Annotated in this window: 93 protein-coding genes, 1 other RNA gene and 1 pseudogene (1 of these 95 running past the window's edge); 86 read left to right on the plus strand and 9 right to left on the minus strand. The window is 49.0% G+C overall.

All coding sequences use genetic code 11. The annotated features are described in order from the left end of the window. Nucleotides 1-419: the 5' portion of a hypothetical protein gene (locus tag VN24_RS18995; protein ID WP_052703049.1), read on the minus strand. 103 nt of this gene lie to the left of the window's left edge; 419 of the gene's 522 nt are visible here — the first part of the coding sequence; its start codon is at nt 417-419; its stop codon lies off the left edge, out of view. Nucleotides 420-466: 47 nt separating this feature from the next. Here VN24_RS18995 and VN24_RS19000 point away from each other — a divergent pair, with 47 nt between their 5' ends. From VN24_RS19000 to holA, 26 genes and pseudogenes are all read left to right on the plus strand, one after another. Then, nucleotides 467-1120, plus strand: a complete 654-nt coding sequence (locus tag VN24_RS19000) for a transposase (protein WP_202967398.1) — start codon at nt 467-469, stop codon at nt 1118-1120. Between the two features lie 1113 nt (nt 1121-2233). After that, nucleotides 2234-3619, plus strand: coding sequence for a glycosyltransferase family 2 protein (locus tag VN24_RS27065; protein ID WP_082083916.1), 1386 nt, complete (start codon nt 2234-2236; stop codon nt 3617-3619). Between the two features lie 52 nt (nt 3620-3671). Beyond that, nucleotides 3672-4856 carry a DegT/DnrJ/EryC1/StrS family aminotransferase gene (locus VN24_RS19010; RefSeq protein WP_045671695.1) on the plus strand — a complete coding sequence of 395 codons (1185 nt, stop codon included), beginning with the start codon at nt 3672-3674 and terminating at the stop codon, nt 4854-4856. 70 nt (nt 4857-4926) lie between these two features. Then, nucleotides 4927-5907: a hypothetical protein gene (locus VN24_RS19015; protein WP_045671696.1), complete on the plus strand. Its 981-nt coding sequence runs from the start codon at nt 4927-4929 to the stop codon at nt 5905-5907. A 25-nt stretch (nt 5908-5932) separates the two neighbouring features. After that, nucleotides 5933-6349 carry a thioesterase II family protein gene (locus VN24_RS19020; RefSeq protein WP_158453688.1) on the plus strand — a complete coding sequence of 139 codons (417 nt, stop codon included), beginning with the start codon at nt 5933-5935 and terminating at the stop codon, nt 6347-6349. Beyond that, nucleotides 6322-6627 (plus strand): thioesterase domain-containing protein, encoded by a 306-nt coding sequence (locus VN24_RS28595; protein WP_338012188.1) that lies wholly within the window; start codon nt 6322-6324, stop codon nt 6625-6627. Before VN24_RS19020 ends, VN24_RS28595 begins: the two co-directional genes overlap by 28 nt. Before the next feature lie 37 nt (nt 6628-6664). Next, a complete protein-coding gene (locus tag VN24_RS19025) occupies nt 6665-13171 on the plus strand; it encodes a non-ribosomal peptide synthetase (RefSeq protein ID WP_045671698.1) in 6507 nt (2168 codons plus the stop codon). A 15-nt stretch (nt 13172-13186) separates the two neighbouring features. Further along, nucleotides 13187-18826, plus strand: a complete 5640-nt coding sequence (locus tag VN24_RS19030) for a non-ribosomal peptide synthetase (protein ID WP_045671699.1) — start codon at nt 13187-13189, stop codon at nt 18824-18826. 256 nt (nt 18827-19082) lie between these two features. Next, nucleotides 19083-20831: an ABC transporter ATP-binding protein gene (locus tag VN24_RS19035; protein ID WP_045671700.1), complete on the plus strand. Its 1749-nt coding sequence runs from the start codon at nt 19083-19085 to the stop codon at nt 20829-20831. After that, on the plus strand, nt 20828-22564 hold the full coding sequence (locus VN24_RS19040; protein WP_045671701.1) for an ABC transporter ATP-binding protein: 1737 nt from the start codon (nt 20828-20830) through the stop codon (nt 22562-22564). Before VN24_RS19035 ends, VN24_RS19040 begins: the two co-directional genes overlap by 4 nt. A gap of 27 nt (nt 22565-22591) precedes the next feature. Beyond that, nucleotides 22592-23356 carry a phytanoyl-CoA dioxygenase family protein gene (locus VN24_RS19045; protein WP_045671702.1) on the plus strand — a complete coding sequence of 255 codons (765 nt, stop codon included), beginning with the start codon at nt 22592-22594 and terminating at the stop codon, nt 23354-23356. 18 nt (nt 23357-23374) lie between these two features. Further along, the gene (locus tag VN24_RS19050) at nt 23375-24244 is read left to right on the plus strand and encodes a Rossmann-fold NAD(P)-binding domain-containing protein (RefSeq protein ID WP_045671703.1); all 870 of its coding nucleotides are present in this window, start codon (nt 23375-23377) and stop codon (nt 24242-24244) included. Nucleotides 24245-24706: 462 nt separating this feature from the next. After that, a complete protein-coding gene (locus VN24_RS19055; RefSeq protein ID WP_052703215.1) occupies nt 24707-25399 on the plus strand; it encodes a 4'-phosphopantetheinyl transferase family protein in 693 nt (230 codons plus the stop codon). Nucleotides 25400-26215: 816 nt separating this feature from the next. Next, nucleotides 26216-26695 (plus strand): annotated as a pseudogene (locus VN24_RS27070) (DUF5131 family protein). A 530-nt stretch (nt 26696-27225) separates the two neighbouring features. Next, nucleotides 27226-27882: a TnsA endonuclease N-terminal domain-containing protein gene (locus tag VN24_RS19065; RefSeq protein ID WP_045671705.1), complete on the plus strand. Its 657-nt coding sequence runs from the start codon at nt 27226-27228 to the stop codon at nt 27880-27882. Beyond that, the gene (locus tag VN24_RS19070) at nt 27879-29600 is read left to right on the plus strand and encodes a hypothetical protein (protein ID WP_052703050.1); all 1722 of its coding nucleotides are present in this window, start codon (nt 27879-27881) and stop codon (nt 29598-29600) included. The genes VN24_RS19065 and VN24_RS19070 overlap by 4 nt, the downstream gene beginning before the upstream one ends. Nucleotides 29601-29680: 80 nt before the next feature. Continuing rightward, entirely contained in the window at nt 29681-32257 is a 2577-nt protein-coding gene (locus VN24_RS28280; protein WP_052703051.1) for a Spaf_1101 family AAA-like ATPase, read from the plus strand. A 228-nt stretch (nt 32258-32485) separates the two neighbouring features. Then, nucleotides 32486-33505, plus strand: coding sequence for a hypothetical protein (locus VN24_RS19080; protein ID WP_045671706.1), 1020 nt, complete (start codon nt 32486-32488; stop codon nt 33503-33505). 146 nt (nt 33506-33651) lie between these two features. Then, nucleotides 33652-33948, plus strand: coding sequence for a hypothetical protein (locus tag VN24_RS19085; RefSeq protein ID WP_045671707.1), 297 nt, complete (start codon nt 33652-33654; stop codon nt 33946-33948). Between the two features lie 448 nt (nt 33949-34396). Continuing rightward, on the plus strand, nt 34397-34657 hold the full coding sequence (locus VN24_RS19090; RefSeq protein ID WP_045671708.1) for a multiubiquitin domain-containing protein: 261 nt from the start codon (nt 34397-34399) through the stop codon (nt 34655-34657). Next, nucleotides 34632-35816: a ThiF family adenylyltransferase gene (locus VN24_RS19095; RefSeq protein WP_045671709.1), complete on the plus strand. Its 1185-nt coding sequence runs from the start codon at nt 34632-34634 to the stop codon at nt 35814-35816. The genes VN24_RS19090 and VN24_RS19095 overlap by 26 nt, the downstream gene beginning before the upstream one ends. Then, nucleotides 35797-36249: a ubiquitination-like system serine protease family protein gene (locus VN24_RS19100; protein WP_045671710.1), complete on the plus strand. Its 453-nt coding sequence runs from the start codon at nt 35797-35799 to the stop codon at nt 36247-36249. Before VN24_RS19095 ends, VN24_RS19100 begins: the two co-directional genes overlap by 20 nt. 564 nt (nt 36250-36813) lie before the next feature. Then, nucleotides 36814-37074 carry a ComEC/Rec2 family competence protein gene (locus VN24_RS19105; RefSeq protein WP_045671711.1) on the plus strand — a complete coding sequence of 87 codons (261 nt, stop codon included), beginning with the start codon at nt 36814-36816 and terminating at the stop codon, nt 37072-37074. A 166-nt stretch (nt 37075-37240) separates the two neighbouring features. Further along, nucleotides 37241-37789: an RNA polymerase sigma factor gene (locus tag VN24_RS19110; protein ID WP_045671712.1), complete on the plus strand. Its 549-nt coding sequence runs from the start codon at nt 37241-37243 to the stop codon at nt 37787-37789. Nucleotides 37790-37803: 14 nt separating this feature from the next. Next, nucleotides 37804-39120 (plus strand): zf-HC2 domain-containing protein, encoded by a 1317-nt coding sequence (locus tag VN24_RS19115; RefSeq protein ID WP_274520453.1) that lies wholly within the window; start codon nt 37804-37806, stop codon nt 39118-39120. Nucleotides 39121-39359: 239 nt separating this feature from the next. Beyond that, a complete protein-coding gene (gene holA / locus VN24_RS19120; protein ID WP_045671714.1) occupies nt 39360-40424 on the plus strand; it encodes a DNA polymerase III subunit delta in 1065 nt (354 codons plus the stop codon). A gap of 97 nt (nt 40425-40521) precedes the next feature. On the opposite strand, the gene rpsT is transcribed toward holA, so the two are convergent. Then, entirely contained in the window at nt 40522-40794 is a 273-nt protein-coding gene (rpsT, locus tag VN24_RS19125; RefSeq protein ID WP_045671715.1) for a 30S ribosomal protein S20, read from the minus strand. A gap of 221 nt (nt 40795-41015) precedes the next feature. Here rpsT and gpr point away from each other — a divergent pair, with 221 nt between their 5' ends. The 15 genes from gpr to VN24_RS19195 all read left to right on the plus strand — a co-directional run bounded on the left by gpr (nt 41016) and on the right by VN24_RS19195 (nt 57298). Beyond that, nucleotides 41016-42020 (plus strand): GPR endopeptidase, encoded by a 1005-nt coding sequence (gene gpr, locus VN24_RS19130; protein ID WP_045671716.1) that lies wholly within the window; start codon nt 41016-41018, stop codon nt 42018-42020. 154 nt (nt 42021-42174) lie between these two features. Beyond that, nucleotides 42175-43527, plus strand: coding sequence for a stage II sporulation protein P (locus VN24_RS19135; protein ID WP_045671717.1), 1353 nt, complete (start codon nt 42175-42177; stop codon nt 43525-43527). Between the two features lie 43 nt (nt 43528-43570). Beyond that, on the plus strand, nt 43571-44086 hold the full coding sequence (locus VN24_RS19140; protein WP_045671718.1) for a hypothetical protein: 516 nt from the start codon (nt 43571-43573) through the stop codon (nt 44084-44086). A gap of 104 nt (nt 44087-44190) precedes the next feature. After that, nucleotides 44191-46008, plus strand: coding sequence for a translation elongation factor 4 (gene lepA / locus VN24_RS19145; protein ID WP_045671719.1), 1818 nt, complete (start codon nt 44191-44193; stop codon nt 46006-46008). Nucleotides 46009-46414: 406 nt separating this feature from the next. Further along, complete coding sequence (gene hemW, locus VN24_RS19150; RefSeq protein ID WP_045671720.1) at nt 46415-47671, plus strand: radical SAM family heme chaperone HemW; 1257 nt, start codon at nt 46415-46417, stop codon at nt 47669-47671. 79 nt (nt 47672-47750) lie between these two features. Then, nucleotides 47751-48212 carry an N-acetyltransferase gene (locus VN24_RS19155; RefSeq protein ID WP_045671721.1) on the plus strand — a complete coding sequence of 154 codons (462 nt, stop codon included), beginning with the start codon at nt 47751-47753 and terminating at the stop codon, nt 48210-48212. 117 nt (nt 48213-48329) lie between these two features. Further along, the gene (hrcA, locus tag VN24_RS19160) at nt 48330-49352 is read left to right on the plus strand and encodes a heat-inducible transcriptional repressor HrcA (protein WP_045671722.1); all 1023 of its coding nucleotides are present in this window, start codon (nt 48330-48332) and stop codon (nt 49350-49352) included. A 41-nt stretch (nt 49353-49393) separates the two neighbouring features. After that, nucleotides 49394-49990, plus strand: coding sequence for a nucleotide exchange factor GrpE (gene grpE / locus VN24_RS19165; protein ID WP_045671723.1), 597 nt, complete (start codon nt 49394-49396; stop codon nt 49988-49990). Between the two features lie 169 nt (nt 49991-50159). Then, complete coding sequence (dnaK, locus tag VN24_RS19170) at nt 50160-52001, plus strand: molecular chaperone DnaK (protein WP_045671724.1); 1842 nt, start codon at nt 50160-50162, stop codon at nt 51999-52001. A gap of 205 nt (nt 52002-52206) precedes the next feature. Further along, on the plus strand, nt 52207-53322 hold the full coding sequence (gene dnaJ, locus VN24_RS19175; RefSeq protein WP_045671725.1) for a molecular chaperone DnaJ: 1116 nt from the start codon (nt 52207-52209) through the stop codon (nt 53320-53322). A 603-nt stretch (nt 53323-53925) separates the two neighbouring features. Continuing rightward, nucleotides 53926-54087 (plus strand): YfhD family protein, encoded by a 162-nt coding sequence (locus VN24_RS27075; RefSeq protein WP_082083924.1) that lies wholly within the window; start codon nt 53926-53928, stop codon nt 54085-54087. 14 nt (nt 54088-54101) lie between these two features. Next, a complete protein-coding gene (locus VN24_RS19180) occupies nt 54102-54296 on the plus strand; it encodes a hypothetical protein (RefSeq protein WP_045671726.1) in 195 nt (64 codons plus the stop codon). A 224-nt stretch (nt 54297-54520) separates the two neighbouring features. Beyond that, a complete protein-coding gene (locus VN24_RS19185; protein ID WP_045671727.1) occupies nt 54521-55147 on the plus strand; it encodes a spore coat protein in 627 nt (208 codons plus the stop codon). 382 nt (nt 55148-55529) lie between these two features. Further along, entirely contained in the window at nt 55530-56204 is a 675-nt protein-coding gene (locus VN24_RS19190) for a response regulator transcription factor (RefSeq protein ID WP_045671728.1), read from the plus strand. After that, entirely contained in the window at nt 56201-57298 is a 1098-nt protein-coding gene (locus tag VN24_RS19195; RefSeq protein WP_045671729.1) for a sensor histidine kinase, read from the plus strand. Before VN24_RS19190 ends, VN24_RS19195 begins: the two co-directional genes overlap by 4 nt. A gap of 47 nt (nt 57299-57345) precedes the next feature. Here the strand turns inward: VN24_RS19195 and VN24_RS19200 are convergent, their stop codons facing one another. After that, nucleotides 57346-57939 carry a TetR/AcrR family transcriptional regulator gene (locus tag VN24_RS19200; protein WP_045671730.1) on the minus strand — a complete coding sequence of 198 codons (594 nt, stop codon included), beginning with the start codon at nt 57937-57939 and terminating at the stop codon, nt 57346-57348. Between the two features lie 151 nt (nt 57940-58090). On the opposite strand from VN24_RS19200, the gene VN24_RS19205 reads away from it, so the two are divergent. The 4 genes from VN24_RS19205 to VN24_RS19220 all read left to right on the plus strand — a co-directional run bounded on the left by VN24_RS19205 (nt 58091) and on the right by VN24_RS19220 (nt 61718). Continuing rightward, on the plus strand, nt 58091-58975 hold the full coding sequence (locus tag VN24_RS19205) for an ABC transporter ATP-binding protein (RefSeq protein ID WP_045671731.1): 885 nt from the start codon (nt 58091-58093) through the stop codon (nt 58973-58975). Continuing rightward, on the plus strand, nt 58975-59784 hold the full coding sequence (locus tag VN24_RS19210) for an ABC-2 transporter permease (RefSeq protein ID WP_045671732.1): 810 nt from the start codon (nt 58975-58977) through the stop codon (nt 59782-59784). Before VN24_RS19205 ends, VN24_RS19210 begins: the two co-directional genes overlap by 1 nt. A 296-nt stretch (nt 59785-60080) precedes the next feature. After that, entirely contained in the window at nt 60081-61049 is a 969-nt protein-coding gene (prmA, locus tag VN24_RS19215; RefSeq protein WP_420798634.1) for a 50S ribosomal protein L11 methyltransferase, read from the plus strand. Between the two features lie 3 nt (nt 61050-61052). After that, nucleotides 61053-61718, plus strand: coding sequence for a site-2 protease family protein (locus VN24_RS19220; RefSeq protein ID WP_045671734.1), 666 nt, complete (start codon nt 61053-61055; stop codon nt 61716-61718). Nucleotides 61719-61834: 116 nt separating this feature from the next. Here the strand turns inward: VN24_RS19220 and VN24_RS19225 are convergent, their stop codons facing one another. The 3 genes from VN24_RS19225 to VN24_RS19235 all read right to left on the minus strand — a co-directional run bounded on the left by VN24_RS19225 (nt 61835) and on the right by VN24_RS19235 (nt 64519). Next, on the minus strand, nt 61835-63034 hold the full coding sequence (locus VN24_RS19225; protein ID WP_045671735.1) for an MFS transporter: 1200 nt from the start codon (nt 63032-63034) through the stop codon (nt 61835-61837). Between the two features lie 136 nt (nt 63035-63170). Next, a complete protein-coding gene (locus VN24_RS19230; protein ID WP_045671736.1) occupies nt 63171-63461 on the minus strand; it encodes an ArsR/SmtB family transcription factor in 291 nt (96 codons plus the stop codon). 158 nt (nt 63462-63619) lie between these two features. Continuing rightward, a complete protein-coding gene (locus tag VN24_RS19235; protein ID WP_045671737.1) occupies nt 63620-64519 on the minus strand; it encodes a DMT family transporter in 900 nt (299 codons plus the stop codon). Between the two features lie 135 nt (nt 64520-64654). On the opposite strand from VN24_RS19235, the gene VN24_RS19240 reads away from it, so the two are divergent. The 4 genes from VN24_RS19240 to VN24_RS19255 all read left to right on the plus strand — a co-directional run bounded on the left by VN24_RS19240 (nt 64655) and on the right by VN24_RS19255 (nt 68560). Next, nucleotides 64655-65536, plus strand: coding sequence for a LysR family transcriptional regulator (locus tag VN24_RS19240; protein ID WP_045671738.1), 882 nt, complete (start codon nt 64655-64657; stop codon nt 65534-65536). A 258-nt stretch (nt 65537-65794) separates the two neighbouring features. Then, nucleotides 65795-66577 carry a 16S rRNA (uracil(1498)-N(3))-methyltransferase gene (locus tag VN24_RS19245; protein ID WP_045671739.1) on the plus strand — a complete coding sequence of 261 codons (783 nt, stop codon included), beginning with the start codon at nt 65795-65797 and terminating at the stop codon, nt 66575-66577. Nucleotides 66578-66582: 5 nt separating this feature from the next. Then, nucleotides 66583-67935 carry a tRNA (N(6)-L-threonylcarbamoyladenosine(37)-C(2))-methylthiotransferase MtaB gene (gene mtaB / locus VN24_RS19250; RefSeq protein ID WP_045671740.1) on the plus strand — a complete coding sequence of 451 codons (1353 nt, stop codon included), beginning with the start codon at nt 66583-66585 and terminating at the stop codon, nt 67933-67935. 187 nt (nt 67936-68122) lie between these two features. Then, nucleotides 68123-68560 carry an NUDIX hydrolase gene (locus tag VN24_RS19255; RefSeq protein ID WP_045671741.1) on the plus strand — a complete coding sequence of 146 codons (438 nt, stop codon included), beginning with the start codon at nt 68123-68125 and terminating at the stop codon, nt 68558-68560. A 42-nt stretch (nt 68561-68602) separates the two neighbouring features. On the opposite strand, the gene VN24_RS19260 is transcribed toward VN24_RS19255, so the two are convergent. Beyond that, the gene (locus VN24_RS19260) at nt 68603-69574 is read right to left on the minus strand and encodes a Na/Pi cotransporter family protein (RefSeq protein WP_045671742.1); all 972 of its coding nucleotides are present in this window, start codon (nt 69572-69574) and stop codon (nt 68603-68605) included. A gap of 871 nt (nt 69575-70445) precedes the next feature. Here VN24_RS19260 and VN24_RS19265 point away from each other — a divergent pair. Then, a complete protein-coding gene (locus VN24_RS19265) occupies nt 70446-71879 on the plus strand; it encodes a class I SAM-dependent rRNA methyltransferase (protein ID WP_045671743.1) in 1434 nt (477 codons plus the stop codon). Between the two features lie 85 nt (nt 71880-71964). After that, nucleotides 71965-72360 (plus strand): MmcQ/YjbR family DNA-binding protein, encoded by a 396-nt coding sequence (locus VN24_RS19270; RefSeq protein WP_045673473.1) that lies wholly within the window; start codon nt 71965-71967, stop codon nt 72358-72360. 171 nt (nt 72361-72531) lie between these two features. On the opposite strand, the gene VN24_RS19275 is transcribed toward VN24_RS19270, so the two are convergent. Next, nucleotides 72532-73413 carry an NAD(P)-dependent oxidoreductase gene (locus tag VN24_RS19275; protein ID WP_045671744.1) on the minus strand — a complete coding sequence of 294 codons (882 nt, stop codon included), beginning with the start codon at nt 73411-73413 and terminating at the stop codon, nt 72532-72534. Nucleotides 73414-73772: 359 nt separating this feature from the next. Here VN24_RS19275 and VN24_RS19280 point away from each other — a divergent pair, with 359 nt between their 5' ends. The 31 genes from VN24_RS19280 (at nt 73773) to rnpB (ending at nt 110711) form a co-directional block, all read left to right on the plus strand. Beyond that, complete coding sequence (locus tag VN24_RS19280) at nt 73773-74942, plus strand: exonuclease SbcCD subunit D (protein ID WP_045673474.1); 1170 nt, start codon at nt 73773-73775, stop codon at nt 74940-74942. Continuing rightward, a complete protein-coding gene (locus VN24_RS19285; protein ID WP_045671745.1) occupies nt 74939-78031 on the plus strand; it encodes an AAA family ATPase in 3093 nt (1030 codons plus the stop codon). Before VN24_RS19280 ends, VN24_RS19285 begins: the two co-directional genes overlap by 4 nt. A gap of 432 nt (nt 78032-78463) precedes the next feature. Further along, nucleotides 78464-81991, plus strand: coding sequence for a helicase-exonuclease AddAB subunit AddB (addB, locus tag VN24_RS19290; RefSeq protein ID WP_045671746.1), 3528 nt, complete (start codon nt 78464-78466; stop codon nt 81989-81991). Between the two features lie 56 nt (nt 81992-82047). After that, nucleotides 82048-86142, plus strand: coding sequence for a helicase-exonuclease AddAB subunit AddA (gene addA / locus VN24_RS19295; RefSeq protein ID WP_045671747.1), 4095 nt, complete (start codon nt 82048-82050; stop codon nt 86140-86142). An 83-nt stretch (nt 86143-86225) separates the two neighbouring features. Further along, the gene (locus tag VN24_RS19300; RefSeq protein ID WP_052703052.1) at nt 86226-86624 is read left to right on the plus strand and encodes a hypothetical protein; all 399 of its coding nucleotides are present in this window, start codon (nt 86226-86228) and stop codon (nt 86622-86624) included. Nucleotides 86625-86765: 141 nt separating this feature from the next. Beyond that, complete coding sequence (locus VN24_RS19305; RefSeq protein WP_045671748.1) at nt 86766-87119, plus strand: histidine triad nucleotide-binding protein; 354 nt, start codon at nt 86766-86768, stop codon at nt 87117-87119. An 85-nt stretch (nt 87120-87204) separates the two neighbouring features. Continuing rightward, nucleotides 87205-87378, plus strand: coding sequence for a 30S ribosomal protein S21 (gene rpsU / locus VN24_RS19310; RefSeq protein WP_005547957.1), 174 nt, complete (start codon nt 87205-87207; stop codon nt 87376-87378). A 15-nt stretch (nt 87379-87393) separates the two neighbouring features. Beyond that, nucleotides 87394-87837 (plus strand): GatB/YqeY domain-containing protein, encoded by a 444-nt coding sequence (locus VN24_RS19315; protein WP_045671749.1) that lies wholly within the window; start codon nt 87394-87396, stop codon nt 87835-87837. 235 nt (nt 87838-88072) lie between these two features. Continuing rightward, nucleotides 88073-88867 (plus strand): NfeD family protein, encoded by a 795-nt coding sequence (locus VN24_RS19320; protein ID WP_052703053.1) that lies wholly within the window; start codon nt 88073-88075, stop codon nt 88865-88867. A 103-nt stretch (nt 88868-88970) separates the two neighbouring features. Next, nucleotides 88971-89960 (plus strand): flotillin-like protein FloA, encoded by a 990-nt coding sequence (gene floA, locus VN24_RS19325; RefSeq protein WP_045671750.1) that lies wholly within the window; start codon nt 88971-88973, stop codon nt 89958-89960. 35 nt (nt 89961-89995) lie between these two features. Beyond that, on the plus strand, nt 89996-90622 hold the full coding sequence (locus VN24_RS26515) for a hypothetical protein (RefSeq protein ID WP_052703054.1): 627 nt from the start codon (nt 89996-89998) through the stop codon (nt 90620-90622). A 438-nt stretch (nt 90623-91060) separates the two neighbouring features. Continuing rightward, entirely contained in the window at nt 91061-91354 is a 294-nt protein-coding gene (yqfC, locus tag VN24_RS19335; protein WP_045671751.1) for a sporulation protein YqfC, read from the plus strand. Beyond that, nucleotides 91351-92544, plus strand: a complete 1194-nt coding sequence (gene yqfD / locus VN24_RS19340; protein ID WP_052703055.1) for a sporulation protein YqfD — start codon at nt 91351-91353, stop codon at nt 92542-92544. The genes yqfC and yqfD overlap by 4 nt, the downstream gene beginning before the upstream one ends. 7 nt (nt 92545-92551) lie before the next feature. Continuing rightward, a complete protein-coding gene (locus VN24_RS19345) occupies nt 92552-93523 on the plus strand; it encodes a PhoH family protein (RefSeq protein ID WP_045671752.1) in 972 nt (323 codons plus the stop codon). A gap of 17 nt (nt 93524-93540) precedes the next feature. Next, a complete protein-coding gene (locus VN24_RS19350) occupies nt 93541-95790 on the plus strand; it encodes an HD family phosphohydrolase (RefSeq protein ID WP_045671753.1) in 2250 nt (749 codons plus the stop codon). Further along, nucleotides 95787-96284 carry an rRNA maturation RNase YbeY gene (gene ybeY / locus VN24_RS19355; protein ID WP_045671754.1) on the plus strand — a complete coding sequence of 166 codons (498 nt, stop codon included), beginning with the start codon at nt 95787-95789 and terminating at the stop codon, nt 96282-96284. Before VN24_RS19350 ends, ybeY begins: the two co-directional genes overlap by 4 nt. Further along, on the plus strand, nt 96284-96649 hold the full coding sequence (locus VN24_RS19360) for a diacylglycerol kinase family protein (protein ID WP_045671755.1): 366 nt from the start codon (nt 96284-96286) through the stop codon (nt 96647-96649). Before ybeY ends, VN24_RS19360 begins: the two co-directional genes overlap by 1 nt. Nucleotides 96650-96760: 111 nt before the next feature. Continuing rightward, the gene (cdd, locus tag VN24_RS19365; RefSeq protein ID WP_082083930.1) at nt 96761-97219 is read left to right on the plus strand and encodes a cytidine deaminase; all 459 of its coding nucleotides are present in this window, start codon (nt 96761-96763) and stop codon (nt 97217-97219) included. Next, nucleotides 97216-98154, plus strand: a complete 939-nt coding sequence (era, locus tag VN24_RS19370) for a GTPase Era (RefSeq protein WP_045671756.1) — start codon at nt 97216-97218, stop codon at nt 98152-98154. The genes cdd and era overlap by 4 nt, the downstream gene beginning before the upstream one ends. A 165-nt stretch (nt 98155-98319) precedes the next feature. Then, nucleotides 98320-98490: a YqzL family protein gene (locus tag VN24_RS27080; RefSeq protein WP_082083932.1), complete on the plus strand. Its 171-nt coding sequence runs from the start codon at nt 98320-98322 to the stop codon at nt 98488-98490. Between the two features lie 155 nt (nt 98491-98645). Next, nucleotides 98646-99443 (plus strand): DNA repair protein RecO, encoded by a 798-nt coding sequence (gene recO, locus VN24_RS19375; protein WP_045671757.1) that lies wholly within the window; start codon nt 98646-98648, stop codon nt 99441-99443. Nucleotides 99444-99847: 404 nt separating this feature from the next. Next, nucleotides 99848-100735: a glycine--tRNA ligase subunit alpha gene (gene glyQ / locus VN24_RS19380; protein ID WP_045671758.1), complete on the plus strand. Its 888-nt coding sequence runs from the start codon at nt 99848-99850 to the stop codon at nt 100733-100735. Beyond that, nucleotides 100728-102809: a glycine--tRNA ligase subunit beta gene (gene glyS, locus VN24_RS19385; protein WP_045671759.1), complete on the plus strand. Its 2082-nt coding sequence runs from the start codon at nt 100728-100730 to the stop codon at nt 102807-102809. Before glyQ ends, glyS begins: the two co-directional genes overlap by 8 nt. 22 nt (nt 102810-102831) lie before the next feature. Beyond that, nucleotides 102832-103650, plus strand: a complete 819-nt coding sequence (locus tag VN24_RS19390; RefSeq protein ID WP_045671760.1) for a pyruvate, water dikinase regulatory protein — start codon at nt 102832-102834, stop codon at nt 103648-103650. Between the two features lie 136 nt (nt 103651-103786). Next, nucleotides 103787-104269, plus strand: coding sequence for a YaiI/YqxD family protein (locus VN24_RS19395; RefSeq protein WP_045671761.1), 483 nt, complete (start codon nt 103787-103789; stop codon nt 104267-104269). Between the two features lie 33 nt (nt 104270-104302). Then, nucleotides 104303-106150 (plus strand): DNA primase, encoded by a 1848-nt coding sequence (gene dnaG, locus VN24_RS19400; RefSeq protein ID WP_045671762.1) that lies wholly within the window; start codon nt 104303-104305, stop codon nt 106148-106150. 18 nt (nt 106151-106168) lie between these two features. Next, complete coding sequence (gene rpoD, locus VN24_RS19405; RefSeq protein WP_045671763.1) at nt 106169-107293, plus strand: RNA polymerase sigma factor RpoD; 1125 nt, start codon at nt 106169-106171, stop codon at nt 107291-107293. A gap of 168 nt (nt 107294-107461) precedes the next feature. Continuing rightward, nucleotides 107462-108289 carry a hypothetical protein gene (locus VN24_RS19410; protein ID WP_045673480.1) on the plus strand — a complete coding sequence of 276 codons (828 nt, stop codon included), beginning with the start codon at nt 107462-107464 and terminating at the stop codon, nt 108287-108289. Between the two features lies 1 nt (nt 108290). Then, complete coding sequence (locus tag VN24_RS19415; RefSeq protein WP_045671764.1) at nt 108291-109037, plus strand: tRNA (adenine(22)-N(1))-methyltransferase; 747 nt, start codon at nt 108291-108293, stop codon at nt 109035-109037. Further along, nucleotides 109013-110134: a Nif3-like dinuclear metal center hexameric protein gene (locus tag VN24_RS19420; protein WP_045671765.1), complete on the plus strand. Its 1122-nt coding sequence runs from the start codon at nt 109013-109015 to the stop codon at nt 110132-110134. The genes VN24_RS19415 and VN24_RS19420 overlap by 25 nt, the downstream gene beginning before the upstream one ends. Nucleotides 110135-110304: 170 nt before the next feature. Next, nucleotides 110305-110711: RNase P RNA component class A (gene rnpB, locus VN24_RS26675), an RNA gene on the plus strand. A 229-nt stretch (nt 110712-110940) separates the two neighbouring features. On the opposite strand, the gene VN24_RS19425 is transcribed toward rnpB, so the two are convergent. Then, complete coding sequence (locus tag VN24_RS19425) at nt 110941-112884, minus strand: S8 family peptidase (RefSeq protein ID WP_045671766.1); 1944 nt, start codon at nt 112882-112884, stop codon at nt 110941-110943. A 167-nt stretch (nt 112885-113051) separates the two neighbouring features. On the opposite strand from VN24_RS19425, the gene VN24_RS19430 reads away from it, so the two are divergent. The 4 genes from VN24_RS19430 (at nt 113052) to VN24_RS19445 (ending at nt 115261) form a co-directional block, all read left to right on the plus strand. Continuing rightward, the gene (locus VN24_RS19430; protein ID WP_045671767.1) at nt 113052-113552 is read left to right on the plus strand and encodes a YpuI family protein; all 501 of its coding nucleotides are present in this window, start codon (nt 113052-113054) and stop codon (nt 113550-113552) included. A gap of 55 nt (nt 113553-113607) precedes the next feature. After that, nucleotides 113608-113817 carry a DUF1540 domain-containing protein gene (locus VN24_RS19435; RefSeq protein WP_045671768.1) on the plus strand — a complete coding sequence of 70 codons (210 nt, stop codon included), beginning with the start codon at nt 113608-113610 and terminating at the stop codon, nt 113815-113817. Nucleotides 113818-113824: 7 nt separating this feature from the next. Then, nucleotides 113825-114238 carry a hypothetical protein gene (locus tag VN24_RS26520; protein ID WP_052703056.1) on the plus strand — a complete coding sequence of 138 codons (414 nt, stop codon included), beginning with the start codon at nt 113825-113827 and terminating at the stop codon, nt 114236-114238. A 135-nt stretch (nt 114239-114373) separates the two neighbouring features. Beyond that, nucleotides 114374-115261 carry a lytic transglycosylase domain-containing protein gene (locus VN24_RS19445; RefSeq protein WP_045671769.1) on the plus strand — a complete coding sequence of 296 codons (888 nt, stop codon included), beginning with the start codon at nt 114374-114376 and terminating at the stop codon, nt 115259-115261. The last annotated feature ends 82 nt before the right edge of the window (nt 115262-115343 follow it).

Consider the following 115343-nt stretch of genomic DNA (forward strand, 5'->3'; position numbering starts at 1 on the left):
GCATTGCTTTTTACCCCATCCGAACTATCGAGATTTACCGGATGTGCCCCAAAACAAGCCCTGATCTGTGCAAAGTATGTATCGTCTGGAACAGACTTATTTAATACCGAGTGATCTTCCTTGAAAGGATGCTTCATTTCAAAGATACGGAGGAGCTGTTCAATGGCTTGGACAACAAGGTCATAGGTCATTATTAACTGTAAAACGTTTAACGTCCGGACATCATCGTTAGCATGATTTAAAGCAATAAAAGGCAGACCATTTACACTGACATGTAGCCAGTCCTTTGATGAGCAAATCAGGTTCCATAGGTTTTTGCCGTTGTAGTCGCCATAGGTATTTATTAAGAAATCATCATGGTCGTTTACGGCTTGCTTGAAATTCTCCAATAATGAGTCATCAAGAATATACGGGTTCATAATAATGGCATTGCCTCTTTTCTTGGATTTTACATAATTTTACATAATTGCCCATTCTGCATCAGATCGACGTTCATGTCGTATGCATCGACGAGATGACAGGTATTCAGGCGCTGGAACGTCTCTATCCCACGCTGCCGATGAAACCGGGACTGGTGGAGCGCAGAGAGTTCGAATACGTGCGTCACGGTACGCAATGCCTGATCGCGAATCTGGAGGTGGCCACTGGTCAAGTCATCCGGTCATCCGTAGGTGATACACGAACCGAAGATGATTTTGTCAGGCACGTGGAGCAGTTGCTGGCCCAAGACCCGGAAGGGGAATGGGTGCTGGTCACGGACCAACTCGATACGCTTCGCTCGGAGGGCATCGTTCGTCTCGTGGCACGACATTGCGGCATCGATGAAACGACGCTGGGCATCAAAGGCAAAGAAGGCATTCTCAAGTCGAAAGATAGCCGAACGGCCTTTCTGAGAGATCGATCACACCGCATCCGGTTTGTTTATACACCCAAACACTGTTCTTGGCTCAACCAAATTGAGATCTGGTTTAGCATCCTGGTTCGGAGTCTGATCCGTAGAGGAAACTTCACCTCCGTTCAAGACTTGAAAGAGCAAATTCTCGCCTTTATCCAATACTTCAACAGGAGCATGGCTAAACCATTCAAATGGACGTATGCCGGTAAGGTCCTGTGTCGCTAACTGACGGATAACTTAAGCAGTCCAGTACTAGGCGATTCGTTGCGTAGCGCGCTGCTTGTTTTCTCTTTGAAAAAAGGATGGGCGATTGTTCAGTAGCGACCGTATATAGATGGAGCACAGAAGTTAGTTCGCGGAATCCGTGTTTGCGTGTTTGCTGTCACCTCTTAAAATAATTCAATATTTCCCGGAAAAGTTTTACGAAAATTATAGACATCGCGCTACAGCATTAACCTGCGGCTGTCATTAATAGGTAACTAAGCCACTGTGAATGTTAGCTTACCGCTCTTCTGGATTAGGTATTAGTTCCGCAACAGTTTGGCGGCTATATTTATTGATTCAGTTTTTGTTCAAGTTTTCGTGCTTTTTCACCAGAACAACTTTTTTCAGATGCATCGAAATGCTAATCTATATGTTTCGCAGCCACAACAGTGGAAAAATAGAAGTTATCACTTCCTTATCAAGAAAAAAAGTTTGGTTAACCGGGCACAGTATCGGCAAAGCCGGTGACATGAATTAGGACCTATTCAAACACGAGATTTTGCAGTTACGGGATCCTTTTTTTCGACCTTCATGGATTCCCCCACCAATAATTTAGAAACTACTAAAAAACAATCCCTTTATGCACCCTCCTCATTCATCAAAAAACTACGGATATTATAAACCTAAGACTATCTCGGTAATAGGGAAAAAAGTGCGATGTAATCAAGAAGCTTTTCTAAGAAGATCGAGAATAAGCAGTATATGGTTTTGTCACATGAAAATTAAGGCATCTGGACGAGTATTGACTCTTTGTTTTGCGAAGATCTACACGATATTGATGTACCACTTGAAATCTTCCTGTCAGATAAAGTATCCGTTTGTGTAGAAAATAAATTTCACGATAAGGTAGACAACATGAAACGTCATGTTTATAATGGAATTATAAAAACTAACTCCTAGAATCTTACTTTCCTTTTGTACTTTCAATATTAACTTCAAATTTAAACCATAGTTGGCCATAATTCCTATTTAAACATGTGACTATTCCCCTTTATGATTGTTAAGTTAAATCTAAATACTTCCACTTAGTTTATATTAAAAACTTATTTTGAATAATACGAAAGGGGATGTATTGTGAACATTTCTATCATAATTCCTACCTATAATAGTAAAGAAAATTTACAACAAACCTTATTGTTTATATCAAAGCAAATATTAGGAAATAAAATTAAACTAGAAGTAATTGTAATCGATGATGGATCAAATGAACGCTCTGATGAATTAATAAGTAGATATAGAGAAATAATACCTAATTTAATATACATATATAGAGAAAGAGATAAACTATCCTGTCGAGCAAAAGCACGTAATATAGGAATATATAATTCTACTGGAGATATACTGGTGTTTTTAGATTCCGGAATGCTAATTCCCAATTATTTTATTTTAAAAGTATCAGAACATTTTTCAAGGTCTAGGAAACTAGTAGTAAGTCATTATCTAATTGGAAAGTCTCTTGATCTGACAAAAGATGATATTACTATAGCTGCTAATATAAACCCTGAGAATATTGATGAAATTTGCCGAAATTTGATAAATCATCCATCATGGGTTGATTGCAGAGTTGGTCTTTTTGATATGGTAAATAATAATCTAAGTCGATATCCCGCTCCATGGACAGTAGGATATAATACTGCTGCATTAACAGTAGATCGTAATTTAGTACTAAGTGTTGGTGGTTTTGATGAATCATTTATGGGTTGGGGAGGGGAAGATGTAGACTTTTGTTATAGAATATTTAAGAAAAAAGCAAAATTTATCTCCGAACAAAAGGCATACGCATTTCATCTACCTCACCGACAATTAGAGACAATGGATGAAAAAATCAAAAACAACGTAATCAATTTAAAGAAAATGCATAAAAAAAATAATAGCTTTGAAACGGAATTGTTTTTGAACTGTCCATATACTCTTGACTTTAATTTAATGTTACATCGATTTAATTGTTTAGATATTTGTCATCTTATTCCTAAATACGAAGATAAAATAATAGAATATGTAAACTCAACATTTGAGTCTGAAGGAAACAATTTGCTTATAGGTTATAATGGTGATAATTGGTTATCAAAATCTATATACTCTCACTTTTTTGTGCATAACAAAAAAATACAACAGAAATTAGAGAAGTGTTTAGAAAATATTCGAATACATTATATGCTAGGATGTGACACTCCATTCGACGATTATTTTTTTAATGTAACTGTTGTAACTGATTTTCATCGATATTTTGAACCAGCAGTCTTAGAAGCTTTTATTAAAGAGACAGTTCGTATATCAAAAAAAGTATATTTTGTTCACACTATGGATTTAAATCCAGTAATTAAACGGATTGAAAGAATGGAATGGACTAGTCATGCTTCTTTACTTGAAAAAGCTAGTAAATTGGGTCTAAACTATAAAACTATTAACCTTGACTCAAAAATTAAATTAAGCATTATTAGTAAAGAATCAATAACTTAAATAAAAAAGCCTGGTAAATAAAAAAAGCCTGGATATTAAATGGAGGGATATAATGTATCGAATTGGTCAAGAAGAGATTGATGCTGTAACACGAGTTATTAACAGCAAGGAATTGTTTCGTATCAATGATAAAGGTAGAGAAGTAGAAAATTTCGAAAAAGAATTCGAAAGGAAATTGGGGATTGAATATTCTCTAGCGCTATCGGGGGGAGGAACAAGTGCATTAATTGCAGCGCTGGTCGGCTTGGAAATTGGACCTGGAGACGAGGTCTTGGTTCCATCGTATACATTTGTATCTACTGCAATCGCAGTGCTGGCAGTTGGAGCTATTCCAGTAATTGTGGAAATTGATGATTCCCTAACGATTTGTACGATTGATATGGAAAAAAAGATTTCCCCCTATACAAAAGCTGTTATTCCTGTCCATATGCGTGGTTTTCCATGTAATATGGAACGTATAGAAGAACTGGCGAAGCTTTATAATTTGAGAATAATAGAGGATGTTTGTCAGGCAGTTGGTGGAAGTTTTAGAGGGGAAAGGCTTGGAACTATTGGTGATGCAGGGGCGTTTAGTTTTAATCAATACAAAATTATTAGTTCTGGCGAAGGCGGAGCGATGGTTACGTCTTTAAAAGAAGTGTACGAGAGAGCTCTTATCTATCATGATGTCGGTAGTGGGTTCCGAGAATTTTCAAACAGACTTAAAACACCTATTTTTGCAGGAGTTCAATATCGGGCAAGTGAAATCATGGGGGCAATATTGCGAGAACAGTTGAAGAGGCTTGATGGAATTTTGGAAGATTTAAGAAATATTAAAAAACGAATTATGAATGAACTTTCGACAGAGAGTGACATCAATTTTATTAAGTCATATGATGATGATGGGGATTGTGGAACAACAGTGGGTTTACTGTTTTTAAATGAAGAGTGTGCTCGCAAATTCGCATCTTCTAAAGGAGTAAATGGTTGGCTCCCGATAGATACAGGAAAACATGTTTATACCGGGTGGCAAACTATACTGGAAAAGCGGGGAAGTCATCACCCATTGATGAATCCTTATAAGAGACCAGAAAACCAAAATCTAAACATGAGTTACTCAAAGGAAATGTGTCCTCAAACCTTAGATATTCTCAGTAGAACTGTACTGTTAGTTATTCATCCAGATCTGAATGAAGAGGATGTTACTTTATTAATTAAAAGTTGTCGTGAAGCGGCTAAGCAATTAATTAAACTTTAATTTTCGCAATATTCAGGTTAATTAACTAAAGTGAATGAATATCAATTATGAAAGTAAGATAGGAGGCAAAATGAAAAAAATAAACCTTGAGAAGTTGATTCGATATGATATTAATTATTATTTCGATTGTATTAAAACAAAAATATTTCATTATTGCCTATATCTAGGAGCACCGATAGATTGGTTGCTTTATAATTCATATGAAAATACAAAAAATATTTATAATCAGATTGTATTAAATAAAAATCCTTATTGGGCATATAAAACTAATTGCATAAATATAGAAGACTTAAATAAAATTAGCATAAAACTCGAAAGTAGATTGGTTAATGAATTTGATAATGCATTATCATATTTTGAAAAGAAAATTAATAAGGGGGAAGTATTGCTAATTAAGTGTGATGAATATTTTTTACCGCACAGAGAATGGGTATATAAACAGAAACACACTCAACATTATGTTTTTATAAGTGGTTATGACTATACAAATACAACAAAAAAATTGCACATTATTGACGATGGTTATCCTGACTTCTCAGGTTATTCCTACGATATCAATATAATAGAAAATTCTTATAGCAAAGAAATAATTAGACCAACTTATCAAATAAATGATTTAGATAAACATTTTACCGAGGAAATAATTATTAAATACCGTGAGTATTTTATGAATGTTGAGGATGATTTATCACTCTATGAGGAAATAGTGAATTACTTTTATGATATTGATTGCCAATCAGATCGCGATAGTGACTTTTTATTTTATTTTGTTCATGCAGTTTCTTTGTTATCTGGATCTAGGTTAATTTTTATTAGATTTTTGTATTTATTCAATGAATCAAGTTGTTCAGATTTAATAAATGAATTAATAGATTGTTCTAAAAAGCTTAGTATTCTAAAATTTTTTATAAAAAGATATAGCATTTCATTTGAAGAAAACGATAAGAAGGAAATAATAAACAAATGCAAAGAATTGAAGGTCAAAGAAGGTAAAATATATGAAATGTTAAGAGAAAATAGTATGAACCATTTTAAAAAAAATATTATCTAATAATACGAAGGCGGGAAAACTCTTTTTGAAAATTAAACTATTCTGCATTCCCTATTCTGGCTCATCTTCTGCTTTTTATTATCATTGGAAGAAGTATATGCCTGGAAATATTTCGATTATCCCAATTGAATTAGCTGGAAAGGGATTAAGACATGATGAGCCTAACTATGAATCATTTGAACAAATGGTTGATGATGTTTACGGAATTATAAAAAAGTATATTGATGACTCACCAGTAGCTTTTTTTGGACACAGTATCGGTGCACTAATCTTATATGAGTTATGTTACCGATATAACTTAGATTATATCAAACCTAAAAAAATGATTTTTTCAGGAGCATCGGTTCCACATCTTTATAAAATTCGAATATACATAAGTTATCGGATGAAGATTTTCTTAAATATATTATTTCTTTGGGAGGTATTTCACAAGAATTATTAAGTAAGAAAGAAATAATAAATATCTTTTTGCCTTTAATACGTAGTGATTTTAAACTTATTGAATCCCATTCTTTCAGGAAGCTTGATAGGCATTTTGAATCAGAGGCGGCTATTTTTTTTGGAATGGATGATAAACCTTTTGGAAGAAAAGTAAAGGATTGGCAACAATATTTTGGCCCGACAACATATTTTAAAGGGTTTTCTGGTGGGCATTTTTTTATTCATAGTGATCCACGGGGAGTTGTATATGAAGTAACAAAATTAATTAATAAGGAGTAATTTAATTGTAAATAAAGAGTATAGGAGTGTTAGAAATATGATAGAAACTGGAGGAACCATTAAAGATTCCGTTTGTTATGGGGAACCTATTATTGATGAAAGTTCTTACCCGTTTACTTTGACAGAGCTTTTAGTAAATACGGCAAAAAAGCACCCCGACAAGGAAATTATTTTCTTAAATAAAGAAGGTTATAAGAAACAGATTTCATATTCCATTTTGTTAGCAGAAGCACGTAAATATTTAACTTGTCTAAATGAAAGTGGTTTAAAGCAAGGAGATAAACTAGTTCTACAACTAGATGATAACTATAAATTTATAATAATTTTCTGGGCTTGTGTACTCGGTGGGATTATTCCAGTAATATTAAATGTTCCAGATAATTTTAAGGTGCTTAATTCTGATAACAAAACTCTATTAAATGTTCTGGGTGTAATGGATAGAGCAATAGTACTAACAAATAATCAGTTGATCGAATCTATATCTTCCTTTCTAGAAACACAGCATAATAAAAATAAAATACTAAATATTGATAGTTTAGTAGGAAAAGAACCGAAGAAAGAGATTGAAACCAAACCTGATGATATTTCAGTTATTTTGTTTACGTCAGGAAGTACAGGAGCCCCAAAAGGAATTACACTTACTCATGGAAACATCGTAAATTTGGAAAAAGCAGTTGTTCAAATGAACGATTTCAATTCTAATGATATTTCGGTTAATTGGATGCCGCTTGAGCATGTGGGCGGGATTGTTATGTTCCATATTAGAGATGTTTATTGTGGGGCTAAGCAAATTATTATAAGAAAAGAATACATTTTGGCCAAACCAATTAGATGGATTGATGTCATTTCTAACTATAAGGCCACCATTACCTGGGCGCCAAATTTCGCCTTTTCATTAATCAATCAATCTTTAGAACAGTCCTCGACAATTGATGGCTGGGATTTAAGTAATATGAAATTCATTCTTAATGGTGGAGAAGCAATTAATCCCACAACTTCAAGAAGATTTTTAGAGTTATTAGCACAGTTTGGTTTATCCGACAACAGTATTTTTCCTTCATGGGGAATGTCTGAAACGAGTTCCGGGATGGTATATTCACATTGCTTTAATAGCAGTACCGGGGTAAATTGCTTAGATTCATTTAATTATGGTGAATTAGTGAAACTATCAGATTCTAATTGTTCCGGATCTCAGTTTGTGCAATTAGGTCATCCCATTCCAGGTTCGGCTATACGAATTGTAAATTCAGCAGGAAAAGTAATTAAAGAAAATTTGATAGGTAACATTCAAGTAAAAGGAAAAAATGTGACATGTGGTTACTATAACAATGATGCTTTGAACAAACAAGTTTTCACTAAAGATAATTGGTTTGATACAGGTGACATTGGTTTTGTAAGTGATGGAAAGTTAACAATAACAGGGAGAATAAAAGATATTATAGTTATTAATGGAAATAACTATAATTCGTCTGATATTGAGTATGTAATTGAAACAATAGAAGCAGTGGTCCCCACTTTTACTGCAGCGATTAGTGTGCGCGACTCAAATTCCGATACGGACAAATTAGTTATATTTTACTGTTCAGAAAAAAAAGACATAACTAGTATATATAATCAAATTATACAAATAGAAAAAAAGTTAATCGAAAATTTCAGACTGAGAGCAAGTGAAATCATTCCACTCCAGAAGAAAGATATTGGAAAAACATCAATTGGTAAAATAAAAAGAACGGAACTTGTAAGAAAATATCTTGAGGGTAAATACAAAGAGATTATTGATCAAACCTTGAGATACGCAACAGATATGGATACTAATTTTCAAAACAAGAGTTTACCTCTCACAAGGATCCAAGCTGAATTGTTATTAATTTCAAAAACAATTCTTGGCATAACCAACCTGGGAATAAATGATTCTTTTTTTAATACTGGTGGAAATTCTATTCATGTAATAATGCTAGTTGCAGAGATAAATCGTGTATTTGAAGTTGATGTCCCGGTTAGCACGGTTTTCGAATTACAAAAATTGAATTTGATTGCTGACTTTATTAAAGAATCTAAAAAAATTAATATTTTTCCTATAATTAGAGCCGAAATAAAAAAATGCTATCCAGTAACGTCTTCTCAAAAGAGAATGTTATTAATTAATGAGATGGAGGGTATAGGTTGCACTTATAACAATCCTCTTTTAATAAAACTCAAAGGAGAACTTAATATTGTCCGTTTGGAGCAAGCTTTCCAAGTGCTTTTACAAAGACACGATATTCTGAGGACTTCGTTTCATTTTCAAAATGAAACTTATCTTCAAGAAATTCATGAATTCGTTCCCTTCTATTTAAAATATATTCGTCTTGATGAAACTGAAAATCTAGATAAACATGATATTCTCAAGAAGTTTGTTAAGCCATTCAAGCTTGATAAAGCGCCTCTTATGAGAGGCATTGTTATACAAACAAACGAAAACGATTTTTTATTAGGAATTGATGTTCATCATGTTATTACAGATGGAACATCACAAATGTTAATGATGAATGAAGTATTTCAAATATATGAAGGGCGAAATAATAATTTTAATCAGATGCTGCAATTCAAAGATTATGCAGTGTGGGAAGATGATTATTTTAAATCTGAAACAATTCGTCAAAAAGAACAATTCTGGATGAATATGGATTTAACAGCAAACCCAAAATATGATTTAAATTTAGACTTTCAAAGAAAAGTCATTCAAAGTTTTGAAGGAAAAGTGATTTCAGAAAAAATATCAGGTGATTTGAAAATAAAGCTTCAAAAAATAGCGAATGAAAATGGTACCACTATTTTTACCATTCTTTTTATGACATATAAACTATTGTTGGCAAAATATTCTGGAAGTGAAGAACTTGTTGTTGGTACACTTGTCAATGGAAGAACAAGAAGTGAAATTAGATCGATGCTTGGATTATTTACTAACTCTTTACCAATAAAGTCTCATCCAAGCAAATCAAAAAAAATTAGTGAATATTTAATTGAGTTGAAAGATATTCTTATTCGGGCTTTAAGTAATCATGAATACCCATTTGATAAAATGGTCGAGAAATTAAGTCATATTCATAATACAAATAGAAACCCCATGTTCGATACAATGTTTATTTATCAAAATTATGATCAATCAATTAAATTGAGTGAGGACAGTTCCCTAAAGATCGTTTCTTTTGAAAATGTGATAGTAGGTTCCAAAGTAGATATTACTTTATATGGTGTCGAAAAGAGTGGTCAAATTGAGTTTATTTTGGAATATTGTTCATCTTTATTTAAAGAAAGTACTATGCAACGATTCATGTATCACTACTTGCAAATATTGCAACTAATCGTAGAAGGTAGAGTAAAATATATAAATGAGTTATATCTGACAGATGAGAATATTTCCAACTTATTATTTCATAAACCAATAAGAGAAATATATCCAGAAACAAAAGTGATTCAACAATTATTTAAAGAACGAGTGGAAATATCTCCAGATAGTAGTGCTGTAAACTTCGGTGATTTATCTTTTACGTATTCAAAGTTAAATAACCTTTCTAATGAAGTTGCTAATTTACTAAAGAGAATGAATATAGGTCGAAATCAAATAGTAGCTATATTATTAGATCGCTCCCCGGATATGATTGTAGCAATGTTGGGTGTTATTAAGTCAGGTGCGGCCTTTTTGCCGATTGATCCAGAATTGCCTACAGATAGGGTCAGATACATGCTTGAAGATAGCGAAGCAAAAGCAATAATCACAACTTCGGAATTATACTCAGACATTATACCAGATCAAAGAATTAGTATTTTGGATATGGTAACTTTAGAATATAAGAACAGTCTAAAAGAGCCAATCAATACCAATGTGGTTGACGATCCGGTATATGTTTACTATACATCAGGTTCGTCTGGCAAGCCAAAGGGCGTTGTTGTTAGCCATAAAGCGGTTAATAATTTCATTCATAGTTTTAACAAAAAAATAGGAATGAATGAAAAGGACACTATATTATCTATCACTACCATTTCTTTTGATCCAGTAATTGTAGAAACATTTCTTTCGCTAGTTTTTGGCATATCTATTGTTTTGACAAATCATATTGAACAAAAAGATGTAAATGCAATTGCAAAATTAATCGACAATAATGAAATCAGTGTCTTACAAATAACGCCATCAAGGTTAAAATTGTTTTTAAAAAATGAGAATAATATAGAGAGTTTAAAGAAACTAAAAAAGCTTATAATCGGAGGAGAAGCTCTTTCAAAATCTCTATATCAATCTATTTCCTTCTTAAATCAAACAGATATTTATAATGTTTATGGACCAACGGAAGCGACTGTTTGGACTACTGTTAAACATATAACACAAGTCAGCGATATTTCAATTGGTAACCCGATAGGAAATATGGAGATTTATATACTAGATGAAAATTTTCATATGCAGCCAACAGGCATTCCCGGTGAAATATATATTTCTGGAGATGGGCTTGCTAAAGGTTACCTAAATAATGAAAAATTAACAAAAGATAAATTTGTCGATAATCCCTTTAGGAAAGGTAAAAAAATGTATGCATCAGGTGACCAGGGAAGATGGCTAGAGAATGGTGAAGTTGATTACCTTGGAAGAATTGATAGTCAGGTTAAAATTCGAGGATACCGGATCGAATTGGATGAAATAAGTAACCAACTACTCCAATCAAATTTAGTTGAAGAGGTTGTTACAATTATATTAGGAAATACAGAGGATGAGGGGGATGAGGCATCAATTTGTCTATATTTTGTCTCTGATAAAAATATAAACATTACCGAAATTAATGAATACTTATACTCAAAATTGCCTAGTTATATGATCCCAAGATTTTACGTACAGGTCAGTAGTATACCATTAACTCCAAGTGGAAAGACTGACATTAAAAAGTTACCCAAACCAAGTATGAGTGAAAGGAAAGTATTGAACTATCTTGGACCTAAAACTATTTTTCAGAAATTTTTAGTGGAGATGTGGGAGGAAATTTTAGGCATAGAGCCTATTGGAATCCGTGATAATTTCTTTGAATTAGGTGGGAATTCTTTCAAGGCAACTCTGTTTATTTATCGACTTCAAGAAAAAACAGGGAAAGTTGTTTCTTTAAGAACTCTTTATGAATACCCAACAATTGAATTAATAGATGAAAAAGTTGATCACAATTTACTGATAAAGGCTGGTTTGATTCTGCCAACAGTAGCTAGAGACTACTACCCGCTTTCTCACCAGCAAAGTATGATTTATGCTGCAACACAAATTAATGGAGGAGATCTTGCATATAACTTGCCAGTTTATTTTGAAGTTAGAGGTTCTATAAACGTAACTAAAATGAAAGATTCAATTATAGAAGTGTTGAACAGGCATTCTGTCTTTAAGACATATCTCGAATGGCATGATGAAGAAATAGTTCAGAAAATAAATTATGATGTTAAATTTAAGGTTGAAATACTAAATCAAGATGGTTTATCCCAAGAAGAAGCCTTAGAATCATTCATGCAACCATTTGATCTTCATACAGCTCCGTTGGTCAGAGTAAGAATTCTTTTGTTGAGTGAAAAGACAATAATTATGTTTGATATCCATCATATTATTACAGATGGAGTATCTTTAAAAATATTTTTTGATGAAATCAGTAGATTATATGAAGGCCAGGAACTGTCAGAAGTAAACCTCCATTATACCGACTATTTAAGTTGGAGTTCTATACATTCTGAATATAGTCAGGATGATGAAAACTACTGGATCACTCAATTTGAAAAACCTGTTTCACAGATTGATATCCGAACCGATTTTAAAAGACCGCTTATACGGAATTTAAAAGGTGGAAATACTTCTATTCAGTTAAATAAAGAATGGCTTATAAATCTTAACCAAAGCTTGAGTAATAATAACCAAACTTTATTTACTGGTCTAATTTCAGCGTTATATTTAATTTTATATACATACAGCGATAGCAACGATATTATTATCGGAACTCCTGTATCTTCAAGGCCTCAAGTAGAATTCTCTAGCGTGCTTGGAATGTTCATTAATACAATAGCATTAAGACAAGATATAGAATCGGAAATAACTTTGATGCAGTTTTTAAGTGATGTAAATAGTAATTTAGTTGATGCTTTTACTCATAAAAGTTATCCGTTTTCACAGTTGTTAAAAAAGTTAAATTATAAAAGTTCTCCTGGTCGAACTCCAATTTTTGATGTGATGATTGTCCTACAAAATTTTGAGTTTGAGGGAATTCATATCGAGGGAACTGATGTAAATTATTTCCAACCTAAAATGCACCTTGCAAAGTTTGATTTAGTTCTTACTGTAAAACAAAATGATAGTGGTCTCCATTTGAATTTAGACTATTCATTATCGCTTTGGAAGCAGGAAACGATTAAAAAAATTTTAGAAGATTATTGTGAAGCTTTGAAAATGATTTTTGTAAATCAAAATATGAAAATCTCTGATTTTCGTACAAAAAGTAAATATCTGGAGTTTATTTCTGATAATAATAATATTAATTTCATTTTTTAAACATTGGAGGTTAAAATGGTTAATAATTATAACAAAAACAAAGAGAATGATGGAATAAAAGAAACGAGTCAATTTCCTATTGATATAAACAAGGAAAAAGTGAATATCTACGATACCTACTTAAAAGAGTTCCCATCTTCTATTACGAATGTATTCAATAAAATAACTGGATACAGCAGTGAATCATTACTAATAGCTTTATCATCTGCTATTGTCTATCTTCTACATCGTTATACAGGAGATTCAGAAATTGAGATTGGTTTAAGTAACGCTAAATCGACTATAGGGATTCAATGTGATATTAAGCCAGATATTACTTATAAAGAACTGATCTATAAGATAAGCGATCTATATAGCACACCATTTTTTAATGAGGAAGTAGCTTATAAAACCATAGTTACAATAAATGAAGATGAAAAAAACATACAAATTGATGAGAAAAGTAAGTTTCAAATAAAATTTCAGTTGATTAAGGGCAATGATATTATTAAACTTAAAACAAAATATAATGCTAATAACTATAGTTGTTTGTACATATCTAGAATAATAGATAATTTATTTTATTTTTTGGAGCAAGTAACTGCTAATTATAATTCAAAAATGAATCTTTTCGAAATTGTTTCAAATGAAGAAAGGGAAGTCTTACAAAGAGTTTTTAATGATAGCTCAATTTCTTATGATAAGGAAATGACTATTACTCAATTAATCGACAAGCAAATTGCAATGCATGGAAAGCGGGTAGCTGTTAGTTATGAAAGAGAAATATTAACTTATGAAGAACTAAATTTAAAAATAGATAGTTTAGCTAAGCACTTTTATTCTAAGGGAGTTAGAAAAGATGATATCATAGGTATATTGTTAAACCGCTCTTTAGAAATGATTGTTAGCACATTGGCAATCTTGAAATTGGGTGCGGCTTATATGCCGATGGATACGAATTTTCCAAGTGAGCGGCTAAATTACATGTTAGCTGACAGTGGAGCTACATTAGTCATAACTGAAAAAAATTTAGCTAGTAGAGTGTCTAATTCGGTTAAAACCATATTTATTGAAAATTGTACAGACAATTTGTTGATCAATAATTTGGATTATTCTGACTTTCAAATTCTCCCTTCGAATCTGGCTTATATAATTTATACCTCTGGTACGACTGGAAATCCAAAAGGAGTAAAAATCAGTCATGAAAATGTAGTAAGGTTACTGTTTAATGACAAAAATATTTTTAATTTTAATGAAGAAGATGTTTGGACTATGTTCCATTCATTTTCATTTGACTTTTCTGTATGGGAAATCTATGGTGCTCTACTAAATGGTGGGAGACTAGTGATTGTACCTGAATTTGTGACTCGTGATCCCATGGAATTCACCCAACTTTTGGAGCGTGAAAAGGTAACAGTACTAAATCAAACTCCAACTTATTTTTATAGTCTTTTTAACTATGGATTTGAAGGAAGAAAGGTGAAGCTCAAATTACGATATTTAATTTTTGGAGGTGAAGAGCTTCATCCTTTTCAATTAAAAACTTTTAAGGATAACTACCCGAATATTAAGTTAATAAATATGTATGGAATTACAGAAACAACCGTCCATGTAACATATAAAGAGCTCGATTACGTATCTATTGAGCAAAATATTAGTAATATCGGGAAACCAATTCCAACTCTACAAGTTTATGTGCTCAATAATGATCAAAAGTTATGTCCAATTAACGTGGTTGGAGAACTATATGTAGCAGGTGATGGAGTATCACAAGGCTATTTGAATCGGCCTGAACTTACATCCGAAAGATTTATTATTAATCCATTCAGCCCTGAACAGAGGATGTATAAAACTGGGGATCTTGTTAAATGGTTATCAAATGGTGAACTTCAATATTTGGGAAGAAATGATCTACAAGTTAAGGTAAGAGGATATCGAATCGAAGTTGGCGAAATTGAGAAAGTGCTTGCTGAATACAACAGAATTCAAGAGGTGGTGGTTACTGTCAATGAGAATGATAATGGAGAAAGATTTTTATGCTGTTACTATGTTTCTGCTAAGAAGGTGGAAAAAGAAAAACTTAAACAATATTTGAGAAAAAGATTACCTCATTACATGCTACCTTCTTATTTTATTCAAATAGAAAAGATCCCCATAACAAATAACGGAAAAATAGACCGAAAAAAATTAATGTTTTCTAAATATCACGATTCCATTATTAGTTTAGATTTAGATAATTATTCTAACAGTGATATTTTTAATAAACTTAGAAAAATTTGGTTGGATGTTCTCAAATTAAAAGAGGTACGACCAAACGTTAGCTTTTTTGATTCCGGAGGTGATTCAATTCGATTGATTCGTTTAGTAACACAAATTCAAAATTTGTTCGATTGTAAAATTAGTGTAAAAGATGTTTATGAAAATCTTTCCCTATTGGAAATGGCTAATTTTCTTGAAAAAAATTATGAATCAAACAAGAAACCAAAGCAAAAGCTGTCTTTACCTAATAATAATGCATCAGATACATTAATTGATGTTTATCCAATGAGCAATATTCAACAAAGCATGGTTTATTATTCCTTGCTCAAACCGGATGAACCAATATATCACGACCAGTTTATATTTCCTGTCGAAGTTTCTACTTTTAACTTTGAAATTTTAAAAAATGCTATGATGGCATTAATTCAAAAGCATGAAATTTTGAGAACAACTTTCAATATTAAGGATCAGTTGCAATTTGTAATTCGAGAGTTTTCTCCAATTATAACATTTGATGACTTAACGAGCTTGGATGAACAACAGCAAAAGCAATTAATGCAAGTCTTCTTGCAAGAAGACTTAGATAAAAGTTACTTATTCCATGAGTTGCTTTGGAGAATGAAAGTTTATCAACTTTCTGAAAGTAAAATCATAATAATTTTTTCATGCCATCATGCAATTTTAGACGGTTGGAGTATTGCTTTATTATACACGGAGTTACTAAGATGTTATTCTGAGCTTCATTCTAAGGGACATGTTATACTTGAAAAACTAAAATCATCTTATAAGGACTATGTTCACCATATAGGCAATGAAAAATATTTTAAGGAAACTAAATCATTTTGGAAAAATTATATGGCTGGTTTTTCAAGAAATAAGTTGCCATTTAATTACTCAGTCAAAAGGATTAGTTACAAACAGGGAAGTTCTATTAAAAGTATTTCGCTAGGAATTAATTTTTATAATCGTCTTTTAAATTTTTGTTTGGATAATGAGTGTACTGTACGTGATGTTTGTCTTAGTGCGTATTTATATTTACTTCATATTATAAGTAACGAAAGAGATATCGTTACTGGTATTGTTTCGCATAACCGTCCTGCTATTGAGGATGGAGATAGAATTTTGGGGTGCTTTTTAAATACTATACCCATTAGAACTATTATTAATAAAAATCTAAATAAAAAGGATTTTATACATTCTATTAAAAATAATTTCCAGGAATTAAAACGAAGTGAAATTTTTTTGGCTGATATTGCTAGTATTTTGGGGGAGTCTGGAAACGGAAATGAAAATCCGATATTTGACACATTATTTAATTTTATGGATTTTCATGTTTTAGATAACTTAAGTGAAATGGAAGCGATACGTAGTTCAAAATTTGAAATTGAGTTGACTGCTAATGAAATGACTAACACATTATTTGATTTTGAGGTTCTGAAAACTCCAAATTATTTTGGTATAAAATTAAAATATTCACCTTCATATTTCCATGAGAAAGAAATTACAAAGGCAATTGTATTATATAAGCGAATACTCAATGAGTTAACTAATAATATGAACGATGAAATTCAATCAACAATGTTTCTATTAAAAAATGAAGCTAACGAGTTGATCTATGAAAGAAATAAAACTGAAAACTATTACGATAAAAAAATAACATTACATAATCTAATTGAATTCCAAACTTTAATGACACCAGATAATATTGCAATTATTTGTAATAAAAACGAATTTACTTATTTACAACTTAACAATCAAGCTAATAGGCTTTCTAGATTACTGCAGAGGCGTGGAGTATCTTCTGGTGATAGAGTAGGAGTTTGTTTGGAAAGGAGTTTTGAATTAATCATTTCGTTGTTAGCAGTTTTAAAAATCGGTGCTACTTATGTTCCAATAGAACCAGATTATCCTCTTTCAAGAAAACAAAATATAATAAACAATGCGGAAATAAGATATATTATTTCGGAAGAAAAATTTGAGAATATAGTAAACATTAATATAGTCAATGAGGATTTAAGAGGTTTTGACTCAAGTAATTTGAATATTGAAGTAAGTGCAGACCAGATTGCTTATATTATTTATACTTCAGGTTCTACCGGTCTTCCAAAAGGAGTAATGATTGAACACCATTCTGTTATTAATCTAATTTCTTGGGTGAACCGCACCTTTGCTGTAAATGATAAAGATGTCTTATTGTTTATAACATCAGTGTGCTTTGATTTATCGGTCTATGATATTTTTGGTATTCTTTCAACTGGTGGAAAAATCGTTATGTCAACAAAAGAAGAAAGTAGCGATTTACTACTTATTAAAAATATGATTCTTGATTATCAAATTACTTTTTGGGATTCTACTCCAAGTACATTAAATCAAATTATTCAATTAATGAAAGAAAATGATCCAGTCTTCAAACAAAACAATCTACGTTTAGCGTTTCTTAGTGGTGATTGGCTTCCAATAAAATTGCCCAAATATGCAAAAACATTTTTTCCAAATATGGAGCTAATAAGTCTGGGAGGAGCTACGGAATGTACAATATGGTCCAATTACTACAAAGTTGATTTGGATAATGAGTACTTTGGAAGTATTCCTTATGGAAAACCAATAGATAACAGTTATTTCTATATTTTGAATGAGGATAGGGAACTGGTACCAGATGGAGTGGTCGGTGAATTATATATTGGTGGAGTTGGACTAGCTCGTGGTTACAATGCTGATATGGAAAAAACCAATGCATCATTTTTTCCAAATCATTTTATAAATAAGGGAAGAATTTATAAAACTGGTGATTTAGGAAGATATTTACCTGACGGAGAAATTGAGTTTCTGGGTAGAAAAGATAGCCAAGTGAAAATAAGAGGTTTCCGAGTAGAGTTAGGGGAAGTTGAAAATATTTTAAATAAATATCCCGGAATAACCGAAGCTGTCGTAATAGATAGGACCGATGAGTCGGGTAATAAATATTTATGTGCCTATTATAGTTGTCAAACTAGCATCAATACTGATTTACATCAATATTTGACTACTCATCTACCTAATTATATGATCCCATCCTTTATTATTAAATTAGATAGACTTCCACTTACACTAAACGGAAAAGTTGATCGCTCAAATCTGCCGAATCCCTTATTGAAGGAAAGAAATAATCCAAAAGAATACGTAATTCCGACAACGCAAGTGCAAAAAAAACTTGTTCATATTTGGAGAGATATTTTTAATACTAATGAAATTGGATTGCTTGATAACTTTTTCTTTGATCTTGGTGGACATTCTTTAACTGCAACAACTCTTATAAGTAAAATACAGAAGGAGTTTGATGTGGAGCTAGAAATAAAAGATATATTCAGATGTCCAACAATACAAGAACTATCAGAAATTATTAAAATTTATGAAGAATGTAAATCGAATACATTCTAATAAATCTTAAGTCTTTTACAATATAGAATTTTTAACTTCTGGAAAACATCATTATAAATGAGAGAGACCGAAAACGCGTGCTGGAGGGCTCCTTACAACCAGCTATGATCTTCACAAAAAATGAAAATTGGGTAGATCCTCCATTCACGCATTGTCTGATTATTCCCTTTCTCAAGCATATCGATAAAGCGCTTAAGAATTACCACATAAAAGCATTTTAGAGAGATCTAAAAGTGCATGGAATGAGGAGAGTATTTTGCAAAAAAGACTTTATAAAGAATTAAAATATTTAGCAAAACCATATTATAATCTGTTAATTATTGCAATTTCTATGCTTGTATTAATAGTTCTAATTGAAATATCTATCGCTTTTTCGATAAATGGAATGATAAGAGAAGCTTTAGAAAAAAAAGATGGCAACATTCTTATTCATTTTTCTTTGTTCTTGTTATTAACTATTACTATTGGCACCTGTTTAAAGTACTTTGTTAAGTCTTTTAACGATAAATTTAGTACACTATTTATTCATGATTTAAAAAATTCACTAATTGATAAGATTCAAAAACAATCGCTTGAACACTTAGAAAAATACAATTCCGGTGATATAAGTTCGATTTTTACTATCAACATTTCACAAATAGAGATTTTTTTAAAAAGAGACTACATTGATCTTATCTACCAACCAGTTGTTTTTTTGCTTTCTTCAATAATCTTTCTTTCTATAAACTGGAGGCTATTTTTAGTAAGTGTTATTGTAATTCCATTATTTCTAAAAATAGCGAATGTTATGACTTCATCATTAAAAAATAGTAGTGGTAATTTACAGAAACATTTTGGTCGAATGAATGCTGTTTTAACCGAAACTATTCATGGATCAAATATAATTAAATCATTTAATCAACAGGAATTACAATTTAATAAATTTAATTTTGAAGCAACAAAAGCTCTGGATGAAAGTTTGAAAATGGAAAAACGATTGTCCTTTTTGCCTCCACTACAACTGGTATTACAGGCTGTACCATACGGTTTATGTATTCTTTACGGGGGTTTTATGAGTGTAAATCAAGAAATATCACCGTCGGAATTGTTAACTTGTATTTATTTAATGCAGTTTTTAGTTGGGCCTGCTGTAAGAATTCCCTCTCTTATTGGTAGTATTCAAATGATAACCGCTTCTTTTAGTAGAATAGATGAGATAGTTTCGGCACCTTTTGAAAACAATAGTAATTCAGATCTACGAGATAGTATGAGTAATAACTGTATTGAATTTAATAATGTGACTTACCGATATTCTAATAAAGCAATTTTATTTAAAAACTTAAGCTTTGTTGTCAAAAAGAATCAAACTGTTGCCATAGTCGGTGAAAGTGGGTCTGGAAAAAGTACAATACTTAAGTTAATTTGTGGTTTATATAAGATTGAATCAGGAGAAATAAAAATTCTTGGTAACAATATATCTGAAGTGAACCTTTCTGAAATAAGGAATTTAATATCGGTGGTTCCACAGGACTCATACTTATTTCCAGATACAATAAAGAAAAATATAAACTACGGTAGATTAAATGCCACATTTGAAGAAATAATTTGTGCAGCTCAATTTGCAAATGCTCATGATTTTATTATGGATCTCCCTGAAAATTATCAAACTAAAATTAACGAGAATGCTTCCAGTCTATCTGGGGGACAGAGACAGAGAATTAATATAGCTCGAGCTTTACTAAAAAATGCTCCAATACTTCTTCTTGATGAACCAACTTCTGCTTTAGACAATAAGTCTGAGGCTTTAATACAGGAAGCATTAGAAAAATTATTTAGAAATAGAACCGTTCTAGTTGTAGCTCATCGTTTATCCACAATTATTAATGCTGATGAAATTCTTGTAATGGGGGATTCTGGAATTTTAGATAGGGGGACTCATAATCAGTTAATGAACAATAGTGAATATTATCGAAAATTATATAAAAATCAGTTTGGTTTTTCCACTTTGAAGGAGAATATGAGATGATTAAACTTCAAAAAGAATATATATACTTATTGAATTATATCAAACCAAAACTATTTACCTATTCTCTAGGTTTATTAGGATCTTGTTTTATTACTGCTAGCTTAATTATAATGCAAGCCTTCGCTTGGAAAGATATGTTTAATGCTGCTGTTAATTTAAACAACGATTTGTTATACAGAAGTATTATTATTTTTTTTATTCCAGTAGTGTTGCTTGTTTGTATTTCGCCTTTCTTTGTATACTTATATAGCTCTGCTGTGAAAAAGGTTATGTTTGGAATTAGACGAAGTTTGTTTGATAAAATCTTGAAACTTCCCTCAAAATATCACGATACTCACCATAGTGGTGAGATCTACTCTGTAATGACAAATGATATTACACTAATTGAGTCTGCTTATTTGGTTCACATTCGAATAATTTTATATCAATTTATCCTAATTATTGCTTCTCTTTTTTCAATGTTATTAATTGACTGGAAGATGGCTATTCCTTTATTTTTAGTATGTATATCCTTTGCTTTTGTAACTTCAAAATTCTCAAAGTCATTAGGTTCAATTAGTAAAAAAATACAAAACCAAAAAAGTAAAGAGACACAAAATTTAATAGATATTTTAGGAGGAATACATGTAATTAGAATATTTAATCTAAATAAAACGATAGGGGGGAAATATAAAACAAAGAATAAGAGACTCACAAGATTAGGTATTTTTTTAGGTCATAAGCAAGGACAATTAGAAGGGATAACTTTTTTAGCTGGATTTCTTAACCATGGTGGAATCTATGTACTGGGAGCTTTTATGATTATGAATGGATTAACAGAATTAGGGACTCTTACTGCTCTAGTTTCGTTACAAATAAATGTTTCTTTTGCCTTTTTACAAATTGGTAGTAACCTTTCACAATTACAGATATCTATCGTTGGTATAAATAGATTGAACGAACTTAAAAAGAAGACGGAAGAACAACAGAATTATAATTATTCAAATAACCTCATTAAAAATAATAAAAAATTGATTGGTATTGAATTCAATAAAGTAACATTTAGTTATAAATCAGATGAAGAAATATTAAAAAACTTGAGCTTTTTTGTGGAAAAAGGAAGTAAAGTGGCTTTTGTTGGATCTAGTGGAAGTGGAAAAAGTACAATTGCTAAGCTGATAATGGGATTATACCCGATTGAGGGAGGTGAAATTTATGTAGATGGGATACCCGTTAGAGCATTACTTTTAGATGACTTAAGGAGTTTAATAGCTTATGTCCCCCAGGAAGTAATTCTATTCGATGGCACAGTAGAAGAAAATATTAGATTTGGTAACTCAAATGCAACTAATGAGGAGGTTATCACTGCTGCAATCGCTGCTAATGCTCATAATTTCATTTCTGATTTAAAAGATGGGTATCAAACTCATATCGGGGAAACTGGTAGAGGGCTTTCAGGTGGGGAAAAGCAAAGAATTGCTATAGCTAGAGCAATTTTAAAAAATGCACCGATTTTAATCTTTGATGAAGCCACCTCATCATTAGATACAAAAACTGAAGAACTTGTTCAAGATGCCCTAAATAAACTTATCAAAGATCGTACAACCTTAATAATTACACATAGACTTTCTACTATCCAAAATGCAGATAGGATATATGTCATGGATAAAGGGGCTATTGTAGAAAATGGGACACATGAAGAATTACTAAGCAAAAATAGTAAGTATAAAAGCCTAGTTCAAACTTTATCATAATTAACTAAAATTTTTGGAGGAAAAATAATGAGAGAGAAAAATAAATTTTTTATGGAAAAAAAACATTTTGATGATGAAGGATTTATTATCATTAGGGGTTTATATGATTCCAATGAAATCGAAGAGATTAGAGATAGTTTTAAAGGATTTAATGATTTAAAAAAAGATCCTGATATTGAAACTGACATCTTTAGTTCATACCCGAGAATAATGGAAACTCATAAAAATAATGAAGTAGCTTTTAAATATATGATTCACCCTAAAGTGAGTACAATTTTGAAGAATTTATTTCAAGAGGATGCACTTGCCTGTCATAGTATGTTTTATTTGAAACCACCAGGTGCTCTAGGACAAGCGCTACACCAGGATAATTTTTATTTAAAGATGGAACCTGAACCTTGTATTGGGGTATGGGTTGCATTAGATGATTCAGATGAAGAAAATGGAGCATTAGTTGTAGTGCCAAAATCCCACCGTACTCCAATACAATGTCCTCATAGATCAAACCCTGAGATGTCTTTTACAAGAGAAGAAGTTAATATTCCAGAAGGAATGGAAGTAATAACAGTTGAACTGAAATCAGGCGATGCGATTTTTTTTAGTGGCAATATAATTCATGGGTCTTACCCAAACAGCTCCAAAAAAAGATTTCGTAGGTCATTTATAACCCACTATGCTGCTTCATCTACAAAAAAGGCAGGAAATATATATGCTCATATGTATAACATGGAGGGTGAGGAAGTAGTAATAGAAGATAATACATTTGCAGGTCCATGCGGGAATGAATATTAATAAAATTTTGGAGGTAATATGTATAAAGTACTTATCTTAGGGGGTACACGCTTTGTTGGCAAAAGGTTGGTTGAAAAGCTTTTAGTAGATGATTGCGAAATTACTATTGCTAACAGAGGGATAACTGAAGACAACTTTGGAAATTCAGTGAAGCGAATTATTGTAAATCGTTGGGATTACATTTCTATGAATCATGAGCTAGGAAATAACGAATGGGATATTGTATACGATTTTATTTGTTTTAACGCATTTGATGCACTTGACTCTTGTAGGGTTTTTAAAGATAAGATTGGGAGATATATACTAATCTCCTCCCAAGCTGTGTATAGCTATTCTGATGTTGCACTAGCCGAGGCAGATTTTGATCCTTCATCTTATAAAATTAACTGGAGGAATAGATCCGATTACGAATATTCTGAAGGAAAAAAATCGGCGGAAGCAGCTTTTAAGCAGATGAGTACTTTTCCTGTAACGTATGTTAGGTTTCCATATATACTTGGTAAAGATGATTATTCACTTAGACTTGACCATTATGTCAAATTTATAAGCAATGATATTCCTATTGGAGTTACCAACTTACACTCTAAGTTATCTTTAATTTCTTCAGAGGAAGCATCGCAATTCCTTTATTTGTTACTTGATAGATATGATTTAGAGGGACCAATGAATGCTTGTTCTCATGACTATATTACAACTGAACAATTTTTATTTACGATATCAGATGCACTAAATAAAGATTTTAAAATTTCAAATATAATTGATGAATACAACAAAGGGCCTTATGACTGCGAGCGATCTTGGTTTATGAATAATTCATTTGCAATTAAGGAAGGTTTTTTATTTAAAAATATTAATGATTGGTTGACGGAATTAGTTTTAAGAAAATAATTAGACTTATTAAAATATCATTAGAGAGGTAAAGGATATTTTATTAACCATTTTAAGTTATTAGAGGGAAAAACTGACAATCGTTGTATACGTATTGGAGGATGACATGGAAAATAAACATTTCGGAAAGTGAAAACAATGAAAGTTAGTTTGTAAATTGGATTTAGCTATTATTTTTAGAAATTTAGAGAAAGCAGATTATGAATTCATTATGCCCGTACAAGTTGGTATATGAATTGCGAGCGTTTTTATTCATGAAAAGATCGCCAACCACCTGACCAAGTTGGCCGGGGAAGGCGATCTTCTATTTATCAAGACGATGGATTTACCTACAATAGTAATACGATGTGAGTTTCATGGACTCTGGATCAAAATATAAATCAACATCTTTCTGAGTCAGAGAGGGTAGTTCTGAGGGGGCCAATATCTCGTACAATCATGAAATATACGATGGTGGAAAATATGGAAATATATGCCGTTAATATAAAAGGAGTACAACCAAAACATTCGTTAAGTAAGTTAATGCAGTATATACCAAATGAGAAGATTAATAAACTAAAACAATTTCTTAAATATGAAGACATGTTGAGATCCTTAACTGCAGAATTATTAATTCGTGTATTAATTGTAAAACAAAAATCACTGCGAAATACTGAGATTTTCTTTGATACAAATCCTTTTGGAAAGCCTTCTTTAAAAGGTTATTTACTCGAGTTCAATCTATCTCATTCTGGTGACTGGGTCGTTTGTGCAATTGGTAATTCTCCTGTCGGTATTGATATTGAGGAAATCAAGTCAATAGATATCGAATTAGCTAAGTACATATTTTCGAATCAAGAATATAGTCATTTTATTGAAAAAAAAGAAGACGAACGGCAGTCTTACTTCTTTGAGTTATGGACTTTAAAAGAAAGTTATATTAAAGCAGTCGGATCGGGGTTATCATTCCCCCTACATTTATTTTCTTTTACTAAGTCAGGTAATAAAATTATATTTCAGAGCAACTATACTAGTAGAGAAGTCTATTTTAGACAATTTCATATAGATCTCAATTACAAATTAGCAGTGTGCAATACTCGTAATCTTTTCCCAGAGTATATTCATATTTGGAGTTTTGATCAATTGTATATTAATTCCTTGTGGCTGTTAAGTTGACTATCGTTTAAAGACTATAAATCGTGAAGTCTTAAGGTGAGAGTGTACCAAACAAGCTACGTGAATGAAAAGAGGTCATCGTGAATATATTGCAGACAACTTCAGGAATGCAGGCAGTTGGGAACAAAACTCGTACAGAAGAAGAATCTCCAATCGATTCTGCGTGAACAGCCGCTCACTCGCCGTCAGGCAGACGATCAGCAAGGGGAGATCGCATGGGAGTTGTTGTTCAATGTCGCCGCACAGCGCCCACCAGCAGACGGCAAGATTAGCGACCTTTGGCCTGATAGGGTCTTACACGGCGGCAGCGATCAGGGCAAGTCTCGCCTGTACCGCCATGTATGGTTACGTTCTCTAAGGAGATTGCCCATTACCGGTAGATACGGGCGATGGTGGTGCTTTACCGGCTTGCCTTCAGCCAGCCGAATCAGGAAGACTTCCTGAAGGAGCTAATTCCTGGGTGAGTGACAGAGGTGTGTATGGAGTGAAGTTGACGAAGAGATATTAGGGATATGAACACAATTGAATTCTTACGCCGAGATCCGATCTGCTTTATTATTTTACATTTCATAAAAAAAGAAGACCTTAGGGGAGAGAAACATCGTCGCTTTTTGCGGTGATGTTTTTCTTTTGATGAAGAGGCAACAAAATCGAACTCTAGGTGAAAATAGTAGGGTAGCGATACTGTTCCGGTTGATCTAGAGGGAAGTGAGAGGAACACAGGCGGGCTGATTCGGAACCGTGGCAGCAGCATTTTAGTGATGCACTTAATGTACCGTTCAAGTGGAAGAAACAAGAAGAATCTTTGTGAATTCCATGTCTGATTTATACCATGAGCAAATTTCAGACGAGTTTATTTTCAAGGTATTTGATGTTATGAACCAAACACCCATGCATACATACCAAATACTTACGAAAAGACCCGAACGAGCTCTGGCAATTTCACAATGAATTCTATGGACAGATAACATTTGGCAAGGAACCAGTGTAGAAAATAATCGATTAACCACAAGAGTTGATATTCTACGTGAGATACCGGCAAAGGTAAGGTTTTTATATTGTGAACCGCTAATTGGCCCACTGACTGATTTAAATCTAACAGGAATTCATTGGGTGATTGTTGGCGGTGAGTCTGGTCCTGGATCCCGAAAAATTGATGAGCAATGGGTTAGGGATATACAAGCACAATGCGTAGCTTCCGGGGTAGCATTCTTTTTTAAGCAATGGGGTGGGGTGCAAAAACATCTTACTGGAAGACTTTTAGATGGTAAGGAATGGAATGAGTTTCCCAAGTAACACATTAAATATCTTCCCCTGCAACTACTGGTTGGAGGGTTTGAGAGCAGAGCTGAAAAGTATGTTCTAGTTACAAATTCGCATATTCATATCTTTACATACATTCGAAATTAGGGTGACTTTAGAAGTCATCTTTTTTTTCGATGCTACAACCTTGAAACATTTGGCCGGAGGTGGAGGGGTAATAATACAACTTACTTCTTGTCTTTTATTGATATATGTTCTTGTCCTCCGACACGACAAAAAATGTCTAGCGACAGAAACATTGTAACATCGTCCCTATTGGAGTGTTTGGAACCAAATTTTTGTCTGGGGTGTAATATTTCTTAAACTTATTCCCTCACCAAAAATGTGAAGATACCGTAGTTAGCACAACCCAACATAAATTGTATTTTTTATTATGTTACCAGGTTTCTGTCGTTTTCCTGCGACACAAAAATGGTAACATATTTATTTTGTTACAAAATTATGGTAAAATTGTGGGAGATGTAATACCGCTGAACAGCGGTTCTGAGAGGGGGATTTGTGGTATGTATTCTCCTGTTCCTATAAAACGTAGCACCAAGTTTGGAAATAATTATTGGGAAGTTTATGGAAGAAAGGTTAATCGTAATGTCAGATTATTTAGTGATCTTGAATACGATAATTGGATTATGATTGAAGGCGACCCTCAAGTTGCTACATATTGTGAACAGCCCTTATTGATTAGCTATCAATTAGATAATCGAGTAGTCAACTCCATATTTGATATGTGGGTTCAATACTTAGACGGTAGAGAAGTTTTTATGGAGGTTAAATATTCTAAAGAACTATTAATTAACAATAAGGACTCAGAGAGGTCTCTAAGACAAACTAAAGTGCAAAAACTTTGGTGTGAGGAACGAGGATTTACATACACCATTCGAACTGAAAAGGATATTCGACAAAATCGAATATTTTTATCAAATATGAAATTAGTCATTTCACAAGTGAAGAATCGTCAAAAACCAAATGATTTATACTACTACAAAATCATAAAAGGCTTGCAACGAATAAGGGTAAAGTTATCTGATTTTGAAGATTCATTTTCTTCTATATCAAAGGCAAGAATGAGAGAAATTATCTGTTGGTTAATTTATGAAGGTAAAATTAATTGTAATGCTGATGAAGTTTTAATAGGTGATGATTTGGAGGTTTGGTTAAAATGAACCGAATTATCGAATCTGTTGAACTCGACCCCTTTTATCTAAACACAGAAAACTGGCCTTCCGTATTTATAGACAACTTCTCCGAAAAACAGAAAGAAATTTTCCAGAACAGAAAAATGGCGATAGACCTCTATATGCAAAATGAGAGGACTGTAAAAGAAATATGTGAGTTAACGAGAATGAAGCGTCATCATTTGGTGCGGTTATTAAGAAGGTGTTTGGCTGTAGATGATCATGGAAACATTTGGGGATATCGCGCATTAATTCCTCACAAACAATTAGTAAGATATAATCTAAAAGAATTTCCTAAAAGAATCAGTGATAAAGACCAGAGGATAGCGGGATCGTTTCAACTTCTACTAAATCGACATCCTAATATTAAGGAACTGATAGACAATTTATATTTACGAAGGGGCAAAGACACGGTTCACGAACCGAGAATTAAAGTTAAAAACTTGCATAAACGTTTTCTTGATGAATGTCGTTCATTGGGCATTAAGCCTACAGAATACCCATTTAATACTGCTAATCTTGCGAAAAGATCATTAGAACGATATGTAAAAAGGTTAGAACTTAGGCATTTTAGCGAAGGGGTCAAACGTCACGGAGAACAAGCTACCTCTTATGCGAAGTCAACAGGAATAGGAGAGCAGAACCATCCTATTATTATTCGTCCTTTTGAACGAGTACAATTCGATGGACACCGCATTGATGCAATGATAGCAATTGTGTTTAATACTCCAGAAGGTGATGAACTTGTTGAGGTAATGAGCCGAATATGGATTTTGGCTATAATTGATGTCGGGACACGAGCAATATTAGGTTATCATTTGTGCTTAAATAAGGAATATTCCTCTTTTGATGTACTATCTTGCATCCGGAACGCGATTGTACCAAAAAAATCTATTCCACTTACTATTCCGGGTCTACAATACAATGAATCTGGCGGGTTTGTCTCTGAAAAGCTACCTGAAACACAGTGGGCGTTATGGGACGAATTTCTTTTGGATAATGCCAAAGCAAACCTCTCAACGATTGTTAGGGATCGCTTAACTCAAATCGTGGGATGTAGCATAAATGCAGGACCAGTCAGTACGCCAGTTAGAAGAAGTTTGATCGAGCGATTTTTTCAAACCTTAGAAGAAAACGGATTTCACCGTTTACCAAGTACAACGGGAAGTAAACCTAATGATCCTAGAAGAAGATCACCAGAAGAAAAAGCTGTTCAATACAAAATTAGGCTGGCTGACCTAGAACAATTGACGGAAATATTGATTTCTAATTATAACGGAACACCACATACAGGAACAAACAATTTGACTCCATTAGAAGTCATGGAACAGAGAATTAACAAGGGGTGGAACAGCCTTAAGCCTCAAATTAATTTCTTCAAGAGTACAACACTTTTTGATTGTGATATTATGAATTTTATGTATCAAAGTTGGGCCAGGGAATTTTCTGGTCTTCGTAGGGACGATATATCAGTCTTTTTTAAAATTTTTAAACGAATGTTTGCTATAATGATATCAGAATATTATAAAAATATTATGGAAGTTGTCGTTAAAAATTCTCTAGATGAAAATTTTACAATCAAAAAAGTATTAAACATTAAAGTACCCTTTGAAATAAGTCGAATGCCGTTTTTTGCAATTTACTTCCTTTCGAAGGAATGTGTCATAATGTGGAAAGAACATATACAAACATTAGCAAAGGGTTGAGATTGTGTTTAAAGAAAAAAGAGGTCAGAATCAGTGATAGATTCTGTAAAAATTATATCTTGGCCTAAGGAGAATTTGTTGTGGAGTACGAGAATTCAGCACTAAGTACTATTTATAATATGATTAAAACATCTAGACAAAGATATGGTTCTTTAAAAAAATGCGAATTTCATCTACATACACCTGCATCTTATGATTATAATCTCATTGAAGGGAAGGAATATGTAGAATTAAATGATATTGAGGTAATTAATCTTGCAACAGAAGAAGGATTTTTAACAATAGAACAGCAACAACATCTATTAAATAATATAGACGATTATAGGAACAGTAATTATAAACAAAACATAGAAGGGAAAGACATTCCTTATGACAGTTTTAAAGAATATCTTTCCTATATGCTTATAGCTTATAAACTCTACAAAAATGAGATTGAAGTGGTCATAATCTCGGATCATAACACTATAAAAGGATATAAGAAACTTAAGTACGCACTTAATGAATTTTTTATACAAAAAATAAAAGGAAACAAAAACATAAAAACAAAGCTAATTTCTCTCTTTTTAGGAGTTGAAATTTCTTGTTCAGAAAAGAATCATTTAATCGTCATCTTTGATGAATCTAATTATAATCAACTCGAAAGCTATCTGAATGAAATAATTTTAACTGAGAAAGATGGTACTTATTGCACTAGTCTTCAAGTTTTTGAAGATATTAAAAAATATGACGGGATTGCCTATTTAGCTCATATGAACACTTCTAACTATAATGGTAGCAGTGCTTATAAGAAGAAACTTTTTAATCTTCCTCAGATGAACATAATAGGATTAACTGATAAAACTACAAAAGACAGGGAACTTCAGAAGATAATTCATTATAATAAAGATGCCAAACGCAAATTTGGCTTTGTTTATGAAGGAGATTCGCATTCTATAGCGAGTATTGGAGTAAAAAGCACTTGGGTTAAATTCAATAAAGTGGATTTCGCTTCCTTAAAGAAGGCTGTTTATAATCACAATATTAGCATATATATTGAGAAACCCAATAAACTTGATAAGTTTATTAAAGGATTGGCAATCGAGACAGGGACAGACGGATTTCTAAAATCAAATCCGAATAATAACAAAAATCCTTTTTCATCTAAATACTTAATCATTGATTTTTCCCGTGATTTAAATTGCATTATCGGTGGTAGAGGCACCGGTAAAAGCACCTTATTAAATATTATTGAAACCTCAGCATCGCTGGAAATTGATGAGATTGAAAAGTTAAAGTTTATATGTAGACACAAAGTAATTTATATTGTCTTCTTCTATATGGATTGTGACTATATCCTAAGATTTATTCCTCAAACAAAAGATATAAGTAAATATTACTTTATTGAAGACGAGTTTATTGAGAAAACGTATAAGAAAAAAACCAAGACAACGTATACACTTATAAGCAATCATTGGGTTCAATTATTTCGAGTACAGGAAAATAACGTTTTTGAGCCAGTTCCTGATAAAAGTGTATTGGAAATTTTACAACAATTATTTAAGAAGAGCTATTCGATTAATAATATAATAAATCAAATTAACAATGGTGAAATAGGCCAATTTATAAAAGATACGATATTTTATGGAGTGGACTATAAAGAATCGACAGAGTTGATTGAGAAATTGATTACATCTCATGATCGTAGTTTTAACAAATACTTAAGGGATAACGCCATTAGAATATTATCAGCTGTAGATACTCACAATAAGCTAGTTTCTAAAAAAATTGATGATTTTAATATTCAAAATTCAGAAACAATTAGAATAATACAATCTCCAAAAAAGAAACGAGTAGAATATTATCTTAATGATTTGCTTGAAGTTATTCGTAGCAACAGTCATGTTGCAGGTACTGTTTTAACGTGGAATGATGTAGAAAGGTTTATTATTCAGACATCAAAACAAATGGGATACTTAAATTTTCTTTATTTATTATTTAATAAAAAATTTATAGAGATTGACAAATCTAATCAAATTTCTTCATTCGTACAAGAAGAAAAAAGTTTTAAATTAGTCGAGATGGAACTCAAAGAAATAACAAAAGAAAACCTGATCTCTATCTATAGAGCCATTTATGACAAGATTACTTCTAATAGAAACGAAGTCCAAAGAAGCATTCAAAAATGGTACGAAGTCTTAGATGATTTTTCATTGGAGTTTAATATTAATTTAAAAGAAAGCACAAGAACAGAAGCTTCTGTGATAAAAAACATTGAACATTTATCATTAGGACAAAAGGTAGTGGCGATACTCACTTTTCTGTTTAATTTTGGTAATTATATTAACGATACTACCCCTCTTTTGATTGATCAACCGGAGGATAATTTGGACAATCAGTACATTTATAAAAATTTAGTTGAAAGTTTGAAGAAAATTAAAAATAATAGACAGGTAATTATTGCTACACATAGTTCAACAATAGTCACCAACGCAGATGCAGAGCAGGTCATTGTAATGGATTCCAATTATAAAAATGCCTGGATTGAAGCAAAAGGTTACCCTTCTGATAAATTAATTATTCGTCATATTCTAAACTACATGGAGGGTGGGAAAGAGTCCTTTAAACATAAAATCGAAACATACAGTCTTTATGAAGAAGACTTAATTCTAAAGCATTGATAGTTGTAAAAAAAATAGTTTAAGTGATAACAGAACAAATATTCAATGTACGAAAAAAATTACGATTCTAATTTCGGAGACGAGTGAAAATATATGTAGAAAATAAACCTGCTGATAAAAAAATCTGTATGCAATTAAATCGGTTGCCGAACGTCGAAGATGTTGAGAAATCCCATTCGTAATTCACTAATATAATTTCTTATATATTTGAAAATTAGGAGGTCTTTTATGCAATATGAACGGTTAAGTGATTTTAGTGGAAAAGGCTCTTATCTATTATTTAGCTTTCCTTTATATACAAAAATAAAAATTGATTCATCTATTGAGACAAAAAACGAAACAGAGATATTAGGCTATAACGAGGAAGGAGTGCCTGACACCCTGAATCACATATATTTTTTGGAAAACAAAGACTTTCGATTTCTAAAAAATATGTTTATGGAGGAGAAAAATTTTTTTTACTATTGTCCATTTTGTAATAAAGAACTGCCAATCATTTATAAGGGGCAAGAGTTAAAAATAGAATACCAAGATCCGATACTGACAACTTATACATTTATGTATAGTATGACAGAAGAATATGAAGACTATGAGGAATCTGCAAGTGAGGATTATGCTAAAAGAATTAACGAATTTAATAACCATGTATTGGGAGATAAAAGAGTTCTACAAATGAATTTAGAATGCACGTCAAAATATAAACACAAACTGTATACTATCTTTCAAATAACTGACGATAATAAATTAATGAAAACAGGACAGTATCCCTCAATTCTGGATTTTGATAATTCTTTAAAGGAATATAAGAAAGTTTTGAAAGACAAGAATATAACTAAAGAATTAACCAATGCCGAAATCTTAAAAACACATAACATGGGCGTTGGAGCATTTCTTTATTTGCGTAGGATTTTTGAGAAACTAATATTTGAAACGTTTGAACAAGCCAAATTGGAAAATAATATAGATGAACTAGCATTCAAAATAGCTAAGACTGAAACTAAAGTAAAGATGTTATTTGAAAATGGCTATGTGTCCAGATACTTGGCAGAAATTAACACTTTTGTATATGGTATTCTAAGTAAAGGTATTCATGAATTAAGTGAAGACGAATGTAATTTGCATTATGATACTCTTAGGGAAGCCATTTTACTAATACTTGAAGAAAAAGTGGAAATGGAACAGAAGGAAAAATTGAAGAAAGCAACAAAAAAAGAGTTAAATAAAATACATACAAAATTATCAGAGTAAAAATAACATCAGAATCAATTTATAGATCTCGCATAACTTAAGCAAGTTTCAAACTCCTATGGAGGAACAAAATGAGAAATTCTTCTGTAGTTTAATTAATGTGAAGAGATGAATTCCACCAACATTTGAAAAGGAGTGGGATTATTATGAATCAAACGACTAATGGTACGAAGCAAAGGCATTATGTCGAATCGGTTTTGAATTCAATTATCAACATGGGCTATGATAATGAAACGGCCAAAAAAATGTTTTTAGATAATTACAGGATTGTAAAACGTCGTTACGGTTTTGGTCCAAATGCAGAGAATTTCGCGAAGGAAATTATTGATTTGGATACCATTTCGAAGATAAAGTACGATCCAAACAACCCAGATATGATTGATCTTCGTAAAATTCGAAAACGTATAAAAGAAACGAAAAAATATGGTAAGGACCACAGTTAGCAGTAAAAAAGTCAGGAGGGGATGGTCATGAGATTAACTTTCCAAGACTTCATGAAATTGTTTGAACGACGTAAGATCGAATTTTTTAAACATGAAATTGCTGAAAACGAACGAAAATTCAACGAAATTCAACGCAAGAATGAAAAGATTAAATGATTCATAAATACTAATCTGGCAAGCAAGCTCACATTTAATGAATGGGCAACTGTCAGGGGAGCAGTTGAGATTTTTTTAGCTTCACATATGAAGAAGGCACCACAGTCTATCTACCATGAAGGGATAATAGCAGATGGTCTTTTTTTGTAAACATTTCACTGTCTTTAAGTGGAGAGAGCACGAAACTATATATAGTATTAAATCGGTAGACAATAACCTATATATAGTGTAATATTGGTTATGGGTCTATTTCCCATGGAAACATTTATTATTTCACAAGGGGTTTTTGGAGATGAAACCAGAAGATCAAGAAAAGGACAAAAATGTGCAGATATTTGTTAACGCCAGACCAAAGACAGTAGAAAAGAAAAAATTGTCTTACAGAGAAGTAGTAGAATTAGCATTCGGTTCTTTTGATCCCAACCCTAGTGTGGTTTACACTGTAACGTACTCCAAAGGCATAAACGATGCCAAAGGCTCGCTTGTGGATGGCAAGGATGTTATGGTTCACATAGGGATGGTGTTCCATGTCACAAAAACTGATAAGTCTTAGTCCGGATTTAAAGAGATTGCGGGATGAAGGGTATGAGATTGAAGCAAGAAGTGATGCATACGCTCTAGTCCATCACGTCCCTTACGTGAATGCAAAACGTGAAATTAAATATGGTACATTGGTTTCGGATCTTATACTTTCGGCCAATGTGACCATAAATCCGATATCAAACCATGTTATCCATTTTTGTGGTGAATATCCATGTGATATGCATGGATCCCCCATTGAAGGCATCAGGCATCAAGAGCCAAATCAACGTCTTGATGCCAGCATAATTATGAATTACTCTTTTTCAAACAGGCCCAGCACAGGCTATGCGAATTATTACGATAAATTCATCCAATATATCAAAATCTTATCTGCACCTGCCCAGGCGTTAGATGATTCGGTTACAGCCCAAACCTATCGACCAATCGAATCCGATCAAGAGTCGCAGTCGGTGTTCCATTATTATGATACGAATAGCAGCAGAGCGAATATTGCACCGATCTCCAGAAAATTAGAAGGGCAAAAGATTGCAATAATCGGTCTTGGTGGTACTGGTTCTTATATCTTGGATCTTATCGCAAAAACTCCGGTTGCGGAAATTCATCTCTTTGATGGGGATGAGTTTCTGCAGCATAACGCCTTTCGATCGCCAGGAGCTCCATCATTAAAAACATTGGAAAAACGCGAAAAAAAAGCCAAGTATTTTCGTGACATTTATTCACACATGCACAAGGGAATTCATTTCCACCCAGAACACCTAAGCACAAATAATATCGGAAATATTCTGTTTGCCGATTTTGTGTTCATCGCTATTGATAAGGGCACTGCAAAACGCGTGATTGTAAAGGTCTTGCTGGAACATGGGAAACCTTTTATTGATGTAGGTATCGGTGTTGATATTGTCGATGAATCTCTCATCGGTCAGATTCGTTTAACAACTGCAAATCAAAATAAGAACGATCATGTATATGATCGGATTTCGTTTGGCGATGTAGAAGAAGATGTGTATTCAACGAATATTCAAATAGCTGAGCTCAATGCGCTAAATGCATCTCTGGCGGTGATTCAATGGAAGAAGCTGTACGGATTTTATCAGCCTTCTAGTTTCGAATTTAACAGTACACATTCCACATACACAGGGGATCTGCTCAATGAAGACCGTCACGAATAATAAACGGGTTTACCCTGTATTTACTTCGATCATTCCAGATGTCTTGGAGCTAGACAAGGTTTATATCAGTATTGATTACAAAACGGTTGTACATCTATGTGCTTGTGGATGTGGTGAGGAAGTTGTTACTCCTCTACAGCCTTCAGAGTGGAAAATCACCTATGATGGCGAAACGGTCTCATTACATCCATCCATAGGAAATTGGTCATACAAGTGCAGATCCCATTATTGGATCAAGAAAAACCAAATCGTATGGGCAGAAGATTGGTCCGATGAACGAGTCAAACGAACAAGGCAGTTGGATACACAGAGGAAAAATCTCGATTCAAATGGGAATGGCCAACAGAAGTCTACAACAAAGGCAACAAAAGGAGATACGCAAACAAGCAAGCCAATAACTGTTTGGGATCGTTTCAAAAGATTCTTCAAGTAAAGCGAAATCAAAGAGAGGACACTGCGGCCGCCGTGAGAACCGGAAGTCACATAGAACGACGGCAACCCGATCATGTGCGCGGCGCGGGAAGTAGTTTGAAAATAAAACGCTCCCGGTTATTATTGCGACAGAAAACTTGTAACTTATCAAGAAATAATATTTGATGATGTTACTAATTTTCTGTCGCAATAATGGAATGATACAATGTTCAGTCGTAGAATGTTACAATATTCCTGTCGTTAGACAAAAAATGAATGATTGTCATAGCAATCATTAGCATAGAAACTATATTTGCATAAAACTCGGATTTTGTACAGATGTCTATAAACCATGAAAAGCCCATAATTCATTTGACTTTTTTCCATAAAACTCTTTTCTTTCCGTGGCTTTTGACAAAAAGCCGGATATGAGCGGCTTAAAAGCCCGAATGGATGGGTGGTCGATTCGTAATTAAGTTATAAACTATCCTAGTTCTAATCTTTGAAATTGGAAGCATAAATTTGCCGCAGAAAAATGGAAGCATAAACTTGCCAAAGTTGCAAACTTATGGGTTAAATTACAACTATGAAACGCCGGGCGGACGTGTTGAAAGTGGGGCATCACGGGAGCCGATTTTCCACCGGCAATCCATGGCTCGCTTATTGGCAGCCGCAGGCGGCCGCCATTTCCGTCGGACGAAACAACATCTATCGGCATCCGAGCGATCATACGCTGAACAGACTGGAGGAAGCGGACATACCGGTGTGGCGCACCGATTTGAACGGGGAGATCGAATTCCGGGTGAAATCGTCCTCCGAGCTGCATGTAAGGGCGGTGCGTCAATAAATAGATTGATATTTTTCTTTATTTTTCCAAATTGTCCTTTGCTGTCTTGTATACGGTGGGGGCATTTTTTGTTATTCTTAAAGTTGACTTTTGAAAATAAATAGAGAAGCTGCAACCTTAGGCCTATTCGGCACGTCTGTAAAGTTGCAAGAGAGGGGGATCCTTCGTGGTGGAGCCAGGTCTCATAAGAGCCGCTCAAGAGGGCGATCGCGACGCCCTAATAACCCTGCTGCGCGAAATCGAAACCCACGTATACCGAACCGCTTACTATATTCTGGGCAATGAGCAGGACGCAATGGACGCCGCCCAGGAGGCGCTTATCCGGATTTATACGAAAATAAACTCCTACGAAGAAAAAGCCCAGTTTAAAACATGGGTTCAACGCATTGTTACGAATATCTGCATTGATAAATTCCGTCGCAGCAAGCCGACGGTTTCGATCGAAGAGCACGAAATGGTATTCCGCGAGAAACAGAATGTCGAGGAAGAGGTTCTATCCGCTTATGCGGCAAAAGATATCCGGGATGCGATCGACATGCTGCCCGACCATCATCGGGCGGTCGTCGTCCTGCGTTACCTGCAGGATTTTTCGTATAACGAAATTGCCGATTCGCTGGACCTTCCGCTTAATACGGTTAAATCGTATCTTTTTCGAGCCCGTCAACAACTGCAAACCTTACTTCATGATTATCAGAAAGGCGGTGTGAGAGGATGACTTGTCAAGAGGTGATGGACGATATGCAACGACAATTGGACGGCGATCTTGACGAGCGCGAAAGCGACATCCTGATGGCTCATTTGCAAAACTGCCCCGAATGTTCGGAAATGTTCGACCGTCTGCAGCGATTGTCTCAAGAGCTGGAACAGCTCCCTAAAGTGATGCCGCCGTTCAGCCTGGTGGATGCGATTATGCCGAAACTTGCGGAGATCGACGCCGCTGCCGTCGGGACGGGCACTTCGGTTACCCGTAATGTTGCGGGCCTGCGGCGAAACTACGGCTCGGCTCTCACGCTTCCGACATCGGAAGCGGAGCATCGCCGGGCTTCGGACGACGCAGGAGAAACGTTAGCCGGCAGGTCTTCCCGCTTGGAGAAACGCCGTAAACGCCGCTTCACGTTTGGGGCGCTGGGCGGAATCGTCGCGGCCGCGGTCGTGGCCGGTCTGTTTCTGGTTACGTACCAGCCGAATATGATCTCGAGCGGCAATCAGGCTGCGGATGCCCTGCCCTCATCCGGCTCGGCCGCCGAGTCTTCGGCCAGCGGCGATTTCTCGGCAAGCACGAAGGCGTCGTCATCCGAAAGTAAGGAGAGTGACAACTCACAGCGGAGCACGGCCGCGCAGGAGTCCGAGCAGAATCAAAAAATGGACAGCTCCGAAAATCCCGAAGCTTCCGCCGACGGCTCTTCAACCGAGAAACAAGCGCCTGCTTTAGGGGACGATTATGTCGTTCCGCAGCAGAGCAATCAAGGGGAAAGCTCAGGCGATCCGGACAAGACGTTTTCTGCTCCGGATGAAAAGAGCAGCCTGCCTTCGAACGGATCAATGGACGGGCCCGATTCGGGCAGCGAGGAAAGCAGCACGTCCGACTCATCCGCGGACGGTACGAATTCCGGCTCTGCCGGTGCAGCGGAAGCGCCGGGCGGAGATTCGCCGGATCTAAAGGACGGCATCGCCGGCGGGAACCCGGAAAGCGGTGCAGCCGGCGGCACGGACGGAAGTTCGCCAGCCCACCCCGGGATTGCCGGAACTCCCGGCCAAGAGACCGGTCCGAATATGGGCATTGCGGCATCTCCCGAAGCGATGGTGTCTCCAAGCGATACTTCCCCGGACGGCACGTTCAAAGCGGCTGTGAAAGACGGCGTCGTGTCGGTCTACAAAGCCGAAGGCGGCGGAGGCGTCGTGTTTGAGAGCGACCCGAAGAAGGGAACGATCGGCAACCTTGCCTGGATCGACAACAAGACGCTGACTTATACCGTAACGAACGGCGAGGACAGTAAAGTGACGTACAAGGTCGATGTGGAGGCAGGTTCCGAATCGCAGCAATAATTGATGCGCACATCTGCGGGTTGATTTGCGTATAATATCCTATATAAGTCATCGACGAGGCGGCTCTGGCGTCGTATGACCATCCGGCTTGCAGTACCATGGACTGCAGGGCGGTTGTTTATATAGATGTTCGGGGGCAAAGGGATGCTGCGGTAAAAGCCGCTCATCCCTTTGTTGCTTCCCGGCCCGATATCGCCTATCATTACAGCAGGAGATCAAGTGGAAAGGGGCTTTCGGGAATGGAGGCCAAAGACGCATTAAAAGAATTGAAGAACGGCCGCATCTCGCCCGTGTACGCGCTGTACGGCAAAGACCGCTACCGGATGAAGCAGTTCGCCGAGCTGCTTGCGGACAAGCTGCTGGACAAGGATGAGCGGGAGCTTGGCATCGTTAAGTTTGACACGTCGGAGACACCTCTGGAAGAAATTGTCGGGGAAGCGGAAACGCTGCCCTTTTTTGTGTCGCGCAAGCTGGTGCTTGTACGGGACGGTTCCGTACTGGCATCGTCCGGGAAAGAGAACGGCAAAATCGAGCACCGGACGGAGTCGTTTCTATCTTATATGGAACAACCGTCCGAGACCAGTGTGATCGTGTTTCTGGTGCAGGCCGAGAAACTCGACGAGCGGCGCAAAATTGTAAAGCTGCTGAAGGAACGCAACCTGCTCGTTCCTTTTCCGGAGCTGACGGAGACGGAGCTGATGGGCTGGCTGCAGCGCCGCGCGCGCGAGCATAACCGGACGATGACCATTGAGGCGGCGCAGCTGCTTATTTCCCGTACGGGCACCGGCATGCAGGCGCTCTCCCAGGAAGCGGACAAGCTGTGCCTGTTCGCCGGAGAGGGCGGTACGATCGGAGAGGAAGAAGTGGCCCGGCTGACCGCTTCCACCGTCGAAGAAGACGTATTTGCGCTCATCGATGCGATGGCTGAACTGCGGATGGAACGGACGCTTGCGCTGTACCGGGAACTGCTGCTGCGCCGAGAGGAACCGATTCGCATCGCCGCGCTCGTCGCGCGCCAGCTGCGGATCATGCTTCAGATCAAGGAGCTTGAGCAGCACCGGTACTCGCCGCAGCAAATGGCCGGCCAGCTGGGGCTTCATCCGTATGCGGTAAAGCTGGCTGCCGCGAAAGCGCGCCGGTTCGATACGGCGACGCTCGGACGGCGTCTATCGGAGCTGGCGGACCTGGACTACCGGATGAAAACGGGCCAGGTGGAGAAGACGCTCGGTCTGGAGCTTTTTTTCCTCTCGATGGGGGAGAAGTCAGGCGCGGGATCGCCCCAGGCAGGAACGGGCATACGCTGAGGGGGGCGAGCCGGAAATCCGGCCGGTGATTCGAAAAAAATGCACAGAAAAACGGCATCGTTCCAAGAAAAGGAACGATGCCGTTTTACATGTTGCTTTACGCTTGTGCCGACAAGGCATTCAGCTTTTTGGCCAGACGCGATTTTTTGCGGGAAGCCGCATTTTTATGGATCAGGCCTTTGGTTACTGCTTTATCCAGCTTTTTCGTAGCTTCGATCAAAGCTGCTTTTGCAACTTCAACATCGGTACCTGCGATAGCTTGGTCTGCAGTTTTAACGGCCGTACGAAGCGCGGATTTTTGGGATGCGTTCAGAGCGCGGCGTTTCTCGCTCGTTTTAACGCGTTTAATAGCGGATTTAATGTTTGGCATGAAATTCACCTCCTGTAAAGGGAAAAACCCAGAAACTTCAACACAACTTAAAATATCTTATCATGCACCCGCCCAAAAAGCAACAAGTCTAAAGCGGCACAGCGGTTGTTTTTTTCAGCACGTTGTGAAGAAGACGCCCCTGGAGCCGCCGCAGCTGTATAAAAGAATGTCCGGAACCGCAAACTACACTCGAAATTCGTCAAAAAAGGGAGCGGTCAGCAATGAACGAGCTTGATTTGAGCCGGTATGCGGTACATACCGATTTGGCGCTCGAAGCGAAGGAAATGGCGGAAGGCGGCGCAGCGGGGCCGATCCCCGGCGTTGTCTCCGAATCTTCGGAACAGGACGGCATCAGAGTGACCCGGCTGCGCGTCGAGAACGAAGCCGGTTCGAGGGCGATCGGCAAAATCATCGGCAATTACGTGACGCTCGAAGTACCGGGGCTGCGCACGCACGACAGCGAGCTTCACAATAAAGTGGCGACCCGGCTGGCGCAGGAGTTCGAGCTTTTTTTGCAGGGGATCGGCGTTGGAGCAGGAGCCAAAGTGCTCGTTGTCGGACTGGGCAACTGGAATGTAACTCCGGATGCGCTCGGCCCGCTCGTGGTGGAGAACACGATGGTGACGCGCCAATTTTTCGAGCTGATGCCGGATCAGGTGGCGCCCGGCTACCGTTCCGTCAGCGCCGTCGCGCCCGGAGTGCTGGGCATTACCGGAATCGAGTCGAGCGAAATCGTGCAGGGCATTGTGGAAAAAACGCGGCCGGATGTCATTATCGCGATTGATGCGCTCGCTTCCAAATCGCTGGACCGTGTCAATACGACGATCCAGATCGCCGATACCGGCATCCATCCCGGTTCCGGCATCGGCAACAAACGAAAAGGGCTGACGCGCGATATTCTTGGGGTTCCGGTTGTGGCGGTCGGCGTTCCGACGGTTGTGTATGCTTCCACGGTGGTCAACAATGTGATCGATATGATGCGCGATCATTTCCGCGCGCATACCGGCAGCACCTCGCAAATCTTCGGCTTGATGGACAGTTTGGGAGAAAATGAACGATTGCAGCTGGTCAAGGAAGTGCTCAATCCGCTTGGCCACGATCTGCTCGTGACTCCGAAGGAAATCGACCAGTTTATTGAAGATATTGCGAACATCATCGCCAGCGGCCTTAACGCTTCGCTGCATGAAGCGGTGGATACGTCCAACGTGGCTGCGTTTACGCACTGAAGCGCGGCAACTAGCTCCGACCGTCATTGTTTCCGTCCGCCGGCAGGCGGGCGTTTTTTTGTCCGCTGGCATCGGTTCTATCATCTCTCGCACTCTCATAACTTGTTAGTAGCCTAGCAAACGGCAAGTAGAGAGAACCGGGAGGATTTCACCAATGAAGCGAATTCTCGTCACGTTGAACTTGGGCCGGAGAAGCATTCGCCTGCGTCAGCTGCTCGTGACCGGGCGTATGTTCGCTCTTCTTTCCATCTGTTCCATGCTCGTGGTCATCATCGTCGGCTCCGCTTCCATTATTCATCAACGGACGGCCTCTTCGCCTCTTTCCTCTATGAAAGGTTTCGCCGCGGCGGTATCGGACGCTTTTTTTGCGGACATGCTAGGAATGGAGATGCCCGCTTTTCAAAGCGGCGATCGAACGGACAGTTTTTCCGGCAAGCAGATCGCCTCGTTTCTGATCCGGCTGCTGACCGACATTAACCCCGGCGACCCTAGAAGCCTGCTGGCAGGCGGTCTTCCCGCCTTGGACGATGAGAGCGCCACGCTGCTTCGCGGCGGAATCGGCGCCGACAGCTCGGTCGGTCCCGAAGATAACGAGCCGATCGTGCCGGATAACGGCGTAGCGGACGGAGACGGCGCAATCGGGGAACCGGAGCAAGGCGGAAATGCGGTGGCAGACGGCCAAACGGACGGGGAAGATGACCATGGCGACGAACCGGCGCAGCAGGGAGAAGACGGTAATAACGACGGGACAGCCGGGGACAAACCCGGTTCCGACGGGCAGCCGGCGGACAGCGAAGGAGACGGAGCGGAACAAAACGGAAACGGCGGCACCGGCCAAAGCGGCATTCCGACTACCGGCGGGCGAAAAGTCGTGTTCATTTATCATTCCCACTCCCGCGAATCATGGACGACCGTGCTGGGCGACGGCAGCGGCGAGCCTTCCTCGGCGACGAAAAACATTTCGCTCGTCGGCAAACGGCTGGCGGACAAACTGGAGCAGAACGGTATCGGGGCGATGCATTCCAGTACCGATTATCCGAGCGTCATTAAAGGCTTCAAATGGGCGTATTCCTACAAATATTCGAAAAAAACGGTGCAGGAAGCGATGGCGGCCGATCAAGATCTGCAATTTTTCTTTGACATTCACCGCGATTCGCAAAAACGCAAATATACGACGACGAAGATAGGCGGAAAAGATTACGCACAAGTTTATTTCATCATCGGCCACAAAAATCCGAACTGGGAGAAAAATGAAGCTTTTGCAACGAAGATCCACAATGCTCTGGAACAAAAGTATCCCGGCCTCTCGCGCGGCATTTGGGGCAAAACGTCGGCTAACGGCAACGGCGAATATAACCAATCGCTTGCGCCCGACAGCGTGCTCATCGAGATCGGCGGCATCGACAATACGCTGGAGGAGTCATACCGCACGGCCGATGTTATGGCGCAGGTGATTGCGGATATTTACTGGGAAAACGAAAAAGTTTCGGCAGCTGGCGGAAAATAAAGCGTCCCGGGCCGAAGCGGCCCGCAAAGAAAGGAGTTTAGCGATGCGAAAAGGTAGTGCGTTCAAATGGGCCGTTATCGGCGGCTCCCTCGCCGCCGTGCTGCTGTTCAGTCTGGAGATGACGACCGGCGGCATCGAGAAAGTGTACGGCCCCATTGAAGGGAGCGAGCCGGCCGGCGTGGGCCGTTATGCGGCCGATCCGCAGGCCGATTCCCGCAGCCGGGCTGCGGCAGAGTACGAGCAGGCGCTGCGCGAGCTGCAGAAAAAGTATGGGATCGCTCCGTCTTCAACAGGCAGCGGCGAAGCTTTCGACGAAGACGCCGGGGACGGCGGCTTCGGCCCCGTTACAGGGGCCGGACAGCCGGGAGTCGCTCCATCCGGCGGCGCTGCGGGCGATTACGGTGACGGCAACGGCAATGAGCGTCTGCCGGGACTCCCGGACGGAACCCGCGACTCCGGGGTGAACCGGCTTGCCGACAAGACGGCAGATATGCTGCAGGCCGCTTCCAGCTCCGGAATCCGGATGATCGTCACGCTGTTTGACTCCATGACGGAGTAAACCAAGCGAATGATTCAGATGGGGAATTGAAGACCCGGCCCTTTTACTGCTATAATAGAGGGAATGGCTATTTAGCATCACTTGGGAAGGTGTGGGTCTTAAGCATGACAGACGTACGCGAACGACAGAAGAAAATACGCAATTTTTCCATTATCGCACACATTGACCACGGGAAGTCCACGCTGGCCGACCGTATTCTTGAATATACCGGTGCGCTTACCTCGCGCGAAATGCAGGAGCAGGTGCTCGACCAAATGGACCTCGAACGCGAGCGCGGCATTACGATCAAGCTGCAGGCCGTCCGTTTGGCTTACCGTGCGGACGACGGGGAAGAATATTTGCTCAACCTGATCGATACGCCGGGACATGTCGACTTTACGTACGAAGTGTCCCGCAGCCTTGCGGCATGCGAGGGCGCGCTGCTCGTCGTGGACGCCGCCCAGGGCATCGAAGCCCAAACGCTGGCGAACGTCTATTTGGCGCTCGACAACAACCTGGAAATTATCCCGGTCATCAATAAAATCGATCTCCCGAGCGCGGAGCCTGATCGGGTAAAGCAGGAGATCGAGGACGTCATCGGTTTGGACGCAAGCGACGCCGTGCTCGCCTCGGCAAAGGCCGGCATCGGCATTAAAGAAATTTTGGAGCAGGTCGTATCCAAAGTTCCGGCTCCGGCGGGCGATCCCGACGAGCCGCTCAAGGCGCTTATTTTCGACTCTCACTACGACGCCTACAAAGGCGTTATCGTGTACGTGCGCGTTGTGGACGGCAGCATCAAGGCCGGCAAAAAAATCCGCTTTATGGCGACGGGCGCCGAATTTGAGGTTATTGAGGTCGGCGCCTTCAAGCCGCGCATGTCGATCGTCGATGAATTGGCGGTAGGAGACGTCGGTTTCGTTGTGGCCGGCATCAAAAACGTAAAGGATACGCGCGTCGGCGATACGATTACCGATGCGAAGCGCCAGGCGGCCGAGCCTCTGCCGGGTTACCGCAAAATCAACCCGATGGTGTTCTGCGGCCTGTATCCGATCGAAACGCAGGATTACAACGATTTGCGCGAAGCGCTGGAGAAGCTGCAGCTAAACGACGCCTCGCTCAGTTTCGAGCCGGAATCGTCGACGGCGCTCGGCTTCGGGTTCCGCTGCGGTTTTCTCGGACTTTTGCATATGGAAATTATTCAGGAGCGGATCGAGCGGGAATTCAACATTCCGCTCATTACGACCGCGCCGAGCGTTATATATAAGGTTACGCTCACGAACGGCGAGGTTCTTCAGATTGACAACCCGTCCAACTATCCGGAAGTGGGCAAGATCGAGCATGTGGAAGAGCCTTACGTAAAAGCGGCGATCATCGTCCCGAACGACTATGTCGGCGCCATTATGGAACTGTGCCAAAACAAACGCGGCGAATTCGTCAATATGGAATATTTGGACCTGAACCGCGTTACGATTACGTACGACATTCCGCTGTCGGAAATTGTGTATGACTTCTTTGATCAGCTGAAGTCCAGCACGAAAGGTTATGCATCCTTTGACTATGAGCTGTCCGGCTACCGTCAGTCCAAGCTTGTGAAGATGGACATCATGCTCAACAACGAGCAGGTGGACGCCCTTTCGGTGATCGTACACCGCGACCGCGCGTATCAGCGGGGCCGCATCATTTGCGAGAAGCTGAAGGAGCTTATTCCGCGCCAAATGTTCGAGGTGCCGGTACAGGCTTCGATCGGAACGAAAGTCATCGCCCGCGAGACGGTTAAGGCGATGCGCAAAAACGTTCTGGCCAAATGTTACGGCGGCGACATCAGCCGGAAACGGAAGCTGCTTGAGAAGCAGAAGGAAGGCAAGAAGCGGATGAAGCAGGTCGGCAACGTCGAGGTGCCGCAGGAAGCATTCATGGCGGTGTTGAAAATCGACGAGGATTAAGCGTCGGCGATAAAGGGAGGCGCTGCGCGGCGGGTTTGATATTCCGATCGCTCTTGTAGCCGGATTGTCTGATTGAATAAACCCCTAAAGGGGTAACAATCCGTCTACAAAGGCGAACGCTCCGCTTCTCCGACTCCAAACCCGCCGCTTCGCTTTCCTTTTCGCCGGAGCTTCAATCTTCCCCGATTTTGTTGGGGAAGGGGCAGATATTTGGCCCGTGGCTGCGCCGGACCGCCAAGGCGGGGAAAGGCCGCGACGCGGAATCAGCGCAAAATGCGAGTGTTCAGCACAGCGGAAGCGCGATCAAAAGGCAGGCCGCCTTAGATCGCGCTTCATCCGTTGTGCCGGAAACGGAATTACGGAAACAGTCACCCGGTCAAAGGGTGGACGAGAGGGAGGGTCCCATATGCTGCAGCATGCGCCCAGGTCGTTATACATTCATATCCCGTTCTGTACGAATAAATGCCACTACTGCGATTTCAATTCGTTCGTGCTGAAAGGGCAGCCGGTTGACGATTACTTGACAGCGCTGGAGAAGGAGATGGAGTTAACCGTCCGGGATCTGCCACCGGAGCGCATCGATACGGTGTTTGTCGGCGGCGGTACGCCGACGGTGCTGACTCCGCCGCAGATGGAGCGGTTTCTCGCGTCCGTCCGGCGCCATTTTCCGCTTCACGAAGGAACGGAATATACGATGGAGGCCAATCCCGGTACGACCGATGCGGATAAGATGGCGGTTATGTTCGCCGGCGGCGTAAACCGCATCAGCTTCGGCGTGCAGTCGTTCGACAATGGGCTGCTGGAGACGATCGGGCGGATCCATAACGTCGATGACGTATACCGCAGCCTGGAAAACGCCCGTGCCGCCGGTTTTACAAACCTGTCCATCGACCTGATGTTCGGTCTGCCGAAGCAGACCGTCGCTTCGCTGTCGGACAGCGTGAGCAAGGCGCTGGCGCTAGATTTGACGCATTACTCGCTATACAGCCTGAAGGTGGAAGAAAACACGCTGTTCCACAAATTGTACGAACGCAACGAGCTGCCGCTTCCTGCCGAAGAAGAGGATCTGGAAATGTTTCAGCATGTTATGGCGCGGCTGAAAGTAGCGGGCTACGGCCATTACGAAATCAGCAACTTCGCCAAGCCGGGTTATGAGAGCCGTCACAACATCACCTATTGGCGCAACGAGCCTTATTACGGTCTCGGGGCGGGCGCCCACGGTTATGCGAGGAAGCTTCGCCATGTGAACATTAAAGGGGTTCAGCCTTACATTGACGCCGCTTCTGCGAAGCTGCCAAGGCTCAGCACGGAAACCGTTGCGGAAAATGAAGCGATGGAAGATTTCATGATGGTCGGACTTCGTCTGCTCGAAGGCGTTCGCGAGCGCGACTTTGCGCGCCAATTCGGGGGACGCCGCATAACGGACGTGTTCGGGAACGAGATCGAACGTTTGCTGGCGGACGGACTGCTGGAGCGGACGGGAGCGGCAGCGGGCGAAGGCGCGAAAGATGATGCGGAGGCCGGCTACCGTTTAACGGAGCGCGGCGTTATTTTCGGCAACGATGTATTCGGGGCGTTTATCGGCATTTTGGACGAAACGGCCGCTTTAGCCGGATGTCGGGAGCCGCTAACGGACAGTTCCTTGAAAGCGGAAAATTCATGAAAAATTATTCTTGAATGTTTATTTTTCATGTTGTATATTTATTCGTATTGAATTGAAGGCCGGGGGAGGCGAATTTTTCGTGCAGGCGACTTGTAGAAAAGCAACGATCGACGATGTGGACATACTGCATGACCTGATTCAGGGCTATGCCCAGCAGGGCATCATGCTGCCGCGCTCCCGTGAAGTGCTCGCCAGACAGATTGATACGTTTGTCGTCGCAGAATTGGGAGATGACGTGGTAGGATGCGGTTCCCTTACCCGTCTTGGAATAGATTTGGTCGAGATCCGCTCGCTAGGCATTACGGACGGATACAAGGGCTGCGGCATCGGCAGCAAGCTGGTCGACTGTCTTATTGAACAGGCCAAGGAACAGCACATACCTAAAATAATGGCGCTTACTTACGCCGTCGGATTTTTCGAACGGAACGGCTTTACAGTTGTTGACAAAGAAATTTTTCCGGAGAAAGTGTGGAAAGATTGCATTCACTGTCCGAAACAGCACGCGTGCGACGAAATAGCCGTCCTGAAAATGCTGAACTGACTTGACAATCGTCAAGGCGGTTTGGTATTTTTGTATTAAAGATTAGCACTCACCTTGTTCGAGTGCTAATGAAGGCGATCAAAAACCGATAAGCGCTCGGGGACAGGAGGAAGACGGATGCTGACCGAAAGACAGCGCATGATCTTAAATGCGATCATCAACGATTATATCCGTTCCGCCGAACCGGTAGGTTCACGGAGCATTTCTAAACGCGGCGACGTGGGCTACAGCCCTGCGACGATCCGCAATGAAATGGCCGACCTCGAGGAGCTCGGCTTTTTGGAGCAGCCGCACACGTCGGCGGGCCGTATCCCTTCCATTAAGGGGTACCGGTACTACGTCGACCATCTGGTCAGACATGATGAAATCAGCGAGCATGATTTCCAGACGCTCCGTTCTTTTTTTACGGAAAAAATGATCCAGATGGAGCAGGTTATTCAGCATGCGGCGATGATTTTGTCCAGCTTGACGAACTATACGTCCATCGTGCTCGGTCCGGAAAGCTTCAGCAACAAGCTCAAGCACTTTCAGCTTGTGCCGCTCGGCGGCGACAAGGCGGTGGCCATCGTCGTGACGGATACCGGGCATGTCGAGAACCGGACGATTACAATCCCGCACGACTTAAGCATGGATGAGATCGGGAAAGCCGTTCATATTTTGAACGATAAGCTGATCGGTGTGCCGCTCAGCCGTCTCAAATCGAAGCTGTTTACCGAAGTCGGCGCCGAGCTCGGCAGATACGCCGATCAGTGCGAGCAGCTGCTGCATGTGCTGGATCAGGCGCTTGAAAGCGAGAACGATAACCGGGTGTTCCTGAGCGGGGCGACCAACATGCTTATCCAGCCCGAATTCAAAGACGTCGATAAAGTGAAGACGATTCTTGATCTGCTTGACGAGACGCCGACCATTATGCGGATGTTTTCCGCGCTTCCGACCGGGATACAGGTCAGAATCGGAACCGAGAACGATCATGAGGCGATCAGCAACTGCAGCCTTATTACGGCAACCTATTCCGTTGAGGGGCAATCGCTCGGTACAATCGGCATTCTGGGTCCGACGCGAATGGATTACGGCAAAGTGATTAGTCTCTTGGATATGCTGTCTAAGAATATGAATGCAGTTATGGAAAGATACAAATAAAAGACGGAAGTCAAATTGACGGTAAAGGAGCGGAACTATCTTTGAAGGAACAGTCTAATGTGGAAGAAGTCGGCCGCGAGGAGCAGCAAGCCGGACAGCAGGATCAGTTTGAGGCGCAAGCCGCGGATAACGTAACCGAGCCGGCAGCGGATGAAGCGGCGGGCGGTACGGCCGAGGAGACCCAGGAAGATCCGCGGGTGGCCGAGCTGACCAAGCTTGCCGAGGAGAATCAGCAGCGTTATCTGCGTGCCCAAGCGGACTTCGATAACTTCCGGCGCCGTACGGCGAAGGAGAAGGAAGAGCTTGCGCAGTACGCTTCGATGAAGCTGCTCGGCCAGCTGCTTCCCGTCGTGGACAACTTCGAACGGGCGATTGCCGCCACCGCCGGGAACGGCGACTACGAGTCGCTTTCCAAAGGCGTCGAGATGATTTTCCGCCAGCTGGAGGGCGTTCTGGAGCAGGAAGGGCTCAAAGCGATGAAGGCGGTCGGCGAGCCGTTCAATCCGGAGTTCCATCAGGCGATTATGCAGGTTGAATCCGACGAGCATGAGGAAGGCATCGTAGTGGAGGAAGTACAAAAAGGCTATGTGCTGAAGGACAAAGTGCTTCGCCCGGCCATGGTCAAAGTGAGCGGTTAAAGAGGCTGCGCACATATTTCGAAGCAAAATTTGTCGCGAATTAAGGTCTCTTTAATATAAATGAAATACGATATAGGGAGTTAATAACTTCCCGGCTTCGGCGCGGCCGGAGCAGCATGCGGTCAATCCGCATCATCCGAAGCGATAATGACAAGGAGGACAAATACAAATGAGTAAAGTAATCGGTATCGACCTTGGAACGACCAACTCCTGCGTGGCGGTAATGGAAGGCGGCGAAGCCGTCGTTATCCCTAACCCGGAAGGCAACCGCACGACCCCTTCGGTCGTAGGCTTCAAAAAAGACGGGGAGCGCATCGTCGGCGAAACGGCAAAACGCCAGGCAATTACAAACCCCGACCGCACCGTCATTTCGATTAAGCGCCACATGGGTACGAACCATAAAGAAACGATTGAAGGCAAAGATTACACCCCGCAAGAAATTTCCGCCATTATTTTGCAAAAATTGAAATCCGATGCGGAAGCATACCTGGGCCAGCCCGTAACCCAAGCCGTTATTACCGTTCCGGCATACTTCAACGACAGCCAGCGCCAAGCGACGAAAGACGCAGGCAAAATCGCCGGTCTGGAAGTGCTGCGTATCGTTAACGAACCGACGGCGGCAGCGCTCGCTTACGGTCTTGAGAAGTCCGAAGACCAAACGATCCTCGTGTATGACCTTGGCGGCGGCACGTTCGACGTTTCGATTCTGGAGCTGGGCGACGGCTTCTTCGAAGTTAAAGCGACGAGCGGCGACAACCATCTCGGCGGCGACGATTTCGACCAAGTGATCATCGACTACATCGTCAGCGAATTCAAGAAAGATTCCGGCGTTGATCTTTCCAAAGACAAAGCGGCGGTTCAACGTCTGAAGGATGCGGCGGAAAAAGCGAAAAAAGAACTGTCCGGCGTACTGACGACGACGATTTCGCTGCCGTTCATCACGATGGCCGACGGCGTTCCGCAGCACTTGGAATTGAATCTGACCCGCGCCAAATTCGAAGAACTGTCCGCAGCGCTTGTTGAGCGCACACTGGCTCCAACGCGTCAGGCTTTGAGCGATTCCGGCTTGTCCGCAAGCGAAATCGACAAAGTCGTTCTCGTCGGCGGTTCGACGCGGATTCCGGCCGTTCAGGACGCGATCAAGAAGCTGATCGGCAAAGATCCGCACAAAGGCGTTAACCCGGACGAAGTCGTTGCCCTCGGCGCAGCCGTTCAAGCGGGCGTATTGACGGGCGACGTGAAAGACGTCGTTCTGCTCGACGTAACTCCGCTGTCGCTCGGTATCGAAACCGCAGGCGGCGTGTTTACGAAAATGATCGATCGCAACACTACGATTCCGACGAGCAAGTCGCAAGTATACTCCACCTATGCGGATAACCAAACGAGCGTGGAAATTCACGTTCTGCAGGGCGAACGTTCGATGGCGCGCGACAACAAAACGCTCGGCCGCTTCATGCTGGGAGACATCCCGCCAGCACCGCGGGGTATTCCGCAAATCGAAGTGACGTTCGATATCGACGCCAACGGTATCGTAAACGTGTCTGCGCTTGATAAAGGCACCGGCAAGAGCCAAAAAATTACGATCACATCCTCGAGCGGCCTCAGTGACGAGGAAGTGGAACGCATGATGAAAGACGCCGAGCTGAACGCCGAGGAAGACCGCAAGCGCAAAGATTTGGTCGAAGCGAAAAACAACGCCGACCAGCTCATCTACTCTGTCGACAAGACGGTTAAAGATCTCGGCGACAAAGTCGATGCCGGCGAAGTCGAGAAAGCGAATGCAGCGAAAGAAAAGCTGCAAAAGGCGGTTGGAACCGACAACCTCGAAGAGATCAACGCCGCTACGGAAGAGCTGACGCAAATCGTGCAGCAGCTGTCCGTGAAGCTCTATGAGCAAGCCGCACAAGCACAGCAGGCAGCCGAAGGCGCAGCTGGCGGTGCAGAAGGCTCTGCCAAAGGCAAAGACAACGTCGTGGACGCCGATTACGAAGTGGTGGACGACAAGAAATAACAATGGCAAACAGGCGGTACAGGCGGCCGGCGCTTCATCCGGCCCGCCTGATTTCACCTGATAAAAACGGCTCCGTCTGTGCCGAACCGGGCTCAAGTTTTATGGGCCGCGGGCGGGACAATGACGTCAGCCGTTTTGTGCATGTGTAATCATTTGTTAAGCTGCTGGGCGGCATCGTTTGTTACCAACGCGGGGGTGAGAGAGGTTGGCAGAGAAAAGGGATTACTATGAGGTGCTCGGCGTCGGGAAAGACGCCTCCGCCGAGGATGTGAAGAAGGCGTACCGCAAGCTGGCGCGCCAATACCATCCCGACGTGAACAAGAGTCCCGATGCGGAAAGCAAGTTCAAGGAAGTAAAAGACGCTTACGATGTGCTGAGCGACGACCAGAAACGGGCGACGTACGACCAGTACGGCCATGTAGACCCGAACCAGGGTTTCGGAGGCGGAGCCCAGGACTTCGGAGGCTTCGGCGACATCTTCGATATGTTCTTCGGAGGCGGAGGCGGCCGGCGGGATCCGAATGCGCCGCAGCGGGGCAACGATCTGCAGTATACGATGACGATCGAATTCAAGGAAGCGGTATTCGGCAAGGAGAAGGAAATTACGATTCCGCGCACGGAAACTTGCGATACTTGTCACGGCAACGGCGCGAAGCCGGGCACGAAGCCGGAAACTTGTTCGGTATGTCACGGCTCCGGCCAGCAGGAGGTCGTGCAGAACACGCCGTTCGGGCGCATGGTCAATCGCCGAGCATGCTCGAACTGCAGCGGCACGGGACGCATTATCAAGGAGAAATGCGGAACTTGCCACGGGTCCGGCAAAGTGAAGCGGCAGCGTAAAATTATGGTCCGCATTCCGGCCGGAGTTGACGACGGGGCTCAAATCCGGATGTCCGGCGAAGGCGAAGGCGGCACGAAGGGCGGCCCGGCGGGCGATTTGTACATCGTGCTCCGCGTCAAGCCGCATGAGTTTTTCGAGCGCGAGAACGACGACATTTACTGCGAAGTGCCGCTGACGTTTGCACAGGCGGCGCTGGGCGATGAAATCGAAATTCCGACGCTGACGGAAAAAGTGAAGCTGAAAGTTCCGGCCGGCACGCAGACGGGAACGTATTTCCGGCTGAAAGGCAAAGGCGTTCCGAGACTGCGCGGCTATGGACAGGGCGACCAGCATGTGAAAGTGACGGTCGTCACGCCGACCAATCTGAGCGAGGACCAGAAGGAAGCGCTCCGCCAGCTGTCCGCACTGAGCGGAGAAAAGGCGAACGAGCAGCACGAGACGATTTTTGACCGAATGAAAAAAGCGTTCCGGGGCGAATAGCTGTAAGCTTAGCGCAGTATTGCTGCAGGCAAGCGGGCGAAATAGATTTGATTGATTATCAGCGCAGCCAGGAGAAGCAGTTTCGCCTATCCTGACCTTAGGAAGAATGATTAAGAGGCTGTCTCATAAGTATTTTCACGAATGAGCTAGTCCTAAATAAGACACAAGAGGACCTCCAGTTTCGCTGGCAAAGCGGAGTCGGAGGTCCTTTGTTCCTAAACCTGCGATTGTGCAGGTTTTATCGATCGATTTTGCTTATCTGGAGGAAATACCTGCGATTGTACAGGAATTCCCAGCTTTTATCGCTTAAACGAGAGATGGGGTCGACAAAAAAAGTATTTTCGCAGGAATTTTATCGTAGTCGAAAAATAAAAAGAAAAAAGATGTCCGAATGCATCTTTTTCACAAATTACTTCTTCGTACAGAGTGATAAAAACGAACGAACTGGTCAAGGATAGCCCCTTGTCGGGTTCGTTTACCCGTTGCAGCGCTGCATTGGGTAAACGGATTTCATCCTTTGCAGGTCTGCGATGCATAGCCGGGCCGCTGGAGGATCATTCTACTGTTGGCGGTATCGATCCGATTTTGTAAGGAGGGCTTTAGATGACAACCGGGCGTGAACCGAACAAACGTGATCCGCTTGAAGAGCTGACAAAGGCCAAAAACGAAGACGTGGAATTTTCCGCAGCTTTGGCGGATGAAGACGATCTGGAAGCGGTGGAGCGCGCGAAGGCGGCTGACGAGCGTGCTGCGCAGCGCAAGTGAGGAGGCCGTAAAAGATGAGCCTGATGGATATACGCGTTCAGTTCCATACCCCGGAGACGGCGCGCGAGACCGAGCAGAAGCTGTATGCGCTTCGGGCGGAGCGGATTACAAACAGCGGCTGCGTACTGGAGGCGGCTGTTAACGAAGGGACGGTCGAAAGCGTCCGCCGGCTGATCGAACAGAACGGCGGTGTGCTTGACTTTTGTTGAAAAACCCGGCAAAAACGGTCCGACGTTCAGCTTCGCCCGTATCGTATGAACCGGCTTGCCGCGAATACGCGGTCCAGTGCCAAACGGCCTTCTCCTGACGATTGGGAGAGGGTCGTTTTTCGTTTTTCGCAACGATATAAGAACAATTTGAATTTGAATAATGAAGAAGGTAGCGGGGATACTACTTTTGTTAAAAAACAACAATTTTGTAGGAGGTATTCGATTTGGCAGCACATTTGGGAGCTCATGAAACGATGGAGGTACATGAAATTTTGACCTCAACGATTGACGGAATCAATCTATTTCAATTGTACCGTCCTCACGTGAAGGATCAACAGCTCCTTCAAATTCTTGACCGTCAGCTGCAGTTTATGATCAATGAATACAACCAAACGGTCCAAATGTTAAATAACCAGGGCAACGGCCAAGCCGTCCCTTACCGTACGGTCAAAAATATAGCGCCGATTTACGGCCTTAACAATCCGGCTGCACAAACTCCCAATATATCGATGAATCAAATGGATGATCGTGATGTTGCAAGCGGCATGCTTGGCTGCCATAAAGCTTCCGCTTCAATGAAAATGATTGCGGCGCTGGAATGTGCCGATCCGCAGCTTCGCCGGACGATGCAGCAAGGAGCCGTCAACTGCGCCGAGCAGGCTTATGAAGTATGGCAGTATATGAACCAAAACGGCCACTACCAAGTGCCGACAATGAAAGAGATGACGACCAATACGGTTCTGAACAGCTACCAGCCGACGACGATGAATAATATGAATATGCCGCAAATGCAGCAGCAGACGATGGCTCCAATGAACACAATGAATACGATGAACACGATGAGACAGTAATTCAAAGGAGGGGCTTTATTAGCCCCTCTTCTCACATCCCCCTTTTTCCGATCCTCACTATGCCTGCAGCGTTCGTGCTGTGCCATGAGAACGTCATCGAAACTCCCAATCTGATTTACTCCGGATTTTAAATGCCCCGTATGAACAAAAGGCTTACATTTGAAGAGCCTGGTTTGCCGCCTTCACTTCGCCGGTAATAAGCTGCTGAAAAATTATTCATGGAATTCTATCGCGTTTGTCTACTTCATTTCCGAACGGGCCAGCAATCCGGATGTATTCGATAGCGGTTTGTTTGCGCTTTCGAAAATCATTTGTTTAAACGGCGTTTAATTAATTCCGGTATAATGAACGGGAATGAAAGTTCGAAGCGGGGGGCGAAGGTATGGCGAGAATTCTCGTTGTCGATGACGACCCGCACATCCGGGGCGTAGTGAAGCTGTTTTTGGAGCGGGAAGAGTATGAAATCGGGGAAGCTTCCGACGGCATTGCGGCGCTGGAGAAGATGGAAGCGGTTAAATACGATTTGGTCATCCTCGATATCATGATGCCTGCGATGGACGGATGGGAGCTGTGCAGGCAGCTGCGCCACCTGTACGACATTCCGCTGCTTATGCTTACCGTGCAGGCGGAAACGACGCATAAAGTGAAGGGCTTCAATTTGGGGACGGACGATTATATGGTGAAGCCTTTTGATCCGCAGGAGCTTCTTGTGCGCGTCAAGGCGCTGCTGAAGCGGTACCGGATCGCCAGCTCGCAGACGGTTCAGGCAGGGGAACTCGTGATGAACCGCAAGACATTCGAGACGCATGTAGCCGGACAATCGGTGACGCTGCCGCTGAAGGAATTCGAGCTGCTGTTCAAGCTGGCAAGCTATCCCGGCAAAACGTTCACGCGCGAGCAGTTGATCGAGGATATTTGGGGCTATGATCATGACGGCGTGGACCGGACGGTCGACGTGCATGTAAACCGTCTGCGCCAGCGGTTTACCGATGACGAGGCGGGCTTTACGATCCGTACGATCCGCGGACTCGGCTACCGGCTGGAGGAGCAGCGGTGAAAAGGGGCCGGCTTTTACTCAGGATTGCCGCGCCGTTTCTCATTTTTATCGTTGTGACGCTCGTCTTTACTTCGGCGGCGTTTTGGATGACGCACACTTTAATCCGGCATCTGGAGGGGGTGAATGCGTGGCTCGGGAGCATGAATCCAGAGAGGCGGGAATACATCCAGCTGCTGGCGACGACGCTGATCAGCTTTCTGCTGCTGGCGGTCGCGGGCCGAATGGCCGCATGGATCGGAGGGCGGTTTTTTGAGCACCCCATCAAGCAGTTGATCGAAACGATCCGCCAGGTGAGCCGCGGCGACTTCAACATCCGCAAGCCGCTGAAGCGGAAGCTGCAGGGCGAGTTTGGCGAGCTGTCGGACAGCATTTACGATATGGCGGAAGAGCTGAAAGAAATGGAGAGGATACGGCAGGAGTTTATTTCGAACGTCTCTCATGAAATCCAGTCGCCGCTGACGTCGATCCGCGGCTACAGCCGCGCGCTGAAGATGAACCCCGGCATGGAGCCGTCCGAGCAGTCGCGCATTCTGGACATTATCGAGACGGAAAGCCTGCGCCTGTCCCGGCTCAGCGACAACTTGCTGAAGCTGACCTCGCTGGAGTCGGTCCACCATCCGCACGAGCCGAAGCCGCTGCGGCTGGACCGTCAGCTGCGAAGGCTCATTCTCGCCTGCGAACCGCAGTGGAGCGGCAAAGGAATCGAGCTGGACGTCGCGCTTGACGAGGTGAGCGTGACGGCCGACGAAGATTCCCTCAGCCAGGTGTGGGTCAATCTGCTGCATAACGCGGTCAAATTTACGCCGGAAGGCGGAACGATCGCAGTGGCGCTTACCGAGAAGGAGCGGGAAGTCGAAGTACGGATCGCAGACAGCGGAATCGGAATTGACGGGGAGGACCTGCCCCATCTGTTCGAACGGTTTTACAAGGCGGACAAATCCCGCAATCGGACCGGCACCGGCAGCGGGCTCGGCTTGTCGATCGTCCGCAAAATTATCGAGCTCCACAGCGGGCAAGTAACCGTCCGCAGCGTTCCCGGCGAAGGGAGCGAATTCACGGTCCGGCTGCCGAAGCCGGATGGGCCGAAAGCCTGAACGACGGTTCAGGCTTTCGGCTTCTTTATCCGTCTAGGATGAGCCAGCTACTCCTTCCCGCATATGCCGTAAAAGAAGAGATGCAACAATTCCTCAGCGAATACATTGAAATCGTCCTGCTGTATCCCCGTCTCAAGCAGCGCTTTGGATTGTGCCATATACATCCGGACAAACGCCAGTACGGCGCGCGGAGTTACCTTTTCGGATACTTCCCCTTCTTTTTTTCCTTTCTCGATGATCCGAATCATAAGCGGAATGATGACCCCGTTGTACTGCTCCTCAATATAAGAATTGATATCCCGGTCATCAAGCATAAGCTCCTGAATCAGTCCGGGAGAAAGAAAGTCGTAGGCGTTTCTCTCATATAACAAAATGTACTCGATCATTTCCTTGAAGGAGAGGTCTTTATTCGCCTGCTCTTTAAACGCTTCAACGGACTTGTCGATGTATGATTTGAACGATTCGCGCACGAGCGTTTCTTTGCTGCCGAAATAGTTGTAGATCGTCACTTGCGATACGTTCGCCTGCTTGGAAATGTCCGCAATCCGGATTTTTTTCGGGTCCCACTTTTTCATCATGTCCAAGGTGGTGCTCATAATTTTTTCCTTAATGATCACTGCTCGTTTCTCAAATCCGTTCATCGGCGCCTCCTAACGGTTAAAGGGTTTTATGAAATTATAACATAAATATATTTCAAAAATTGTTGACTTCGATACGCTGCAGTCGTAATATAATTTATGTAATAATTAAATTAAAATATTTCATAAATTTCAAGCTTTGGAGGTGCAGGGAATGATAGTCGTGCAAGATTTGACGAAAAAATTCCCGAATGGAAAAGGAATCGACGGTGTTTCGTTTACGGTGCGGCAAGGGGAGGTGTTTGGGTTTCTCGGACCGAACGGCGCAGGCAAGTCGACGACGATCCGCCATATGATGGGTTTTATGAAGCCGGACCGGGGCTTTGTGACGATCAAAGGAATGAACGCGTGGGAGCGGCACGGACAAGTGCAGCGCTTTGTCGGTTATTTGCCCGGGGAAATCGCATTTATTGAGGGAATGACGGGCGCAAGCTTTCTCGATTTTATGGCGGAGATGCACGGAATGAAGAGCGCGGCGAGGCGCGGGGAGCTGATTGAAAGGCTGCAATTCGACGTCCACACGCCGATCCGCAAAATGTCCAAAGGGATGAAGCAGAAGGTCGGTATCGTCGCCGCGTTTATGCACGCTCCCGAGGTCGTGATTCTTGATGAGCCGACATCCGGTCTCGATCCGCTCATGCAAAAAGAGTTTATCGAAATTGTACTGGAAGAAAAGCGGAAAGGAACGACTTTCCTTATGTCTTCGCACAGCTTCCCGGAAATCGAACGAACGTGCGACCGGGCCGCAATTATTAAAGACGGCGTCATTGTAACGGTCAGGGATATGCACGAGCTGCAGTCCATGCAGCGCAAATTGTTGGAAGTGACATTCGAGCGGAGCGAGGATGCGGATGCATTTGCGGCATCCGGCCGGACGGTGGAATCGCGCCAAGGAAACCGGGTGAGGTTCGCCGTTCAAGGAAATTATAATGCGTTTTTAACGGACATCGCCCAATACCCGATCCGCAATCTGGACGTGTTCGCGCAGAACCTGGAAGACATTTTCATGGATTATTATGACCGGAAGGAGACGCGGTAATGAGTATTCCGCTCTTTAAACAAATGATGTCTCTGTATGCAAGGGGAATGTTCAGCTATGCGCTCGGTTCCGCTTTTTATATGCTGCTGATGTTTTGGCTGTACCCGAGCATCGCGAAAAACAGTGCCTCGATCAACGAGCTCATTCAGGGGCTTCCGGAAGGGGTCGGCAGCGCATTCGGACTGCAAAGCGGCTTCGGCAGCGTCGAGGCGTTCATTTCCGGTGAATATTATGGATTGATTCTTGTCCTTATTTTATCCGTTTTCTGCACGCAGTTTTCGACGCAGCTGGTGGCTAAGCTGGTGGATCAGGGCGCGATGGCTTACCTGCTATCCGCTCCCGTTACGAGAGGAAAAGTAGCACTTACGCAGGCAGCCGTGCTCTTCGCCGGACTGTTTGTCATCGTCGCCGTGACAACATTGGCCGGTTTTGCCGGTTACGCCTGGTTTGTCGGCGGCGGGAACGAATTCAGCCCGAGGTTTCTGCAGCTGAATCTCGTCGTGCTGGCGCTGTTTTTTGCGGTATCGGGCATCTCGTTTCTGGTGTCATGCCTGTCAAATGATGAAAAGAGGGCGCTCAGCATATCCGGCATCATTACGTTCGGATTCTTCACGATGGATCTGCTCGGCAAAATAAGCGGCTCGATCGGCTGGCTCCGCAGCTTGTCGCTGTTCTCCTTATACCGCCCGGGGGAAATCGCCGCCGGAACTGCGCAGATGGGATACGCCACTCCGCTGCTGTTTCTGATCGGGTTGGCCGGCTTCGCCGCCGGCATTGCGATGTTCAAGAGAAGGGATTTGCCGTTGTAAAGACGGAGGATAGTTCCCTAAGCGGCTGCGGCGGAACGATTACCGAAGACGCAGTGAAGGGACGCGTTCTAGATCAATAACCGAAGGCGCAGTTAGGGCCGAAAGGCTTGGCTGCAGATCAATATCGAAAGGACGTCGTCACCGCAGAAAGGCCGCTGCTGCAGCGGTCTTTGTTTTTTTGTGCCGGCAAACGATCTGTTGTAGAATAGACAGGATGAGTATGTATTTATGGTGGGGGGACTTATATTTTGAAATGGCATGAGCTGAAGATCTCGACGACAGAGGAAGCGATCGAGATGATTTCGAACTTTTTGCACGAGATGGGAGCGGGCGGCGTCTCCATAGAAGAGTCGGGAACGCTGAACAGGCAGCGGGACACGTCGTACGGCCAATGGTATGAAACCCCGCTTAACGATATCCCGGAGGGACAAGCCGTCATCTGCGGTTATTTTGCCGAAGGCACCGATATCGGGCAGCTGACGGATGAGCTGAAGCCCCGCATCGAGCAGCTGCGCGAGTACGATATCGATCCCGGCAGCTATGAAATGACAGCGCGGATTGTAGACGAGGAAGATTGGGCGAACGCCTGGAAGCAATATTTCAAGCCGATCCGCGTCACCGACAAGCTGACGATTAAACCGACCTGGGAAGTTTATACGCCTCAGGAAGGCGAAGCGATTATCGAGCTCGACCCCGGCATGGCGTTCGGCACGGGCACGCATCCGACAACGGCGCTTTGCCTGCGTACGCTCGAATCGGTCGTGCGCGAAGGGGACGAAGTGATCGACGTCGGCACGGGCTCCGGCATATTGGCGATCGGCGCCTGCCGCCTCGGCGCATCCGGCGTGCTGGCCGTCGACCTTGATCCGGTGGCGGTGTCCAGCGCGACCGAGAATGTGCGGCTGAACGGGCTGCAGGATCGGGTTGAAGTGCGGCTGAGCGATTTGCTCGGCGTGCTGCGCGCGGATACGGCGGATGAGGCTGCAGGGAAACCGGCCGGAGAAGCGGTGCAGCGTCCTTTTAACGTTACGGTGCCTGTCGATGTCGTCGTGGCGAACATTTTGGCCGAAATTATTTTGCTGTTTATCGACGACGTGTACGAGGCGCTGAAGCCGGGAGGCTTCTATATCGCTTCGGGCATTTATATGAACAAGGAAGAGGACGTCGAAGCGGCCCTTCTTGCCGCCGGGTTCGAAATTGTGGACCGCAGAAGGGAAGAAAACTGGGTGGCGTTCGTGGCCGGCAAGCCGAAGAGGGAGGCATAAGAGGTGGAAAATTTCCTTGCGTTCCCGCTTCAGCATTTGCCGTTTATTGCGCTGGTACTCATTATCGCGTTCACGGTGCATGAATTTGCACATGCTTACAGCGCGTACAAGTTCGGTGATATGACCGCCTACAATGAAGGCCGGGTGACGCTTAACCCGCGCGTTCATTTGGATGTGCTCGGTACGATTCTTATTCTGCTCGCCGGATTCGGCTGGGCGAAGCCGGTGCCCGTCAATCCGTCCCGCTTCAAATATCCGCGGGCGATGGGCATCGTCGTCTCCTTGCTTGGTCCGGTCAGCAATTTGCTGCTTGCGGTCATCGGTCTGCTCATCTTCCATCTGCTAGATAACAGCGGCGTGTTGATCGATGCTTCCCGCGGTGTGCAAATGGCGGTCCAAACGTTTATGAGTTATTTCATTTACCTTAATATGCTGCTGTTCCTGTTCAATCTGATTCCGCTGCCGCCGCTGGACGGCTACCGTATCCTTGCGGATCTATTGCCGCTTAGGGCAAGGTACAAGATCGAGCAGTATGCACAATGGGGGTCGTACATTTTCCTGCTGCTCGTGTTTATCCCGCCGCTGCGGCAGGTAACGCTTGATCCGTATTTATCGCTGATCCCGCAGATCATCGAGTTTTTTAGTTCGCTTATCGGAACGATTTTTTAAGTTAGGGCTTTGTTTTCTTTTTCTGCTGAAATGAAAAAACCGCTCCTGCGGCAGATGGATGAAAAAGGCTTTCCATCGTGCCCGGGAGCGGTTTTTTGCTCATGCGGTCAAACGGTTTAAGCGCCGGCAGCCTCGCGCAATTTTTTCTCTTCCGTTTTCCGGCGGCTTGCTTGAGATATTTTCAGCGAAGCGGCGGCTGTTCCTGCCGCAACGGTGACGGCTGCGGCGGCAATCCAGCTGATGGACGTCAGCGAAGCCTGTTGCACGACGATCCCCCCGAGGGCCGCGCCGGAGGCCATCGCAAACTGCACAACCGACATGTTCAAGCTGAGCAGGATGCCGGAAGCCTCGGGAGCGAGCGTAATGAGATTGTAATTGACGGTCGGACCCGACGACCAGGCCGAGAACGCCCACAGCATGAGCAGCGGGAATACGACAGCCGGAGATTGTGCCGCCAGCGACAGCAGCACAAGCGTCGCCGCATGCAGCAGCATGCCGCCGGTCAGCGTCCATGAAGCGCCCCATTTGTCGGTACTGTACCCGCCCAATTGGGAACCGATCAGGCTGGCAATGCCGAATGCGAACAGCGCCGCGCTTACCGTTTGTTCACTCATACCGGTAACGGTGAGCAGGAAAGGCGAAATGTACGTATAGGCGATCGAATAACCGCCGATCCAAAAGAAGCTGACGAGCAGGGCGACGACGATTTTCGGATCCTTCAGCAGCGCCAGCTGCTTGAGCAGCGGCACCGGTTCCTCACCCTTCGTGTGCGGAATCGTCAGTGCGATCGCGAGCATGGCGAGCAGTCCCAATGCGCCGATGGCTCCGAAGACCGTCGTCCAATTAAAGGCGGAAGCGATGACCCTGCCGAGCGGAACCCCGATAATCAGGGAGAAGCTGAAGCCCATTACAAGCGTTGCGATGGCGCTCGCCTGCTTGCCTTGCGGAGCCAAATTGGACGCGATCGTTAATGACGTCACAACGAATACGCCGGCGCCAAGAGCCATAATAATTCGGGATGCGACTACAAATCCGAAGCCCGGCAGCGCAAACGCGATTGCGTTCCCAATGATGAACAAGCCAAGTGAGTAGAGCAGCAGCTTGCGCCGCTCCATACGGGCCGACGCGGCCATCAGGACGGGTGTCCCGAAGCCGTAAGCGAGCGAGAAAACGGTAATGAGCTGTCCGGCAGCGGATACCGAAATCCCGATATCGTCCGCAACCTTATCCAAAATGCCTGCAATAATAAACTCCGACGTTCCGACGAGAAAACTGACCGCGGCAAGCATGTAAATTTTCCACATGTTCGACTTCATTGTGATACTCCTTTCTCTCCACTCATTATTTTTATATTTCTAAAAGTATAGAAATAGAAATCAAAAGCGATCCCGCATACACGGCGATTACAGGTATACGGCGTTTGCATGCATATGGATATTACATGGTATACGGCTAATCCAGCAAATACGGCGCATACTTCCGGGCAACCTCGCGGTTCACGCTGAAAAAGACGTACGTTCCGTCCTTGCGCTGCTCCAGCAGGCCGCAATCCGTTAGCTGCTTCAAATGATGAGACAGCGTCGAGCCGGCGATCGATTCGAGCTTGCTCTTGATATCGGTGCAGCACAAATTTCGTTCCTCGGTCAGCAACAGCGCGATTTTCAGCCGGGTCGGTTCCCCGAGTGCTTTGTATACTTTGACCGCTTGTTTTAATCCCGCTTGGTCCGTAACGTGTTCGAGCATCAGTTCCTCACCCTTGCCGCAATTATTATTTCGATAAATGTAGAATTAAAGATAGCATACCTTCCCGCGAAAGTAAACACGCAATCCAAAAATTAGGCGGTCATAATCGGTTCAGCTTATTTAAGCAGGGAAGGATTTGCCTCAAGCGGTGCCGATCATCAGAGCCGGCCCTGTGCCGGAACTTGTTTTGCCGCGCGCTTGCGGGCTCCGAAGAAAATGCCGAGACAAATGAGCAAAGCGCCGGCCGCGATATTCGCAGTCAATTGTTCATGGAGCTGCAGCCACCCGAAAAAGAGACCGAGGATCGGAACCGTCATCAGCGTCATGGAAGCGGTAGAGGCTTCAATTCTTCCGAGCACCCAAAACCAGGCGACAAAGGTAACGGAGGTTGAGAAAATGCCGTTAAACAACAGCGATGAGACGGAAGGCAGCGTCCACTGGACATTGCTCCAAGGCTCTGCAGCCGCAGAAATGACAAGCAGCATAACGCCTCCCAGTAACAGCTGCCAGCACGTCATCTTCATGATGTCGTAATTCGAAAACTTCAATTTGCTGAAAATATTGGCGCAGCCCCAGCTTAAGGCCGACAGCAAAATGAGGATTTGCCCCATGAATGCTTGATCGAACGCGAACCGGTGCAGCTGCGGCCCCAATATGAACAGGAGACCCGCGAACCCGAAGGCAAGTCCGATTCCTTTCGTGGCCGTCAGTTTTTCTTTCAAAAAGAAGTGGGCGAGCACCGTCACGAAAATCGGCATCGTATAGACGAGCACCGACGTTTGGCCGGAATTGACAAAGCGCATGCCGTACATTAAGAGCCCCGAATAACCGAGCGACATCAGTACGCTCATCGTGCCGATCGGGATCCAGTCCCGCCTGGCGGGCAGGAGCGGCTTTTTAAGCGCCAATTGAAGAAGGAGCAGCGGAACCGCTCCGATAAGAAAGCGAAGCGCCGCAAACAGGAAGGGCGGGATATATTCCAGCCCGATTTTCATTGTAACCCATGTATAGCCCCAAATGAGCGTCACCAATATGATCGATCCCCAAACTTTTGCCATTGTCATGCGCTCCTTCTGTGCATCGTTATTTGTTATGCGTTTTCTTGATTGTACAATCTGAATACCATCATGTAAAATGAAAACAAAAGATATTTAACATCATATTTTGTGATAGATGAGGAGCTCGAACATGTTATGGAAAGCGGAGAGCTGAAAGTGTTTCAGGCCGTTGCGCGCGAGGGGAGCGTTACGCAAGCCGCCTGTCGCCTCGGATATGTTCAGTCGAATGTGACCGCCCGAATCCAGCAGCTGGAGCTTGAGCTGGGAAAGCCGCTCTTTCACCGCAGCAAACGCGGCATGACGTTGACGGCAGCCGGCCAAAGCTTACTGAAATATGCCGATAAAATCCTGTTTTTGCTGGACGCCGCCCTGAGCGAGATGATGAACGACGATATTCCGAGCGGTCTCATTAAACTCGGCTCGATTGAAACGGCTGCCGCCGTCCATTTGCCGCCGCTGATGCTGGATTACCGCAAGCAGTATCCGGATGTGAAGCTTTCCTTATTTAGCGCCTATTCAACCGAACTGATACAGAAGGTGATCCGCCACGAGCTGGACGGCGCTTTTGTGAGCAGTCCGGTCCAGCATCCCGAGCTCGAGCAGCTGCCCGTTTTTCACGAGGAAATCGTGCTCGTCTCCGAGCCCGGTGAGGAGGAGCTGGCGGAAGTTCTGATAAGGCCGCTGTTGTTTTTCGGAGCCGGCTGCCATCATCTCGAGCGGTTGGAAAGCTGGCTGAAGGAGGAACGGAGAACGGTTCCCGAAATTATGCAGTTCGGTTCGTTGGAAGCGATCATAGGCGGGGTGGCCGCTGGTCTCGGAATTTCCGTTTTGCCGCGGTCGACGATCCGGAAGCGGGAGGAGGAAGGGGCGCTGCGCGTCATTGAAATTCCCGACAAATACCGCTTTGCAACCGTTCATTTTATATACCGGCGCGATCATTTTTTCACCTGCGCCTTTCGGAAGTTTGTCGAGCAGCTCGGTATCCGGGCGGGTCAGCCGGATCAGAGCGCTTCTTAGGCCGGAGCCATGTGCTTCTGCCGGAACAATGCGTTTTGAGCTCCGATCGAAGCGCCTCCTGAATGTCGTGCGGACACCGTGCGCCTATTTTCCGTCATGGCCCGGGTGCGGACGGGGCGGCCGGAAGCTGAGAAAGCCGTCATTACACCGCTTTCGGAGCGCTCATATCGGGTTTGGCGTGGATTTTAACGTCCAAAACGTGTATGATGAATGTTGAACTTTAACGAATTAGGGAATCAAAAGAGGGAAGACAAACCGATGCAGCGATATTTTGTGCCCCGGGAGCAATTTTTCGATACGGAGGTCGTCCTCTCCGGGGAGGACGCCCGCCATGCGGCCCGCGTCATGCGGATGAAGCCGGGCGATGAAATGATCGTCAGCGACGGCGCGGGACGGGAAGCGCGCGTGAGCGTCACGGAGATCGGTTCCGCGGGCGGCGAGGTCAGAGCGGACATTGTCGAGCTTTTGCCGGCGGACCGCGAGCCGAAGTGGCAGGTCACGATCGCGCAGGCGCTGCCCAAAGGCGATAAGATGGAGCTCGTCATCCAGAAAGGGACGGAAATCGGCGCTTTCGCGTTTGTTCCGTTCCAGTCGGAGCGGATGATCGTCCAGTACGACGCCCGCAAGGAAGCGAAGCGGATCGAGCGGTGGCAGCGGATTGCGAAAGAGGCGGCCGAACAGTCGCACCGCAGCCGCGTGCCGCTCGTCGCGGACGTTTATTCGTGGCGGGAGCTGATTGCGCTTGCCGGCGAATACGATTTGACGTTGTTTTGTTATGAGAAGGAAGGTTCGGCCGGAGCCGGAATCCGCAGCGCGCTTCAGGCAGCCGCCGACCGCTCGGCCTTTCCAACAGACGACGCAGTCAAAGTGCTGCTGATCGTCGGACCCGAAGGCGGGTTTACGGAAAAAGAGGCGGCGGAGGCGGAAGCGGCGGGCGCAACGGTCGTCGGTCTCGGCAAACGAATCTTGCGCGCGGAAACGGCGGGGCTGGTCGGCCTCGCATGCATCATGTACGAATCCGGAGAAATGGGAGGAGATTGATAAAGATGCCATCGGTCGCATTTTACACCTTGGGCTGCAAAGTCAACTTTTACGATACCGAAGCCATCTGGCAGCTGTTCAAAAACGAAGGCTACGAGCAGGTTGACTTCGAGACGAAGACGGCGGACGTTTACCTGATCAACACATGTACGGTCACCAATACCGGCGACAAGAAGAGCCGTCAAATTATACGGCGGGCGATCCGCCGCAATCCCGATGCCGTCATTGCGGTTACGGGCTGCTATGCGCAGACGTCCCCGGCGGAAATTATGGCGATTGAGGGCGTAGATCTCGTCATCGGCACACAGGACCGCGACAAGCTGATGGACTACATCGGCCAAATTCGGCGGGACCGCCAGCCGGTGAACGCGGTGCGCAACATTATGAAGACGCGGGAGTTCGAGGAATTGGACGTGCCGGACTTTGCCGACCGCACCCGCGCATTTCTGAAAATCCAGGAAGGATGCAACAACTTCTGCACCTTCTGCATTATTCCGTGGTCGCGCGGCCTTTCGCGCAGCCGCGATCCGAAGAGCGTCGTCGAGCAGGCGAAGCAGCTTGTGGCCGCCGGCTACAAGGAGATCGTGCTGACGGGCATCCATACGGGCGGGTACGGCGACGACCTGGAAAACTACCGCTTATCCGACCTGCTTTGGGATTTGGACAAAGTGGAGGGGCTGGAGCGCATCCGCATCAGCTCGATCGAGGCGAGCCAGATCGACGATAAGATGATCGACGTGCTGAACCGCTCTTCCAAAATGTGCCGTCATCTGCACATTCCGCTTCAGGCCGGCGAAGATTCCGTGCTGAAACGGATGCGCCGCAAATATACGACCGAGGAATTTGCCGCGAAGGTGCGGGAGCTGAAAAAGGCGATGCCCGGCGTTGCGATCACGACCGACGTCATCGTCGGATTCCCGGGCGAAACCGAGGAGCAGTTCGAAGCGGGCTACCGGTTCATGAAGGAGCTTGGCTTCTCCGAAATGCACGTATTTCCTTACTCGAAACGGACCGGCACGCCGGCTGCCCGGATGGACGATCAGGTGGACGAAGAAGTGAAGAACGAACGCGTTCACAAGCTGATCGATTTGTCCGAAAGCATGCAGCTGGAATACGGCCGCAGCTACGTCGGCCAAGTGCTTGATGTCATTCCCGAACGCGATTACAAGGGAGCGCCGGGAACGGGCCTGCTGATGGGTTATTCGGATAACTACATTCAGGTCGTCTTCGAAGGCTCGGAGTCACTGATCGGTCAGCTGTGCCGCGTGCACATTACCGAAGCGGGCGTTAACGAATGCCGCGGCCGGCTCGTGCGCGTGCTGGAAGGAAGCGGAGCCTCGGCGGCTTCTGCGGTATAGCGCAGGATATTGCCGCCGGGGATTCGGTTCTGTCCCCAGCATGCCGTGAAGTGCCGGCCGCTTGCAAACAAAGCGGCGAAACTGACGAGGGTTCCGAATCCCGGCGCAACTGGCCGGAAGCGGAATCCTTGTTGTATATTGAAAAGAGGAACGGATTGGAAGGATTGCAGGGGGAGGAAGAGAGAGTATGAAGGAAATTTCAGCAGGCGGTGTCGTTTTTCGGCGAACGCCGGACAAAGGACTGCAAATTCAGCTGATCCAGGACCGTTACGGCAAAGTTTCACTGCCCAAGGGCAAGATGGAGCCGGGGGAGACGGTCGAGCAGACGGCGCTGCGCGAAATTGCCGAGGAAACCGGCATGCAGGGCATCATTATCGAGCCGATCGACCAGATTAAATATACGTATCGCCACGAGCAAAAAGGGATGGTCGATAAGGAAGTCCATTATTACCTGGTCGAAGCGACCGGCGGATCGCTGCAGGCGCAGGTGGAAGAAATCCGCGGCGTCGACTGGTTTGCCCCCGAAGAAGCGTGGCGCCGCCAGCGGCAGTCCGGTTACGACAATAACGACCGGATTGTAGCGGGCGCGCTCAAGCTGCTCGGCGTTGAAGTGAAGGGCAGCTGAAGCTTCATTTGCTGAACGCGCGAGCCTTTCTTCCCGGCCGTCCTAGCCTGTCCGAAGACGGAACATCCGGGGGAAATAGCAGAGCGGCAGGGCGAGCAGGGAGCTAATAATATTAAATAGGGTCTGGGCATGGGCGATTTGGCCCGCCGGAGCCGAAGTGAACCAGGCGGCCGCTGCGGCGAGCTCGCGGGTAAACGGCGCGAACAGAAGCGCCCCTCCGATATTAAGTCCGACGTGGAACAGTGCCACGTATCGGCCGGCCTGCGTGCCGCCGATGGATGCGATGACGGCGGTAACGCATGTGCCGACGTTCGCGCCCAGCACGACGGCGACGCCAAGCTCCGTCGGCATCGCGCCGATGGCGCACAATCCCATCACCATGCCGATAACGGCCGCGCTGCTGTGAACAAGCGCGGTAAGCACCGTTCCTGCGGTCAGTCCCCACAGGATGCTTTCGCCGGAGCGCCCGATAAACCAGCCGAACAGCGGACTTGCCTGCACGGCGGGACCGATGCTCTGCATGACGGACATGCCGGTCAGCAGCAGGGCAAAGCCGCCGAGCACAAGCGAGAAGCTGCGCAGCGGATGCAGGCGGCGGTGGGCAACCGGCCGGCGCAGCAGCTCCATCTCTCCAAGCAGCGCGGTGATCAGCCACAGCCCGAGAGATACCATGAGCAGCGGCAGCGCCAGCTTGTTCAAATTGAGGCCGATCAGCTCCGTCGTCAGGCAAGTGCCGATATTGGTGCCGAGCACAATGCCGAGCGTCCGGGGAAACGTGAGCAAACCGGCGTTCACCATGCCGATCGCAATGACGGTGACGGCGGTGCTGCTCTGCAGGAAAGCGCTGGTGGCCGTCCCGACGGCAAGCCCGTGCAGCGGCGTGGCCGTGAAACGGTGCAGCAGCCTGGACAGGTAAGGGCCCGCCGAACGGTGCAGCGCCATCTCCATCAGCTTCATGCCGATCATAAAGACGGCAAAGCCGATCAGCATTGGGGCAATGGTGCCAAAGATCATGTTTCTAGCTCCTTTGCTCGAAATGAACGCGAGGCGTCCGTACTGATAAATATGCGGACGAGGGGACAGGCATGACAAGCAACAGGAGGTTGTCTCATAAGTGTACACATGAATGAGCAAGCCCAAATATGATGAAAAGACCTCCGATTCCGTAGTTGGCAAAGCGGAGTCAGAGGCCCTTCCACGCAAACCTGCAATTGTGCAGGAATTATCGGCCAAAATCGCATGTCGAGAGGGAAAGCCTGCAATTGCACAGGCTTACCGGGCTTATATTGCCTGAACATGCGATTAGGCCGGCGAAAAAATGTATTGTTGCAGGAATTGTCACGCAATCGATAAATAAAAAGAAAAAAGATGTAAAATCGCATGCTTTTTCACCAATCACCCCTCGGTGCAGAGTGATTGCAGCATTTGAACGGCGGTACAGCTTCGCATTAGGCGTCAGCCTGGCGAAATCGCAAAAAAAGCCCAGGCAAGCTGGCAACTGGCCGTATGAAGAAGCTCGGGGTCGCTGGATTTGTCCGGCGGGTCAGGGTGCTGACGTTGTAAGCGAAAACAATTCCAAAACCGACAGCGGATATGCAGTGCAACTGCGTGTGTGCCGAAGCCCGAATTGCAAAGACTGCCCGGCACTGAAGGCCAGTTGTATCCCCTTATCGCCGGTCGGCGGAAGGAAGCGGACAAGACGGAAAGCAGACAGTACGGGAAGCAGACAGTACGGGGAAACAGCCCATATTGTTGAATAATCGCCGGGTCCGCACCATTAATAACCGAAATCGAAACGCGCGCGGGTAGGCGGAAAGCGCCGAATGCCGAACGGTCAGCAGGGCGCAGTGCTTGCCGGCAGCGGCGCGGGAAGGAATGTGTAAAGTTGGAAAGAGCGAAAGTCATCTTGCAGCGCAGCCGCAAAAAAAGACTGGAACAGGGCCATCCCTGGATTTACGCGAATGAGATCGAGCGGATGGAAGGCGAGGCGGCTGCGGGCGATCTGGTCGATATATTGGCGGCAAACGGCCGTTATTTGGCGACGGGTTATTGGAATCCGGCATCGCAAATTACGGTCAGAGTCGTTTCCCGCAAGCCGGTCGACGCGCTGGACAGCGTTTTTTTTGCGGAAAAATTTAGAGACTGTCAGCAGCACCGCCGGCGGTTCGTGGAAGATAAGGACTGCCGTCTTGTTTACGGTGAAGCGGATTATGTGCCGGGGCTCATCGTCGACCGGTTCGGCGAAATTCTCGTTGTGCAAATATTGACGCTGGGACTGGACGTCCGCCGCGATGAAATCGTGAAAGCGCTGGTGGACGTGTTTGCGCCGCGGGGCATATACGAGCGCAGCGACGTCGGCGTACGCAAGCTGGAAGGGCTGGAGGAGACGACCGGCGTGCTGTATGGGGAATGCCCGCGCATCGTCGAAATCGTCGAAAACGGGCTGCGTATGGAGGTCGACCTCGTGGAAGGCCAGAAAACCGGCTATTTCTACGACCAGAGGGAAAACCGCGCCTCGATCGCTCCGCTGATGACCGGATGGGGCTCGCTCAGCGGCATCCGGCTCGAGCGGCGTGCCGCGTCGGAGCTGCCGGAAGGAGCGGCGGCGCTCCAAGGCCGCGGGGAAGCCGGTACGACGGAGGCCGAGGCGGCTGGCGATTCGGTTCTTGTGCCCGTGAACGCCAACGGAAAAATCGTCACGTTCCCGTATTGGGACGGCGCGACCGTGCTCGAATGCTTCGCCCATACGGGCAGCTTCACGCTGCATGCGTGCAAGTACGGGGCAAAGAAGGTGACATGTCTTGATATTTCCGAGCATGCGATTGAGACCGCGCGGCGCAATGTGGCGCGCAATGGCTTTGAAGGCCGTGTCGAATTCGTCGTCAGCGACGCCTTCGATTATTTGCGCGCCCAGGTGAAAGGGCTCGAGGAGCGCTCGCTGCGCGCAGCCGGCGGCAAAGGGGCCGACACCTCGAAGCCGCTTGGCGCTGCGGGGCGGACGTGGGACGTCGTCGTGCTCGACCCGCCCGCTTTTGCCAAAACGAAAAACGCCGTCGCCGGCGCCTGCAGAGGATACAAAGACATAAATTTGCACGGCATGAAGCTGGTAAACGAGGGCGGATATTTGGTAACCGCGAGCTGCTCGTACCATATGAAGCCGGAGCTGTTTCTGGAAACGATCCGTGAGGCGGCGGCCGATGCCGGCAAGCTGCTGCGGCTTGTGGAATGGCGCGCCGCGGGCAAAGATCATCCGCAGCTGCTCGGCGTTCCGGAAGGGAACTACTTGAAATTTGCCGTGTTTGAAGTGAGAAGCATGTAATTAATCGGTGGACCCGCTTGGCCGGATGTACGGTTTTGCGGGTCTATTTTTTTCGTCCAATAATATCGTTTCGGAGGATTCGCTCATGGAACACGATAACCGGATCAAATCGGAGCAAGGTCTGTGCATGCTGGAACAAGTGCGGCTTATTTGCGGATCGCTGCCGGAAACGGAGGAAATCATCGACGGTTTCGGGCATACAACCTTTAAAGTGAAAGGCAAATCGTTTATCATCATGGGCGAAAATGAAGACGGGCCCGGCTTGTCGTTCAAGTCGGACCGCGAAAATCAGGAATTTCTGCTGCTGCAGGGCCGGTTCGTCAAAACGCCGTACATCGGTCATCACGGGTGGGTGTCAACCCGAAAAGACGTGCCGTTCGATTGGGCTGAGCTCGGCGAGCTGCTCAAAGAAGCGTATTTGCGGGCCGCGCCCAAACGGCTGGTGAAAGAGCTGCGACCGGAAGCAGATTTCGATCGATAATACCTGCACAGTCGCAGGTTTAGCGAGAAAAGGACCACCGACTCCGCTGAAGCCAGCGAAAAAGGAGGTCCTCTTGTGTCTTATTTAGGACTAGCTCATTCGTGTGATTACTTATGGACACCCTCGTTTTTCGATTACCGGACATTCGGGCTTATGATGCATTGAAAAACTTTACTTCTCCTTCTCTTCCGCGACCTCCACGCATTGAATAAGCGCGGCCCAGTCCAGCTCGCCCCACCCGCGTGCGATGCCTTCGCGGAAATGGCCTCGGACAAGCTTCCCGAGCGGCAGCGGCGCGGTTACGGCTTCCGCCGCGGAAAGCGCCAGCTCCACATCCTTCAGTCCGAGCTTCAGCTTGAAGCCGGCGGGATCGAAGCTGCGCCCGGTCATCAAGCCGCCGTAATTGCGGTAAACCGGCGACTGAAACAACGAATTGGCCACATCCATGAACGTTTCCGGCGCGATGCCGTATTTGCCGGTCATCACCTGCGCTTCCGATAATGCTTCCAGCATGGATGCGAGCAAAAAGTTGTTGGCCAGCTTCATCACATTCGCGAGCGGGCCTTTGTCGCCGATGACGAATATTTCTTTGCCGACTGCCTCGAAGAAGGGCATCGCTTGCGCTCTGGCGTCCTCCGGTCCCGCGACAAGCATCTTAAGCGCGCCGGCCTCGGCGGCATCCGGACGTCCCAGGACGGGGGCGGCAATGTAATGCTGTCCCGCCTTGGCATGGGCTTCCATCAGCTTGCGGGAGCAGTCGGGACTAATCGTGCTCGAGGAAATATGAATGCCGCCCGGTTTCAGCCCCTCCAGGACGCCGCCCTCGCCGAGCGCCGTTTGTTCGGCGGCCGCGTCGTCGGCGACCATCGTCAGCACGATATCGCTGCCGCGGGCGGCATCGGCCGGCGTTTCCGCAAGCCGCGCCCCCTGTTTAAGAAGCGGCTCCGCTCTGGACGCCGTTCGGTTATATACCTTCACTTCAAAGCCCGCCTTCAGCAGATTGCTTGCCATCGGCAGCCCCATGTTCCCAAGTCCTACTACAGCTGCTTTCATCCTGCATCCCTCCGTTCCCGGCCGTCGTCGGCCGTTTTTTTTACCTTTGCGTTCTCTTTAGAAAGTGCGTCTTGCTGTGGGAAACTATCGATTCTTAAAGTCTACCATCTTTAGGAACGATGGTTCCAGTGCATGGAAAAACCCGCAACAACAAAAGAACCGTCGAAGTTCTGTGCTGATGAGGCGGAGAAAGTTGCGCGTCCTGAGACAAATGCTGGCTGCGCTGAGAAATATAGCACTCTTGCGGCGTCCGGCAACGAATGATATGGTATAAGAACATATGTTCAATATTGGCGGTTTTATTGAATGGATGGAACCGGGGCAATGAAAAGCAAGCGGCAATGAAGGAGTGGGGCGAATTGAAATTTATACATACGGCGGACTGGCATCTCGGCAAGCTGGTGCAGGGGGTCTATATGACCGAGGATCAGCGTCATGTTCTCAATCAGCTGGCGGCGGCGGTGGCGGAAGAGAAGCCCGATGCGGTTGTCATTGCGGGCGACCTGTACGACCGCGCGATACCGCCCGTTGAGGCGGTCGAGCTGCTGAACGAGCTGCTGGAGAAGATCGTCGTGGAGCTCGAAACGCCGGTGCTGGCGATATCGGGCAATCACGACAGTCCGGACCGGCTCCAGTTCGGCGCCAAAATGATGGAGAGGCGCGGTCTCCATCTCGCCGGGCAGCTGAAAGCGGACATGCGGCCCGCGGTACTGCGGGATGCGTACGGAGAGGTGCATTTTCACCTTGTGCCTTACGCGGACCCCGCGATGGTGCGCTATACGTTCGGGGATGAGGATATCCGCACCCACGACGACGCCATGAAGGCGGTGACGGCTAAAATTGCAGCTGGCATGGACCCGAAGGCGCGTCACGTGCTGGTCGGACATGCGTTCGTGACGCCGGGCGGCCTGCCGCAGGCGAACACGAGCGAGTCGGAGCGTCCGCTGTCGGTCGGCGGAGCGGAACATGTGCATGCGGAATATTTCAAGCCGTTTCATTATACGGCGCTCGGCCATTTGCACCAGGCGCATTACGTGGCGCAGGAGACGGTCCGCTACGCCGGCTCGCCGCTGAAATATTCCATTTCCGAGGAGAATCACCGCAAAGGCTATTTGATCGTGGAGCTGGACCAGGACGGCAGGGCGGCAGTGGAAAAGAGAGAATTTGTGCCTCTGCGCGATATGCGCCGTATCTCGGCTTCGATCGAAGAGCTGGAGAGCCATTCCCCTTGCAACGATTACGTCTTTGTGACGCTGCTCAACGACAACCCCGTCCTGTTTCCGATGGAAAAAGTAAGGGCGGTTTATCCGAACGCGCTGCATGTGGAGCGGCGTATGACGATGCGCGCCCAGGGCGGCGATAAGGATGCGGCAGAGGCAGAGGCGCAAAGCCGCTCCCAGACGGACCCGGTATCTTTGTTCGCGTCGTTTTACCGGGAAGTGAACGGAGCGGATCTGTCCGAAGGGAAGACGAAGCTGTTCGCGGAAGTTTATACGGAGCTCCTGCGTACGGAAGGAGGAGCCGTATGAAGCCGCTATCGCTGACGATGACCGCTTTCGGGCCTTACCGCGACGCGGAGAAGGTCGATTTCGGGCTGCTGCGGGATTCGCGGCTGTTCGTCATCACGGGCAGCACGGGCGCGGGCAAGACGACGATTTTTGACGCGATCTGCTTTGCGCTGTACGGATCCGCCAGCGGAGAAGACCGTTCGGAAACGCGGATGCTGCGCAGCCATTTTGCCGACGACGAGACGCACACGTCCGTTGAGTTCGAATTTTCGGTAGGGGTGCGCTCCTACCGCGTATTCCGCCAGCTCGCCCACCGCAAAGGGACGAACAAAAGCGAGACCGGCGGCAAGGCCGAGCTGTACGAGACGACTAGCGGCGAACCGGTTCCGTGCGTCGACCGGTTTGCGGTGTCGGACGTCAACGCCAAGCTGGAGCGGATCGTCGGGCTGACCCGGGAGCAGTTCAGCCAAATTGTGATGCTGCCGCAGGGCGAGTTTCGCAAGCTGCTCACGTCCGATACGGAGAACAAGGAGGATATTTTGCGGCGGCTGTTCCAGACGGGACTGTTCCGCAAGCTGGAGGAGCGGTTTCACCGCAAGCACCGGGAGATGACGGACGCCGTCAAAGAAAGCCGCGCCAAAGTCGAATTTCATCTGCAGCAGGCGGAGGAAAGCTTGCCGCTCCGGGAGGAGAGCGCGCTTGCCGCCGCGCTCGGGCAGGAACACCGGAGCGCGCTGCAGGTGATGGAAGGGCTTGCCGCCGAAGCGGCTTATTACCGGGAAGTTTCGGGGATTGCGGAGGCGCGCAAGACGAGGCTTGCGGCGGAGGTCGAGTCCCGGCAGCTGCGCGTTCACGAGGCGGCTGTGCTGAACGGGCGGCTCGACGAGCTTGACGGCAAGCGGCGGCAGCTTGCCCGGCTTGCCGAGCGCAAGAGCGAGCTGGAAGCGCTGGAGCGGCGGCTCGCGCTTGCGGAGCAGGCGTCGCGGCTGCAGCCGTACGAGGAGCAGGCCGATAAGGCGGCCGCGGAAGCCCGGATGTGCCGCGTCCGGCACGAGGAGAAGCGGCTTGCCGCCGAGGCGGCCGCGAAGACGCTTGCGCAGGCGGAGCAGGCTTACCGCGCCGAGGAAGCGCGCGAGCCGCAGCGCCGGGAAGCCGGCCGCGAGCTGGAGCGGCTCGGCGGCCTGCTGCCGCTCGTGGAGACGCTGGGCGAGCGGCAGGCGGAGCTGGAGCGGCTCGGCGCGCAGCAGCGGCAGCTCGAGGCGCAGCTGCAGGCGCGCGACGAGGAGCTGGGGCGGCTGCGGGAGGTGCTGCGCGCCGGCAGCGAAGCGGCCGCCAAGCTGGAGGCGGAAGCGGCTGCTCTGCCGGAGAAGCTGGAGCTGCGCTCGGCGATGGGCGAGAAGTACAGGCTGCTGAAGGAATTGACCGAGCTGAAGAAACGATTGGACGGTTTTGTAGAGCTGTCCGGCGCAAGGGAAGGGGCGGCGCGTCTCATCCGCGCGGAGATGGACCGCATGGAGGCGCTCTGGATCGAAGGCCAGGCGGCGTCGCTTGCCGCCCATCTGCATGAGGGCGAGCCGTGCCCGGTTTGCGGCAGCGTGCAGCATCCGGGCAAAGCGAAATCGGGCGGAGCGGTGCCGTCGCGGGAAGAGCTGCAGCAGGCGAAGGAGCGGCTGCGCCACGCGGAACGCGAGCTGGAGGAGGCGAAGGCGCAGGCGGCCGCGTCCCGCGAGGGCTGGGAAAGCGGTATCGCCGTTATGGACCGGTACGGCATTGTGCCGGATGGGCTGGAGCGGCAGCTTTCCCTTCTGGAGCATGAAGGCAAGCAGCTGCGCGCGGAGATCGACCGCTTGAAGGCACAGGGCGAAGAGCTGAGCCGGCTGCGCGCGGAGAGAAAGACACTGGAGGAGCGGGCGGAACGGACCGGGGCCGAGAAGGAACGGCTGCTCGGCCTGCGCCAGCAGCATGCGGTGGAGCTGGCGGCGAAGAAGTCGCTGCTGGACAAGGAGCTGGAGCAGATTCCGGATGGGCTGCGCTCGCCCGCTGTTGTGCGAAGCCGCTTGCAGGAACAGCAGCGGCTGTCGCAGTCGCTGGAGGCCGCCTGGAAGGAAGCCGGCGAGCGGCTGCAGCGGGCGCGGACGGCGGAGGCGGAGGAGCGGGCGAGTGCCGCGCAGCTGCTCGCCCGGCTCGGAGAAGCGGAGGAAAGCGCGCTTCAGGCCGCCGAGCGGTTTGCATCCGAGCTCGCGGCTGCCGGGTTCGGCGGCAATCAGTCTTATAAGGAAGCGAAGCTGTCCGAGCGGGAGCGCCAGGCCGGCCGGGAGAGTATCGAGGCGTACCGGACAGAGGCAGCAGCGCTGGCACAGGCCGTTCGGGAATTGGAACGGGAGCTGGCCGGCAAGCAGCGGATCGATGTGGAGCTGCTCAGCGCGGAGCTCGCCGCAACGAAGCGCGAGCTGGAGGAGACCGATGCCGCCCTCCGGACCGCCGCGCTGCTTGCGGGCAGCGCCGAGCGTCTCGGCGCCGCGATCGCGGACGCCCGCAAGCGCTGCGCGGAGCTGGAGTCCGGGCTTGAGGAGGTCGCCGATTTGTACGCGATGCTGAAAGGCGACAATCCGCTCAAAATTTCGTTCGAGCGGTACATCCTGATCGAATTTTTGGAGCAGATTTTGCATGCTGCCAATGAAAGGCTGCGCGATCTTTCAAACGGGCAGTTCGTGCTGGAACGCAGCGGCCGCCTGGAAACAAGAGGCAAGCAGAGCGGCCTCGGTTTGGACGTCTACGACGCGTATACGGGACAAAACCGGGACGTGAAGACGCTGTCCGGCGGCGAGAAATTCAATGCGTCGCTTGCGCTCGCGCTCGGCATGACGGACGTCATCCAGGCGCATCAGGGCGGCATTTCCATCGAAATGATGTTTATCGACGAAGGCTTCGGGTCGCTGGACGAGGAATCGCTGAACAAGGCGATTCTTACGCTGATCGATCTGCAGCGCGCCGGCCGGATGATCGGCGTCATCTCCCACGTGCAGGAGCTGAAACAGGCGTTTCCGGCCGTACTGGAAGTGAAGAAGACGAAGGAAGGCCACAGCCGGACGGCGATTTATTTGAAATAACGGCGGTAAAATCGGTGAGCTTGATCTAATATCAGTTGAACTAAAAAACCGATACTATTACGGGTTGTTCTTGGCTCCTAACGGAAGCAGTGGACGTTATTCAGCTCATTTCGTTCGATTTGAAATTCTAACGGAAGTATCGGACCTTATTTCTGTTTTTCTGTCTGAAAAGATACCATTCTAAATCGATTAAAAGCTGTGAATTCCGTTAGATATCCAAATGGGCTCATTCATGCAAAATAAGAGCACGGAGTTCCGTTAGATCATCGGAAGGTTTTTTGGAGCGATCTACTAGTCAGTTTCTTTGGTTCAACTGATAAAGATTGGAATTGATTAACCCAGCTCAATTAGCAGATAGGAATCATAGCTTTCGGCTAATTATTCGCTAGAATGAATTCCGGGTTATAACGCGGCTTGGGAGGGAGGTGCCCCATGGGACTGAGGTTTGTGCTTGGACGGGCGGGAAGCGGCCGGACGCGCCTTTGTCTGGACGAAATACGGAAGAGGCTGGTCCGGGAGCCGCTGGGCGCGCCGCTTGTGATGCTCGTGCCGGAGCAGGCGACATTCCAGAACGAATATGCACTGCTCGGCAGCGGCGACGTGAACGGCACGATGCGCGCGCAGGTGCTCAGCTTCCGCAGGCTCGCTTACCGGGTTATGCAGGAAACGGGCGGGGCGGCGCTGGTGCCGATCGGCGACAACGGCAAAAACATGCTGCTGTACAAAATTGTGCAGCGGCTCGGCACCCGTCTGAAGCTGTTCCGCAGCGGCGGGGAGCAGAGCGGTTTTTTCGGCAAGCTGGGAGAGCTGCTGACGGAATGGAAACGGTACGGCATCGACGCGTCGGCGCTGCAGCAAGGTACCTGGGATGAGAGCGGGGGCGGCGAAACGCTGCTGGCGCGCAAGCTGCACGACCTGCAGCTTATTTGCGGCGAGCTCGAGCAGGAGCTGTCAGGGCAATACATGGACGAAGGTGACGACCTGATTTATTTGGCGGAAGGATATTCGAGCGCATCTTCGATGCGGGGAGCGGAGTTTTGGGTCGACGGCTTCAGCGGCCTTACGCCCCGCGAGCTTAACGTTCTGGGCAGTCTGCTGCTCCACTCCGCGAATGTGACGGTGACGCTTTGTCTGGACAGGCCGTATGCGCAAGGCGAGCAGCCTCATGAGCTGGACCTGTTTCATCCGGCCGCCGAAACGTATATTAAGCTGCGCGAGCTTGCGGAATCTCTCTTTGTTACGGTGGAGGAACCGGTTATGCTGCCGGTCGATCCGCCTGCTAGATTCCGCAATAATCCGGTGCTGGCGCACCTGGAAAAGCATTTCGGCGGCCGGGTTCCGATGCTGCGTCGGCCGGAAGGGGAACCGGACGCAGGAATTGCCCTGAACGCGGCCGCAAGCCGCCGCGCGGAGGTGGAGGCGGCCGCCCGCGACATGGTGCGGCTTGCCCGCGACAAAGGGCTGCGCTGGCGCGAGATGGCCGTTATGGTACGCAGCGCCGGGGATTACGAAGAAACGGTGAAAAACGTATTCGCCGATTACCGTATCCCGTATTTTATCGATTCCAAGAGCGACACGCTCCACCATCCGCTCGTCGAGCTGATCCGCTCCGCGCTGGAAACGGTTCTGTACGGTTGGCGCTATGAGGCGGTGTTCCGCTGCATCAAGACGGAAATGCTGTTTCCCGAAGACAGACGAATGGACAGGGAGCGCTTCGACCGTCTTGAAAATTATGTGCTTGCCGCCGGGATCGACGGCTGGCGCTGGGAAGACGCCAAGAGCTGGCAGCCGCTCGTCCGGGGCGGTCTCGAAGACGAGCCGAACGAAGCAAGCGGCGCGGAGAAGCTGCTGTTTGAAGAAGCGATGAAGGCGCGGGAGGCGATCGTGCCGCCGCTAAGCCGGTTTGGACGGGCGCTCAAAAAAGCTCCCGACGTGCGCGCTATGTGCGAAAGCCTGTACCGTTTCCTCGACCAAGCCGGCGCGCCGGACAGGCTGGAGCGCTGGGCCCGCGCCGACGCGGAAGCGGGCCGTACGCGGCAGGCAAGGGCGCACCGGCAGCTGTGGGACGCCGTCATGAATATGCTGGACCAGCTGGTGGAGCTGATGGGAGACGAAGAGGTGGCCCCGGAGCTGTTCGCGGGAATGATCGATACGGGGGTGGAAAGCTTGAAGCTGTCGGCTGTTCCGCCTTCGCTCGATCAGGTGCTCGTCGGCAGTATCGACCGCACCCGCGCTTATCGGGTGAAGGCCTGTTATGTGCTCGGTGCGAACGACGGCATTTTGCCGATGCGGGCGCAGGAGGACGGGGTCTTGACGGAGAAGGAGCGGGAGCAGCTTGCGGAGCGCGGATTGACGATGGCTCCCGGCGCGCGCAGAAGGCTTTTGGACGAGCGTTTCTTGATATATAACACGCTGCTTGCGCCGTCTCACCGGTTATGGATCGGGTACCCGCTTGCGGACGATGAAGGAAAGAGTCTTTACCCTTCGGAATATGTGCGGCATCTGAAGCAGCTGTTTCCGTGGCTGAAGGAGCAGGCCGCCGCCCCCGAGCCGCAGCCGGATATGGACGGGGAGGAGCAGCTTTCTTACTTGTCGATTCCGCCGCGCGCGCTTTCCTATTTGCTCTCGCAGCTGCGCGCATGGCGGCAGGGAACCGAAATAAAAGCGCTGTGGTGGGATGTGTACAACTGGTTTGCGCAGCGGCCGCATTGGCAGCCCAAGCTGCAGCTGCTGACGGCATCGCTCGATTACGTCAACCAGGAGCCGCAGCTGACCGTGGCGACCGCCCGCCAGTTGTACGGCGAGCGGCTGACGGCCAGCGTGTCGCGCATGGAGCGGTTCGTTTCCTGCCCGTTTCAGCATTTTGCCATTCACGGCCTTAGGCTGAAGGAACGGAAGCTGTTCCGGCTGGCCGCTCCCGATATGGGGCAGCTGTTTCATGCCGCTCTAAGCAAGGTGGCGCAAAATCTGGGCGAGAAGTGGGGCGATACGCCCCCTGAAAACATACGGGCCGCCGCTTCGCAGGCGGTCGATGAACTGACGCCGCGGCTGCAGTCGCAAATTTTGCACAGCAGCGCGCGCTACCGCTATATTGCGCGCAAGCTTAATGAAATCGTCGGCCAGGCGGCCGTGATATTGGGCGAACATGCGCAGCGGGCGCAGTTCAAGCCGGTCGGCCTCGAAGTGGGCTTCGGTCCGGACGGCCCGCTTCCGGCGCTTGCCGTGCCGCTTCCCCGCGGAGGCGGCATGGACATTGTCGGCCGGATCGACCGGGTGGATGCGGCGCAGACGGACAAAGGGCTGCTGCTGCGGGTGCTCGATTACAAGTCGAGCGCGACGGGGCTGCGGCTGGAGGAAGTGTCGCACGGACTGTCGCTGCAGATGCTGGCGTACCTCGATGTGCTGCTGACGCACGCGCCGGCCTGGCTCGGCCAGGAAGCGCATCCGGCGGGCGTGCTTTATTTTCATATGCATAACCCGCTTCTGTCGTCAGTCAACGGGATGACGCCCGAAGAAGCGGAGAAGACGATGCTGAAAAAATTCAAAATGCGCGGCCTGCTGCTTGACGACTCGAGTACGGTACGCATGATGGACGGGCGATTGGAAAGCGGCCATTCGGAGCTGCTGCCGGTTGCGATCAAGAAGGACGGAGCGTTCCAAAGCGGCTCCTCCGTCGCCTCGGGCGAGCAGTGGGACGTCCTGCGGCGCTCCGTCCGCCGGAAAATCGGCGAGATCGGCCAGTCGATCGGCGACGGCGTCATTTCGATCGCGCCTTACCGGTTAGGCAACAAGACGCCTTGCCAGTTTTGCGATTATAAAGCGGTGTGCCAATTCGATCCGCTGGCCGAGGGCAATGAATACGTCAAGCTTGCGAAGCCGGGCAAGGATGAGACGTGGCGGAAGCTGCTCGAGCTCGCCGGAGATGCTTCGGGTTCGCACGAGGCTGACCGGCCCGGATAACCGCCGCCCGGTATTTTTGTCAAAGGATTAGTCGCTAGGAGGAGAGGAGGAACCCTATGAACCCGGTTATGCCAAAGCCGCAAGGCAGCACATGGACCGACGACCAGTGGAGCGCGATCGTAACCGAAGGCTCCGACGTGCTGGTCGCGGCTGCGGCGGGCTCCGGCAAAACGGCGGTGCTTGTCGAGCGGATTATCCGCAAAATTTCCGCCGATACCGATGTGGACCGGCTGCTCGTCGCCACGTTTACGAAAGCGGCCGCCTCGGAAATGAAGGAGCGCATTCGCATCGCGCTGGAGAAGGCGCTCGAATCCGCGCCCTCGTCGGAGCATTTGCGCCGTCAGCTGGCGCTGCTCGGACGCGCCAACATTACGACGCTGCACTCCTTTTGCCTGGATGTCATCCGCCGATATTATCCGCTGATCGGACTTGACCCGGGCTTCCGGGTGGCGAACGAAACGGAAAGCGAGCTTATGCGGATCGAAGTGCTGGATCAGCTGTTTGAAGAGCGCTACACCGAGGTCCGGGACGGCGGCGCCTTTTTGAAGCTTGCGGACCGGTACGGCGGGGAAAAAGGCGACGACAAGCTGTACCATTTGACGCAGCAGCTGTACGATTTTTCGCGCAGTCAGCCGTGGCCCGATCACTGGCTGCGGCAGACGGCGGACGATTTCCGCATCCCGGACGATGAGGAGCTCGCGAACAGCAAGTGGACGCAATCGCTGGAAAATGACGTAAAGCTTGCGCTCCATGGAGCTGCCGGCTCGTTGCGGGAAGCGCTGGCGCTCTGCAAGCGGCCCGGCGGTCCCGATGCGTACGCGGTCAACTTGAACGAGGATTTGGAAGCGGTGGAGCAGCTGCTGGTGACCGTGGAGAACGATTCGTGGGAACGGTGGCGGGATGCGTTCTTAAGCAAGGGAGGCTTCGGACGGCTGAAAACGATGCGGGGCGACGATCACGACAAAGAGCTGCAGGAGCAGGTGAAGACGCTGCGCGAGCAGGCGAAGCAAATTGTCGCCGGTTTGGCGGAGGAGCTGTTTGTAAGGTCGTCTGCGGACTATTTGGCCGAAATGCGCAACCTGGCGCCGCTCATGTCCGCGCTTGCCGAGCTTGTGATCGATTTCGGTGTCCGCTATGAGGAGGCGAAGCGCGCGAAGGGGCTGCTCGACTTCGGCGATCTGGAGCATTTCTGCCTGCGCATCCTGCGCGATCCCGCTTCCACGCCGGAGCGGACGGTTCCTTCCGCTGCCGCGCTGGAATACCGGAATCATTTTGCGGAAATTTTGCTGGATGAATACCAGGATACGAACCGGGTACAGGAAGCGATTGTAGAGCTGATCGCCGGATCGTCTCCGGGTAACCGATTCATGGTTGGAGACGTGAAACAGTCGATCTACCGCTTCCGGCTTGCTGAGCCTGCCCTTTTTCTGCACAAGTACAAGTCGTACGAGACGGGCGATGATGCCGAAGGGAGGCCGATGGAGGCTGACGGAGCTGAAGACGGCCGGAACGGGACCGCCTGGAGAACCTTGGACGAATCGGCCGGCACTTTGAACGTTCCAGCCGATACATCGGACACTGGCCGCACTCGCCAACCGGGACGCCGCATTGATCTGGCCCGCAATTTCCGCAGCCGCGACGAAGTGGTGGACGGGGTCAACGATGTGTTCCGCGCGCTGATGCGGGAGACGGTGGCGGAGATGGATTACGATACGCGTGCGGAGCTGGTGCGCGGAGCGGAATATCCGCCGGCGCCGGACGCGGCGAAATATGCGGTGGAGCTGGCCGTCATCGACCGCGGCAGCGAAAAAGCGTCCGCGGAAGAGGGCGGTACCGCCGCCGAAGAAGACGAGTTTGCCGGCCATGACGCAGCGGCGAAGGAGGCGGCGGCCGACATGCAGACGGCGCAGCTGGAGGCGCGCTTCATCGCCCGCCGGATTATGGAGCTGAAGGAGAGCGGATTTACCGTCTACGACAGCCGCAAGCATTCGGTCCGGCCGCTCGCCTGGCGCGATATCGTCATTTTGCTTCGCGCCCAGCAGCAATGGTCGCCGGTGCTGATCGAGGAGCTGCAGCAGGCGGGCATACCGGCATACGCGGAGCTGAGCACCGGGTATTTTGAAGCGACGGAAGTGAACGTCATGCTGTCCCTGCTGCGGATTATCGACAATCCGTATCAGGATATTCCGCTTGCGGGAGCGCTCCGCTCCCCGCTGTTCGACGTAAGCGCCGAGGAACTGGCCCTCATCCGCATCCAGGCGGGAAGCGGCGCCTATTTCGACGCGGTTGTGAAAGCGGCGGACAGCCTGTTTACGGACGAAGCGACGCGCGGCAAGCTGTCCCACTTTCTTGACCGCTTGGAACGCTGGCGCGAAGCGGCCCGGCAAGGCCCGGTCAGCGATCTCATCTGGAGCATCTACCGCGAGACGGATTACTATGATTGGGTCGGCGGCCTGGTCGGCGGCCCGCAGCGCCAGGCCAACTTAAGGGCGCTGCATGACCGGGCGCGGCAGTACGAGTCGACGTCGCTGCGCGGCTTGTTCCGCTTTCTCAGGTTCATTGAGCGGATGAGGGAGAGCGGCGGCGATCTGGGCACGGCCCGCGCTATGGGGGAAGGGGAGGACGTGGTCCGCATCATGTCCATCCATAAGAGCAAGGGGCTGGAGTTCCCGGTCGTGTTCGTGGCCGGCCTCGGCAAAATGTTCAACCAGCAGGATGTGAATGCTTCGTTCTTAATGCATAAAGATCTCGGGTTCGGCCCCAAATATGTTCACGAGGGGCTCCGGGTGACTTATCCGACGCTGCCTTTCCTTGCCGTCCGCCGAAGAATGATGCAGGAGATGCAGGCGGAAGAACTGCGGGTGCTGTATGTGGCGCTGACGCGTCCGAAGGAAAAGTTAATTCTGCTCGGCACGACCGCCGACGCCGCCCGCCAGCTTCAACGGTGGCAGTCCGCCGCGGATGCCGTTGGACGGCTGCCGGATTACAGCATCGCTTCGGCCAGACGCTTTCTGGACTGGCTCGGACCGCTCGCGCTGCGCAGCGGCATGAATCTGTCGCTTGTTGACGCGGGGCGGGGCGATATTGATCCGCCTCCGGCTGCGGGCGGCGCGGAGCGGGAAGCGGTGCTGCGGAACTGGCTGACCCGCGTCGTTCCGTCTCCTTCTCTCGGGACGGAGGCGGCGGCAGGCAGCGAATCTCCCGAAGACGATGAAGAGTTCCGGCAGCGGATGCAGGCGGTCGCGGAGCTCATTCCGGTGCCGCCCGAGAACACCGATTCGGAAGTGGAGCGTCTGCTCGGCTGGGAGTATCCGTTTGCGGCCGCTTCCTTCGTCGCGGCCAAAACGTCGGTGACGGAAATGAAGCGGATCTATGCGGAGACGTCGATGAACACGGACGCCGTCTTTCACGGCGAGGGGCCGTTCGTGGAACGGTTTGCGGCGTCGGAATCGGAAAGCGCCGTCGGCGCCGATCGCAAAGCCGGAGCGGCCGGGCATAAGACGCCGCAGCGTGAGGACTTCTCCGGCAAGACGGTTCCGGCAGCAAGCGGCCCCCTTCCCGAAGGGGATGGCTCCTACTCCTACTCCTTCCGGCTGCGGCGGCCGCGCTTTATGGAAGAGAAGTCGCTTACAGCCGCCGAGCGCGGAACGGTTACCCACACCGTCATGCAGCATGTGCCGCTTGCCGGCTCCTTGACTCTCGAGGCGCTGCATCAGACGGTGGCGGAATTGATAGAGCGACGGATATTGACGGAACCACAGGCGGAAGCGGCCGATCTGGAAGCGGTCGAACGTTTTTTCACATCCGACCTCGGGGTCAGGCTGTTGCGCGCCGACCGCGTGAACCGCGAAGTGCCGTTCAGCTGCACGTTTCCGGCTTCCCGCGTGTACCCTTTATCGGAAGCGGCGATCGGCGGCGAACCAATCCTCATTCAAGGCGTCATCGACTGTCTGTTCGAAGAAGGAGGAAAGCTTGTCCTGCTCGACTACAAGACGGACCGGGTATATGACGGGGATTGGGACAAAGCGGGGGAAAAGCATCGTTTTCAGCTTGAGCTGTACGCGGAAGCGATCCGGACAATCGTCGGCCGGGAGGTGGACGAGTGCCACCTGTTCTTCATGAACGGTCCTCAGGCGGTGCGCTTGCGGTAATGGAAGCGGCTGTTTTTTTATCTGGTATGGTTTTAACGCCTATGGAAACGAATAGGATATACCAGAATGAAGGAGGGGATCTCATGACCGAGCATAGGATGCCTGCGCCGAGACAGCCGGAAGCGATGGAGCTGCCGGCGATTTCCGATTTTTGTAAAAATCATATGTACCGCTACGTGCTTGCGCGGACGAAGGACGGCTGGTGCTGCGACGGATTTATCGAACATCTAGATAAAGAGTTCGTTTGTCTGGCCGTTCCGTACCATCAGTACGAGCAACGCGCTTTTATTCCGTATCCGGGTTTCGGGGGACCTTTCGGCGGTCCGTTTTCAGGTCCGTTCGGAGGACCATTCGGAGGACCATTCGGTGGTCCGTTCGGAGCGCCCCTTTACCCGTACCCGTATTATCCGCGCCGCCGTTTCATCCGGCAGGTGTTTCCGCTTGCCGCGCTGCTCGCTTTATCGCTGCTGCCGTTTTATTAAAAGCGGCAGCAGTTTGTTTTTTCCTGCCGTCTTTCACTTCCTGGTGCCGTTATCCAGCTCGGGAGCGCAGCGGCGATGGACTTGCCCGGCCCGTTTCAGGTATGATGGAAGCAGCGTATTCCCGTTAGGAGGAGATCCGTTATGGATTGTATTTTTTGTAAAATCATCGAGGGCTCCATTCCCTCCAAAAAGGCGTTCGAGAACGAGCATGTGCTGGCCTTTCACGATATCGAGCCCGCCGCGCCCGTACATATTTTGATCGTTCCCAAAAAACATATTCCGACGATGAACGACGTCACCGCTGAAGACGGAGCGCTGATCGCCGAGCTGTTTACAGTCGCCCGCGCGCTCGCTAAAGAGCATGGAATCGCCGAGTCCGGTTACCGCCTCATCAACAACTGCAACGCGGACGGCGGCCAGACCTGCTACCATCTTCACTTCCATTTGCTTGGCGGCAAAAAACTCGGTCCGCTGCTTCAAGGGCATGTAAGTTGACACTGGCTTTCATTTTAACATATAATGTAGTTTGATAAGCCGTGTTATTGCTCTGGACGGTCTGTTTCGGAGGGAGGGAAAACTGGTGTCTGAAACTAAAGTTCGCAAAAACGAGACAATCGATGCTGCACTCCGCCGCTTCAAGCGCTCCATCGCTAAAGACGGTGTTTTAGCTGAGGTGAAAAAGCGCAAGCATTACGAGAAGCCGAGTGTTAAGCGTAAGAAAAAGTCCGAGGCTGCGCGTAAGAGAAAGTTTTAGGAGGATCCTTCCAAGATGAACCTGAGCGAAAGATTAAACGACGATATGAAACAAGCGATGAAGAATCAGGACAAGTTTAAACTGACTACGATTCGGATGATTCGTTCGGCGGTCAAGAACCTGGAAATCGACTTGAAGCGTCCGCTTGACGACAACGAAGTGCTTGATATAGTAAGTCGTGAGATCAAACAACGTAAAGATTCCCTCCAAGAATTTGAAAAAGCCGGCCGCGACGATCTTATTAAAGACGTTGCAGCAGAAATTGAAATTATTAGTCAATACCTTCCCGAGCAGCTGACCGAAGAAGAAATCAAAGCGATTGTAGAGCAGACCATCCAGGAAACCGGTGCTTCTTCCAAAGCAGAGATGGGTAAAGTCATGAGCGCCTTAATGCCTAAGGTGAAAGGCCGCGCTGATGGTAAACTAGTAAACCAGGCAGTCCAACAATTTCTGCAATAAATCTCGGACAACACAAACACTCCCGCTTAGGGAGTGTTTTTTGTGTTGTCTTAGCCGGTGTGATTTTGATGGTTTTGTGAAACCGAAATTCAGTTTAGAACGTAACAAGAGAGGTGAGATTGACGCTGAATGTCTAGGATAGAGTGCGCGCGCAGCGGGATTGTATGCCCGCAAATGTAGACTTCGGCGGGGAAATTCGTTATCGTTAACAGTGACTTCAAAGGGGGGACCGCATTTGCCGACCAAAAAATCGCTTGCAAAAATCGCGGTTAAGCTGCTCGTTCCGGGTACGGCCGTATGGGCCGCGGCCGGCCCTTCCGCCGCTTCCGCCGCGGGGCAAAGCTCCGCTCAGGCGGCGGATGTGCTGCTCGCCGCCGGAAGCATAGCGGGCGGCAGCTGGCTGGACAATGCCGTTCTGGCCGTGCTGCTGCTCATTGCCGGCTTCGTCGGCATCAGCCTTGCGATGCTGCTCCGCGGCTTCGGATGGGCGGGAATCGCCGGCATCGCGGCATTCGGCGTCTACTTCGCCGGGCACTATGCGGCAGGAGACGCCGCGCTGCAGGATGTCGGCCTGTTTGTGCTAGGACTGCTGCTGCTGGCGCTGGAGCTGTTCGTGCCGAGCTTCGGTCTGCTCGGCCTATTGGGCACCGCAGGGCTGATCGGAGCGGTCGTATTCGCTTCACCCGATCCCGGATCGGCCTTTTTCGAGCTCGTCATTGCCTTGGCGGCCGCATTTGTGATCGTGCTCCTGACGGCGCGCAAGTTTAAGGACCGGGGAATCTGGAACCGGTTCATTTTGCGCGAGAGCTTAAGTATGGACAAAGGAACCGTTCCGGCCGCTTCCAAGGAAAAGCTGCTCGGAGCCGCCGGTACGGCGCTCACGCCGCTGCGGCCGGCCGGAATCGTCGAAATCGGCGGCGAGCGAATCGACGTTGTGACGGAGGGGGAATTTATCGCCGCTTCCAAAGCCGTTAAAGTGATCAAGGTGGAAGGAACCCGGATCATCGTCAAGGAACTGGACGAATCCTAGGGTAACGGACGCAAAAAAAGAAAAGCAAGAAGCGTTCATTCCGCAAAACCGGATGCCGCGGAAGCAGCCCGCATGCAGTTCAATTTAAAAAGGAGTTGTAGCTATGGATCCATTTGTTACGTATCTTATCGGGGCGGTTGTCATTATTGTGCTGATCGGAATATTCTTGAGCTTCTTTCCGATCATGCTCTGGATTTCCGCGCTCGCCTCAGGCGTCCGGATCGGCATCATTACGCTTGTCGCGATGCGCCTGCGCCGGGTGACGCCGAGCCGGATCGTGAACCCGATGATCAAGGCGACGAAAGCCGGTCTCGGACTGAGCATCAACCAGCTGGAAAGCCATTACCTTGCAGGCGGTAACGTCGACCGTGTCGTCAATGCGCTTATCGCGGCCCAGCGGGCGAATATTCCGCTTGAATTCGAGCGGGCCGCTGCGATCGATCTCGCCGGACGCGATGTTCTCCAGGCGGTGCAGATGAGCGTCAATCCGCGCGTAATCGAGACGCCTACCGTTGCGGCGGTGGCCAAAGACGGCATTGAAGTGAAAGTGAAGGCGCGCGTTACCGTCCGTGCCAATATCGACCGCCTTGTCGGCGGCGCCGGCGAGGAAACGATCATCGCCCGTGTCGGCGAAGGTATCGTCACAACGGTCGGTTCCGCCAATTCGCACAAGGACGTTTTGGAAAATCCCGATATGATTTCCCGCACCGTTCTCGGCAAAGGACTCGATGCGGGGACGGCGTTTGAAATCTTGTCGATCGACATCGCCGATGTCGATGTAGGCAAAAACATCGGTGCGCATTTGCAAACGGAGCAGGCCGAAGCCGATAAGCGGATTGCCCAGGCAAAAGCTGAAGAGCGCCGCGCGATGGCAGTTGCCCAGGAGCAGGAAATGAAAGCGCGCGTCGTCGAAATGCGCGCACGCGTTGTGGAATCGGAGTCGCAGGTGCCGCTGGCGATGGCGGATGCGCTGAAGAGCGGAAAAATCGGCGTCATGGATTATATGAATTTGAAAAACATCGAAGCCGACACGCAAATGAGAAGCTCCATCGGCAAAAGCGACGCGCCGCACGATGACAAAGGCAATCGCTGACGGCAACTGCCGCAGCGGCCGAACGGAGGTGAGCCATGTCGCTTAGCAGCCTGATTTCGTTTCTGCTGGAACACATTTACATCGTGATCGTTATCGTGGGAGCGATCGTCTCCATTATTAGCAAGTCGTTTAAAAATACGGATGGCGCTCCCGGACGCAACCGGATGCCCGATTTCGGAGGCGGAGGCCCTTTGCCGAGAACGGGCACGCCGTCCCGGAAGCAGCCCGCCGCTCGGCCGGCTGCGGATCAGCCCGGAACCGATGCGGCCGGCAGACGGGAGCACCAGCCGGATATCCGTACTGCTTCTTCTTTTGAGGAGGATGACGATCCGGCGCGCAGCGGCGGACGCGAATATGGAGCCGGCGAATCGGAAGAGGGGCGCTCTGCGGAAATGCCTGAAACGGCGCCGGGACGAGTTGCCTGGGAAGCTATGGACGACGCTTATGCCGATCGCAATGAATCCGGTCCAAAGGCCCCGTCACGGCTCGCCGCCGCGATGGCGGACGCGAATCCGGCGGGATATCCCGTCCCGCCGCCGGCAGAGCCAACCGGCCGGGAGAGCGGAAGTCCGGAATCGATCGATGGCGGAGAGATGCGACGCGCGGTGCTGTGGGCCGAAATTCTCGGACCGCCCCGTGCCAAACGGCCTTTCCGCCGCTAAAATGAAAATGAATACCGCTTTGCACATAACGGATCTACAACGGATCTTCCGACAGGAGGATCCGTTTTTCATTGTTTTGGGAAGTTTTGCGAATCTAACAATTGTGGATAGAGCGCATCGCTGGCAGCGATGGGGTCGTAGGTTCAGCCCGCGCGGACGGATGGATGAACGACCTTCTGCAGCCGTTAGGAAAGAAATAACCCGGCATCCATAGACTCTTCTGTGTTTCATAAATTCACGAGATCGAGCATACGTTGGTAGAAGATGAAGCGAACTTTGCGCTCTGCTCCGTCCTCTTATGAACGAGACCGGAACTTGCCTCTCTTAAAGGCACAGAGACACCCGCGGACGGGCGGCGGCGAAAGGGTGCCGTCTGGGAGGAAGCGGCTCCCGCCCGACGGGCGATCCGGCGCAAAAGAGGGGGTACATGCGACCGACATGGGCAAAATCAGCCGAAAACTGCGTAAAATGACCGCCGATATTTTGGATTTGCCGCAGGATGTCGTATACGATTTGCCCCGGATGACGATGATCGGAGACCGGCAGCTTTATATCGAAAACCATAGGGGCGTGCTGCATTTCTCCAGCGACCTGCTGAAGCTGGCTCTGAGCCAGGGGGAGCTTGAAGTAGCCGGAAAAGATCTTATTATCCGGACGATATGGACGGAAGAAGTGTTCGTGGAAGGGCAAATATACGGCATTTCCATACGCGGGCAGGAGGGGAAATCGTGAACGAATCATGGGTGCAAAAGCTTCGCGGCGTCGCCACGGTCCGCATCCGGGGAGGCCGTCAGGAAGAGCTTGTCAATTCGGCGCTCGGCGGCGGGCTGCAGCTGTGGTCCATCCGCCGGACAAGCGTGGACGAGCTGGAATTTTCGGTCATGCTGCCGGATTTTTTCCGGCTGCGCCCTTATTTGAAGCGGACGGGCTGCCGGATGCACGTCATCGGACGGCGCGGCTTTCCGTTCTGGCTGGACAAGCTGGGAAATCGCAAGTTTTTTGCCGTCGGAATGGTGCTGTTTTTTGTCGGCATGTATCTGCTGTCTTCGCTCGTTTGGGAGATTGAAGTGAAAGGCAACGTCAAATTGACGGAAGAGCAAATATTGGCCGCCGCCCGGCAGGAAGGCATCTACCCGTTCCAGTGGTCGTTCCGTCTGCCGGATACGGACGTGCTGTCCAAGAAGCTGACGGCCGAGCTTCCGGGAGCGGCCTGGATCGGCGTCGAAAAGACAGGGACGAAGATTGTGCTCCGGGTGGTGGAGACGACGAAGCCCGAGGAGCGTCCGCTCCTCAGTCCCCGCCATTTGGTCGCGTCCTCCGACGGGGTGGTGACGCAAATTTTGGCCGAGGCTGGAAGGCCCGTCGTGCGCAAAAACGCGAAGGTGAAAAAAGGCCAAATTCTCATTTCCGGTACGATCGGGGAAGGGAAATATACGCGGACGGTCGTTGCCAAAGGGACGGTGCGCGGCCTCGTATGGCATGAGTACGACATCGTTTCGCCGCTGACGCAGCAGACGAAGGTGTACACCGGAGAGTCGAGAACGAAGTGGTATATTGTCATTGCGGGCCGGTCGCTGCAGGTGAGCGGCTTCGGCAAAAATCCGTTTGCCGCGTCGCAAACGGAAACCCGGCTGGAAGAAGCGTCATGGCAAACGTGGAAGCTGCCGCTGGGCCGGATGAAGGAAAAGGTACTGGAGACGGAGATAGCGGAGCGCAAGCTTTCCCGCGCCGAGGCGGTAGAGGCCGGACTGATGAAGGCGAAAGCCGATGTACTGTCGAAAGCGGGGGCGGATGCCGTCGTCAAGGAGCAAAAAATTTTGCATGAAAAGACGGACAATGGTAAAGTTTATATGAAAGTCCTGATAGAAGTGGAACAATCGATTGTAACGGAAATGCCTTTAGTCCAAATGCAAGGAGAATGAGGAACGGTTGCCGATAGAGACGAAGTATGCGAAAATACAGCTCGAAAACGCCGCGGAGGGACTCGCTTTGTTCGGTCCCCAGGATCATTATTTGCGGCTGATTGAAGAAAAAAGCGAGGCGTCCGTCCGTTCCCGCGAAGCGGAGATCGTCATCTCCGGCCCGGAGGCGGCTGTCGATTCCTTGGAGCAGCTGTACAGCGTGCTGCTGCAGCTAGTGCGCGGCGGATACATGCCGACGGAGCGCGATATCCTGTACGCTTACGAGCTGTCGCTCACCATGCAGGCCGATCAGCTGCTCGATCTGTTCAAAGGCGAGATTACGACGACGTACCGGGGCAAGCCGATTCGGGTCAAGACGATCGGACAGCGCCATTACGTCTCGACGATTCGCAAGAAAGATATCGTGTTCGGGATCGGACCGGCGGGAACGGGCAAAACGTATTTGGCCGTCGTGCTGGCGGTCGCCGCGCTTAAGGAAGGCAAGGTCAAGCGGATCATGCTGACGCGCCCTGCCGTGGAAGCGGGCGAGAATCTCGGTTTTTTGCCGGGAGATTTGCAGGAAAAGGTAGACCCGTATTTGCGTCCGCTGTACGATGCGCTGCACGACGTGCTCGGCCCCGACCAGACGGCGAAGGCGTTCGAGCGCGGCATCATCGAGATTGCGCCGCTTGCTTATATGCGGGGAAGGACGCTGGATGATTCGTTCATTATATTGGATGAAGCGCAAAATACGACGCCGGAGCAGATGAAGATGTTTTTGACCCGTCTCGGTTTCGGATCGAAGATGGTCATTACCGGCGACGTGACGCAGATTGATTTGCCCCGGGGCAAAAAGTCCGGGCTGATGGAAGCCGAACGCATATTGCAGGGCATTGAGGAAATCGGTTTTATCGCCTTTTCGGAACAGGACGTCGTCCGGCATTCGCTGGTGCAGAAAATCATTGTCGCTTATAACGAGGATGCTGAAAATCAAGCATAGAGAGGGATGTACGCCGCATGAACCGAATTTGGGCGGACAATTGGAAGAACGCGCGGCTTTCGTTTATCGGCCCAGGCTGGAAGCAGAGCGCCGCCGTTCGATTTTTGCTGCTCCTGCTGTTTGTGCTGCTGTTTTATTTCAGTCTTTCGCCGCATCTCGTGCCGCAAACGTACGATATCGCGCTGGGCGCCAAAAGCGAACGCGATATTAAGGCGGCCAAGCAGATCGATGACGAGAAGGCTACTTTGAAGGCGCAGGAAGCGGCTGCCGAGCGGGTGCAGCCGATTTACTCGATCGTCGCGCTGAGGAGCGACGCCATCGTTGACCGGATTTTTACCCGGATTGAGGGCCTTAATCAGGATGACCAGGTGACCTCTCAAAGCAAAATTGATATTTACAAGAGCGAAGTGCCCGCTTACTATGATGAATACGTCAACGATTTCATCAAACGGAACCGCGGCGGCGGCACTTACAGCGATACGCTGCTGCAGGAAATGGAACGTACGGTCAAAGACCAGAAATACGATATTCCCGCCGAAACGTTTTATAAGCTGCCTAACTTGTCTCAAGCACAGGTCGGCGAAATGCGGCAGGTGACGCTGGGCGTCGTGCGCAAGCTGATGAGCGAATCGCTGCGGGAAGCGGAGACGTCGCGCACGAAGGTGGCCGAACTGGTCAACACGAGTTCGCTGACGCAGCGCTCCACCCGCGAAATTGTACAGGAAATCGCCCGTTTTGCCATTATGCCGAATAAATTTTTCGATAAGGACGCGACCGACGAGGCAAAGGTGCTCGCCAAGGAAAATACGCCCAGAGTCGTCATTAAAGAAGGCGACATCATTGTCCAAAAGGGAGAAATGATCACTCCGGAAACATATGAGCTGCTTGCGGGCGCCGGCCTGCTGGATGAGCAAAAAACATACCGTCCGCAGCTTGGCCTGCTGCTCATGTCGCTGCTGTGCCTGCTCGTCATTTATATTTACCTGTACCAATCGGGCAGCTTGGGAGGAATCAGGCCGAAGTATAACAACGCGCAGCTGCTGATGCTCCTGCTCATTTATACGATCAATCTGGTCATGATGCAAATCGTCAATCTGGCGCAGACGCCTGCGGCGCCGTTCGTCGGTTATTTGGCCCCGGTCGCGATGGGGACGATGCTGATTACGCTGCTGCTCGATATGCACCTGGCGATCGTCAGCTCGTTTTTGTTCGCGATTACCGGCAGCGTCATCTTTAATATGCAGATGAACCAGCTGTTCGATTTTCATTACGGATTCGTCATCTGCGTCGTATCGTTCAGCGCCATCTTTACCGTTCACCGGGCAAGCCAGCGCTCGACGATTCTTAAAGCGGGCATTATGGCGAGCTTGTTTGGAACGGTATCGGTTCTCGCGCTGGAGCTGCTCGGCGATTTGCCGGAGCGGATGGCGCTGATCTACTCGCTTACATTCGCGTTTGCGAGCGGGGTCATCACGGCCATTCTCGTCATCGGCTTAATGCCGTTTTTTGAAGTGACGTTCGGTATTTTGTCGGCACTCAAGCTGGTAGAGCTGTCTAATCCGAACCACCCGCTGCTGCGCAAGCTGCTGACGGAAACGCCCGGAACGTACCATCACAGCGTCATGGTCGGCAATTTGTCGGAAGCGGCGGCTGAGGCGATCGGGGCGGACGGGCTGCTGTGCCGGGTCGGTTCGTTTTATCACGATATCGGCAAGACGAAGCGGCCGAATTATTTTATCGAGAATCAGACGAATATTGAAAACCCGCACGATTCGATCGATCCGAAGCTGAGCAAGTCAATTATCGTGGCACATGCGCGCGACGGGGTGGACATGCTGAAGGCCTACAACATTCCGAAGCCGATCCGGGATATCGCGGAGCAGCATCACGGCACGACGTCGCTGAAATATTTTTATCATAAAGCGGTCAAGCAAGCCGAGGCGGAAGGAAAGACGCCGCAGTTTACGGAGGATGATTTCCGATATCCCGGTCCGAAGGCGCAATCCAAGGAAGCGGCGGTTGTCGGCATATCCGACTGTGTGGAAGCTGCGGTCCGCAGCCTGCGCAATCCGACGATGGAAGGCATTGAAACGATGATTAACAAAATCATCAAAAGCCGTCTGGACGACAACCAGTTCAACGAATGCGACCTGACGCTCAAGGAGCTGGACAAAATCGCGGAAACGTTGAAGGAAGCGGTCGTCGGCATTTTTCATTCGCGCATTGAATATCCGGAAGATGTAAAACCAAAGGAGCGGCTGGCATGAGTTTGCAGTTGGATTGGAGTAACGAGCAAGACAAAATGGATATTCCCGAGGCGTGGATCGCAAGACTGCAGCAGCTGCTGCAGCTTGCGGGCGAAGCGGAAGGACTTGCGGAAGGTCAGGTCGATCTGACGTTTGTCGACGATGAGGAAATTCACCGCCTGAACCGGGAATACCGCAGCATCGACCGTCCGACCGATGTGCTGTCGTTCGCGATGCAGGAAGACGGCGAAGGGGAGCCGGATATCATCTTCGAAGTCGAGAGCGAAGAGGAAGAGGACCCGTTCTCGGGGATGCTCGGCGACATTATTATTTCGGTTGAAACGGCGCAGCGTCAAAGCGAGGAATACGGCCACTCTCTGGAGAGGGAGATCGGATTTCTGTTCGTGCACGGCTTTCTTCACCTGATCGGATACGATCACGGCGACGAGGAGAGCGAGGCGGTTATGACCGCCAAGCAGGAAGCCGTGCTGCAGAAAGCCGGCCTGCCGCGCTGATGAAGCGGTTTATCCGCAGTCTGGGGTTTGCGGCGGCCGGCCTTGTGCATGCGCTCCGCAGCGAGCGGCATATGCGGTTTCATCTGGCTGCCGCGGCCGCGGTTTGCATCGTTGCCGCGAAGCTGCCGCTCAGCAGGACGCAGTGGGCGGTGCTGCTGCTCGCAATTGCGCTCGTCATAACGGCGGAGCTGATCAATACGGCCGTCGAACGGGCTGTCGACCTGATCAGCCCGGAGCTTCACCCGCTTGCGAAGCTTGCTAAAGACACGGCAGCCGGCGCCGTGCTGGCCGCCGTTTTTTTTTCCGTTTTGGTCGGATTCGTCATTCTTGGGCCTCCGCTTTGGAGCTTGCTGGCCGGAAAATAGACAGGCGTTGTTAATCGAATTCGGGAACCATGGAATAGGGCACTTTGGACCGGCTACATAATAGATAACACTGCGGCCATCGCCAGAAGACCGTCAAAGGAGGTTTTTTTAGTGACAGCGGAAAACAACGAGCAAGCGCTCTTGAAAGAGCGGTGGGGTTATTTGATAGAAGCGGCGCATGATGTCTGGAAACGGGCATATGTGCCGTACTCCCGCTTTCAGGTAGGGGCGGCGCTGCTGGACGGACAAGGCGTCATACACAAGGGCTGCAATGTGGAAAATGCGGCCTACGGCCCGTCCAATTGCGCGGAGCGCACCGCGCTGCACCGCGCAATTGCAGACGGCGTCAAGCCGGGAACGTTCAAAGCGATTGCCGTTATCGGCGATACGCCGGGTCCGATTACGCCCTGCGGCATTTGCCGCCAGGTGCTGACGGAGCTGTGTCCGCCCGATATGCCCGTCATTATGAGCAACCTGGCCGGCGACATCAACGTGATGACGGTTGCTGAGCTGCTGCCGGGCGCATTTAATTCAAGCGATTTGAAGAAGGGAAACGATAAGGCCGTATGAGCAATGACTGGTTAAGCAAACAAGGGCAATCCGCCGGCGGAGGGGGCAAATTCCGCTCCGGATTCGTCGCGATCGTCGGCCGTCCGAACGTCGGCAAGTCGACGCTTATGAACGCGATGATCGGGCAGAAAATCGCGATTATGTCGGACAAGCCGCAGACGACACGCAACAAAATTCACGGCGTCTACACAACGGACGAAGCGCAGATCGTCTTTCTCGATACGCCCGGCATCCATAAACCGAATTCGAAGCTTGGCGATTATATGATGAAAGCGGCCGATACGGCGCTCGGCGAAGTGGACGCGGTGCTGTTTCTCGCCGACGTGTCGGAAGGGCTCGGCGGCGGCGACCGCTATATTATGGAACGGCTCAAAGCGGCCAAGACGCCGGTGTTTCTTGTGCTGAACAAAATCGACAAAGTGCAGCCCGAGGAGCTGCTGCCGATTATCGGGCAGTACAAAGATTTTCTCGATTTTGCGGAGGTAGTGCCGATCTCGGCCCTTCAAGGCAGCAATGTGGAGACGCTGCTGCAGCAAATTACGCGTTACTTGCCGGAAGGACCGCAGTATTACCCTGCCGACCAAATAACCGATCACCCGGAACAGTTCGTCTGCGCCGAAATGATCCGCGAGAAAATTTTGCAGCTGACCCGCGAGGAGGTTCCTCATTCGATCGCCGTCGCGATTGAAGATATGCGGGTGCAGGACAATGGGGTCGTCTATATCGGCGCCGTCATATACGTCGAGCGCGATTCCCAGAAAGGTATCGTCATCGGCAAGCAGGGCTCCTTGCTCAAAGAAGTCGGCAAGCTTGCGCGCCGGGACATCGAGACGCTCCTCGGCTCCAAGACATTCTTGGAGCTGTGGGTTAAGGTGAAGAAAGATTGGCGCAACCAGGAACGGATATTGAAGGATCTCGGTTTCCGCCACGAATAACAGCGGGCAGTCGGGTTTTACATCTATGCGGCCGGTTCCGAAAGCTTCCGTGACGGCGGCCGCTGTCGTTTATTGACAGCATAGAGTTCCGCTTTTTGTCGCATTCTAATACCGCCCCAGAGGATCTTGGAGTCACGTTTCCAAGGCGGAAAGGATGATTGCGGAATGCGGAATTTTTCGTGGACGTACTTTACGATGACCGGCAACGTAGAATCATTTTTGCTGTATAAGGAAATGGATCAGTTCCCGAGGACGGAAGAATTGGGCGCGTTCGCAGGAGTGGATGACGAACCGGCCGCAGTCGCGGGAGCGGCGGACGATTCCGGATCGTTGTAAAACCATTCCAAGGCGGAAGCGAGCTTAGGTTAGGGGAAAGACGCCCGGCAGCAAGGCCGGGCGTCTTTTGCAAGCTTATCTTATTTCTCCGTGAAACGATTGGTCGCCCGTTAAGAAGACCGCAGCTGTTTGTGCTGGAATGGAGGAATGAGGAGATGCTGTACCGGATTGAAGGCATTGTGATCCGCAGCACCGATTACGGGGAAGGCAACAAAATTTTGACGCTGTTAACGGACAAGGCCGGCAAGGTCGGCATTATCGCCAGAGGGGCGAAAAAAGCGCGCAGCCGGCATTCGTCGATCGCCCAGCCGTTTACGTACGGAGAGTTCGTTTTTTTTCGCAGCAGCGGTCTTGGAACTCTTAACGCCGGGGAGATTATCGAATCGTTTCACCGGCTGCGGGAAGATCTCGATTTGGCCGCTTACGCTTCGTATGCGGCGGAATTGTGCGACCGGGCGCTGCAGGACGATGAAGCGGGCGAGTTTATTTTTCAGCAGTTGAAAGCGTGCTTCATGGGTCTGGCGGAAGGGAAAGATCCGGAAGTGACGGTCAATCTGTTCGAGATGAAAATATTGGAGACGGCCGGCTACGCCCCCGAGCTGGATGTTTGCGTCTCATGCGGCAATGAAGAGGGGCCGGTGCGGATCAGCGTGCAGGCCGGCGGCACACTTTGCCGCCGATGCTGGAGCAGGGATGCGTCGGCGCTGCCGGTGAGCGATGGCGCGCTCAAGCTGCTCCGTTTGTTTCGCAGGCTCGACATGCGGCGGCTCGGTTCGATACAAGTGAGCGTGGAAACGAAAAAACAATTGAAAGCGGTGCTGCGCTCTTTTTTTGACACCCATATGGATTTGCGTTTGAAATCACGAGCTTTTCTCGATCAGCTTGACCGTATGAATCAACAGGCGGATGCTCCTTTGCGGGAGCGGCGCAGCTTATATGACGATGGCAAGTGATTATAGCTGCGATAGACAATCCGAATTGACAAGACACTGCACAATTCATATAATAATCTATTATAATAACGGACGATGATGGAGAAAGTAGCCGTAGGCAGTTTTCGAATCAGCGAGCCGGGGACAGTGGAAGCCCGGACGGAAAGCGCGGTGAAAAGGCACTCCGGAGTGCGAATGATGAGAAAGCGGGTCGGGAGTCATTTTTCCGTCATGAACGGAAGAAAACCGGCCAAGTAGGGTGGAACCGCGGGAGACAGGCTCTCGTCCCTACGTCTGTCAGCAGGCGTAGCGGACGGGAGTTTTTTGGTGTCTCCGCTTAAGAAACCTCCTGCCGCCGCTTGCTCCTTTTGCCCTCCGCCAGCGGAGATCAGGCATTCATTCAAACCAAAAGGAGTGTCGCACGCATGAATTTTCAAGGCATGATTCTGACTCTGCAGCAGTTCTGGGCGGAGCAAAACTGTATTCTCGTACAGCCTTACGACGTGGAAAAAGGCGCGGGAACGATGAATCCGATGACGTTTCTCCGTTCCATCGGCCCGGAGCCTTGGAACGTCGCTTATGTGGAGCCGTCCCGGCGTCCCGCGGACGGCCGCTACGGGGAAAATCCGAACCGTTTGTACCAGCATCACCAGTTCCAGGTTATTTTGAAGCCGTCCCCGGACAACATTCAGGAGCTGTACCTCGAGAGCCTGAAACGGCTTGGCATCGATCCGCTTCATCACGATATCCGGTTTGTCGAGGACAACTGGGAATCGCCGACGCTCGGCGCCTGGGGCTTGGGCTGGGAAGTGTGGCTGAACGGCATGGAAATTACGCAGTTTACGTATTTCCAGCAGGTCGGCGGCATCGACGCCAATCCGGTAGCGGTTGAAATCACGTACGGCATGGAGCGTCTTGCTTCCTACATTCAGGAAAAGGAAAATGTGTTCGATCTGGAATGGGTGGACGGCGTCACCTACGGCGACGTGTTCCTGCAGCCCGAGTACGAGCATTCCAAATATACGTTTGAAACGTCCGACACGGCGATGCTGTTCTCCTTGTTCAATATGTACGAGGAAGAAGCGAAGCGGACGATGGAACAGAAGCTGGTGTTTCCGGCTTACGACTATGTGCTGAAATGCTCGCATACGTTCAACCTGCTGGACGCGCGCGGCGCGATCAGCGTGACGGAGCGGACGGGCTATATTATGCGTGTACGGAATTTGGCGCGTGCCTGCGCGGCCACTTATCTCGAAGAGCGGGAACGCCTCGGCTTCCCGATGCTGCGGAAGGGAGCGGAGCAGAATGGCTAAAGATCTGCTGTTTGAAATCGGACTTGAAGAGGTGCCTGCCCGTTTTGTGCGCGGCGCGATGAACCAGCTGGAGGAGAAAACGGTCAAATGGCTGGAAGCTTCCCGCATCGCATTTGGGGAAGTGGAGGCGTATGCGACGCCGCGCCGGATTGCGGTGCTCGTCAAAGAAGTGGCGGAAAAGCAGGCGGACGTGAACGAAGAGGTCAAAGGACCTTCGCGTAAAATCGCGCTCGATGCCGAAGGCAACTGGAGCAAGGCGGCGCTCGGTTTCGCCCGCAGCCAGGGCGTGCAGCCGGAGCAGCTCTTTTTCAAAGAGCTTGCAGGGGTCGAATATGTGTACGCAAACAAAAGCAGCGTCGGCACGGAGACGGCCGGCGTGCTGTCCGAAGGTTTGACGTCCATTCTGACGGGCATGACGTTTCCGAAAAATATGCGCTGGGGCGCTTACGACCTGCGCTTCGTGCGGCCGATCCGCTGGCTCGTCGCCCTGTTCGGCAGCGAAGTCATTCCGATAGAAATTACCGGTGTGAAGAGCGGCAACGTAAGCCGCGGCCACCGTTTCCTCGGGGAAGAGGCGGCCATTGAAGAGCCGTCGGCCTATGTGGAGGCGCTGCGCGCCCAGCATGTCATTGCCGATGTGGCGGAACGCGAGCGCCTGATCGTGGAAGGCATCGAGTCGCTGGCGAAAGAACGCGGCTGGGAAATCGCCGTTAAGGAAGATCTGCTGGAAGAAGTGCTGTTCCTGGTCGAGTATCCGAGCGTGCTGACCGGATCGTTCGATCCGTCGTTCCTGGCCATTCCGCAGGAAGTGCTCATTACTTCGATGCGCGAGCATCAGCGCTATTTCCCGGTGCTGAACGCGGAAGGCGAGCTGCAGCCGCATTTTGTGACGGTGCGCAACGGCGATCGCACCTCAATCGACGTCGTTGCCAAGGGCAACGAGAAAGTGCTGCGCGCGCGTCTGTCGGATGCGAAATTTTTCTATGCGGAAGACCAGAAGCTGGCGATCGGGGATGCGCTTGCCAAGCTTGAAAATATCGTCTATCACGAGGAACTCGGCACGGTTGCGGACAAAGTGCGCCGTGTGCGCGAGCTGGCCGGACGCCTGGCGGAACTGCTGAAAGCGGACAGCCAGACTGCGGCCGACGCCGACCGCGCGTCGGAAATCGCCAAGTTCGACCTTGTTACCCAGATGGTCTACGAGTTTCCGGAGCTGCAGGGCATTATGGGCGAGGATTACGCCCGCAAAGCGGGAGAGCGCGAGGCTGTGGCCAAAGCGATTTTTGAACACTATCAGCCCCGTTTCTCCGGTGACCGCGCGCCGGCTTCGCTGCCTGGAGCCATCGTCAGTCTGGCGGATAAATTGGACACGATTGCGGGCTGCTTCTCGATCGGAATCATTCCTACGGGATCGCAGGATCCTTACGCGCTGCGCCGTCAGGCGGCCGGCATCGTGCAAATTATTCTCGCCCACGGCCTGCCGGTGGAGCTTGGACAGCTGTTCGATCTGGCGCTGCATATCCATACCGAACGCGGTTTGAAACGAAACGCGGAAGAGATACGTAAAGAGTTGTATGAGTTCTTTGCGCTTCGCGTCCGCAACGTGCTTTCGGAGCAGGGCATTCGTTATGACGTCATCGACGCGGTTATGGCGGCGGGCTACGACGATCTGAAGCTGACGGTGGAACGGTCGGCCGTCCTCGTTGCGCTTGTGACCGGGGCGCAGAAAGAGGAGTTCAAGTCTGTTGTGGACGCTTTTACCCGGGTTGCCAATTTGGCTGCCAAGTCGGAAGGCGGCGACGCCGATCCTGCCAAGTTCGAAGCCGAGGCCGAGCACCTGCTGTATGACGCCTGGAGCGAAGTCCATTCCGCTTTCGCTGCGGCGCTTGCGGCAGGCGACGTAGCGGGTGCGCTCGCAAAGCTGGCAACGCTGAAGGAGCCGATTAACGGCTACTTCGACGCCGTAATGGTCATGGCGCCCGAGGAGGCGGTGCGGCGCAACCGTCTGGCGACGCTTAGTCTGATTGCCGGCGATGTCGCCGCAATCGCGGATTTCTCCAAGCTGGTTTGGTAAAAACTGTGAAAGGGGAAATAATATGAACGGAGCGGAAAGTACGGACGTCATCATCTATGTCGTGTCGGACTCCGCCGGCGATACCGGAGATCTCGTGGTCCGCGCGGCGGTCGCGCAGTTTCATCCCATTCACGCCAAAATACGCAGAGCCCCATTCGTTGCCGATGAATCGGCTTTGGTACGGGTGATCGAGATGGCCAAAGCCAGCGGGGCGATTATTTTGTACACGCTCGTCATTCCGCATTTGCGGGAGGCGATGAACCGGCTTGCTGCGGGAAGCAATGTGGTTGCGATCGATCTGCTCGGTCCGCTGGTGGAGAGTCTGGAAAATAAGACGGGCCGTCAGTCCCGGCATGAGCCGGGACTTAACCACGTGCTGGACGAAGATTATTTCCGCAAAGTTGAAGCCGTGGAATTCGCGGTCAAATATGACGACGCCCGGGATACGACCGGAGTGAAAAAGGCGGACATCGTACTGGTAGGCGTATCGCGCACGTCCAAGACGCCGCTGTCGATGTATCTGGCCCATAAAAAATTTAAAGTCGCGAACGTGCCGCTCGTTCCCGAGCTTAAACCGCCGGACGAGCTGTTCGTGATTCCGAAGGAACGGGTCGTAGGGTTAACCATCGGCGTTCATTATTTGAATATTATCCGCAAAGAGCGCTTGAAAGCGCTCGGTTTGCCCGACAGCGCCTCGTACGCAACGGCGGAGAGGATCGAACGGGAGCTGGCGTATGCGGATGAGATAATGAAGCGGATCGGCTGCTTTGTCGTCGACGTATCCCATCGTGCGGTCGAGGAAACCGCCAGTTTGATCCTGGAATACGTCCGGGGTAACTAATTTTTGCGGCACCTGAAAAAACGGGAACAAATGTTTTGTTGTGAAGCAGGAATTACGCGGTATGCGACGTATATACAATAGTACGGAGCGAATCGGGAGATTCCGGCTCTCCTTCGCCCAGAAACGGGGTTTCCTTATGATCGGGTCAAACGAATGTCTCCAGATTGTCGTGGACGGCGACGCATGTCCGGTGAAGCGCGAAATTATCGGAACGGCCCGAAAGTTCGATGTTCCCGTCCTGCTGGTCGCCTCATACGACCATCGTCTTGAGCCTGAAGAAGGGGTCCGGGTCGTACAGGTCGACCGGAGCAGCGAATCGGTTGATTTGTACATTGTGAACCATATCGCTAGAGGGGACATCGTCATTACCCAGGACTTCGGTCTTGCGACGATGGCGCTGGCCAAAGGAGCGGTTACCCTGTCGAACCGGGGCCAGCGCTATGATGACGATAACATCGGTTTTTTGATGGAACGCAGGCACCAGCAGGCCAAACTGCGCCGGGGCGGAGGCCGGTCAAAGGGCCCGCGCCCCATGACGGACGAGGATCGTACGCGGTTTCAACAAAAGTTGACAAAAGTTTTACAGGATAGCAGGAAAACTGAAGACGGTATCGAATAGTAATACGTGCTATTTCAAGAAGGTGATGAACGAATGGCGTATGGCAAAATACCTGAAACCGCAATCGAGTCGGTGCGGCTGCATCACGAGATCGTGGATACGGTCGGGAAATACGTTCATCTTACCAAGAACGGCAAATATATGAAGGGGCTATGTCCGTTTCATTCCGAGAAAACACCGTCGTTTACCGTTACGCCGGAGCTGCAGATTTTTCACTGCTACGGCTGCGGCAAAGGCGGCGACGTCATTCGTTTCGTTGCGGAAATGGAAGGTTATTCGTTTCCGGAAGCGGTGCGGGTTATGGCGGAAGAAGCGGGCATTCCGGTCACCTGGGAGAGCGGACCGGGCGCCGGAAATCCCCAGGACACGACGCGGCTGAAGCAGTACGAAGGGCACGAGCTCGCCGCCAAGCTGTATCATTATCTGCTGAACAATACGACGCACGGCCAGACGGCCAAATCGTATTTACGTTCCCGGGGCATGAGCGACCGGCTGATCGACGAATTTTCGATCGGATTTGCCCCGGACAGCTGGGATACGCTCACGCGGTTCCTTCAGTCGCGGGAGTTCGACCTTGAGCTGATGGAGAAGGGCGGACTGCTCTCGGCGAAAAACGACGGCTCCGGTTATGTCGACCGTTTCCGCAACCGCATCATGTTTCCGATTCGCAACCGCGAAGGCAAGGTGTGCGGATTCGGCGGCAGGGTGATGGACGACAGCCAGCCGAAATACTTGAACTCGCCGGAGTCTTCGCTGTTCGCCAAAAGCCGCATTTTTTACAACTTTCACGCATCGAGGCCGGTCATCCGCAAAACCCGAAGGGCAGTTCTGTTCGAAGGGTATATGGACGTGATCAAAGCTTGGAGCGCGGGCGTGAAGAACGGGCTGGCCACGATGGGCACGGCGCTGACGGAAGAGCATGCCGCCATATTGCAGCGGCACATCGATGAAGCGGTCTTTTGCTACGACGGCGACGACGCGGGGCAAGCGGCCATTTTGAAATCGATCCCGATTTTGGAGAAAGCGGGCCTTAAAGTGTCGGTGGCGATGCTTCCGAAAGGAATGGACCCCGACGAGTGCATTACGAAGCTCGGGCCGGAGAGGTTCATCCGGGAAACGATGGAGCACCCGGTGTCGGCAACGAAATTTAAACTACTATATTTGCGAAAAGACCATACACTCTTAGGAGAAGAAAACCGAAAAAATTATGTGATGGATGCGCTTGGCATCGTCGCTCAGCTGGAGTCTTCAACCGAGCGTGAGGTTTATTTGAAAGAATTGTCCCGGGAATTTGAAATATCGCTGGAGTCGCTGAAAGCGGACTGTCACAGGCTTGTGACGGAGCAGCAAAAAAAGAAGCCGTCCGGGGATAATAACGACAATTCGTGGAATAATGGTAGGAATGAAAAACGGCGTTCGTTCGCTGCACCTGCGCTCCTGCCCGCTTATCATCATGCGGAACGGCGTCTGCTATCGGCCATGATGCGCGACGCCGAAGCGGCACGGACGATTTATGAGCATCTGGGAGAAGATTTTAATGTCGAGGATCATGCGGCGCTTGCCGCCTATTTATACGCTTATTATGCGCAAGGCCTCGATCCGGATGTGAGCCGGTTTATCGCAACGCTGCAGGACGACCGGCTGGAGAGGACGGCAACTTCCATTCTGATGAATGATGATCATTCTCCGTTCGATGAGAAGCTTCTTTTCGAGTACATCAGAGAAGTGCGGAAAGTGCCGCGGCTGAAGGAGCTCGAACGCAAGAAGGAAGAGCTGTCCAGAGCGGAACGCTCCGGCGACACCATGCAGGCGGTGCAAATTGGAATTGAGATTATTGCCCTAGAAAAGCAGCTTAAAGAACGGCAGGATGAACGTTTCTAGGGAGGAGGGAGTCGGAGTATGGCGAATGATCAGCATACTGAACTAGATACCGAACAAAAGTTGGAGCTTGTCAAAGAGCAGCTAGTCGAACAGGGGAAGAAGAGGTCGTCCCTGTCTTATAAAGAGATCATGGACAAACTGGCGCCATTCGATCAAGACCCCGAGCAGATTGACGAGTTCTTCGAACAGCTTGACGATTTGGGTATTGAAGTAACGAACGAACGCGACGACGATCTGCCGAACATGGGCGGAGACCGTGAACGCGAGCACGATGAGTTCAATTTCGACGATGACCTGGCTCTGCCGCCGGGAATTAAAATCAACGACCCTGTCCGGATGTACTTGAAAGAAATCGGGAGGGTGCCGCTTCTTTCTGCGGATGATGAAGTGGAGCTGGCCAAACGGATTGAGAAAGGCGACGAGGAAGCGAAGCGCCGTCTTGCCGAAGCGAACCTTCGTCTCGTTGTCAGCATTGCCAAACGTTACGTCGGCCGGGGAATGCTGTTCCTGGATTTGATCCAGGAAGGAAATATGGGCCTGATCAAGGCGGTTGAGAAATTCGACCATACGAAAGGCTATAAGTTCAGTACGTATGCGACATGGTGGATCCGTCAGGCGATTACGCGCGCAATCGCAGACCAGGCCAGAACGATCCGGATTCCGGTTCATATGGTTGAAACGATCAACAAGCTGATCCGCGTCTCGCGTCAGCTGCTGCAGGAACTCGGACGCGAACCTACGCCGGAAGAAATTGCCGCCGAGATGGAGCTGAGCACCGATAAAGTCCGTGAAATTATGAAAATTGCTCAGGAGCCGGTTTCGCTTGAAACGCCGATCGGGGAAGAAGACGATTCGCATCTGGGTGATTTTATTGAAGATCAGGAGGCGCTTGCGCCTGCGGATGCGGCGGCTTACGAGCTTTTGAAGGAACAGCTTGAAGATGTGCTCGACACGCTGACCGAGCGGGAAGAAAACGTGCTTCGTCTTCGTTTCGGACTTGACGACGGACGTACGCGCACATTGGAAGAAGTGGGCAAAGTATTCGGCGTTACCCGTGAGCGGATTCGCCAGATCGAAGCCAAGGCGCTTCGCAAGCTTCGTCACCCGAGCCGCAGCAAGCGGTTGAAAGATTTTCTCGAATAAAGGCCATTCCGACCTCTCTGCCTGGCAGCGGGGTCTTTTTGTTGCCCGCAGCGCACCCGGTGACCGTCAAACCTCTTCAATTCCGCGGTTCGTTTGTCGATAGTAACAATAAAGAAGGATTGGACCAGCGATCATTTCTAAGATCGAATGAACGAAAGGAAAGCGGATATGGACGGAGATCGCCGAAAAACGATTGTGAAGGAAATCGACCATTGGCAGCGCAGCAGACTGCTTCCGGATCAATACTGCGAATTTCTTCGAAATCTTTATCTTGAAGCTGCGGAAGAGAGAACTCCCGCTTCTCTGACAGGTAAAGCTGTAAGGGCTGCCGGAGGTGCTTCAGGCAAACAATGGCTTCTTACATTTGGATTATTTTCCTTCATTTGTTTTATTGCTCTTCATTTTAACGTTTTTCATCCGGCTTTGCAAATTGCAATCGTTGCTTCAGGATCGGCGGTGTTGCTTTTATTCGGGCAGCGGACGAGAAGACGAAGCGAGACGTCCGGACTGATCTGGATCGGGCTCGGGATGCTGCTGCTGATCGGCGGCGGCTTGTACATGCTGCGGCTGCACGGCATTGAATCTTGGGTACCGAAAGCGGTTCTCCTTGCCGGCTGCGCGCTGTTGTGGATCGTATTCGGGCTTGCGGCGCGCATACCGCTTCTTCATCTGTGCGGCTGGATTGCCGCTGTGCTGCTGTATGCGCTTGTGTTGCACCGGCGAGATGTAACGCTCCGGATATATGAAATTGAGCTCATCTGGCTTCCATGCGCCGGCGTATTCGGATGGCTGGGCTGGTTCATTCACCGCTGGTCCAAGCAGGCGGCAGCCGTGCTGCTGGCGACGGCGCTGCTCCTTTTTTTCATGCCGGAACTGTACATTGCCGCATTCATCGACGATTGGATTTGGCTGCAAGTGCAGTTTATTGGTAAAATAGCTTTCGGCGGGGTGCTTTTATTTGCCCTGCGAAAACATTGGATAGCGTGGGTTGCCTAATATGTTAATGATTTCAAAACGGCTGGCGTCGATTGCCGCCTATGTTACGCCGGGCAGCAGAGTGGCGGATATCGGATCGGATCACGCGTTGCTGCCGATTTTTCTCGTACAATCGGGCAAAGTGCCGTCCGCGATTGCCGGCGAGCTGAATGCCGGACCGCTGGAGGCGGCGCGCAAAGGAACCGCGGCAGCCGGATTGTCGGCAAAGATTCAAGTCCGGCAAGGAGACGGGCTGGCCGTTTTGCAGCCGGGAGAAGCGGATACTATTACGATATCCGGTATGGGCGGCAGTCTGATCCGCACCATATTGCAAGACGGGAATGAGGCCGGCAAGCTGGCCGGCGTGAAAGAACTGGTGCTGCAGCCCAATGTGGGGGAAGAGTTCGTGCGCGCCTGGCTGCTCGACAACGGCTGGTATTTGCAGGACGAGCACATATTGGAAGAGGACGGCAAAATATATGAGGTGCTTCATGCGCGCAAGCCTGCGGATGCGGCATCGCTGAACGACAAGCTGTACGGAGCGGACCAAGCCCGCAAGCTGAGGCTGCGCATGGGGCCTTATTTGTTGGGCCGGCCTACGGACGTTTTAGAGCGTAAATGGAATCAGGAGCTGGATAAGCTGGGCCGCATTATCGGTCAGCTGTCGCAGTCGGATCTGCCGGAAGCGCGAGCGAAGGAAAATGAATTGCTGCGGGAGATGCGCGAGATCGAGGAGGTGCTCTCATGTTTGCCCAAGGACAAACGGTAATCCAATTGATGGAGCAGCTGGCTCCGAAACAATACGCGATGGAAAATGATAAAATCGGCCTGCAGCTCGGCACGCTGAACAAAGAGATCCGTCAAGTGCTGGTGGCGCTGGACGTTACGGATGCGGTGGCGGATGAGGCGATTGCGATCGGAGCGGACCTGATCATCGCGCATCACGCGATTATTTACCGGCCGCTTGCAAAGCTGGATACGTCCACCCCGGCCGGCCGCTTGTACGAAAAGCTCATAAAGCACGATATCGTCGTCTATATCGCCCACACCAATTTGGATGTGACCGACGGCGGCATGAACGACTGGATGGCCGATCTGCTGGGAATTGCGGAGGAGAGCCGTTCAAGTCTGGAAGAGCTGCATACCGACAAGCTGTACAAGCTGGCCGTATTTGTGCCGAAGACCCATCACGAGCGCGTCCGCGAAGCGCTTTGGAACGCGGGGGCCGGCGGGATCGGCAATTATGACTGCTGCAGCTTTAATATCGAAGGGACCGGTACGTTCAGGCCCGGAGAAGGGACGGATCCGTTCATCGGAAGCCGGGGCAAGCTGGAGACGGTGGAGGAGATCCGGCTGGAGATGATCGTTCCGGACAGTGTACGCCGCAAAGCGGTGCAGGCGATGCTGAAAGCCCACCCGTACGAGGAAGTGGCTTACGACTTGTATCCGATGGATTTGAAAGGCCGCACCTGGGGGCTTGGCCGTGTCGGCAAGCTGAACGAGCCGCTGACGCTGGGCGAATTTGCCGAGCGGGTGAAAGAAGCCTTTGACGTTCCTTATGTCCGGCTTGTCGGAGATCCGGCCCGCAGCGTCAAAAAAGCGGCCGTGCTCGGCGGATCCGGCGCCCGTTATTACCGCAACGCGATCTTTGCAGGAGCGGACGTGCTTGTAACGGGCGACGTTGATTATCATACGGCCCATGACGCGCTTGCGGCCGGAATGTGCCTCATTGATCCGGGCCACAACGCGGAGAAAATTATGAAGCCGCGAGTGGCGGACTGGCTGTCGCAGCGGCTCGCAGAACGCAAGTACGCGACAAAGGTGGCCGCGTCGGCGGAAAATACGGAGCCGTTCCGCTTCGTATAGGAAACGGCGAACAAGGCGCGCTCATTCATCGTGAAGAAGGCTTCGAATAGAAGCTTTTCATACTGTGCTTGCTGCCGTTTCTTCCGGTTTTCTGAAACAAAAAATTGTTTTGGGAAGGAATGGCGGTTGAGCTTTGTCCGGATTCCTAGTATACTAGCTAGAGGATAAGGAAAGTTTGACAGACAATCGCTGGCGGCTTCGCGCCGCGAGAGGAAAGTCCGGGCTCCATAGGGCAGGATGCTGGATAACGTCCAGTCAGCGCGAGCTGAAGGATAGTGCCACAGAAACGGACCGCCGATGGCCGGCATTTGCCGGCACAGGCAAGGGTGGAACCGTGGTGTAAGAGACCACGAGCTGCATTGGTGACAATGCTGCTGGTAAACCCCATCTGGAGCAAGACCGAGAGGACGCCGGCGGCCTTTAAGGCCGCAACCCTGACCCGGGGTGCGTCCGGGTGTGTCGCTGGAGCCGTTCAGCAATGAACGGCCTAGATAGATGATTGTCGCTTCATCGTGGGAGGGTCGTTCCCGTTTGGACCACTAGAAGTACAGAACCCGGCTTACGGCAAACTTTCCGCAACGAACCTTTTAAGCGTTCCCGACAACGGGACGTTACTTACTTAAACAACCGGCCGCATTGAAGCGGCGCAGCAAAAAACGCGAAGAGCGTACTCCACGCGGAGCCGCTTATCGCGTTTTTTTGTCGTTGCCCAGCATTCACCGCTTCATAATGTTGTTATCGCCCGGACAATTGTCATTGCCGTTTTTTCGTCATGGCTCGTCCTTTAATCATCACCCGGAGCCCGTTCACGGATTCGCATTCTCGTATCGCTGGGCAATTGCCGACAGTCTGGCTTTTGCCCGGCTCGAAAAAGTTTGCAGCGACTTGCCGGTCGTCTCCGCCGCTTCGAGCGCCCTAACCACGTCGATTTGCCCATAGCCGAAATAATCGTCCTTGCCTTCCGGACCCAGATCCCGGGCTGTATTGCGCATCAGATCCATCACCTCGACATTGGTCAGTTCCGGGTTTTTGGAACGGATCAGCGCAGCGAGCGCGGCCGCGTGAGGGCTTGCCATCGAGGTGCCGGACAGCGCCGCATACTCATTGCCGGGGTATGTGCTGGCGATCGTGTCTCCGGGCGCTGCGACGTCGATATAGCTGCCGTAGTTGGAAAAAGATGCTTTCCGGCCGTTTGCATCAGTCGCAGCCACAGCGAGCACTTCGGGATATGCGGCCGGATAACCGGGCCGGTCCGTATTGTCATTGCCGCTTGCAGCGATCAGTACGACATCCTTATTGTAGGCATATTTAATGGCGTCGTGAAGAAAGGCCGCCTGCGCGTAATTGCCAAGACTCATGTTGATCACTTTGGCCCCGTGGTCGGTTGCCCAAATAATGCCCTGCGCAACGGAGTAAGTGGAGCCGGCGCCGCTGCTGTCCAGCACTTTGACCGGCATCACCTTGTTGTACCAGCTTATTCCGGCAACGCCTTCGCCGTTATTGACGCCGGCGGCGATAATGCCGGATACATGGGTGCCGTGTCCGACGTCGTCCGCGGGCGCCGATCCCGGCTCGACGATATTAGTGCCGCCGAGCAGCTTGCCCTTCAAATCCGGGTGGTCGGCCTGCACTCCGGTGTCCAGCACGCCCACGGAGACGGCAGTATCTCCTTTGGAAACGTTCCAGCCCCGTTCCGTTTCGATCGAGGGCAGATTCCATTGGTATTTCGAGTACAGCACATCATTGGGGACAATGGGAGAACCCGCCGCTTGGGCGGACTGGTCCTCTTTTGCCGGCAAGTTTACTTTGGATTGCAACGTTTTGGAACCATCCTTAATGTCATTCGTTAAATACAAGTAATGAGGTTCCACATATTCCGGCTTCCACCGCTTCTGAAAATAGGCCATCATGTTCCTTGCATCCATCTGGCGGGAACGGAATACAAAGGTTTTACCTAACTTTTGCTCTTTAGCGGCGCCGATATCCGACCGGATCTGCTGCATCTGCGCTTCGCTGGGATCGCGTTGAAAACGGACCACGACCTCGTTGATATGGTAATGGCTGGCGTTTCCGTTATCTTCTCCTTCGCGGACCGTCATATCTTTCATGGTGCCGGACTGGACCGATTCCATGCGGTAATGACCTTCTGCCGGGTAAGGAACGAGGCGTAAGTTGCGCATTTGGTGCTTTTGGACATCGCCTACCGTGTCCTGACGGATCAAGGCGATCATCCCGGCTGAGCGGTTACCGGGACGACGGGGCACGCCGAGCACGACGTAACGCTCGCCGTCCGTCATGAAAACCGGCGATTCGTAGAACCGGCCGCTTCCGGCCTCAGTGCGGGCTTTCGCCAAATAGCCCTCGGCCCTTTCTTTTAAATCCGGGGCAACGGAACCGGCCGAAACGGGGGAGGCTGCTCCGACCTGCTGCACGTACCGCAGCTGCGGGCGCTGCTTCATCATTTTTTGCAGATGTTTCGCAAGTCCCGGTCCGCTGTGATCCTTGGCGAGCATTTTGCCCAGCTCCTTGGAGCACTGGAGCGTGCACAGTTTTGCAGTGGCGTTCATGTCCCGCTGCAAGGAAGCGAGCTTAAGCGCTCGTTCCTTCTTGGCCGACAGCGCCTTCGTTTTTGTAATTTGCACATTGTCACCGCCGTTATCGCGGTTATTCGCTCCAAACCAAGGGGTGATCGGAAGCAGAAGAGCGAGCGCGGCCAGCGCGGTAAACCAGCCAACCCATTTTTTTCGCATCAAGTTCACTCCAATTCGTATATTAACGGCTCTGTTTAGAGTAAGGAGATGAATGCTAAAATATACAGCCGGTCTGCCCTCAGAAGCAGTACCATCCGCATGAAATTTGTGGTACGATGTTGATGATATGCACAGTTTGTCTGGAAGAAATGAAAGGGGACCAACCAATGTCATCTACCAATGTCAAGACGCTTAGCGAATCAACACGCGGCAAATTAAAACAAGCCATTTCGAATCTGGAGCCTTTTTTGAACGAACATTCCCTGTCCCAACTTACCACCCCGGAAGCGGGTGAAGAAGAACAGGCCTTTTATAAAGGATTGCTGTCGGACATGCGTCACCTGCTTGTTTATTCCGAGGTTGCTTACGAGAAGCTGGGCGTAACGCTGCGCCGTCCCAATTTCGATATCGACTATGCGGAACGGGTACTGTACGAAGTGTATCACCAATGCGTAAACGCCTTCTTTTATCCGAAAAATGAAGTTTATTCCGAGGACGGCCGTTATGCTTACACCGGTCAGGACGCCATTCGTTTCCGGGTAAAGCCGGTTCGCGTTGCGCGTGACATTGTGCTTGGCATTTCCAAAATTTTCGAAGAGCTGCGCGACGACCTTTCGTATTATGAAAATGACTATATGACCCAGCGCAGAATGCAGGGTTCAAAATAAGGCAGGCATAGATCACCTCCGCTGCGGGCAACTTGATAGCGGGGGTGATTTTTTTATGCCGAATGGCGTGAAATGCAGTGTCTCCAATTGCACATTCTGGGATGAGGGCAACCGGTGCGGGGCAAGCCACATCAACATTGAAATCGATGGGCATGCTTATGCAAACATTTCGGAAGAGTTTGGGGAAGAGCTCGGATCCGGGCATAAGGACCGGGCTAACGAGTCGGCCGCCACTTGCTGTCATACCTTTAAACCGAAGGAGTGAGCGAGCGGTGAGCCGAGGGAATAAGAACAAGAAGCCGAACGCGGACAAAGAGCGGCGGCGGAAGGAATGGATTCGGAAAGCGAACGAACATTTTCCGAACGAGGAAGCGGCTGCCGATTTCGGCGTCACAAAGGCGGATTTGAGCGCAGCGAGTGAACGGTCTTTGGGGGAACGCTCGTTCAAACGGAGAGCGCTGGCCGATATACGCTCCGCAGGCGTCAGTCTCGGCTGGATCGCGCTGCTGTTTGCGGTTGCTTCGTGGTTTGTATGGCCGGTATTGCTTGGGGGGACGGCGGCCGTTCTCGGATTTGTCGCTTTTTCTCAAGGAAGCCGCGGTCTCGGCATTATGGCAATGGTACTCGGTCTAATTGCGGTAACGATTTATTTGATCCTCATTCCTCTTTATTTTTTAACGGTTTAACGCGCACCGCCCGGCCGGCATCCCGTTCGCCCGCCGGGTTATTATCGTGCGCAGGACGGGTAATCGGCGGGGGACTAGCCCCTGCAGGCAAAAATGTGTAAAATAAAAGCAATACTATCTATTTCGGAGGCTCCAATGAGTATCGATCCGCGGATCATGAGGACAATGCTGCAGCTGCAGCTGTCGCCTACGTTGGATTTTAACGGCCGTGCATCGGCAAGTGCGTCAAATGACAATCTTTCCTCGCTGTTCGATAATCTGCTGACCGGTTTAATGGCGGCGGAAAGCGGCAATACAGGTGCAGGGAATGCTGCAGCGCTGCACGGAAAGACGGAGCGGACCGCTCTCGCCGCGCTGGTGGAATCGGCCGCCGTTTACGGCTCTCTCTCGCCGGACGCGAGCATGAACGTGAACGGCATCGCATCATCGGCCGGGCTTTCTGTGCCTCCGGCCGAACACGCGGCTGCGGAACGCCCGCCCGCTTCCGGACCTAACGGAACGGGGCTGCAAAGCGCTGCTGAAAGCGGCACGAATGCGGGGCAGGGGGGCAATCCGCTTTGGGACGCCCGGCTGCAAGCCGGTTCGCTGGCGGAGCCGGGATTCGAGCCTGCTGCTTATGATCCATTGATCTCGGAAGCGGCATCCAAGTACGGCGTCGATGCGTCGCTTATTAAAGCCGTTATCAGCTCGGAGTCATCGTTCAATGCTGAAGCGGTCTCTTCAAGCGGGGCAAAAGGGCTGATGCAGCTGATGGACGATACGGCGCGCAGCCTTGGCGTCAGCGACGCGTTCGACCCTTCCCAAAACATTGAAGCGGGCACCCGTTATTTGTCTTATTTGATCCGCAAATATGACGGCAGCGTTCCGACCGCTTTAGCGGCCTATAATGCCGGACCCGGAAGGCTGGAGCGGCTCGGTATCGGAAGCGGCAGCGAGCTCGCGGCCGGATTCTTATCTCTTCCGTTGGAGACGCAGCGTTACGTGACAAAAGTGCTGCAGAAACAGATCACTTATACCGTTTGACCGTTTCACGCCTGCAAGCGCCCGAAAAGCGGCGTTTGGGGCGTCATTTTTTGCTGCAAAAAGGCAGGCGGCACTTATTTTT

The organism is Paenibacillus beijingensis (genome assembly GCF_000961095.1).
Classification (GTDB): domain Bacteria; phylum Bacillota; class Bacilli; order Paenibacillales; family Paenibacillaceae; genus Paenibacillus_O; species Paenibacillus_O beijingensis.

Excerpts from the sequence above, each read along its gene's own strand:
- VN24_RS19040 (WP_045671701.1), top strand. The coding sequence starts at position 20,828 with ATGATTAAACTTCAAAAAGAATATATATACTTATTGAATTATATCAAA.
- VN24_RS19230 (WP_045671736.1), bottom strand. The coding sequence starts at position 63,461 with ATGCTCGAACACGTTACGGACCAAGCGGGATTAAAACAAGCGGTCAAA.
- VN24_RS19225 (WP_045671735.1), bottom strand. The coding sequence starts at position 63,034 with ATGAAGTCGAACATGTGGAAAATTTACATGCTTGCCGCGGTCAGTTTT.
- VN24_RS19430 (WP_045671767.1), top strand. The coding sequence starts at position 113,052 with ATGTCATCTACCAATGTCAAGACGCTTAGCGAATCAACACGCGGCAAA.
- hemW (WP_045671720.1), top strand. The coding sequence starts at position 46,415 with ATGCTGCAGCATGCGCCCAGGTCGTTATACATTCATATCCCGTTCTGT.
- glyS (WP_045671759.1), top strand. The coding sequence starts at position 100,728 with ATGGCTAAAGATCTGCTGTTTGAAATCGGACTTGAAGAGGTGCCTGCC.
- VN24_RS19255 (WP_045671741.1), top strand. The coding sequence starts at position 68,123 with ATGAAGGAAATTTCAGCAGGCGGTGTCGTTTTTCGGCGAACGCCGGAC.
- addA (WP_045671747.1), top strand. The coding sequence starts at position 82,048 with ATGAACCCGGTTATGCCAAAGCCGCAAGGCAGCACATGGACCGACGAC.
- VN24_RS19245 (WP_045671739.1), top strand. The coding sequence starts at position 65,795 with ATGCAGCGATATTTTGTGCCCCGGGAGCAATTTTTCGATACGGAGGTC.
- VN24_RS19080 (WP_045671706.1), top strand. The coding sequence starts at position 32,486 with ATGCAATATGAACGGTTAAGTGATTTTAGTGGAAAAGGCTCTTATCTA.
- VN24_RS19395 (WP_045671761.1), top strand. The coding sequence starts at position 103,787 with ATGATCGGGTCAAACGAATGTCTCCAGATTGTCGTGGACGGCGACGCA.
- VN24_RS19100 (WP_045671710.1), top strand. The coding sequence starts at position 35,797 with ATGAAGACCGTCACGAATAATAAACGGGTTTACCCTGTATTTACTTCG.
- ybeY (WP_045671754.1), top strand. The coding sequence starts at position 95,787 with ATGAGTTTGCAGTTGGATTGGAGTAACGAGCAAGACAAAATGGATATT.
- floA (WP_045671750.1), top strand. The coding sequence starts at position 88,971 with ATGGATCCATTTGTTACGTATCTTATCGGGGCGGTTGTCATTATTGTG.
- VN24_RS19085 (WP_045671707.1), top strand. The coding sequence starts at position 33,652 with ATGAATCAAACGACTAATGGTACGAAGCAAAGGCATTATGTCGAATCG.
- VN24_RS19315 (WP_045671749.1), top strand. The coding sequence starts at position 87,394 with ATGAACCTGAGCGAAAGATTAAACGACGATATGAAACAAGCGATGAAG.
- VN24_RS19260 (WP_045671742.1), bottom strand. The coding sequence starts at position 69,574 with ATGATCTTTGGCACCATTGCCCCAATGCTGATCGGCTTTGCCGTCTTT.
- VN24_RS19445 (WP_045671769.1), top strand. The coding sequence starts at position 114,374 with ATGAGTATCGATCCGCGGATCATGAGGACAATGCTGCAGCTGCAGCTG.
- rpoD (WP_045671763.1), top strand. The coding sequence starts at position 106,169 with ATGGCGAATGATCAGCATACTGAACTAGATACCGAACAAAAGTTGGAG.
- yqfC (WP_045671751.1), top strand. The coding sequence starts at position 91,061 with ATGGGCAAAATCAGCCGAAAACTGCGTAAAATGACCGCCGATATTTTG.
- VN24_RS19205 (WP_045671731.1), top strand. The coding sequence starts at position 58,091 with ATGATAGTCGTGCAAGATTTGACGAAAAAATTCCCGAATGGAAAAGGA.
- VN24_RS19190 (WP_045671728.1), top strand. The coding sequence starts at position 55,530 with ATGGCGAGAATTCTCGTTGTCGATGACGACCCGCACATCCGGGGCGTA.
- VN24_RS19235 (WP_045671737.1), bottom strand. The coding sequence starts at position 64,519 with ATGGCAAAAGTTTGGGGATCGATCATATTGGTGACGCTCATTTGGGGC.
- VN24_RS19305 (WP_045671748.1), top strand. The coding sequence starts at position 86,766 with ATGGATTGTATTTTTTGTAAAATCATCGAGGGCTCCATTCCCTCCAAA.
- VN24_RS19435 (WP_045671768.1), top strand. The coding sequence starts at position 113,608 with ATGCCGAATGGCGTGAAATGCAGTGTCTCCAATTGCACATTCTGGGAT.
- gpr (WP_045671716.1), top strand. The coding sequence starts at position 41,016 with ATGAACGAGCTTGATTTGAGCCGGTATGCGGTACATACCGATTTGGCG.
- VN24_RS19140 (WP_045671718.1), top strand. The coding sequence starts at position 43,571 with ATGCGAAAAGGTAGTGCGTTCAAATGGGCCGTTATCGGCGGCTCCCTC.
- VN24_RS19240 (WP_045671738.1), top strand. The coding sequence starts at position 64,655 with ATGGAAAGCGGAGAGCTGAAAGTGTTTCAGGCCGTTGCGCGCGAGGGG.
- VN24_RS19390 (WP_045671760.1), top strand. The coding sequence starts at position 102,832 with ATGAACGGAGCGGAAAGTACGGACGTCATCATCTATGTCGTGTCGGAC.
- VN24_RS19135 (WP_045671717.1), top strand. The coding sequence starts at position 42,175 with ATGAAGCGAATTCTCGTCACGTTGAACTTGGGCCGGAGAAGCATTCGC.
- VN24_RS19050 (WP_045671703.1), top strand. The coding sequence starts at position 23,375 with ATGTATAAAGTACTTATCTTAGGGGGTACACGCTTTGTTGGCAAAAGG.
- VN24_RS19360 (WP_045671755.1), top strand. The coding sequence starts at position 96,284 with ATGAAGCGGTTTATCCGCAGTCTGGGGTTTGCGGCGGCCGGCCTTGTG.
- VN24_RS19055 (WP_052703215.1), top strand. The coding sequence starts at position 24,707 with ATGGAAATATATGCCGTTAATATAAAAGGAGTACAACCAAAACATTCG.
- VN24_RS19010 (WP_045671695.1), top strand. The coding sequence starts at position 3,672 with ATGTATCGAATTGGTCAAGAAGAGATTGATGCTGTAACACGAGTTATT.
- VN24_RS19090 (WP_045671708.1), top strand. The coding sequence starts at position 34,397 with ATGAAACCAGAAGATCAAGAAAAGGACAAAAATGTGCAGATATTTGTT.
- VN24_RS19115 (WP_274520453.1), top strand. The coding sequence starts at position 37,804 with ATGGACGATATGCAACGACAATTGGACGGCGATCTTGACGAGCGCGAA.
- holA (WP_045671714.1), top strand. The coding sequence starts at position 39,360 with ATGGAGGCCAAAGACGCATTAAAAGAATTGAAGAACGGCCGCATCTCG.
- VN24_RS19350 (WP_045671753.1), top strand. The coding sequence starts at position 93,541 with ATGAACCGAATTTGGGCGGACAATTGGAAGAACGCGCGGCTTTCGTTT.
- VN24_RS19015 (WP_045671696.1), top strand. The coding sequence starts at position 4,927 with ATGAAAAAAATAAACCTTGAGAAGTTGATTCGATATGATATTAATTAT.
- VN24_RS19200 (WP_045671730.1), bottom strand. The coding sequence starts at position 57,939 with ATGAACGGATTTGAGAAACGAGCAGTGATCATTAAGGAAAAAATTATG.
- mtaB (WP_045671740.1), top strand. The coding sequence starts at position 66,583 with ATGCCATCGGTCGCATTTTACACCTTGGGCTGCAAAGTCAACTTTTAC.
- VN24_RS19025 (WP_045671698.1), top strand. The coding sequence starts at position 6,665 with ATGATAGAAACTGGAGGAACCATTAAAGATTCCGTTTGTTATGGGGAA.
- era (WP_045671756.1), top strand. The coding sequence starts at position 97,216 with ATGAGCAATGACTGGTTAAGCAAACAAGGGCAATCCGCCGGCGGAGGG.
- VN24_RS19415 (WP_045671764.1), top strand. The coding sequence starts at position 108,291 with ATGTTAATGATTTCAAAACGGCTGGCGTCGATTGCCGCCTATGTTACG.
- VN24_RS27080 (WP_082083932.1), top strand. The coding sequence starts at position 98,320 with ATGCGGAATTTTTCGTGGACGTACTTTACGATGACCGGCAACGTAGAA.
- VN24_RS27075 (WP_082083924.1), top strand. The coding sequence starts at position 53,926 with ATGACAACCGGGCGTGAACCGAACAAACGTGATCCGCTTGAAGAGCTG.
- VN24_RS19070 (WP_052703050.1), top strand. The coding sequence starts at position 27,879 with ATGAACCGAATTATCGAATCTGTTGAACTCGACCCCTTTTATCTAAAC.
- recO (WP_045671757.1), top strand. The coding sequence starts at position 98,646 with ATGCTGTACCGGATTGAAGGCATTGTGATCCGCAGCACCGATTACGGG.
- VN24_RS26515 (WP_052703054.1), top strand. The coding sequence starts at position 89,996 with ATGTCGCTTAGCAGCCTGATTTCGTTTCTGCTGGAACACATTTACATC.
- dnaK (WP_045671724.1), top strand. The coding sequence starts at position 50,160 with ATGAGTAAAGTAATCGGTATCGACCTTGGAACGACCAACTCCTGCGTG.
- VN24_RS19180 (WP_045671726.1), top strand. The coding sequence starts at position 54,102 with ATGAGCCTGATGGATATACGCGTTCAGTTCCATACCCCGGAGACGGCG.
- VN24_RS19420 (WP_045671765.1), top strand. The coding sequence starts at position 109,013 with ATGTTTGCCCAAGGACAAACGGTAATCCAATTGATGGAGCAGCTGGCT.
- VN24_RS19210 (WP_045671732.1), top strand. The coding sequence starts at position 58,975 with ATGAGTATTCCGCTCTTTAAACAAATGATGTCTCTGTATGCAAGGGGA.
- VN24_RS19030 (WP_045671699.1), top strand. The coding sequence starts at position 13,187 with ATGGTTAATAATTATAACAAAAACAAAGAGAATGATGGAATAAAAGAA.
- prmA (WP_420798634.1), top strand. The coding sequence starts at position 60,081 with ATGATTTCGAACTTTTTGCACGAGATGGGAGCGGGCGGCGTCTCCATA.
- VN24_RS19105 (WP_045671711.1), top strand. The coding sequence starts at position 36,814 with ATGAAACGCCGGGCGGACGTGTTGAAAGTGGGGCATCACGGGAGCCGA.
- VN24_RS19270 (WP_045673473.1), top strand. The coding sequence starts at position 71,965 with ATGGAACACGATAACCGGATCAAATCGGAGCAAGGTCTGTGCATGCTG.
- lepA (WP_045671719.1), top strand. The coding sequence starts at position 44,191 with ATGACAGACGTACGCGAACGACAGAAGAAAATACGCAATTTTTCCATT.
- VN24_RS19410 (WP_045673480.1), top strand. The coding sequence starts at position 107,462 with ATGGACGGAGATCGCCGAAAAACGATTGTGAAGGAAATCGACCATTGG.
- VN24_RS19045 (WP_045671702.1), top strand. The coding sequence starts at position 22,592 with ATGAGAGAGAAAAATAAATTTTTTATGGAAAAAAAACATTTTGATGAT.
- dnaG (WP_045671762.1), top strand. The coding sequence starts at position 104,303 with ATGGCGTATGGCAAAATACCTGAAACCGCAATCGAGTCGGTGCGGCTG.
- VN24_RS19425 (WP_045671766.1), bottom strand. The coding sequence starts at position 112,884 with ATGCGAAAAAAATGGGTTGGCTGGTTTACCGCGCTGGCCGCGCTCGCT.
- glyQ (WP_045671758.1), top strand. The coding sequence starts at position 99,848 with ATGAATTTTCAAGGCATGATTCTGACTCTGCAGCAGTTCTGGGCGGAG.
- rpsT (WP_045671715.1), bottom strand. The coding sequence starts at position 40,794 with ATGCCAAACATTAAATCCGCTATTAAACGCGTTAAAACGAGCGAGAAA.
- hrcA (WP_045671722.1), top strand. The coding sequence starts at position 48,330 with ATGCTGACCGAAAGACAGCGCATGATCTTAAATGCGATCATCAACGAT.
- VN24_RS19065 (WP_045671705.1), top strand. The coding sequence starts at position 27,226 with ATGTATTCTCCTGTTCCTATAAAACGTAGCACCAAGTTTGGAAATAAT.
- VN24_RS19275 (WP_045671744.1), bottom strand. The coding sequence starts at position 73,413 with ATGAAAGCAGCTGTAGTAGGACTTGGGAACATGGGGCTGCCGATGGCA.
- VN24_RS19095 (WP_045671709.1), top strand. The coding sequence starts at position 34,632 with ATGTCACAAAAACTGATAAGTCTTAGTCCGGATTTAAAGAGATTGCGG.
- addB (WP_045671746.1), top strand. The coding sequence starts at position 78,464 with ATGGGACTGAGGTTTGTGCTTGGACGGGCGGGAAGCGGCCGGACGCGC.
- VN24_RS19300 (WP_052703052.1), top strand. The coding sequence starts at position 86,226 with ATGACCGAGCATAGGATGCCTGCGCCGAGACAGCCGGAAGCGATGGAG.
- VN24_RS19285 (WP_045671745.1), top strand. The coding sequence starts at position 74,939 with ATGAAGCCGCTATCGCTGACGATGACCGCTTTCGGGCCTTACCGCGAC.